92 protein-coding genes, 1 tRNA gene and 8 pseudogenes (2 of these 101 cut by a window edge) are annotated in these 114150 nt (G+C 70.8%); 56 read left to right on the forward strand and 45 right to left on the reverse strand.

What is annotated here, in order from left to right; all coding sequences use genetic code 11:
- Together ABZT06_RS12755 and ABZT06_RS12760 are read right to left on the reverse strand one after the other, a co-directional pair.
- Positions 1-23, reverse strand: partial view of a YfjP family GTPase gene (locus ABZT06_RS12755; RefSeq protein ID WP_355739020.1) — the start only. The gene continues 1960 nt to the left of window position 1, outside the view; 23 of the gene's 1983 nt are visible here — the first part of the coding sequence; it begins with the start codon at positions 21-23; its stop codon lies beyond the left edge, outside the window.
- 3 nt (positions 24-26) lie between these two features.
- On the reverse strand, positions 27-1634 hold the full coding sequence (locus tag ABZT06_RS12760) for a dynamin family protein (RefSeq protein ID WP_355739023.1): 1608 nt from the start codon (positions 1632-1634) through the stop codon (positions 27-29).
- Between the two features lie 322 nt (positions 1635-1956).
- On the opposite strand from ABZT06_RS12760, the gene ABZT06_RS12765 reads away from it, so the two are divergent.
- From ABZT06_RS12765 to ABZT06_RS12775, 3 genes and pseudogenes are all read left to right on the forward strand, one after another.
- Positions 1957-2029 (forward strand) — tRNA-Arg (locus ABZT06_RS12765).
- 186 nt (positions 2030-2215) lie between these two features.
- A pseudogene (locus ABZT06_RS12770) lies at positions 2216-2413 on the forward strand (prevent-host-death protein); the annotation flags it as partial.
- Positions 2414-2416: 3 nt separating this feature from the next.
- Positions 2417-2871 (forward strand): annotated as a pseudogene (locus ABZT06_RS12775) (type II toxin-antitoxin system VapC family toxin).
- Positions 2872-3118: 247 nt separating this feature from the next.
- Here the strand turns inward: ABZT06_RS12775 and ABZT06_RS12780 are convergent.
- From ABZT06_RS12780 to ABZT06_RS12790, 3 genes are all read right to left on the reverse strand, one after another.
- Entirely contained in the window at positions 3119-3985 is an 867-nt protein-coding gene (locus ABZT06_RS12780; protein WP_355739026.1) for a tyrosinase family protein, read from the reverse strand.
- Entirely contained in the window at positions 3969-4451 is a 483-nt protein-coding gene (locus tag ABZT06_RS12785; RefSeq protein ID WP_355739345.1) for a tyrosinase family oxidase copper chaperone, read from the reverse strand. The genes ABZT06_RS12780 and ABZT06_RS12785 overlap by 17 nt, the downstream gene beginning before the upstream one ends.
- A gap of 804 nt (positions 4452-5255) precedes the next feature.
- Positions 5256-5537 (reverse strand): hypothetical protein, encoded by a 282-nt coding sequence (locus tag ABZT06_RS12790; RefSeq protein ID WP_355739028.1) that lies wholly within the window; start codon positions 5535-5537, stop codon positions 5256-5258.
- Positions 5538-6065: 528 nt separating this feature from the next.
- On the opposite strand from ABZT06_RS12790, the pseudogene ABZT06_RS12795 reads away from it, so the two are divergent.
- The 10 genes and pseudogenes from ABZT06_RS12795 to ABZT06_RS12840 all read left to right on the forward strand — a co-directional run.
- A pseudogene (locus ABZT06_RS12795) lies at positions 6066-6194 on the forward strand (IS5/IS1182 family transposase); the annotation flags it as partial.
- Positions 6195-7078: 884 nt separating this feature from the next.
- Positions 7079-8215, forward strand: coding sequence for a DUF3344 domain-containing protein (locus tag ABZT06_RS12800; protein WP_355739031.1), 1137 nt, complete (start codon positions 7079-7081; stop codon positions 8213-8215).
- Positions 8216-8265: 50 nt separating this feature from the next.
- Positions 8266-9447, forward strand: a complete 1182-nt coding sequence (locus ABZT06_RS12805; RefSeq protein WP_355739033.1) for a glycosyltransferase family 4 protein — start codon at positions 8266-8268, stop codon at positions 9445-9447.
- The gene (locus ABZT06_RS12810) at positions 9444-10871 is read left to right on the forward strand and encodes an exopolysaccharide biosynthesis polyprenyl glycosylphosphotransferase (RefSeq protein ID WP_355739035.1); all 1428 of its coding nucleotides are present in this window, start codon (positions 9444-9446) and stop codon (positions 10869-10871) included. The genes ABZT06_RS12805 and ABZT06_RS12810 overlap by 4 nt, the downstream gene beginning before the upstream one ends.
- A gap of 3 nt (positions 10872-10874) precedes the next feature.
- A complete protein-coding gene (locus ABZT06_RS12815; RefSeq protein WP_355739038.1) occupies positions 10875-12230 on the forward strand; it encodes an O-antigen ligase family protein in 1356 nt (451 codons plus the stop codon).
- A complete protein-coding gene (locus ABZT06_RS12820; protein WP_355739040.1) occupies positions 12227-14020 on the forward strand; it encodes a lipid II flippase MurJ in 1794 nt (597 codons plus the stop codon). The genes ABZT06_RS12815 and ABZT06_RS12820 overlap by 4 nt, the downstream gene beginning before the upstream one ends.
- The gene (locus ABZT06_RS12825; RefSeq protein ID WP_355739043.1) at positions 14004-14768 is read left to right on the forward strand and encodes a polysaccharide deacetylase family protein; all 765 of its coding nucleotides are present in this window, start codon (positions 14004-14006) and stop codon (positions 14766-14768) included. The genes ABZT06_RS12820 and ABZT06_RS12825 overlap by 17 nt, the downstream gene beginning before the upstream one ends.
- Positions 14769-14770: 2 nt before the next feature.
- Positions 14771-15919 (forward strand): glycosyltransferase, encoded by a 1149-nt coding sequence (locus ABZT06_RS12830; protein WP_355739046.1) that lies wholly within the window; start codon positions 14771-14773, stop codon positions 15917-15919.
- Positions 15919-16578: a lipopolysaccharide biosynthesis protein gene (locus ABZT06_RS12835; RefSeq protein ID WP_355739048.1), complete on the forward strand. Its 660-nt coding sequence runs from the start codon at positions 15919-15921 to the stop codon at positions 16576-16578. Before ABZT06_RS12830 ends, ABZT06_RS12835 begins: the two co-directional genes overlap by 1 nt.
- A gap of 2 nt (positions 16579-16580) precedes the next feature.
- A pseudogene (locus ABZT06_RS12840) lies at positions 16581-17672 on the forward strand (GNAT family N-acetyltransferase); the annotation flags it as partial.
- 32 nt (positions 17673-17704) lie between these two features.
- On the opposite strand, the gene ABZT06_RS12845 reads toward ABZT06_RS12840, so the two are convergent.
- On the reverse strand, positions 17705-19078 hold the full coding sequence (locus ABZT06_RS12845; protein WP_355739051.1) for a glycosyl hydrolase: 1374 nt from the start codon (positions 19076-19078) through the stop codon (positions 17705-17707).
- Positions 19079-19252: 174 nt separating this feature from the next.
- Here ABZT06_RS12845 and ABZT06_RS12850 point away from each other — a divergent pair, with 174 nt between their 5' ends.
- Positions 19253-20512, forward strand: coding sequence for an ATP-grasp domain-containing protein (locus ABZT06_RS12850; protein ID WP_355739054.1), 1260 nt, complete (start codon positions 19253-19255; stop codon positions 20510-20512).
- Positions 20512-21777, forward strand: a complete 1266-nt coding sequence (locus ABZT06_RS12855; RefSeq protein WP_355739057.1) for an NAD(P)-binding domain-containing protein — start codon at positions 20512-20514, stop codon at positions 21775-21777. The genes ABZT06_RS12850 and ABZT06_RS12855 overlap by 1 nt, the downstream gene beginning before the upstream one ends.
- 51 nt (positions 21778-21828) lie before the next feature.
- On the opposite strand, the gene ABZT06_RS12860 is transcribed toward ABZT06_RS12855, so the two are convergent.
- The 9 genes from ABZT06_RS12860 to ABZT06_RS12900 all read right to left on the reverse strand — a co-directional run bounded on the left by ABZT06_RS12860 (position 21829) and on the right by ABZT06_RS12900 (position 31156).
- Positions 21829-22539, reverse strand: coding sequence for an LPXTG cell wall anchor domain-containing protein (locus ABZT06_RS12860; RefSeq protein ID WP_355739060.1), 711 nt, complete (start codon positions 22537-22539; stop codon positions 21829-21831).
- Positions 22540-23111: 572 nt separating this feature from the next.
- The gene (locus tag ABZT06_RS12865; RefSeq protein ID WP_355739063.1) at positions 23112-23360 is read right to left on the reverse strand and encodes a hypothetical protein; all 249 of its coding nucleotides are present in this window, start codon (positions 23358-23360) and stop codon (positions 23112-23114) included.
- Between the two features lie 226 nt (positions 23361-23586).
- Positions 23587-24081, reverse strand: coding sequence for a hypothetical protein (locus ABZT06_RS12870; RefSeq protein WP_355739066.1), 495 nt, complete (start codon positions 24079-24081; stop codon positions 23587-23589).
- Positions 24082-24204: 123 nt separating this feature from the next.
- Positions 24205-24465 carry a hypothetical protein gene (locus tag ABZT06_RS12875; RefSeq protein ID WP_355739069.1) on the reverse strand — a complete coding sequence of 87 codons (261 nt, stop codon included), beginning with the start codon at positions 24463-24465 and terminating at the stop codon, positions 24205-24207.
- A gap of 360 nt (positions 24466-24825) precedes the next feature.
- Positions 24826-25077 carry a hypothetical protein gene (locus tag ABZT06_RS12880; RefSeq protein WP_355739072.1) on the reverse strand — a complete coding sequence of 84 codons (252 nt, stop codon included), beginning with the start codon at positions 25075-25077 and terminating at the stop codon, positions 24826-24828.
- 360 nt (positions 25078-25437) lie between these two features.
- Positions 25438-25695 (reverse strand): hypothetical protein, encoded by a 258-nt coding sequence (locus ABZT06_RS12885; RefSeq protein WP_355739075.1) that lies wholly within the window; start codon positions 25693-25695, stop codon positions 25438-25440.
- Between the two features lie 269 nt (positions 25696-25964).
- A complete protein-coding gene (locus tag ABZT06_RS12890) occupies positions 25965-27500 on the reverse strand; it encodes a von Willebrand factor type A domain-containing protein (RefSeq protein ID WP_355739077.1) in 1536 nt (511 codons plus the stop codon).
- A 147-nt stretch (positions 27501-27647) separates the two neighbouring features.
- Positions 27648-28511 carry an ABC transporter permease gene (locus ABZT06_RS12895; RefSeq protein ID WP_355739080.1) on the reverse strand — a complete coding sequence of 288 codons (864 nt, stop codon included), beginning with the start codon at positions 28509-28511 and terminating at the stop codon, positions 27648-27650.
- Positions 28508-31156 carry an alpha/beta fold hydrolase gene (locus tag ABZT06_RS12900; protein WP_355739083.1) on the reverse strand — a complete coding sequence of 883 codons (2649 nt, stop codon included), beginning with the start codon at positions 31154-31156 and terminating at the stop codon, positions 28508-28510. The genes ABZT06_RS12895 and ABZT06_RS12900 overlap by 4 nt, the downstream gene beginning before the upstream one ends.
- A 392-nt stretch (positions 31157-31548) precedes the next feature.
- Between ABZT06_RS12900 and ABZT06_RS12905 the strand changes: the two genes are divergently transcribed.
- The 3 genes from ABZT06_RS12905 (at position 31549) to ABZT06_RS12915 (ending at position 33754) form a co-directional block, all read left to right on the forward strand.
- Positions 31549-31791, forward strand: coding sequence for a hypothetical protein (locus ABZT06_RS12905; protein ID WP_355739085.1), 243 nt, complete (start codon positions 31549-31551; stop codon positions 31789-31791).
- A gap of 61 nt (positions 31792-31852) precedes the next feature.
- The gene (locus ABZT06_RS12910; protein WP_355739088.1) at positions 31853-32563 is read left to right on the forward strand and encodes a DUF2637 domain-containing protein; all 711 of its coding nucleotides are present in this window, start codon (positions 31853-31855) and stop codon (positions 32561-32563) included.
- A gap of 654 nt (positions 32564-33217) precedes the next feature.
- Positions 33218-33754 (forward strand): hypothetical protein, encoded by a 537-nt coding sequence (locus tag ABZT06_RS12915; RefSeq protein WP_355739091.1) that lies wholly within the window; start codon positions 33218-33220, stop codon positions 33752-33754.
- Between the two features lie 34 nt (positions 33755-33788).
- Here the strand turns inward: ABZT06_RS12915 and mmsA are convergent, their stop codons facing one another.
- The 5 genes from mmsA to iolC are packed head-to-tail and all read right to left on the reverse strand — an operon-like array spanning position 33789 to position 39836.
- Positions 33789-35291 carry a CoA-acylating methylmalonate-semialdehyde dehydrogenase gene (gene mmsA / locus ABZT06_RS12920; protein ID WP_355739095.1) on the reverse strand — a complete coding sequence of 501 codons (1503 nt, stop codon included), beginning with the start codon at positions 35289-35291 and terminating at the stop codon, positions 33789-33791.
- 16 nt (positions 35292-35307) lie between these two features.
- On the reverse strand, positions 35308-37185 hold the full coding sequence (gene iolD / locus ABZT06_RS12925) for a 3D-(3,5/4)-trihydroxycyclohexane-1,2-dione acylhydrolase (decyclizing) (protein ID WP_355739098.1): 1878 nt from the start codon (positions 37183-37185) through the stop codon (positions 35308-35310).
- Positions 37182-37997, reverse strand: coding sequence for a 5-deoxy-glucuronate isomerase (iolB, locus tag ABZT06_RS12930; protein WP_355739100.1), 816 nt, complete (start codon positions 37995-37997; stop codon positions 37182-37184). The genes iolD and iolB overlap by 4 nt, the downstream gene beginning before the upstream one ends.
- Before the next feature lie 10 nt (positions 37998-38007).
- A complete protein-coding gene (locus ABZT06_RS12935; protein WP_355739103.1) occupies positions 38008-38889 on the reverse strand; it encodes a deoxyribose-phosphate aldolase in 882 nt (293 codons plus the stop codon).
- Positions 38886-39836 carry a 5-dehydro-2-deoxygluconokinase gene (gene iolC, locus ABZT06_RS12940; RefSeq protein WP_355739106.1) on the reverse strand — a complete coding sequence of 317 codons (951 nt, stop codon included), beginning with the start codon at positions 39834-39836 and terminating at the stop codon, positions 38886-38888. Before iolC ends, ABZT06_RS12935 begins: the two co-directional genes overlap by 4 nt.
- Positions 39837-39967: 131 nt before the next feature.
- On the opposite strand from iolC, the gene ABZT06_RS12945 reads away from it, so the two are divergent.
- The 3 genes from ABZT06_RS12945 to ABZT06_RS12955 all read left to right on the forward strand — a co-directional run bounded on the left by ABZT06_RS12945 (position 39968) and on the right by ABZT06_RS12955 (position 42010).
- Positions 39968-40882: a sugar phosphate isomerase/epimerase gene (locus tag ABZT06_RS12945; protein WP_355739109.1), complete on the forward strand. Its 915-nt coding sequence runs from the start codon at positions 39968-39970 to the stop codon at positions 40880-40882.
- A 287-nt stretch (positions 40883-41169) separates the two neighbouring features.
- Positions 41170-41370, forward strand: a complete 201-nt coding sequence (locus ABZT06_RS12950) for a MerR family transcriptional regulator (RefSeq protein WP_355739112.1) — start codon at positions 41170-41172, stop codon at positions 41368-41370.
- A gap of 64 nt (positions 41371-41434) precedes the next feature.
- A complete protein-coding gene (locus ABZT06_RS12955) occupies positions 41435-42010 on the forward strand; it encodes a GNAT family protein (RefSeq protein WP_355739115.1) in 576 nt (191 codons plus the stop codon).
- Here ABZT06_RS12955 and ABZT06_RS12960 read toward each other — a convergent pair.
- Positions 41982-43034 (reverse strand): zinc-dependent alcohol dehydrogenase family protein, encoded by a 1053-nt coding sequence (locus ABZT06_RS12960; RefSeq protein ID WP_355739118.1) that lies wholly within the window; start codon positions 43032-43034, stop codon positions 41982-41984. The genes ABZT06_RS12955 and ABZT06_RS12960 overlap by 29 nt on opposite strands.
- 150 nt (positions 43035-43184) lie before the next feature.
- Between ABZT06_RS12960 and ABZT06_RS12965 the strand changes: the two genes are divergently transcribed.
- Together ABZT06_RS12965 and ABZT06_RS12970 are read left to right on the forward strand one after the other, a co-directional pair.
- Complete coding sequence (locus tag ABZT06_RS12965; protein WP_031037814.1) at positions 43185-43424, forward strand: heavy-metal-associated domain-containing protein; 240 nt, start codon at positions 43185-43187, stop codon at positions 43422-43424.
- Between the two features lie 71 nt (positions 43425-43495).
- Positions 43496-45718, forward strand: a complete 2223-nt coding sequence (locus ABZT06_RS12970) for a heavy metal translocating P-type ATPase (protein WP_355739121.1) — start codon at positions 43496-43498, stop codon at positions 45716-45718.
- A gap of 658 nt (positions 45719-46376) precedes the next feature.
- Here ABZT06_RS12970 and ABZT06_RS12975 read toward each other — a convergent pair.
- The gene (locus ABZT06_RS12975) at positions 46377-47666 is read right to left on the reverse strand and encodes a citrate synthase (protein ID WP_355739124.1); all 1290 of its coding nucleotides are present in this window, start codon (positions 47664-47666) and stop codon (positions 46377-46379) included.
- A gap of 230 nt (positions 47667-47896) precedes the next feature.
- The gene (locus ABZT06_RS12980; protein WP_355739127.1) at positions 47897-50140 is read right to left on the reverse strand and encodes an ATP-dependent RecD-like DNA helicase; all 2244 of its coding nucleotides are present in this window, start codon (positions 50138-50140) and stop codon (positions 47897-47899) included.
- A gap of 282 nt (positions 50141-50422) precedes the next feature.
- Here ABZT06_RS12980 and ABZT06_RS12985 point away from each other — a divergent pair, with 282 nt between their 5' ends.
- The 6 genes from ABZT06_RS12985 to ABZT06_RS13010 all read left to right on the forward strand — a co-directional run bounded on the left by ABZT06_RS12985 (position 50423) and on the right by ABZT06_RS13010 (position 57401).
- On the forward strand, positions 50423-51442 hold the full coding sequence (locus tag ABZT06_RS12985) for a LacI family DNA-binding transcriptional regulator (RefSeq protein WP_355739130.1): 1020 nt from the start codon (positions 50423-50425) through the stop codon (positions 51440-51442).
- On the forward strand, positions 51439-52965 hold the full coding sequence (locus ABZT06_RS12990; RefSeq protein ID WP_355739133.1) for a sugar ABC transporter ATP-binding protein: 1527 nt from the start codon (positions 51439-51441) through the stop codon (positions 52963-52965). The genes ABZT06_RS12985 and ABZT06_RS12990 overlap by 4 nt, the downstream gene beginning before the upstream one ends.
- Positions 52955-54892, forward strand: a complete 1938-nt coding sequence (locus ABZT06_RS12995) for a substrate-binding domain-containing protein (RefSeq protein ID WP_355739136.1) — start codon at positions 52955-52957, stop codon at positions 54890-54892. The genes ABZT06_RS12990 and ABZT06_RS12995 overlap by 11 nt, the downstream gene beginning before the upstream one ends.
- Positions 54893-54958: 66 nt before the next feature.
- Positions 54959-55951, forward strand: coding sequence for a ribokinase (locus tag ABZT06_RS13000; RefSeq protein ID WP_355739139.1), 993 nt, complete (start codon positions 54959-54961; stop codon positions 55949-55951).
- Complete coding sequence (rbsD, locus tag ABZT06_RS13005) at positions 55948-56337, forward strand: D-ribose pyranase (protein ID WP_355739142.1); 390 nt, start codon at positions 55948-55950, stop codon at positions 56335-56337. The genes ABZT06_RS13000 and rbsD overlap by 4 nt, the downstream gene beginning before the upstream one ends.
- 197 nt (positions 56338-56534) lie before the next feature.
- On the forward strand, positions 56535-57401 hold the full coding sequence (locus tag ABZT06_RS13010) for a DUF1963 domain-containing protein (RefSeq protein WP_355739145.1): 867 nt from the start codon (positions 56535-56537) through the stop codon (positions 57399-57401).
- A gap of 52 nt (positions 57402-57453) precedes the next feature.
- On the opposite strand, the gene ABZT06_RS13015 is transcribed toward ABZT06_RS13010, so the two are convergent.
- The 3 genes from ABZT06_RS13015 to ABZT06_RS13025 are packed head-to-tail and all read right to left on the reverse strand — an operon-like array spanning position 57454 to position 60589.
- Positions 57454-58284 carry a sugar phosphate isomerase/epimerase family protein gene (locus ABZT06_RS13015; protein ID WP_355739147.1) on the reverse strand — a complete coding sequence of 277 codons (831 nt, stop codon included), beginning with the start codon at positions 58282-58284 and terminating at the stop codon, positions 57454-57456.
- On the reverse strand, positions 58281-59435 hold the full coding sequence (locus ABZT06_RS13020; protein WP_355739150.1) for a dihydrodipicolinate synthase family protein: 1155 nt from the start codon (positions 59433-59435) through the stop codon (positions 58281-58283). Before ABZT06_RS13020 ends, ABZT06_RS13015 begins: the two co-directional genes overlap by 4 nt.
- Complete coding sequence (locus ABZT06_RS13025; protein WP_355739152.1) at positions 59432-60589, reverse strand: Gfo/Idh/MocA family oxidoreductase; 1158 nt, start codon at positions 60587-60589, stop codon at positions 59432-59434. The genes ABZT06_RS13020 and ABZT06_RS13025 overlap by 4 nt, the downstream gene beginning before the upstream one ends.
- Before the next feature lie 296 nt (positions 60590-60885).
- Between ABZT06_RS13025 and ABZT06_RS13030 the strand changes: the two genes are divergently transcribed.
- Positions 60886-61932, forward strand: a complete 1047-nt coding sequence (locus ABZT06_RS13030; protein ID WP_355739154.1) for a LacI family DNA-binding transcriptional regulator — start codon at positions 60886-60888, stop codon at positions 61930-61932.
- Positions 61933-61988: 56 nt separating this feature from the next.
- Here ABZT06_RS13030 and ABZT06_RS13035 read toward each other — a convergent pair whose 3' ends face one another.
- Positions 61989-62588, reverse strand: coding sequence for a DinB family protein (locus tag ABZT06_RS13035; RefSeq protein ID WP_355739156.1), 600 nt, complete (start codon positions 62586-62588; stop codon positions 61989-61991).
- Between the two features lie 97 nt (positions 62589-62685).
- Between ABZT06_RS13035 and ABZT06_RS13040 the strand changes: the two genes are divergently transcribed.
- From ABZT06_RS13040 to ABZT06_RS13065, 6 genes and pseudogenes are all read left to right on the forward strand, one after another.
- A complete protein-coding gene (locus tag ABZT06_RS13040) occupies positions 62686-63480 on the forward strand; it encodes a DUF4253 domain-containing protein (RefSeq protein WP_355739159.1) in 795 nt (264 codons plus the stop codon).
- 94 nt (positions 63481-63574) lie between these two features.
- Entirely contained in the window at positions 63575-64174 is a 600-nt protein-coding gene (locus tag ABZT06_RS13045) for a dihydrofolate reductase family protein (protein ID WP_355739161.1), read from the forward strand.
- 277 nt (positions 64175-64451) lie between these two features.
- Positions 64452-66031, forward strand: a pseudogene (locus tag ABZT06_RS13050) (IS200/IS605 family accessory protein TnpB-related protein).
- A 6-nt stretch (positions 66032-66037) separates the two neighbouring features.
- Positions 66038-66334: pseudogene (locus ABZT06_RS13055) on the forward strand (GNAT family N-acetyltransferase); the annotation flags it as partial.
- Between the two features lie 88 nt (positions 66335-66422).
- On the forward strand, positions 66423-67223 hold the full coding sequence (locus tag ABZT06_RS13060; protein WP_355739164.1) for a sugar phosphate isomerase/epimerase family protein: 801 nt from the start codon (positions 66423-66425) through the stop codon (positions 67221-67223).
- Between the two features lie 83 nt (positions 67224-67306).
- Positions 67307-68542, forward strand: a complete 1236-nt coding sequence (locus ABZT06_RS13065) for an MFS transporter (RefSeq protein ID WP_355739167.1) — start codon at positions 67307-67309, stop codon at positions 68540-68542.
- 56 nt (positions 68543-68598) lie between these two features.
- Here ABZT06_RS13065 and ABZT06_RS13070 read toward each other — a convergent pair whose 3' ends face one another.
- The 4 genes from ABZT06_RS13070 to ABZT06_RS13085 form a co-directional block, all read right to left on the reverse strand.
- On the reverse strand, positions 68599-69096 hold the full coding sequence (locus tag ABZT06_RS13070; RefSeq protein ID WP_355739169.1) for a GNAT family N-acetyltransferase: 498 nt from the start codon (positions 69094-69096) through the stop codon (positions 68599-68601).
- 39 nt (positions 69097-69135) lie between these two features.
- On the reverse strand, positions 69136-69768 hold the full coding sequence (locus ABZT06_RS13075; protein WP_355739172.1) for a GNAT family protein: 633 nt from the start codon (positions 69766-69768) through the stop codon (positions 69136-69138).
- Between the two features lie 7 nt (positions 69769-69775).
- Positions 69776-71035, reverse strand: coding sequence for a 3-phosphoshikimate 1-carboxyvinyltransferase (gene aroA, locus ABZT06_RS13080; protein ID WP_355739175.1), 1260 nt, complete (start codon positions 71033-71035; stop codon positions 69776-69778).
- 85 nt (positions 71036-71120) lie between these two features.
- The gene (locus tag ABZT06_RS13085; protein WP_355739178.1) at positions 71121-71366 is read right to left on the reverse strand and encodes a hypothetical protein; all 246 of its coding nucleotides are present in this window, start codon (positions 71364-71366) and stop codon (positions 71121-71123) included.
- A gap of 370 nt (positions 71367-71736) precedes the next feature.
- Here ABZT06_RS13085 and ABZT06_RS13090 point away from each other — a divergent pair, with 370 nt between their 5' ends.
- Positions 71737-73533, forward strand: a complete 1797-nt coding sequence (locus tag ABZT06_RS13090; RefSeq protein WP_355739181.1) for a glycoside hydrolase family 3 protein — start codon at positions 71737-71739, stop codon at positions 73531-73533.
- A 132-nt stretch (positions 73534-73665) separates the two neighbouring features.
- On the forward strand, positions 73666-74307 hold the full coding sequence (locus ABZT06_RS13095; protein WP_355739184.1) for a hypothetical protein: 642 nt from the start codon (positions 73666-73668) through the stop codon (positions 74305-74307).
- A gap of 39 nt (positions 74308-74346) precedes the next feature.
- On the opposite strand, the gene ABZT06_RS13100 is transcribed toward ABZT06_RS13095, so the two are convergent.
- From ABZT06_RS13100 to ABZT06_RS13120, 5 genes are all read right to left on the reverse strand, one after another.
- A complete protein-coding gene (locus tag ABZT06_RS13100) occupies positions 74347-75786 on the reverse strand; it encodes a S28 family serine protease (protein WP_355739186.1) in 1440 nt (479 codons plus the stop codon).
- Between the two features lie 110 nt (positions 75787-75896).
- Positions 75897-76286 (reverse strand): hypothetical protein, encoded by a 390-nt coding sequence (locus ABZT06_RS13105; RefSeq protein ID WP_355739189.1) that lies wholly within the window; start codon positions 76284-76286, stop codon positions 75897-75899.
- Positions 76287-76361: 75 nt separating this feature from the next.
- Entirely contained in the window at positions 76362-80066 is a 3705-nt protein-coding gene (locus ABZT06_RS13110) for an ABC transporter ATP-binding protein (RefSeq protein ID WP_355739191.1), read from the reverse strand.
- 93 nt (positions 80067-80159) lie between these two features.
- A complete protein-coding gene (locus ABZT06_RS13115) occupies positions 80160-81185 on the reverse strand; it encodes an esterase-like activity of phytase family protein (protein ID WP_355739194.1) in 1026 nt (341 codons plus the stop codon).
- 48 nt (positions 81186-81233) lie between these two features.
- Complete coding sequence (locus ABZT06_RS13120; protein ID WP_355739196.1) at positions 81234-82076, reverse strand: serine hydrolase; 843 nt, start codon at positions 82074-82076, stop codon at positions 81234-81236.
- Positions 82077-82219: 143 nt separating this feature from the next.
- Between ABZT06_RS13120 and ABZT06_RS13125 the strand changes: the two genes are divergently transcribed.
- The 3 genes from ABZT06_RS13125 (at position 82220) to ABZT06_RS13135 (ending at position 87198) form a co-directional block, all read left to right on the forward strand.
- Positions 82220-84433: a glycosyltransferase family 39 protein gene (locus ABZT06_RS13125; RefSeq protein ID WP_355739199.1), complete on the forward strand. Its 2214-nt coding sequence runs from the start codon at positions 82220-82222 to the stop codon at positions 84431-84433.
- A 252-nt stretch (positions 84434-84685) separates the two neighbouring features.
- Entirely contained in the window at positions 84686-86185 is a 1500-nt protein-coding gene (locus tag ABZT06_RS13130; RefSeq protein WP_355739202.1) for an FG-GAP and VCBS repeat-containing protein, read from the forward strand.
- Between the two features lie 206 nt (positions 86186-86391).
- On the forward strand, positions 86392-87198 hold the full coding sequence (locus ABZT06_RS13135; protein ID WP_355739204.1) for an endonuclease: 807 nt from the start codon (positions 86392-86394) through the stop codon (positions 87196-87198).
- A gap of 18 nt (positions 87199-87216) precedes the next feature.
- Here the strand turns inward: ABZT06_RS13135 and ABZT06_RS13140 are convergent, their stop codons facing one another.
- Entirely contained in the window at positions 87217-88899 is a 1683-nt protein-coding gene (locus ABZT06_RS13140) for a thiamine pyrophosphate-binding protein (protein ID WP_355739207.1), read from the reverse strand.
- Positions 88896-89864: an agmatinase gene (speB, locus tag ABZT06_RS13145; RefSeq protein ID WP_351988212.1), complete on the reverse strand. Its 969-nt coding sequence runs from the start codon at positions 89862-89864 to the stop codon at positions 88896-88898. The genes ABZT06_RS13140 and speB overlap by 4 nt, the downstream gene beginning before the upstream one ends.
- A 124-nt stretch (positions 89865-89988) precedes the next feature.
- Between speB and ABZT06_RS13150 the strand changes: the two genes are divergently transcribed.
- Both ABZT06_RS13150 and ABZT06_RS13155 read left to right on the forward strand, forming a co-directional pair.
- A complete protein-coding gene (locus tag ABZT06_RS13150; RefSeq protein WP_355739211.1) occupies positions 89989-91623 on the forward strand; it encodes a PucR family transcriptional regulator ligand-binding domain-containing protein in 1635 nt (544 codons plus the stop codon).
- Between the two features lie 70 nt (positions 91624-91693).
- The gene (locus tag ABZT06_RS13155) at positions 91694-92482 is read left to right on the forward strand and encodes a phosphatase (RefSeq protein WP_355739214.1); all 789 of its coding nucleotides are present in this window, start codon (positions 91694-91696) and stop codon (positions 92480-92482) included.
- 6 nt (positions 92483-92488) lie between these two features.
- Here ABZT06_RS13155 and ABZT06_RS13160 read toward each other — a convergent pair whose 3' ends face one another.
- The 4 genes from ABZT06_RS13160 to ABZT06_RS13175 all read right to left on the reverse strand — a co-directional run bounded on the left by ABZT06_RS13160 (position 92489) and on the right by ABZT06_RS13175 (position 95947).
- Positions 92489-92956, reverse strand: coding sequence for a hypothetical protein (locus tag ABZT06_RS13160; RefSeq protein ID WP_355739217.1), 468 nt, complete (start codon positions 92954-92956; stop codon positions 92489-92491).
- A 228-nt stretch (positions 92957-93184) separates the two neighbouring features.
- A complete protein-coding gene (locus ABZT06_RS13165) occupies positions 93185-94051 on the reverse strand; it encodes an acyl-CoA thioesterase II (protein ID WP_355739220.1) in 867 nt (288 codons plus the stop codon).
- A gap of 34 nt (positions 94052-94085) precedes the next feature.
- Positions 94086-95243, reverse strand: coding sequence for an acyl-CoA dehydrogenase family protein (locus ABZT06_RS13170; RefSeq protein ID WP_355739222.1), 1158 nt, complete (start codon positions 95241-95243; stop codon positions 94086-94088).
- Positions 95244-95353: 110 nt separating this feature from the next.
- A complete protein-coding gene (locus ABZT06_RS13175; RefSeq protein WP_355739224.1) occupies positions 95354-95947 on the reverse strand; it encodes a TetR/AcrR family transcriptional regulator in 594 nt (197 codons plus the stop codon).
- 97 nt (positions 95948-96044) lie between these two features.
- Here ABZT06_RS13175 and ABZT06_RS13180 point away from each other — a divergent pair, with 97 nt between their 5' ends.
- The 11 genes and pseudogenes from ABZT06_RS13180 to ABZT06_RS13230 all read left to right on the forward strand — a co-directional run.
- Positions 96045-97661: a carboxyl transferase domain-containing protein gene (locus tag ABZT06_RS13180; RefSeq protein ID WP_355739227.1), complete on the forward strand. Its 1617-nt coding sequence runs from the start codon at positions 96045-96047 to the stop codon at positions 97659-97661.
- Between the two features lie 6 nt (positions 97662-97667).
- Positions 97668-99587 (forward strand): acetyl/propionyl/methylcrotonyl-CoA carboxylase subunit alpha, encoded by a 1920-nt coding sequence (locus tag ABZT06_RS13185; RefSeq protein ID WP_355739230.1) that lies wholly within the window; start codon positions 97668-97670, stop codon positions 99585-99587.
- Positions 99584-100504, forward strand: coding sequence for a hydroxymethylglutaryl-CoA lyase (locus ABZT06_RS13190; protein WP_355739233.1), 921 nt, complete (start codon positions 99584-99586; stop codon positions 100502-100504). Before ABZT06_RS13185 ends, ABZT06_RS13190 begins: the two co-directional genes overlap by 4 nt.
- A 6-nt stretch (positions 100505-100510) precedes the next feature.
- Complete coding sequence (locus ABZT06_RS13195; RefSeq protein WP_355739236.1) at positions 100511-101671, forward strand: acyl-CoA dehydrogenase family protein; 1161 nt, start codon at positions 100511-100513, stop codon at positions 101669-101671.
- Between the two features lie 129 nt (positions 101672-101800).
- Positions 101801-102847, forward strand: a complete 1047-nt coding sequence (locus ABZT06_RS13200) for an ABC transporter substrate-binding protein (RefSeq protein ID WP_355739239.1) — start codon at positions 101801-101803, stop codon at positions 102845-102847.
- A gap of 34 nt (positions 102848-102881) precedes the next feature.
- Positions 102882-103691 (forward strand): siderophore-interacting protein, encoded by an 810-nt coding sequence (locus tag ABZT06_RS13205; RefSeq protein WP_355739241.1) that lies wholly within the window; start codon positions 102882-102884, stop codon positions 103689-103691.
- Positions 103692-103835: 144 nt separating this feature from the next.
- Entirely contained in the window at positions 103836-105278 is a 1443-nt protein-coding gene (gene desA / locus ABZT06_RS13210) for a lysine decarboxylase DesA (protein ID WP_355739244.1), read from the forward strand.
- The gene (locus ABZT06_RS13215; RefSeq protein ID WP_355739246.1) at positions 105262-106539 is read left to right on the forward strand and encodes a lysine N(6)-hydroxylase/L-ornithine N(5)-oxygenase family protein; all 1278 of its coding nucleotides are present in this window, start codon (positions 105262-105264) and stop codon (positions 106537-106539) included. Before desA ends, ABZT06_RS13215 begins: the two co-directional genes overlap by 17 nt.
- Positions 106536-107087: a GNAT family N-acetyltransferase gene (locus ABZT06_RS13220; protein WP_355739249.1), complete on the forward strand. Its 552-nt coding sequence runs from the start codon at positions 106536-106538 to the stop codon at positions 107085-107087. The genes ABZT06_RS13215 and ABZT06_RS13220 overlap by 4 nt, the downstream gene beginning before the upstream one ends.
- A complete protein-coding gene (locus ABZT06_RS13225; protein WP_355739251.1) occupies positions 107084-108856 on the forward strand; it encodes an IucA/IucC family siderophore biosynthesis protein in 1773 nt (590 codons plus the stop codon). Before ABZT06_RS13220 ends, ABZT06_RS13225 begins: the two co-directional genes overlap by 4 nt.
- A 306-nt stretch (positions 108857-109162) precedes the next feature.
- Positions 109163-109285 (forward strand): annotated as a pseudogene (locus ABZT06_RS13230) (MFS transporter); the annotation flags it as partial.
- Positions 109286-109532: 247 nt separating this feature from the next.
- On the opposite strand, the gene ABZT06_RS13235 reads toward ABZT06_RS13230, so the two are convergent.
- A complete protein-coding gene (locus tag ABZT06_RS13235; protein WP_355739254.1) occupies positions 109533-111095 on the reverse strand; it encodes a metallophosphoesterase family protein in 1563 nt (520 codons plus the stop codon).
- A 165-nt stretch (positions 111096-111260) separates the two neighbouring features.
- Here ABZT06_RS13235 and ABZT06_RS13240 point away from each other — a divergent pair, with 165 nt between their 5' ends.
- Together ABZT06_RS13240 and glmS are read left to right on the forward strand one after the other, a co-directional pair.
- On the forward strand, positions 111261-111518 hold the full coding sequence (locus tag ABZT06_RS13240) for a hypothetical protein (protein ID WP_007382231.1): 258 nt from the start codon (positions 111261-111263) through the stop codon (positions 111516-111518).
- 13 nt (positions 111519-111531) lie between these two features.
- On the forward strand, positions 111532-113349 hold the full coding sequence (gene glmS, locus ABZT06_RS13245) for a glutamine--fructose-6-phosphate transaminase (isomerizing) (RefSeq protein ID WP_355739257.1): 1818 nt from the start codon (positions 111532-111534) through the stop codon (positions 113347-113349).
- A 96-nt stretch (positions 113350-113445) separates the two neighbouring features.
- Here the strand turns inward: glmS and ABZT06_RS13250 are convergent.
- Both ABZT06_RS13250 and ABZT06_RS13255 read right to left on the reverse strand, forming a co-directional pair.
- Positions 113446-113766 (reverse strand): annotated as a pseudogene (locus ABZT06_RS13250) (hypothetical protein); the annotation flags it as partial.
- Between the two features lie 117 nt (positions 113767-113883).
- A protein-coding gene (locus tag ABZT06_RS13255) for a universal stress protein (RefSeq protein ID WP_069764167.1) crosses the window boundary here: on the reverse strand, positions 113884-114150 show its 3' portion. The gene runs 261 nt beyond the window's last position; only the last 267 of its 528 coding nucleotides appear in the window; its start codon lies off the right edge, out of view — the gene reads right to left on this strand; the stop codon is at positions 113884-113886.

The following is a 114150-nucleotide window of genomic DNA, read 5'->3' on the forward strand; positions in this document are numbered from 1 at the left end:
TCCTGATCCGTGACGGCGGTCATCGGTCACCTCTCCTTCTGCAGTACGGACAGCGCGGCGATGAGTTCGGCCTGGGGCTCCGGGTGTACGTCGAGTGCGTCGAGCGGGGCGAGCCGGCGCTCGCGTTCGGTGTGCACGACCCGGTCGAGGTGCTCGGCGAGCAGCCGTCCGCCCCGGTCGCGCAGCCGCAGGGCCCCGTGGGCGCCGATCCGCTCGGCGAGCCCCTCGCCCGCGACCCGTGCCCGGCGTCCGCCGAGCAGCGCGGTGGCGACGAGCGCGGCGACCGTCTCCGGGTCGGGCGCGACACCCCGGTCGAGGTCGCGGACCTCCTCCTCGGCGTACTCCTCCAGCTCGCGCCGCCAGCGTCGTACGGCCATCCCGATCCGGTGCTCGACGCTCTCCTGGGTCGGGTCGCGGTCCGTCAGTTCCGGTGCGGCCGCGGCCGGTTCGCGCCGCCACGCCTCGTCGACACGCTCGTCTGCAGCGGTGACCGCGCAGAGAAGGAGGGCGCCAAGGCTCTCCACCAGGGCGTCCAGGAGCTCCGCGGCGGTGCAGTCGAGGGGGAAGGCCCGCCAGCGCTTGAGGGCGTCACCGGCGAGCACGGCACCGGCCTGGAGCCGCCCCCGCACACGCGCGTACTCGCTGTCGTACGCCCCCTCGACGGCGGTGGTGAGCCGCAGCGCGGCCGCGTACTGGGCGGCCGCGGCGCCGGCCAGCTCGGGCATCCGCGACTTCAGGGAGGCGAGGACACCGTGGGCCGTACGGGCGACGGTGTGCTGCCGGGCCGCGGCGTCCTGCACCTGGTGGACGAGCCAGGTCCGCAGTGATGCCACGGCGGTGGCGGGCAGCAGGCCGCCGCCCCAGGCCGACTCGGGCAGCTCCGGCACCGTGAACCGGGGCACCTCGCCGAGGCCCGCCTTGGTGAGCAGGGCCGCGTACTGCCGCGAGACCTCGGAGACGACCTGGTGCGGCACCCGGTCGAGGACGGTGACGAGCGTGGCGTCGTACTCCTTGGCGGTGCGCAGGAGATGCCAGGGGACGGCGTCGGCGTAGCGGGCGGCCGTGGTCACCATGATCCAGATGTCGGCGGCGCAGATCAGCTCGGCGGCGAGGACGCGGTTGTCGGCGACCAGGGAGTCGACGTCGGGTGCGTCGAGGAGCGCGATGCCCGGCGGGAGGGTGTCGGCGGTCTCGATGCGCAGCACGCGCGCGGGGTTCTCGCCGGGCAGCAGGAGGTCGTCCCCCGGTTCCTGGTGGGGCACCCACACGCGGGTGAGGTCGGGCAGTACGCGCATTCCGCTGAACCAGTGATGGTCCTCCGGATGGCAGACCAGCACCGGTGTCCGGGTAGTCGGCCGCAGCACGCCCGCCTCGCTCACCCGCCGTCCCACAAGGGAGTTGACGAGAGTCGACTTGCCGGCCCCGGTGGAACCGCCCACCACGGCCAGCAACGGCGCTTCGGGGTCCCTCAACCGGGGCACCAGATAGTCGTCGAGCTGGGCGAGCAGTTCGTCGCGGTTGGCACGCGCGCGTGGGGCCCCCGCCAGGGGCAGCGGGAAGCGTGCGGCGGCGACACGGTCGCGCAGGGCGGAGAGTGCGTCGAGCAGCTGAGGCCGTACGTCCAAGGTCACCACATGTGAAGAATGCCCAATTTTAGGGGAATTCTGAAGCATATGAGCACTTCTGCGCGCCGACCGGACACAAGGGATGGAAGGGATGACTGGGACGCAGGCACAGTCCAGGCATAACGAGTGCACAACACCCGGTGTGTGAGGCGCCAAAAGCGATGCACTATTCGTACCTGCCTGCGATTATCAGGACCGCTTCACTGAACCTCCACATCGAGCCACGGAGGCGAAGCAACAGGGACAAGGTCGCAGGAGCCCTATCCTTGTCCCCGGCAACGTCACGGAACGGCCCACACCCGGGCACCCAAGACAGAGGCCACCACACCCGGCCCCCGTAGCTCAGTGGATAGAGCAGGCGCCTTCTAAGCGCTTGGCCGCAGGTTCGAGTCCTGCCGGGGGCGCACACTGCCTCTCACCAGCGGAAACGCGTGAGGGGCTTTTCACGTCCGCGCGCACGCCGCTCTGACAGCAAGGGCTTTCACCCGTCCCGATCGTGGGCGCGGACGCACACCTTCGCCGTCGCGGACAGCAAGACGGCGCAGCCGGAGATCACTCAGCGCGATCAGGGCACCCGTTCCAAAGAGACCATGGCCTCCGTCCAGGGAGGGCGGGCGTTCACCGCCACCCGCGACGGGCACCGTGTCGGCGAGTTGATCCCGCTCCGCCGCCGTCGCCGCTTCGTTCCCCGTGCGGAGTTCGCAGCCATGTCAGGCACCGCCCCTGCCATCTCGCTGGACGCCTTCCGCGACGACCAGGACGCCGCCGTCGAGCAGGAGTTGGACGACCGTATGCCCGTTGAGCACAAGCAAGGCCTGCTCGACACCAACATCATGATCTTGCGCAAGTGGATCGACCCCGACGAGCTGCCTGCCGAGATGGCCATCAGCGCCATCACCCTCGCGGAGCTCTCCGCGAGCCCCACCAGGTACGTGGCGGCGAGCAGAGTGACTACGACGAACACGCCGAACGGGCCCGCCGCATGGACGTCCTGCAGCGCGCCGAAAACGCATTCGACCCCATCCCCTTCGACGTGGAGGCGGCCCGTCTCTTCGGCAGAATCTGCGCCGCCGTCGTCTCCGTGGGCCGCAAGCCCCGTCGTCGTGCGGCCGACCTGATGATCGCCGCCATAGGGACCGCCGAGGAACTGCCGCTCTTCACCACCACCCCCGACGACTTCAAGGGTCTCGACGAATTGACCACCATCGTGCCGGTGACGCGGCCCGAGATCCTGCCTGACCGGTAGCACCGCGCCTGAGCGACCGCCGCGGCGCTGCCGTATCGATCCGCACGACGTCGGCGAGCTGTGTGCTCCCGCGTACGGGGCTCCGCGGGGCCCTGGCTACGACTTGGCGCCGTGGTGATCCGGACCGCACCCTCACGGAACTCCGGCTCGAACTTCCGGTGCTGCTCTGCCATGTCCTGACTTCCCCGGCAGTCACAGCCTTCACGCTACGAGGGGACGGACACGCGCCGATACGTCGCCACTGTCGCTACTGGTACCGGTAGATGGTGCTGTGGCCCTCCAGTTCCTCCGGTGTCACATCCCACGGCGGCATCTTCTCTCTCCGCGCCACGATCCGGCCGCGCTGGGCGTCTCCTGGGCCGGGCGGCTTCGCGGGAAGATAGCGGGCGTTCCGATGCCGCGACTGCCAGCGGGACCACACGAGGTCGACGAAGGCATGGTGCATCCAGAAGACCGGGTCGTTGACGGAGGCGCCGGTCGTCATGTGGCCCCCGACCCATCGGTGGACCCGGTTGTGGTTGCGCCACGACACCGCGCCGTGTCCCTGTCCCCAGCCCTCCAACTTGTTGCGGAACCCTTTGGCGGATGTGGAGTTCCAAGGGGCCGTGTCGTAGACCGGATCCGCGAGGGCTGACTTCAGATCCGTGGCCGTGGGCAGGGCGATGGGGTTCAAGGGGCGGCCGAGGTCACGCATCAGGAACTCGGCGTCTGTGACCCCCTCCTTGATGGTCCACTGGCCGTGCTGGTGGGCGAAGGGGCCGGTCATGACCTGCCGGTCGGAACCCCGCCCGGTGCCGCCGAGCAGGTCCTCGGTCCACGGTACGGCCGTCGGGCTGCGGTGACGCGTCCAGTCCCAGTACGGCAGGGTCACCGAGTCGTCCACGCGGCGCAGCGCCCCCTCCAACTCCAGCAGCAACCTGCGGTGCCACGGCAGGAAGGAGGGTGCCATGTGGGCCACGCGCAGGCCGCTCTCGCCGTCGGGAACGTAGTACTGGATGTGCATGCGCACGAACTCGTCGTACTCGCCGCGGAGTTTGACCTGGATGAGCGCGTCGACGAACCGGCGCCGCTCTGAACGGGTGAGCGTGCTGACGTCCTTACGCGTGTACACCATGGTGATGATCCCCCTGGGCTCCCTGGCCGCCACTCGGCGTCCCGCTGTCGTGCATGCGGCTGCCGCATCCGTCCGCCGCGGCCAACCGTGCGGTGGAGCCGAGTTCGTCCACGGCCGCGCGCGCCGCGGCCAACGGTGTCGGATACGACTGGTAGTGGTCGATCATGGTCATCCAACTGCCGTCCACGCGACGCATCAGGTGCAGTGGCCGGCCGTCCACGGTGACGTGCCATGCGCCCGAGACGTCGTCTCCCTGCTGCCCGGCGTCGTGTCTGACGCCGACGATGCGCCGTCCGCGGTAAGTCTCGCCGAACCGCGCCTGCTCCGGGGAGCCCAACGCCGCCAGGACCGGCGCGAGCGCCACCCCGGCCGCCGACGCGACCAGCCCCCGCAGCACCAGCCTCCGCCTGGTCGACTGCGCGAACCTGACGACGGGCGACGGGCAGGGGGCCGCAGCCGGTGGCAAGGCGTCGACCGCGAGTGCCGGGGAGCCGGCGGCGGACCTCGTGGCGTGGGCCGCGGAACTCGCGGATCCGTCCGCGTTGTTCACCGATCCGGTCACGGCTTCCTCCGGACCGGCCCTCGACGGCTGCCCGCCGGCCCTGGCGCGCAGGGTGGTTGCGCGCCGTCGCCGAAGGCGTCGCCGACCTGCGGGACCTTGTCGCTCAACAGCTTCTCGCCAGCGCCCGACGTGGGCTTCGAATCTTCGCAGTCGTCCTTGCGGGAGGGGCCGAGGAGGTAGGCCACGTCACCGTCGAGAGCTTCACCGCCCGATGCCGGGAGGGCGGGCGCGCCCGGGTCGTGGGCTCGTAAAGGGTGCGTTTCTCTGATGATTGCGGTCACCGCGGCACCCTACAGACGTGCCGGAACGCACTCGGGCGTACTCTCACCCGAACGGACTACCTGCGTCGACATGACCACACGAACGAGGGGTTCACAGCAAGGCGGGTTGCGCTGCGGCGGACGAGACGGGCAGTGATGGCTGGAAAACCGAATCCGTGATCGCCTCGGTTCCCGGTGTACCACATTCCATGGCCCCCTGAGCGCCGCCGGAATTCCCCGCGCCGGTATTTTGACAGTGCGCGGCCCACACTGTTGCCGTCGGCGGCGATGCGCCCGAATGCGGCGGTGGTACGACGATCGACGGAGACCTCCGACAACGCAGAGAGCCGACACCGCATGGCGCGGAATCGGCCCTCTTCGAAGCACCCCGGGGGCGATGCCGGCAGCTGGAACCAGAACGTGGCGGGCATCTCGTCCGGGGTAATTGTCAGCCGTGCAACGGCAGTCCGCCCACCAGCGGGGTGCCCTTGTTCAGAGCGGTGGTCGAGCGATTCACCGCCTTGAGCAGCGACTCCTTCTTCTTCTTCACGTCGAGTGCGTCCGACGACTGGAGCGGCTCCACCTGGACCGGGCCGTGGTCGATGACGGTCACTGCGTCGTTGAGGCTCTCTTGCGCCACGTCGGCACCGCTGAGGGCGAACGCTGGCGCGGCGGCACCGGCGAGGACCAGAGACCCGGTAAGGACAGCGGCAGCCTTCAGAGACTTCATCGTGTTCCTTTCTTCGGCAACGTGTGTAGCCGGAGAGAATTTCTGACGCCGTGCACAACGAGCGCCGAACGGTTCGGAAACCCTACGCACGGAAGATTGCCGAGTCCTCATATGAGATCTTTGAAGGACATGACTCTGAAAGTCGGGGACGCGGGACGAGAAAGGATGGAAAGGGTTCTTTGCCCCGCGGCGGCGGGAGCCTCGGCGACGAGCTCCTTCCAACCTTTCGTGAAAGCTGGCTAGTTGGGCTGACAAACAGCTGAAGCCCCTGGTAGATGGGTTTTCGGCCACGGAACCCGATGGCGCCGCCTGAACGCACGCCGACAGAAACCCCGCTCGTCCTGGCCCACCTGCGCAACGGGCAGCCCTGCGCCCAACTCGCGGCCGGATTCGGGGTCGGCACCACCACCGCCTACCGGTCCAGCGCCAAGCCGTCAACCTCTTGGCCGCCCTCGCCCCCACCCTCACCGAAGCCGTACGAGCGGCGTCGGCGAAGGCGTACGCAAACACCAGAAGGACGGCATAAACGTGCAGGTCATAGCCGATTCTCAGGGGCCTCTGAAGTGGGCTTCACCAGCCTTGACCGGCGCCGTCCACGACGTCCGTGCCGCGCCTGAGCGCGGGGTCATCGATGCACTCGCCCAGGCCGGCATCACTTGCTGGGCAGACATGGGCCACCAGCACGCAGGCGGCACCGTCCGTCTCCCTTACCGCGGCCGATGGGAAAGCCTACTGGCATGCGCCGTCCTCGTGCAGGTACGCCTCACCTGGGCCGTTCTCCGTCTCGAACTGCCACATGGGGCTGCGCACTTCACTGCGGTGCATCGAGTCGATCGCAACCTCGGACCACCGGGCACCGATCGCTACTGTCAATCGCCCACATCACCCTCGGCCACCGCCAAGAACGTCATATCCAGGGACTGCCAGACGCTCGTGACACAGCGCCGATCGGCTGTCGCCTGAAGGTCGATCGCAACCTCGGACCACCGGGCACGGATCGCTACTGTCAATCGCCCACATCACCCTCGGCCACCGCCAAGAACGTCATATCCAGGGACTGCCGGACGCTCGTGACACAGCGCCGATCGGCTGTCGCCTGAAGTTGGAATGAGCTCAGCGCGGGCAGAGCGGCCGCGGACCGGACCGGCGCCGTCGGCCGCAACTGCCGTACGACAGGCGGCCGCGGGCAGCTGCGACGGGCCGGCCGCCGACAAGAGAGGTCGGCGGCCTCGAACTCGCTGCCGGTCGAGCGAGCGAGACCGGCGCGGCCCCCCGTGTCGGCGGCCGGGACGGATCTGACGGCGGGATACGCAGCATCAGGCCAACACTCGGCGACATTCCCGCCGCTGCCGCGCGCCACCTGCCTGTCGATTTCGGAAAAAATCGGACTTCCCCTATCCGACATGCTTGCCAGGTTTGAAATGATTAGCCCCGATAGCGGCTAGAGTGGCGCGCACCGCTCGACGCGCCCCTTCCGCGCGCACCTCGCCTTTGTGCCGCCCCCTCTGACACCGCAACCTCCCGAAAGGGCAACGCCGGTCATGCGCAATTCCCTAGCCCCTCTGGTGCGCCGCGCGACAGTGGGCGCCCTCGCCCTCGCCGGCATCTGGGCTCCCGCCGCTGCCCTGGCGGTCGCGTCTGCCGCGCCGCCACAGCCGGAGGCGGGCCGTCTCGCATTCGCCCAGCGGTACCACGCGCTCCAGCACGGCGGCATCGTCCGCGCGGCCAACGTCTCCATCACCTGCCGTGTGCCGAAGGCGGTCCGCAGATCCCTGCTGTCGGCGCCACGTTCCTGCCCGACCGCGCGGGCGGGGAGCACCGCACGGAACGGCGACGTCGACATGACCTACGTCGATGTCGACAAGGACCCGAACACCTACAACTCCTCCCGCGCCCAGGTGCGCCTGCCCAAGGGCTCAAGGGTCAGCTACGCCCGGCTGTACTGGGGCGGCAACCTGCGTGTCGGCGAGCAGAAGCCGCCCAAGGACAACGGGCGGGTGCTGATCGCCGAACCGGGCGGGGAGTACCGCGAGGTCCTCGCGGACACCGTCATCGGCCACCGGGTGGCGCACGGCGCGGACGCCTTCCAGGCCTCGGCGAACGTCACGAGGCTGGTTCGGGACAGCGGATCGGGGCTGTACACCGTGGCCCAGATCAACGTGGCGAAAGGCAGGTCGGTGGCCGGCGCGTGGGGTGGCTGGACGCTGGTGGTGGCGTACGAGAACCCGGCGCAGCCGCTGCGGCACCTCGCCGTGTGGGACGGCTTTGATGGGCTGAAGTCCGGCGCGGGGCAGGAGATCGGGCTGCGCGGGCTGCGCATCCCCGCGGGCGCGGGCGGCCGTGCGGGGCTGGTGACATACGACGGCGACCGCGGCGCAACCGGTGACGCCCTCACCCTCACGACCAGCCGCGCACGTGGCCATGCGATCCACCGCACCGCCCTCACCAGCCCTGGCAACCCCCGCGACGACGTCGCGAACTCCACCATCACGGAGCCCGGGAAGGCCCAGTCGCAGCGCGTGCCCGCGTACGCCGACACCCTGGGCTACGACTCCGATGTGTTCGACCTCAGGACAGGTCTGCGGCACGGCGGTGACCGGTTGGCCTTCCGGTTCATCTCACAGCGGGACACGGTTTGGTCCGGCGTTTTCTTCGTCGCCGTCGACGCACAGCAGTGAGGCCCGCTCCCTCCCGTCCCGAGTGCCAGGGTGAGTTGAGGGCATCGCACATGCATCCGTCACCGTCCGCCCTTCAACCGCGGGTCCTTCACCTCACCCAGCCCGTGGAGGGCGGGGCCGCCCGCGTCGTGACGGACCTGGCGCGCGCGCAACTCGCGGCCGGTCTGGCCGTCACGGTGGTCTGCCCCGACGGCGAGCTCGCCACCCGGCTCCGGCCGCTGGGCGCGGACGTACGGCACTGGAACGCGACGCGGTCACCGGGTCCCTCTCTCGTGCGGGAGGTACGGCACCTCGTGCGGGTGATCGATGAAGTGCGTCCCCATCTCCTGCACGCGCACAGCGCGAAGGCCGGGCTCGCCGGGCGGCTCGCCGTGCGGGGACGCATCCCCACCGTCTTTCAGCCTCACGCCTGGTCGTTCGAGGCCGTCGGCGGGGCCACCTCGGCGCTCGCGCTGGCGTGGGAGCGCTGGGGGGCGCGTTGGGCCTCCCGCATCGTGTGCGTGAGCGAGGCGGAGCGCACGACCGGCGTGCGCGCCGGGATCAGTGGGCGATGGAGTGTCATCCCCAACGGCGTCGACCCGCAGCGCTTCCACCCCGCCCCGGCGGGCGCCGTACGGGCCGGACTGAGCCCGTTGCGCAAGGTCGATCCCGGCGCGCCGCTGGTCGTCTGCGTAGGGCGGCTGTGCCGGCAGAAGGGGCAGGACGTCTTGCTGGCGGCGTGGAGTGCCGTCGCCCGCAGGGTGCCCGGCGCGCGTCTCGTCCTGGTCGGCGACGGGCCGGACCGCAACCCGCTGCGGGCGCACGCGCCAGGGTCCGTGCTGTTCGTCGGAGCCGTCGCCGACGCCGTCCCCTGGTACCAGGCCGCCGATCTCGTCGTTCTGCCGTCCCGTTGGGAGGGCATGGCGCTGGCCCCGCTGGAGGCAATGGCCTGCGGGCGGCCTGTCGTGGTCACCGACGTCGACGGTGCCCGCGAGAGTCTGCCCCCCGCCCTCGCCGCTCGCTGCCTGGTCCCGCCCGAGAACCCGGTGGTACTGGCCAGGGCCGTCACCGAACTGCTGCTCGACCCGCCGCTGCGCGAGTCGCTCGGCCACCAGGGGCGCCGGCACGTCCTGTCCTCGCACGACGTGCGGCACACCGCCGAGGCGGTCGCGGACGTCTATCGCGACCTGATCAGCCTGCGGCTCGCGCCACGCGTCGCGCCCCCAGAGCATAGGGAGTCGATCCACCCGTGACCGCGGAAAGCGCCCTTTCCTCCCCCGGCACACAGACCCGGGACCACGGATTCTCGCCCGTCTCGGTCGTGCCGCCCCGCGGCACCGCCCCGGGGCCGAGGTTCACCGCCCGCAGACCGCCCGCGCGGCCGTCCTCGCCGATGCCCCTGCTTGTCGCGGATGGCACGGCCGCCCTGCTGGGTGTCATGACACTGGCCGGGACTCAGTTCCGTCCGCTGTCGTCGGCCCTGCTGGTGGCCGTGTCACTGTTGCTGCGTCCGCGTCGCGGGCGCCCGTCGGTGCCGGGGGTCCTGGACGAACTGCCCGCCGTCTGTGGCCGGACCGCGGTGGCCTGGCTGACGCTCGCGGCGCTCGTGGCGGCGTACCGGCCGGATCACGCGCTGACCGCCGGCGCTCTGCTGGTGGGCTTCGCCGTGCACACGGCGGCGAGCTGCGCACTGCGCGGCACCGTGCACGCGAGACGGCGCGCGGCGCTGCTGCGCCACCCGCACACCGCACTCGTCATCGGGCCGGCGGCGTCCGCGCAGCGCGTGGCCGCCGCCGTGCTGCGGCATCCGCGGTGCGGGGTGCGGCCGGTGGGGATCGTGGCCGAACGGCAGGACGGCGCCGAGGGCCTGCCGGTGCTGACGACCGGTGAGGAGGTAGAGCGGGCGGTCGTGCAGAACGGCGTGCGCGCGGTACTCGCCGTGCACCCCTCGGTGCGGGCCCAGCAGGGACCGCTGCTGCGCGCGCTGGCCGAGTGGGGCTGCGTGGTGTGGGAGGTCGACGCGGACTCCCCGTCGTATGCAACGCAGGAGCGGCTGGCCGGGTTCGCCTGCCGGCGCCTGGAGATGTCCGCGGCGCTGCACCGCGGCGCGGGCAAGCGGACGCTCGACGTCCTGGTGTCGGGGACGCTGCTGCTGCTGGTCAGTCCTCTGCTGCTGGTCTGCGCGGTGGCGCTGCGGATCAGCGACGGGCCGGGCGTGGTGTTCCGGCAGGAGCGCATCGGCAAGGGCGGAAAACCCTTCACCCTGCTGAAGTTCCGCACTCACCGCCCGGTCGACGGGCACGAGGCGGCAACCCGGTGGAGCGTGGCGAACGAACGCGAGATGCGCGGGTTCTGCCGCATGCTGCGGCGCACCTCGCTCGACGAGCTGCTCCAGCTGTGGAACGTGCTCCGGGGCGACATGAGCCTGGTCGGACCGCGGCCCGAACGCCCGTACTTCGTCGCACAGTTCAGCCGCACCCACCCCGGCTACGCGGACCGTCACCGCCTGCGGACCGGCATCACCGGCCTCGCCCAGATCCACGGACTGCGCGGCGACACGTCCATCGAGGACCGCTGCCGCTTCGACAACGTGTACATCGACAACTGGTCGCTGTGGCAGGACGTGTGCATCCTGCTGCGCACCGCGGCCACGCTCGTTCGTCCGACGGGGAGCTGAAGCGTGAGCCTCGCACTGACACCGCTCGCGCGCCGGGGCACTCTCCTGACGCCGGTCCTGCCCGTGGTGGCCGTACTCGTCCTGCTGGCGCTGCCGCTGCCTCCGAGCGGTGACGCCGGGCCGGGTCCCGCCGACGCGGCGTCCGGACTCGTAGTGCTGTACTGCGTGATCCGTCTGGTACGGGACCGGCGGCGAGCCTTGTCGCGCACAGCCGCCGTGGTACTGGGTCTGCCGGTGATCGGGCTGGCCCTCGCGGCCACGGGGGCGTACGCGCCCGGGGCCGGGATCGCCGGAATGGGCCGGTATCTGCAGATCTTCGTGCTCGTGCCGGCGGCGGTCCTGCTGCTGATCCGCGACCAGGTCGACTTCCGGTTGCTGACCTGGGCGTTCGTGGGGCTCGCGGTCGTGCAGGGAGCCTTGGGGGTGCATCAGCACATCACCCGGAACGGCGCCTCGTATCAGGGCGAGCCGATCCGGGCGGTCGGCACGTTCGGGCCGCAGGACGTGATGGGCATGGCAACGGTGGTCGCCCTCGGCCTGGTGTGCGCGCTGGGTCTCGCGCTGGGGCGGACATCGGTACGGCAGCGGGCAGTCGCCGTCCTGTGCGCGCTGGCGCTGCTGGCGCCGCTCGCGCTGTCCTTCAGCCGGGGTGCGTGGATCGCGACGGCCGTGACCTGCACGCTGCAGCTGGCACTGGCCGGGCTGCGGCGCGCGCTGAAGGTGGCCGCGGCAGTGGTCGCGGCGGGCGTGGTCCTGGTGGGAGGCCTCGGTGTCGGCTCGGCGATGCTGCAGGACCGGATCGACAGCATCCGACAGGTCACCGACGCCCCCGACCAGTCCGTCGTCGACCGTTACACGATGTGGGCGGCCGCGACCGACATGTGGCTCGACCACCCGCTGACCGGCGTCGGGTTGAAGGGCTTCCCCGAACACCGGGACGGATACGCCTCGCTGGCGCTGTCGTCGGGCAGCGACACGGAGGGCGCGGGGTCCGCGTACCGCAGGCAGCCGCTGCTGTCGCCGCACAACATGTACTTGCTGGTGCTCAGCGAGCAGGGCCTGATCGGGTTGCTGGGCCTCGCCGGAAGCTGGCTGGCCCTGCTGGTGTGCGGGGTACGGGCCGTGATGCGGGCCCGCAGGCCGGGGGCGCACGGCCTCGACTGCGGGCTCGTCGCCTGCGGGCTGCTGGTCTGGCAGCTGACCGACTTCGTGTACGGCGACATCGGCGGCCCCTCCACCGTGCTGTCCGCCGTGTGCTTCGGGCTGGTGGCGTGGTGGGCGCTGGCCGGGAGCGCCGAGGCGGAGGCCGCGACGACGGTTCCGGTGATCAGGAGCTCGGAGAAAGCCATGGCGCGATGACCGTGACGCCGCCGCGGACCACGCGGTCTCCCGGTCGCGGGACCGACGGGACGGCCGTACCCGCGGCGCGGGCCGCCGCGCAGGCCGTGGACAGCACCGGAACGACCGCGGTCACCGGGAAGTTCCTCGCCAAGGCCACCCTGATCACGGCGTCGCTGTCGGTCGCCGGGGCGCTGCTCGGCCTGGTGCGGGACCAGACGCTGGCCCGGCTCTTCGGGGCGGGCAGCGAGACCGACGCCTTTCTGGTCGCGTGGACCGTACCGGAGTTCGCCTCCACGCTGCTCATCGAGGACGGGCTGGCCATCGCGCTGATCCCGGCGTTCAGCTTCGCCCTGGTCCAGCGTGCCCAGGGGGCCTCCGGCGACCCGGTCCGCTCCCTGGTCGCCAGCACCCTGCCCCGTCTGTCCCTCGGCTTCGTCGCCGTGTCCGTGCTCGTCATCGGCGCGGCCCCTTACCTGGTCGACGCTCTGGCTCCCGGCCTGGCGGACCCCCGCCTCGCCACGGACTGCACCCGGCTGACGGCGACGTGCGTGCTGAGCTTCGGGCTCGCCGGGTACTGCAGCGCGGCCCTGCGGGCGCACCGCCGCTACCTGGCGCCCGCCACGATCTACGTGGCCTACAACGTCGGCATCATCGCCGCGATGTTCCTGCTCGGCGAGCGCTGGGGCGTGCGATCGGCGGCAGCCGGAGTGGCGGTGGGCGGCTGCCTGATGGTGGCCGCCCAACTACCTTCCCTGCGGCGGCATCTGAGGAGTCACCCGTCCGCGGCCGACGGAGCCGGGGCCGAGGCACCCCCGAAGAACCTCGCCCTGATCAGTACGGTTCTCCTCTTCGCCCTGTGCCGCCAGTCCCAGGTCCTGATCGAACGCTTCCTCGCCTCCCCCCTTCCCTCCGGGGCCATCTCGCACCTCAACTACGCGCAGAAGGTGGCCCAGATCCCGATGACGCTCTCGCTGATGCTGTGCACCGTCACCTTCCCGGTGGTGGCGCAGGCGCTCGCCGACGGCGACACCGAACGGGCCCGCGCCCGCGTCGAGCGGGACCTGGTGCTGGCTTCCTGCCTGGTGCTCGTCGGCGTGGCCGCGGTGGTCGCCTGCGCCCCGCAGATCATCGCGATCCTCTTCCAGCGGGGCGCTTTCACCGCACAGGACACGGTGGTGACGGCGGGCGCCATGCGCGTGTACGCCCTCGGGCTGCTCGGCCAGACCCTGGTCGGGGTCCTGATCCGCTCGTACTTCTCGGCGGGGCGGCCCACCTGGTATCCGACCGGCGCGATGGCGGCCGGCGTGGGCGCGACCTTCTGGGTCGGGGAGGCGACGGTGAACTCCTGGGGCGTGTCGGGGATCGCCGCCGCCAACGCCGTCGGCATCACCGTCACCGCCGCATTGCTGCTCCTCGGCCCTCCGCGCAGGTCGAAGGGACCGGCAGGCGGCACAGGCCGGGGCGCGCGAACGCCCGAAGGGCCGGGCACGCTCGCCGTCCCGGCTTCGCCCATGGCACCGCATGGGCCGGCCGTGCTGTACGACAGCTCGCGCGGGGTCCCGATCCGTACCCGGCAGGTGCTGTCCGAGTTGAGCAGGCCGGTGCTGGCGGCGGGGGTCGCGACGGCGGCGGGGGCGTTCGCCGCGAGCGGGCCGCAGTCTCAGGTGGTCGGCCTCGCGGTGGGCTGCGTGACCGTTGCCGCCGTCTTCCTCGTGCTGGGACGGGCCCTGGGTGCCCAGGTCTGCATGTTCGCGTTTCGTTCCGTACGTACCGTCACACGAAGGCTGAGGCATGGTCGCTCCAGTTGAATCCGTCGGTGCCGACAGACGCCCCGCGGCGCGGCCGGGTCCGGTCCCGTGGGTGGCGATGTACCACTCCGTGGGCGACTGCTCCGACGACCCGTACCGCATCACGGTCACACCCGAACGGCTGGAGCGGCAGCTGGCCTGGCTGCACCGGCGCGGCCTTCGCGGCGTGTCCGTGCGCGAACTGTTCGCCGCCCGGGCCCGGGGCGAGGGGCGGCGCCTGGTCGGTCTCACCTTCGACGACGGATACGCCGATTTCCTCGAGCATGCTCTTCCGGCGCTGCGCCGCCGGCACTTCGGTGCCACCCTCTTCGTCCTGCCCGGACAGCTCGGCGGCGTCAACTCCTGGGACCCGCTGGGCCCGCGCAAAGCACTGCTGACCGTGGACGGCATCCGGCGCGCGGCCTCCGAGGGCGTGGAGATCGGCTCCCACGGGCTGACGCACGTCGATCTCACCCAGGCCGACGACGTCACGGTGAAAGCGGAGGTCGCCGACAGCAGGACGCTGCTGTCGGAGCTGATCGGCGCGCCGGTCGAGTGCTTCTGCTACCCGTACGGCACGGTCGACGAGCGCGCTGTCGCCGCCGTACGCGAAGCCGGCTACGCCTACGCCTGCGCCATCGACCCCGGTCCCCTGACCGGCCCGCACGCCCTCCCCCGACTGCACATCGGCCAGAACGACACGGCCTGGCGGCTGTACCTCAAGCACAAGCTGCACAGGCTGCGCCGGTCCCCCGTGGAGGGCCTGTGACCATGAAGGCCCTCCACATCATCACCGGTCTCGGTGCCGGCGGTGCCGAACAGCAGCTCCGTCTGCTGCTGCGGCACATCAGCGTCGACTGCGAGGTGGTGGCCCTCACCAACCCGGGCACCGTCGCCGACGGGCTGAGCGCCGACGGCGTCCGGGTGCACCACCTCGGGATGAACGGCAACCGCGATCTGACCGCGCTGCCCCGCCTGGTCCGTCTGATCCGCGCCGGCGGCTACGACCTGGTGCACACCCACCTGTACCGCGCCTGTGTCTACGGCCGGTTCGCCGCCCGCCTGGCCGGCGTCCGGGCCGTGGTCGCCACCGAACACTCTCTCGGCGACTCCCAGATGGAAGGCCGGAAGCTGACGGCGGGCGTCCGCGCGCTCTACCTCGCCAGCGAGCGACTCGGCTCCGCCACGGTCGCCGTCTCCCCCGCGGTCGCCGACCGCCTCAGACGCTGGGGCGTACCCTCCCCGCGCATCGAGGTCATCCCCAACGGCATCGACGTCAATCGATTCCGCTTCGACCCGGCCCGGCGCCACCGCACCCGCCGCCACCTCGGCCTGCCGGAGGACGCCTTCGTCGTCGGCGGGATCGGCCGGCTCTGCGCGGACAAGCGCTTCGACGTCCTCGTCAAGGCGATGACCCGGCTTCCGGACGACCACTGGCTGTTGCTGGTCGGAGGCGGCCCGCAGGAGAGTGCCCTGCGCCGCACGGCCCACGAGGCAGGCGTGGCCGACCGTGTCCTGTTCGCCGGCGAACGCCCCTACGTCCCCGACGGCTCCCCCGGCCCGGACCTGCCCTCCCTCACCTCCGCCATGGACCTGCTCGCCTCACCGTGCCCGGAGGAGTCCTTCGGGCTGGCGGTCGTGGAGGCCCTGGCGTCCGGCCTGCCCGTGCTCTACGCCTCCAGCCCGGCGATCGAGGACCTGCCCCCGCAGGCCACCGCCGGCGCCCTGCGGATGCGCGGCGGCCCGGAGGCGTACGCCGGCGCCGTAGCCGAGGTGCGCGCGGCCGGTCCGCGGCCTCGTACGGCGCCGGAGGCGGCCCACCGCTACCACATCACCCGCAGCGCCGCCCGTCTCATGGACGTGTATGCGACGGCGCTGTCCTGCTCATTGCCCCGTTCACCCCAGGGAGCCAGTACGTGATGACCGACAACCACGCCCGACACCACCGGCAGCCCGGCCGCCTGACCCGGGCCGGCCTCCTGCGGCCGTGGTCGCTGCTCGCGGCCGGCGTGCTCGCCGGCGGCCTGCTCGGCGGCACCTACGGCACGCTCAAAGCCCCGACGTACACAGCCACCAGCTACGTGGTCGCCGTACCGAGCGAGAAGTCCGACCCGGCCTCCGCACTCGGCTTCGCACAGGCGTACGGCCGTGCCGCCACGGACCTCGCGGTGCTCGGAGACGCGCAGGTGTGGGCGGGCGTGCCGGTCCCGACGCTGCGTCGAAGCGTGCGGACGGTTGCCTCGCCGGACGCGCCGATGGTCGCCGTCTCGGCCACCTCCCCGCGCCCCGGGCTCGCCGCCGACATGGCCAACGCGGTCACCCGCGCGCTGACCCGGCACGCGAACGAGACCAAGGCCAGCACCCACGTCGAACTCGTCCAGTTCTCGCGGGCGGTGCGGCCGACAGAGCCTACGTCCCCGTCACCGACGGTGACCGGTCTGGTCGGCGCGTGCGCGGGTGGCCTGCTCGGCGGACTGGTGCTGCTCGTACGGCCGAGGCGGACCGGGGACGAGCAGTCCCTTCGCCCCGCCTCGGTGCCCGGCCCGGCGCTCGCCGCCGACGTGCACGGACAGCTGTGACAGTGACGTACACGACGGAACTCGTCACCGAGGGACGCGCTTTCGCCGAAGTGGGTCCGGCCTGGGAGCGGCTGTACGAGCGGTGCGGCGCGGCGACCCCCTTCCAGAACCACGCCTGGCTGCACTCGTGGTGGCTGTCATACGGCAGGCCCGGCCGACTGCGGCTGGTACTCGTGCGCGAAGGCGCCGAACTCGTGGCTGCCGCGCCCCTGATGCTCCGGCGCGTACCGGTGCCCACGCTCGTACCACTCGGCGGGCCCATCTCCGACTACGGGGACGTCCTGATCGACGACGAGCGGGCGGACGGGGCGGCCGCCGTGCTGGCCGAGGCGCTGTCGGCCGCCGCCCGCACCGCGCTGATCGACTTCCGTGAGGTGCGGCCGGGCGGCGCGGTCGAGCACGTCTACGACCGCTGGAGCGGGCCCCGCCACCGGATGCAGGACTCGCTGTGCCTGGAGCTGCCTGCCGTGCCCATGGACGGGTTGTTGTCCCGGCTGTCGTCCGGCAAGGCCCAGCGGGCCCGCGCCAAGCTGCGCAGGCTGACGTCTCTCGGTGTGGAGCGGCACGTCGTGACGCCGGACCAGGTCGGCGCGGCGCTTCAGCGGCTGATCGAACTGCACCGGCTGCAGTGGCAGGGCCGGAAGGTGACGTCGGAGCATCTGCAAGCGCGCTTCTGCGAGCACCTGGTGCGGTCCATGGGAGCGATGGTGCGCTCCGGCGACGCGGTGGTCACCGAGTTCCGGCTCGACGACGACGTGGTGGCCGTCGACCTCACGCTGCAGTCGCGCCGCCTCACGGGTGGTTACCTGTACGGCGCCCATCCGTGCCTGCGGGAACGCAAGGCCGACGTGGCGGCGATGCTCCTCGACGCGTGCACCCAGCACGCGGTCAGCGGCGGGCAGAGCACTCTGAGTCTGCTGCGCGGCAACGAGCCCTACAAGCACCACTGGCGCCCCGATCCCGTGTCCAACCAGCGGCTGCTGCTTGCCCGTCGACGCACCGCCCCGCTGATGTCGGCGGTGGTCGGCTACGTGGCCGCGCGTCGGCGGGGCAAGGAGCTGCTGAGTAACTTCCGGGAACGGGCCGATGACGGCGGGTCCGTCTCGGGCCCCGTCGTCGCCGACCGCTACCGGGTCCGCGACCACCCGTCGAAACGCCGGCACACTTTCCTGCCGAACCAGGACTCGATCCAGTGGGCGAGACGCAGCGGCGAGCAGGCCGTCGAGCTCAACGGGACCGGAAGTGTGGTGGGTGCGGGCAGGGTCGCCGGCCAGCCGGTGCGACCGGAGAGCACGGACCAGTAGACCCGGGACGAACCGGGGTTGGCCGGGCACTGCCAGACACCGTGCGGACAGTAGTCGGTCAGCGTGTTGTACAGGGGCTTGTGCGCGTCGATCCAGGCGAGCATCCGCCGCATGTACGTGTCGTTGTCACCATTGCGGAACAGCCCCCATTCTGGATAGGAAATAGGCTTGTTGTGGGATTTCGCGAAGTCCACATGCGCTTGAAGTCCGTAGGGCTCATTCACCTGTTCGTCGAAGGAAAGTCCTCGCGGCTGGTCGTACGCGTCCATGCCGATGATGTCGACGGTGTCGTCACCCGGAAAACACTGAGTCCAGGGAATGGCGTCCCGGCCGCGGCTCGGTGTGAAGTCGAACCGGAATCTCTGGCCCGGCACCGACCGCATGACGGTGACGATCCTGTTCCAGTACTTCTTCCAGGCCTCCGGGTCGGGCCCGCAGCGATGGGTGTACGTCGTGCCGTTCATCTCCCAGCCGAGCACCAGGATCGTGTCCGGCACCTTCAACGCCACCAGCCGCTCGGCGAGTGCGCGGAAGTGGTGATCGAACTGTCCGGCGGCGCCCTGCCGCAGCAGCTTCCGGACCTCGGCGTCCGGGACGCCCTCCTCGTTGCGTTCCAGCATGGGCACGTTGAGGACGAACATGCGGTCGTCCTTGGCCGTGCGCCAGCGCGCCCACGTGTCGAGGAACTCCGGAGCGCCTTCGATGTTGCTCCAGCGGTCACCGGGCAGATAGCTGTGGCCGACGCGCAGTTCGGCGCCGCCCAGCCAGCTGCTGAGCCTCGTCATGGCCGTCACACCCGGGGCCCCGGAGTCGAGGAAGACGCCGAAGGCGGGACTCTCCTTGCCAGGCGCCGGGGTCGGCGGCCCGGTGACGGAAGGAGTCGGCGGCCCGGTGACGGAAGGGGTCGGCGGGGTGACGGAAGGGGTCGGCAGGGCGGACTGCGGCAGTTGGAAGGAGTGAGGTGGAGGCGTGGGGACCAGGGTGGCCGCGGGCGCCTGCGGAGTCGGGCGCGCGGCCGACGCGGTCACCGCGGGCGCTGCCGGCTCCGGGACGATCGGCGTCGGAGCGGGAGGATCGCCGACAAGTGGCGTCCCCGCCGCGGAACCGGCGCCGGACGCGAGCGCCGCCGAGAGGGCGACTGCCGCGGCGACGACCGCCAACCGTCCTGTCCGGGCCCGGCAATTCTTTAGAACCATGCCTGTTCCTCTCCCCGCTCACTCTGTTTCCTGCCGTTGCTCTTTGCCCGGTCGCACTACTGATGGCCAGTCACATGAAGTCAGTCACAGGAAATGAATCGTCGCCATCGCGCTTACGACGTTCGAGCGTCTCGCTCCCCTGTACGGGTGAGCCGATCTGAAGGAATGAAGTCCGTGCCGCTGCTCGACACCCGCGTACCCGCCGTTCTGCTGCGGATCGACCGGAATCCCTTTCACCACGGAACGCTGGGGGCCGTGCGCTCGCTCGGCAGAGCAGGAGTGGAGGTGCATCTGGTCGCCGATACCACGGGAAGTCCCGTCACCAGATCGCGCTTCGTCAGCGAGACGCATCCTCCGCCGCCGCCCGGAGCATCCCCCCGCGAGATCGCCGTTGCGCTGCGCCGGGTGGCCGCCCGGGTCGCGCGTCCCGCCGTCCTGATCCCGATGGACGACGCGAGCGCGGTCGCCGTGAGCCGCATGCGCGAGGAACTCACCCCCACCTACCTGCTGCCCGACACGCCCGGCGCGCTGCCCGAACACGTCGCCGACAAGGCCGAACTGGCCCTTGTGTGCGCGTCCGCCGGCATCCCGCACCCGGTCACGCTGGCCCCCGGCAGCCTGGCGGAGGCCGCCGACGCCACGCGGCGGCTGGGTCTGCCGATAGTGGCGAAGTGGAGCCGGCCCTGGCAGGTGCCGTCGGGCAGCGGCTTGCACAGTACGGTGCTGGTGAAGTCCATTCGGCAGGCAGGGGAGTTGTACCTGCGTACCGGGGAGGCCGGCAGCCCGCTGCTGCTCCAGGCGTATCTGCCGCCGGGGCGGGACCGCGACTGGTTCTTCCACGGATACGCCGACCGCTCCTGCGTGGTGCGCGCGGGCGGGCCCGGCCGCAAGCAACGGGCGTGGCCGCGCGGAGCGGGCCTGACCGTGGTCGGCCGCTGGACGGGCAACCCTCAGGTGCGGGCGCTCGCCGAGCGACTCACCGGCGAGCTGGGCTACCGCGGAATCTTCGACCTCGACTTCCGCCGCTGCGGCACGACGGGCCGCTACCACCTGCTCGACTTCAACCCCCGCCCCGGCGCCCAGTTCGGGCTCTTCACCGACACCGCCGGCCTGGACGTCGTACGCGCCCTGCACCTCGATCTGACGGACCGTCAACTACCGGTGGGCAAGCCACAGGAGGGACGGTCGTTCGTGGTGGAGAACTACGCACCGCTCGCTGCCCTGCGGCGGGCGCCCCACGGACGCGAACTGGCCTGGCACGCCCCGGACGACCCGGCTCCCGGCCGAGCGATGTGGGCCCTGTGGTGCCGTCATGTGACCCGTCGCCTGCGAGAGCGGCTCCCCGCGACCCCGGCGGCGCCCGTGCCGGCCCGCGTGGGCCACCAGGTGGTCGCACCATCCCTGATCGACGACGAGAAAGCGAGAAGTCACTGATGTACGACTTGCTGGTGGTGGGCGCCGGCCCGTACGGCCTGTCCATCGCGTCACACGCCGCGGCCGCCGGGCTGAACCTGCGCGTCCTCGGACGGCCCATGGCGTCCTGGCGGGACCACATGCCCGGTGGCATGTTCCTGAAGTCGGAACCCTGGGCCTCCAACCTCTCCGATCCCGAGCGGCGTTGGCGCCTGGACGCCTACTGCGCGACCCAGGGCCGGACGGCGCGGCACGGCGAACCGATTCCGGTGGCGACGTTCGCCGCGTACGGCCTCTGGTTCGCCGGGAACGCCGTGCCCCAGGTGGACGAGCGGATGGTGAGCCGGGTGACGGCCCGCCCTGTCGGCTTCGATGTGGTCACGGAGGACGGAGAGGTACTGCGCGCCCGGACGGTGGCACTGGCGGTGGGCGTCATGCCTTTCGTGGAGGTGCCGTCTGCGCTGCGTGGCCTGCACCCCGCGCTCGTCTCGCACAGCAGTCACCACAGTGATCTGGAACGATACCGCGGTAGGGACGTCACCGTGGTCGGAGGCGGCCAGGCGGCCCTGGAGACCGCCGCGCTGCTCGCCGAACAGGGCACGCGTGTACGTGTGGTGGCGCGGGCCGACCGGCTGTGGTGGAACGACGTACCACCGCCCTGGCGGCGTCCCTGGTGGAAGTCGGCCCGCGCCCCGCACAGCGGCCTCGGCTGCGGCTGGCGCAACTGGTTCTACGCCGAACACCCGGGCCTCTTCCACCGCCTCCCCGAGCCCACCCGAGCACGCATCGCGGCCAACGCGCTGGGCCCGGCGGGCGCCTGGTGGGTACGTGACCGGGTCGAGTCGGCGGTGGAGGTGCTGCTCGGCCACGAGGTCGCCACGGCCCGTCCGGTGCCGGGCGGCGTACGGCTGGAGGCGGTGAGCCGGAGCAGGGAGCCGCTCTCCCTGGAGACCGAACACGTGATCGCGGCCACGGGGTTCCGGGCGACCCGGGACCGGATGGCCCTGCTCTCCGACGAACTGCGCGGGAGCCTTGCGACGGCGGCCGACGGCTCCCCGGCCGTCGGGCGGGTCTTCGAGTCCTCGCACCCGGGACTCTTCCTCGCGGGTCTGGTGACAGCCTCCGCGTTCGGGCCGGCCATGCGCTTCGTCCACGGCGCGAGCTTCACGGCGGCGACCCTCGTACGAGGGGTTCGCCATCGGCTGCGCGCCACCCCGATCGCCGGAGCGATCCCGGTACCAGCCGTCCGGGAACCCTCGAAGGCACCGTCGCGGGCAAGGGGCTGACGAAAGACGCCGGGTGCCGGACGCGATGCGTCCGGCACCCGGCAGGGAGCACTACCGACGGGAGGTGGCCCGTCCTCGCCGGTACAGGACTACGCCGCCCGTGATCAGCAGCGCGGCAACACCCGAGCCCACGGTGATCTCGGGCCCGGCGCCGGTCTCGGGGAGGGTGGGAGGCTGCTCCGGGGGCGCGGCGGGCGGCTTCACCGCGGGCGGGGTGTGCGAGGGCGGGATGTGCGAGGGCGGCGTCCTGGTCGGCGGTGTGGTGACGGGGGGTGATGCCGGCGCGGTGGGAGGAGCCGTGGGCGGCGTGTCCGAGTCGTCGCCGTAGCCGGCGTCGTCGTCGCCGTTCCCGACGGCGTGGTTGCCGCTGCCGTCGCCGTCGCCCTTGCCGACGACATCCTTGCCGCTACCGCTAGCGCTGCCGTCGCCCTTGCCGACGACATCCTTGCCGCTACCGCTAGCGCTGCCGTCGCCCTTGCCGACGATCTCCCTGCCGCCGTCACCGTCGCCGTTCTCGCCGGTGTCGCCGTAGCCGTCGATGTCGGCGCGGGCGTTGGCCTGCCCCCCGACGGAGCTGTGATCGGCGTGCTCGCGAGAGGCGCTGTCGTCGTGGTGAGCGTCGGACACGCCCGACAGGGCACCGAGCGGTCCCCCCAGGGTCCCTTCGGAGTGTGCGTTCGCGAACGCCGGGATGCCGCAAAGGGACAGGATGCCGGTCGCGGCCGCGGCCACGACCATTCCCCTGCTCAGGTTCTGTCGCAATCTATTCGTCTTCCTGATCGAAGCAGTGGAATAGCCGGACCCGGTGCCGTCAGCTCCGCCCCCTCTTCCTGCCGTTACGCCGGGAATCGGCTTGCCGCCTGCCATAGTTTCGTTGCCACCTGATTTTCTGGCTGGTCCAGTGATGGGATCCGGTGAAGTGCCAATACCGGCAACCCGAGCATCGGTAGATTCGGTCCGGAATTTTCTCCAACAGCGGCTGCTTGATCAGCCAGGCCCTCGCCTCGGATTCAGTCCGGAAAGACGCTTTCCCTGTCTCCGGACAACGCGGAAAGACGATCATATCGCCCACAGTTCCCTCCGAGGCGCAAGCAGATTCACATTCCTCTTCAGCAGAAGGACGGAATCGATGGTGCACCAAGAGGGAAACAAGCTTCAAGTAGGCAACCCCCATAAGGATGAAGATCCCGCGAGGTTCATCCGTACAGCCCACAAAGAAAGACTCATGCGAATTTCATCGATCGGACGATATTCGTAGCCCAAAAGCCTCAGCGGCCACCCGTAGGGATGGCCGCTGAGATCCGGCTGTTCAGTTCTTGACGACGGCCGGCTGATCAGTTCTTCGGAGCGACCAGCGTGCAGAAGTTACCGATGTTCGTGACACTGTCGCCGAGGACACTGACCGACGGGGCGATCGTGACCGTGGAGGGGGAAAACTCCTGGTCGCATTCGAGGGACTGCGCGTTGGTGGCGGGGGCCGGGGCGGGCGGCTCACCATCGCAGGCCTGAGCAGCCCCGGCGGCCGTCAGTCCGACGCCACTGATAACGCTGGTCACCAGCATGATTTTCTTGAACCTACGCATGCGTATCTCCGGGTGTTGACTGGCGGCGACCACGAAGGTCGTGGCCGCTCCGGAACAGAAAGGGGCGTCGAGCTTCTCAGCGCCTCAAAACGTCCCCTGCTCCGCTGATATTGACTGTCTTCCTCGCAGCCCCGGGACGACGCACTGATCTGTACGCCCGGCACGGCGAGTACCGAGGAGCGAGCCTCGTACCAGGGCACGAGACCCGGCGTTCCCGTGCCCGGGATCAGCCTTCGACGGAGCCGATCACCGTGCAGAACTTGCCGCTGTTCTCCCCGCTGCCGCCACCGACACCTTCCGAGCCGGTAGCGGGGGCGAACGTCGCGCCGGTCTCGAGCTCCTGGTCACAGGACACAACCTGCAGGTTGTCGACGGCGGACGGGAAGTCGCCGTCGTGGCCGTGACCACTGTGGGCATTGGCAACCCCGCCACCCACGAGGCCGAGACCACCGACCATGACGGCTACGGCCGCGACGTTCTTGAGCTTCTGCATTGCATCTCCGGTTTCTTCACGCACACGACCCTCGTTACGGACCGCGCCCGATTGATTACAGACCATAACATGCGCCGCGCTTAGCGCCATATTTCCGACATCAATCGAGTGAAGCGAAAAACACCTTTTAATGACATTCGGAATCTCGACCACGCGACAGGCACGGCCGGGCACCGGAAGCCCTGGAAAGCAGAATGCCTCCGACAGGTAACTGGAGACGAGGGCCATCAGAGGCCCTCGTTCCTACCGGCCGGAGGCAGATTCCGTCCCACCGTCGGACATCGACACGGTGAGGGGCCGAGGAGCGGGCCTCGCGCCGAGGCACGGAACCCGCCGCTCCCGCGCCCGGGATCAGTCTTCGACGGACCCGATCACCGTGCAGAAGTTGCCGATGTTCTCGCTGTTGTCGCCGCCGACCGTGCCGACGACGGGGGCGAACGCCGCACCGGTCGCGAACTCCTGGTCGCAGTCCACGACCTGCAGGTTGTTGACCGCGGACGGGAAGTCGCCGTCGTAGCCGTGACCGCCCTGAGCGCTGGCAACCCCGCCACCCACCAGGCCGAGACCGCCGACCATGACCGCCACGGCCGCGACCTTCTTGAGCTTCTGCATTGCATCTCCGGTTTCTTCACGCACACGGCCCTCGTTACGGACCGTGCCCGACTGATTACAGACCATAACATGCGCCACCTTTGACGCGTTATTCTCGATACGGCCAATTGAGTGATATCGAAAAAGTCATCCACCATTTAATGGCATTATCGACGCTTGACCAAGGCCGACCCGACACTCCGTTCGGAACCTGGAAAGCAGAACGCCTCCGACCGGTAACTGGACACGAGGGCCATCAGATGTCCTCGTTCCTACCGGCCGGAGGCAGATTCCGTTCCCACCATCAAACGTCGGCACGATGAGGGGCCAAGGAGCGGGCCTCGCGCCGAGGCACGGAACCCGCCGCTCCGGCGCCCGGGATCAGTCTTCGACGGACCCGATCACCGTGCAGAAGTTGCCGAAGTTCTGGCTGCTGTCGCCGGCGATCGCGCCGGTGACAGTGGGAGTGAACGCGGTGGGGCTGAAGTCCTGGTCACAGTCCACGACCTGCAGGTTGTCGACGGCGGACGGGTAGTCGCCGTCGTGGCCGTGGGCGCTGGCGACCCCGCCACCCACCAGGCCGAGACCGCCGACCATGACCGCCACGGCCGCGACCTTCTTGAGCTTCTGCATTGCATCTCCGGTTTCTTCACGCACACGACCCTCGTTACGGACCGTGATCGATTGATTACAGACCATAACACCCGCCACCTTTGACGCGTTATTCTCGATACGGCCAATTGAGTGATATCGAAAAAGTCATCCACCATTTAATGGCATTATCGATGCTTCACCAGAGCCGGCCCGACACTCCGTTCGGGACCTGGAAAGCAGAACGCCTCCGACCGGTAACCGGACACGAGGGCCATCAGAGGTACTCGTTCCTACCGGCCGGAGGCAGATTCCGTTCCCACCGTCGGACATCGACACGGTGAGGGGCCGAGGAGCGGGCCTCGCGCCGAGGCACGGAACCCGCCGCTCCCGCGCCCGGGATCAGTCTTCGACGGACCCGATCACCGTGCAGAAGTTGCCGATGTGCTGGCTGCTGTCGCCGGTGACCGCGCCGACAGCGGGCGTGAACGCGGTGGGGCTGAAGTCCTGGTCGCAGTCCACGACCTGCAGGTTGTTCACCGCGGACGGGAAGTCGCCGTCGTAGCCGCGACCACCGTGAGCGCTGGCGACCCCGCCGCCCACCAGACCGAGACCGCCGACCATGACCGCGACGGCCGCGACCTTCTTGAGCTTCTGCATTGCATCTCCAGTTTCTTCCCGCACACGGCCCTCGTTACGGACCGTGCCCGACTGATTACAGAAGATACATGCGCCGCCCTCAGTACCCCATTCCAGACACACCCGATCGGGTGCCCCTCATGGAGATTTGCGACTCTTTGCGGTGGCGACCATGCCGTCAGAGGGTGCGCTGTGGTGGTCTGTGCGCTGGTCTGAACGTCGCGCAGGCCGTCCAGGCGGTCGGCGCTCGATCGCGGCGAGCGAATCACCGATACGCCGTCCGGCTGGACTCAGTCCAGGCCGTTGCCCGCCTCCCCGATGGCCTCGGCGAGTTGCTCTACGGCCGGGTCCTCGGTGGTGCGGGCCAGAGCGGTGGCGTGGCGGTGGAGCGTGTCGAGGCTCGGGGCACCTGGAAGCGGAGTGCGGTCGTGGGCCGTCGAGCGGAGGGCGTCGGCGAAGTAGGCGGCGACCGCGGTGACCTGGAAGCGGGGGCTCGCGGTCCAGACGGAGGGCTCCAGGGCGCTGGTCTCCAAGTCGCCTGCGGCCTCGTGCGGGGCGCGGGTGCCGGGGTCGAGCCAGCGGACGGTGGCGGTGGCGAGGTGGCCGTGGGCGCCGGGCTCGGTGCGCACGGCGTAGAGGGCGGTCACGGTGTGGCCGGGGCCGACCTCGCCGCCGTCGACGCGGTCGTCGCGGAAGTCGTTGTCGGCGACGCGGCGGTCGTCGTAGCCGACCAGGCGGAACTCGGCGACCGTCTCCGGATCGAAGGCGACCTGCGCTTTGGCATCGCGGGCCGTGAGGTCGATGTTCTTCGGGAGCTGCTCGCAGAAGACCTTGCGCGCTTCGTCGGGGTCGGAGACGTACACCGTGTGGCCGTCGCCCTTGTCGGCGAGGCGTTCCATCAGGGCGTCGCCGTAGTCGCTGCCCACGCCGACGCCGAACAGGGTGATGCCGTGTTCGCGGCGGGCGCCGTCGATGCGGTCGAGGATGGAGTCGGGGTCGGTGTCACCGTCGTTGGCGAGCGCGTCGGAGACGAGGACGACCCGGTTGGTGGCGCCCTCGCGCAGGCCCTTGACGGCCGTGGCGTAGCCGGCCTCGACGCCGGCGCCGAGGTTGGTGGAGAAGGCCGGCTCCAGGTTGTCGATCGCCTGGTGGACTTCACCGCGGTGGCCGTCGAGGCGGGTCATCGGCAGGACGGTCTCGGCCTGGTCGCTGAAGGTGACGATGGCGACCGAGTCGTCGTCGCGCAACCGGTCCGTCATCACGCCGAGGGACTCCTGGGCGAGGTCGAGGCGGCCCGGTTCGGCCATGGAGCCGGAGATGTCGATGACGAAGGTGAGGGCGGCGGGCGGGCGGGCGCCGCGCTGCTGCTGCGTGCCGCGGGTGGCCAGGCCCACGCGGACCAGGGACCAGTCCTCGTCGCTGGTGCGGGCGCCGTCGACAGTCACCGTGAAGCCGTTGCCGTCGGGGCGTTCGTAGTCCTGGCGGAAGCTGTTGACGAACTCCTCGGGACGGATCGTCGACGGGTCGGGGAGCCGGCCGTCGGCGAGGGTGCGGCGGGCGTAGCCGTAGGAGGCGGTGTCGACGTCGAGGGCGAAGGTGGAGACGTAGTCGGGCGAGGGGGCCGCCTCGCTGGACGCGCCGTCGGCGCCGTCGGTGCCCTGTTCGCCGGTGCCCCGGCGCTGGTCGGGGGCGGGGAAGCCGGTCGCGCTGCCCGCGCTGCTGTGGTCGCCCGTGTCGCTCCCGCCGCACCCGGTGAGCAGCAGGCAGCCGGCCGCGGTGAACGCGAGCAGTGTGGCGCGCAGCCGTCGTACGCGATATCGCTCCATCTTCCGTGCCCCCTTGGTCTGTTGACGCCGATGTCTGTGACTGTGACGGCGCCGAGGGACGGAACGTGCGCTATGGAGCGTTGCGGATGGATTTCGAAGAGGCCACGGAAGGCGGCCGTCGAGACCGGTAGGTGATCCTCCGTAGACCTACGACACCACGTCCTTGTGGGCGAAACCCCGGAAGGCCAGCGCGAACAGCACCACGGCGTACGTTATGGAAACGGCCGTGCCCTGGATCATGCCGGACCACTCGGGATGGGGCTGGATGGCGTCGACCCAGGCGAACTGCCAGTGCGCGGGCAGGAAGTGACGCCAGTCGCCGAGGGCGGTCACGGCGTCGAGGACATTGCCGACGATGGTGAGGCCGACCGCGCCGCCGACCGCGCCGAGCGCGGCGTCCGTCTTGGTCGACAGCCAGAACGCGAGCCCGGCGGTGACCAGTTGGGACACGAAGACGAACACCACGACCACCACGAGCCGCTGGGCGGCCGTGCCCGGCGCGAGCGAGCCGCCGGTGGGGATCTCCAGGGAGCCCCAACCGTAGGCGACCGTGCCGACGGCCAGTGCCGCCACCGGCAGCAGGATCATCGCGGCCAGGCTGAGGCCGAGCCCGACCACGAGCTTCGACCACAGCAGCCGGGTGCGCGGCACCGGAGCGGCCAGGAGATAGCGCAGGGAGGACCAGCCGGCCTCCGAGGCGACCGTGTCTCCGCAGAACAGGGCAACCGGTATCACCAGCAGGAAGCCGGCGGACACGAACAGGTTGACGGCGGCGAAGTTGGCGCCGGACGCCGTCGCCGTGTCCATCAGCGTGACCCCATTGCCGCCCCCGTCCGGCTCGCCGCCGACGGCGAAGGCGATGAGCAGGACGAACGGCAGGGCGGTGAGGATCCCACCCATGACCAGCGTGCGGCGCCGCTTCAGCTGGCGGACCAGTTCCACCCGGACGGGAAGCGTGCGGCCCGCGCGGTATCCGGAGGCCGCCTCCGTGCGTTCGACGAGCGTGCTCATGCGGAGCCTCCGATCAGGGTGAGGAAGGCGTCTTCCAGTCGGCGGTGCGGGCCCACCGACTCGACCGGCACTTCGAGCCGGACGAGTTCGGCGACCAGGCGCTGTGCGCTGCCGTCGGCCCCGAGGCGGACCAGCAGTCCGTCGTCGGTGCGTACGGCCGAGGTCACGCCCGGCAGCGAGGCGATCTTCTCGACGACCGGCTCCTCCACGGGAGTTCCGGTGCCGACGAGCAGGGTGTCGCCGGAGCCGATGATCTCCGCGACCGAGCCGGCCTGCACGAGCCTGCCCCGGTCCATCACCACGAGGTGCGTGCAGGACTGCTCGATCTCCGCCAGCAGGTGGCTGGAGACGATCACCGTGCGCCCGGCGGCCGCGTACCGGATCATCACCTCGCGCATCTCGCGGATCTGCGGCGGATCCAGGCCGTTCGTCGGCTCGTCCAGTATCAGCAGGTCGGGCATGCCGAGCATGGCCTGGGCGATGGCGAGGCGCTGGCGCATGCCCTGCGAGTACGTGCGAACCGCGCGGGACAGCGCGTCTCCGAGGCCCGCGATCTGAAGGGCCTCGTCCAGATGGGCGTCCTCGGCCGGGCGGCCGGTCGCAGCCCAGTAGAGCTCCAGGTTCTCCCGGCCGGACAGATGCGGCAGGAAGCCCGCGCCCTCGACGAAGGCGCCGACCCGGGACAGCACCGGGGCGCCCGGACGGATCGCACGGCCGAAGACGCGGATCTCCCCGCCGTCCGGCTTGATCAGGCCCATCAGCATACGCAGGGTGGTCGTCTTGCCCGCGCCGTTGGGGCCCAGCAGGCCGAGGACCTGGCCCTTCTCCACGCGGAAGGACAGCTCCTTGACCGCGTACCGGTCCGCCGACTTGGCATAGCGCTTGCTCAGGTCTGTTATCTGCAGGGGAACTTCGGCGAACTCGGGGTCGGGAGGTGCGGCAGAGGTACGGCGCCGGCCCGTCAACAGCAGCGCCAGGGCGACCACCGCGCCCGCCAGCGGCAGCCACCACACCCACGCGGGCAGCGGGACGGCCGCGGTCGTCACGCCGGGGGCCGTCGGCACCGACAGGTCGCCCTTCAGGGAGACGGTGTACGTCGCCGGGGCGGCCGGAGAGGCGTACCCGAGGTCGGTGGAGGCGAGGACCAGACGCAGCCGGTGGCCCCGCTCGACTTCGTGGTCGACGGCGGGCAGCGTGATCGTCACGTCCTTGCCGGCCTTGGCGCCCGCCACCCTGAGGGGCGTGACCAACTGGGAGGGCAGCACCTGTTGGGTGCCGCCCGGGCCGACGTCGTACACCTTCCCGAAGAGGACGGCGTCGTCGCGCGTCGACTCGACGTGGACGGTGACCTTCGGCGATCCGGTGATCCGGAGGTCGTCGGTGACCGGCGCCGACTCGAAGCGGGCGAACTGGCCGGGGAAGTCCAGCGAGACGCCGACGCCGAGCGAGGAGAGCTGGGCGAGGCCGCCACCGCCGAGGCCGGGAAGGGCCGAGACGGCGGGCGGATTGGCGCCCGCCGGGTTGGCGAAGCTCTGCTCGCGGCCGGTCAGGGCGATGGACTTGCGTCCGCTCTCCAGGCCGGGGTACGTGTCGCCGCTCGCGCCCCGCCGCTGTGCCTGGCCGTCGGTGGAGTCGACGCCGCCGGTGCGGGTGATGCGGAAGCCGGGGCCGGTGTCGGCGCCCTTGTCGTCCTTCAGGTACCGGTCGAACCAGGATTCGACGCGTGTCTGGACGCGGCTGGTCTCCATGTCACCGCCGTCGTGTCCGCCCGCGATCCAGTCGACGTCGACCGGGGCGCCGTTGGCGCGGATCGCCTTCGCGGCCGCATCGGCCTGGCCGAGCGGGAAGAGGGAGTCGGTCTGGCCCTGCATCAGCAGGGTGGGCACTTTGATGCGGTCGCCGACGGCGGACGGCGACCGCTCCCGAAGCAGCTTGACGGCCTGCGCGTCCGGGGCACCGGACTCGGCGACGCGCTGATACATCTGGCAGAGCTGCGGCTCGAACCTGGCGCAGCCGCCGCCGGAGTTGACGAAGATGCCCGCCCAGAGCTTCTTGAACACGCCGTTCGGGAAGAGGGCGTCGGCGAGGTTCCAGTAGGTGATCGCCGGGGCGATGGCGTCGACCCGGTCGTCGTACCCGGCGGTCTCCAGCGCGATCGCGCCGCCGTACGACGCGCCGGCCATACCCACGCGCGGGTCGCCGGTCTTGTCCAGCTGGACCTGTGGCTGCTTCGCAAGCCAGTCGATGAGCCGGCGTACGTCGGCGACCTCGCCCTTCGGGTCGTTGAGCCCGATCCTGCCGGTCGACCTACCGAAGCTGCGCGCCGACCAGGTCAGGACCGCGTACCCGTCGCGGGCCAGGTTCTGGGCCTGCTGCCGGACGTCGTCCTTGCTGCCGCCGAAGCCGTGGGTCAGGAGGACGGCGGGGCGACGTCCTTCAGCCGAGGACGTGAAGTACGAGGTGTCGATACGCACCCCGTTCCCCGTGTCCATGACCCGGTCCGCGCGGTGCACCGATGGCGCGTCGTCGGCGGCGGCGGCCGTCCAGGTCCCGGCGCCGGCGAGCGCTACGACGGCGGCCGCGGCGGCGGCGAGCCGTCGCGGCCCCCTCAGCAGGCCTCGCAGCCGGGGCAGTCGAAGATCCATGCGTCAACGGTACGGGCCGCCACGGACAGCCGATGCAGCCCCGGGGCTGAACCGCTCCTGCTCCCACGGGCGTACGGGCCCGTTGCCCCGTACCGCGTGCGTGGTACGACGACGCATGGCCCCTCCCCCTGCCGGCGCGGTCCGCAGCCGTCCGGGCGCCTGTAACCCTATTTTCCGTTGGAATCCCAATTCATCACCGCATGGTCACACCGCAACCGCCGACAATCCCACGATCGAAACAAAATCCAAGCGCCGAGGCCATGAATTCGCCCGAGCGCGTGCGACTTTTCACTCGAATGCCTCGCACCTGGGTCACAAATGTTTTCGTTGTGGCGTGTATGACGAAAGCGCAACTCCCCACGGCACCCGCGGGCGGATATTCACACAGTGCCATGACCCCCGCCTCACAGCTCGGGGAGTGGACATTCACGCCGGCCCCGCTGTCCTCCCCCCCGGAGGCGGGCGCGGTCCTCCAGCGCGGCAGGGAGCGTGTGGAGCTCAGGTACACCTCGGCACTGCTGGACGACTTCTTGCTGGTGATGAGCCGGATCCAGGGCGACTTCACCCGCCTGTCGGACACCACCGCGTTCCCCGCCGTACCCGGTACGCGGCCCCGGCGGAACAGCCATGCATGAGCGACAGCCTTCCTATGCCTTCCGTAACGGCCAGGCCACTGAGAACCTGCATGACGCGTGGATGAATGCGCCCCGCCGCCCCGCCACCCGTACGGTGCCCGCCAGAGAGTCATGGCCCCCGGGCAACCTGCACGTCACGGCGGGCTGGGACCCCGCCGAGGAGTTGGCTCACCTCCTGCAGGCCGAGACCGCCGAGCAGGAGTTGACCGAGGTTCCCCTGCACGACAACGGGTTCCTGCCGGAGCAGGAGCCGGTGTTCGCCCCCGAGGGGCCGGCCATGCGCTCGCGTCCCCCGGGGCACCGGCGGATCCGCGCGCCCAGGATGCTGCTGTCGAGGATGCAGACGCTCAGCTTCCTGGTCGCCTCGATGGCCAGCGTCATCGTCGCCATGGTCAGTGTGTTCAGCGGGATCGTCGCCTACGACCCGTTGCTCAAGGTGGCGACCGAGGCCCCCGCCCACTCCCTTGCGGACCGCTGGTGGCCGCTGATGGTCTACGGACCGTGGATGGTCTCCTCCCTCTCGGTTCTGCGGGCCGCTCTGCACCGGCGCCGCGCCGCGCACTCGTGGTGCGTCGTGATGTTCTTCTCGGCCGTGGCCATGGCGCTGTGCGTCATCCAGGCACCGAGGACCCTTCCCGGCGTCGCCACTGCGGCGCTCCCGGCGATCGCCGCACTGACCTGCTTCCACCAACTGGTGCGCCAGATCACGCTGACCCGCCCGCCTCGCAAGGCCACCCGGCGGCATCGCGACTCCTCCTCGTCGTCAAAGTGAGCCAGTGCGGCGCTGTGAAGACGCGCCGTCAGTTCGCGAATCCCGATCAACAGACTTTCAGTGAATTCGGTCGAGGTGTTTCGCGGACTCGTGGTGCTCGACACGCCTCACGAGCAGGAGGTTCGGGACCATGCCGACCTTGATCGGGTCGCGTGTGCCGGCAGAGATCGGGCGACGGGTGGGGAGTTCTGATCCGAGGCCCGGAGAATCGGCTTGATCATGATTTCGTCCGTTTGTGAGACGTCGTCTTTCAGCCTGGGCTGCCCGCAGGAAGCGTCGGCCGTGACGGCTTCCCGCCTGCCCGGCCAGCGCCTTCTTGTCACCGCCCGCCCATGTCGGAGGCAGCGGGCGGGACTCCGCAGAGAGGCAGCGCGTCAGCCGGACGGGCGGGGAGGTGAATCGCGTACCACGGAATTGACCCGGGCCCCTCCGGACCCCTCCGGGCTGCCCGAGTCGCGGGGCAGGTCACGAGGAGCGCCCCGACACCAGGGGAACATCCTTTCAGGAAGCGAACACACTGGACCCATTCGCCATGGTTCGCCACCCCTTCCGCGAGAACGAAACTCCCACGATCATGACCGTGCCGGGGTCACCACCCTGGCTGCGAGGGAGAAGTGCGTCGCCCAGCGGGCGACGGGATCCCGGAGGAGATCGATGCAGAGAGCCCCGCAACGGGCCATGGAATGGCTGGCCGCCGCGGCGACCAACCCGCGAGCCTGCAAGCGGCAGTGGCGGGGGGAATCCGGGGTCGCGGTGCTGGCTTGCGGACGGTTCTGGGATGTGCTGAGCGTGCCGGAGGAGATGGGCGCGCTGGCACTCGACACCCTGCTGTGCACTCCGCACGCACCCGGTCCCGTACTCGCCGACACCGCCGCCCGTCGGGTGGGTTTCTTCCTGCCACCGGATCCCAGGAGCTGCTGGATCGGCTCGGACATTCGCTATCTGGGCAAGGACGCCTGGATCGCGGTGCCCGCGCCACATCGGGCCACCGGGCGCCTGCGCTGGCTGGTCCCGCCCGACGACACCGGCACGCTGTTCGTCCCGGCTGCCGTGGAACTGGCACTCCAGCAGGCGCTGGGCACCCTGTCGATACGGGCCGGCGTGCGGCGGCCGTGCCCGACGTGCGGTACGGCCACCGCACGGGCCCGCGGCCGGGCCGGTGGCCGTACCGCCGACAGGTCCGCTCCGTAGGCGGGACGCCACTCGACGAGGGGCCGCGCAGCTCTCAGTGGTTGCGCGGGAAGCCCAGGTCCACGCCGGTGGGGGCGTCGGCCGGGTCGGGCCAGCGGGTGGTGACGACCTTGCCGCGGGTGTAGAAGTGCGTGCCGTCGTTGCCGTAGATGTGGTGGTCGCCGAAGAGCGAGTCCTTCCAGCCACCGAAGCTGTGGTAGCCGACGGGGACCGGGATCGGGACGTTCACGCCGACCATGCCGGCCTCGACCTCCAGCTGGAAGCGGCGGGCGGCGCCGCCGTCCCGGGTGAAGATCGCGGTGCCGTTGCCGAAGGGGGAGGCGTTGATGAGGGCGATGCCCTCGTCGTAGGTGGCCACGCGCAGCACGGTCAGGACCGGGCCGAAGATCTCGTCCTGGTAGGCCTTGGCGGTGGTCGGCACCTTGTCGAGGAGCGAGATGCCGATCCAGTGGCCGTCCTCGAAGCCCTCCACGGTGTGGCCGGTGCCGTCCAGGACGACCTCGCAGCCCTCGGCCGCCGCGCCGGAGACGTAGGACGCCACCTTGTCGCGGTGCACCTTCGTGATGAGCGGGCCCATCTCGGAGGTCGGGTCGTTGCCGGGGCCGATCTTGATCTTCTCGGCGCGCTCGCGGATCTTGTCCACCAGTTCGTCGCCGATCGCGCCGACCGCCACGACCGCGGAGATCGCCATGCAGCGCTCGCCCGCGGAACCGTAGGCCGCCGACACGGCAGCGTCCGCCGCCGCGTCCAGGTCGGCGTCCGGCAGGACCAGCATGTGGTTCTTGGCGCCGCCCAGCGCCTGTACGCGCTTGCCGTTGGCGGAGGCGGTGGTGTGGATGTAGCGGGCGATCGGGGTCGAGCCGACGAAGGAGACGGCCTTGACGTCCGGGTGCTCCAGGAGACGGTCGACCGCCACCTTGTCGCCGTGCACGACGTTGAAGACGCCGTCGGGCAGACCGGCCTCGGCCAGCAGCTCGGCGATCTTGAGGGAGGCCGACGGGTCCTTCTCGGACGGCTTCAGCACGAAGGTGTTGCCGGTCGCGATGGCGATCGGGAACATCCACATCGGGACCATCGCCGGGAAGTTGAACGGCGTGATGCCCGCGACGACACCGAGCGGCTGGCGGATCGAGGCGACGTCCACGCGGCTGGCGACCTCGGTGGACAGCTCGCCCTTCAGCTGCACGGTGATCCCGCACGCCAGGTCCACGATCTCCAGGCCGCGCGCGACCTCACCGAGCGCGTCGGAGTGCACCTTGCCGTGCTCGGCGGTGATCAGCTCGGCGATCGCGTCCCGGTTCGCCTCGAGCAGCGCCCGGAAGCGGAACAGGATCGTGGTGCGCTTGGCCAGCGAGGAGGTGCCCCAGGTCTGGAACGCGTCCTTCGCGGCGGCTACGGCGGCGTCGACCTCGTCGACCGAGGCGAACGCGACCTTCGTGGTGACCGCGCCGGTCGCCGGGTCGGTGACCGGCCCGTAGTTCCCCGACGCGCCTTCGACGGTCTTGCCGCCGATCCAGTGGTTGACGATCTTCGTCATGACCGAGTACTCCTTTTCACAGATGGCGGCGTCGGGTTGAGACGTGCCGTTCGTACAGCTCACGGGCCTTCACCGCGGACGGTCGGGTCGCGGTCTCGGCCACAGGTACATCCCACCAGGCCTGCGCCGGAGGCGGGCCCGACACTGTGTCGGCCGTTTCGGTCTCGACGTAGACACATGTGGGAGTGTCGGCGGCCCGCGCCTCTTCGAGGGCGGCGCGGAGGTCTCGCACGGTCTTCGCGCGCAGCACGCGCATACCGAGGCTGGCCACGTTGGCGGCCAGGTCCACGGGCAGCGGGGCGCCCGTGTAGGTGCCGTCCTCGGACTGGTAGCGGTACGCCGTGCCGAAGCGCTCGCCGCCGACCGACTCGGACAGGCCGCCGATGGAGGCGTAGCCGTGGTTCTGGATCAGGAGGAGCTTGATCGCGATGCCCTCCTGTACGGCCGTGACGATCTCCGTCGGCATCATCAGGTACGTTCCGTCGCCGACCAGCGCCCAGACGTTGCGGTCGGGAGCGGCCATCTTCACACCGATCGCGGCCGGGATCTCGTAGCCCATGCAGGAGTAGCCGTACTCCAGGTGGTACTGGTCCCTCGACCGGGCGCGCCACAGCTTGTGCAGGTCGCCGGGGAGGGAGCCGGCCGCGTTGATGATCACGTCGGACTCGTCGGCCAGGGCGTCCAGGGCGCCGAGGACCTGCGGCTGGGTCGGCCTGATGTCGGGCTCATCGGCCTCGTAGCAGGCGTCGACGCGCTGCTCCCAGCGCTCCTTGTCGAGCGTGTACTCGTCGATGTACGTGCCCGTGACGCGGTGGGCGTGCATCTGGAGTGCCTCGGTGAGCTCGGTCAGGCCGCTGCGAGCGTCCGCGACCAGCGGCATCCCGGCGAGCTTGTGGCCGTCGTAGGGCGCGATGTTGAGGTTGAGGAAGCGGACGCCGTCGCCTGTGAAGAGGGTGCCGGAGGCCGTCGTGAAGTCGGTGTACCGGGTGCCGACGCCGATCACCAGGTCGGCCTGGCGGGCGAGTTCGTCGGCGGTGGCGGTGCCGGTGTGGCCGATGCCGCCGACGTCCTGGGGGTGGTCGTGGCGCAGGGAGCCCTTGCCGGCCTGGGTGGAGGCGACCGGGATGCCGGTGGCGCTCGCGAACTCGGCGAGGGCCTCCTCGGCGCGGCTGTGGTGGACACCGCCGCCGGCGACGACCAGGGGGCGGTTCGCCGACCTGATCACGCTGATGGCCTCGGCGAGTTCGGTCGGGTCGGCGCCCGGACGCCGTACGGTCCAGGTGCGCTCGGCGAAGAACTCGTCCGGCCAGTCGTGGGCCTCGGCCTGGACGTCCTGGGGCAGCGCGAGGGTCACCGCGCCGGTCTCGACCGGGTCGGTCAGGACGCGCATGGCCTGCAGGGCGGCCGGTATCAGGGCTTCCGGCCGGGTGACGCGGTCGAAGTACTTCGACACGGGCCGCAGACAGTCGTTGACGCTGATGTCGCCCGCGTACGGCACCTCGAGCTGCTGGAGGACCGGGTCGGCGACGCGGGTGGCGAAGATGTCACCGGGGAGGAGCAGGACCGGGAGGTGGTTGATCGTGGCGAGGGCGGCGCCGGTGACCAGGTTGGTCGCGCCGGGGCCGATCGACGTCGTCACCGCGTGCGTGGACAGGCGGTTCGACTGACGCGCGTAGCCCACGGCCGCGTGCACCATGGACTGCTCGTTGCGGCCCTGGTGGAAGGGCATCTCGTCGCCGTACTCGACGAGCGCCTGGCCGAGTCCCGCGACATTGCCGTGGCCGAAGATGCCCCAGGTCGCGGAGATCAGCCGCTGCCGTACACCGTCGCGTTCGGTGTACTGGGCGGCGAGGAAGCGGACCAGCGCTTGCGCGACGGTCAGGCGGGTGGTCATCGGTACCCCTCCGTGTGGTCCGGGTGGAAGCAGATCCGCCACTCCCGCGTCTCACCCGGTCCCGCCATGACGTTCAGGTAGTACATGTCGTGGCCGGGCTGGGCGATGGACGGGCCGTGCCATCCGTCGGGGACGAGGACGGCGTCGCCGGAGCGGACCTCGGCGAGGACGTCGGAACCGCCCTCACGGGAGGGAGATACGCGCTGATAGCCGAAACCGTTCGGGCCGTCGATCTCGAAGTAGTAGATCTCCTCCAACTCGGCTTCCACGCCGGGCCGGTGCTCGTCGTGCTTGTGCGGGGGGTACGAGGACCAGTTGCCGCCGGGGGTGACGACCTCGACGGCGATGAGCTTGTCGCAGTCGAAGGCGTCGGCGGAGGCGAAGTTGCGCACATGCCGCAACTGGGTGCCGCTGCCGCGCTCTTCGACGGGGACCTCCGGCGCGGGGCCGTAGCGGGCGGGGAGTCGTCGCTCGCACTTCGCTCCTGCCAGGGCGAAGCGGCCTCCCGCGCCGGAGGCGATCGATGCCTGGGCCTCCCGGGGCACGTACGCGAAGTCCGAGACTCCGGCGAACACGCTTTCCCGGCCCAGGAGTTGGAACTCTTCGGTACCTACGTGGACGGTACAGCCGCCTTCCAGCGGAAGCACGATCCACTCGCTGTCACCGGAGGTGAAGGTGTGCGTGCCGCCCGGTGCCAGCTCGACGACGCGCAGGCTGCTGTGGGTCCAGCCGGCCCGCTTGGGGTCGATGTCCACCGTGTACTGGGCGTTGGCGGAGCGGCCCTTGGGGACGTACAGCTCGGTCTGTGTCATGCGGCGGCCCTCACAGCAGTCCTACGGCGGTGTCCACGGCGGCGGCCACGTCGCCGTCCGCCGGGTACAGCAGCGAACGGCCGACCACCAGGCCGCGCACGGTGGGGAGTTGGAGGGCGCCGCGCCACTTCTCGTACGCGCCGTCCTGGTCGTCTCCGACCTCGCCGCCGAGGAGTACGGCGGGCAGCGTGGAGGCGGCCATGACCTCGCCCATGTCGTCGGGGTTGTCGCAGACCGGGACCTTGAGCCAGGTGTAGGCCGAACTGCCGCCCAGGCCCGAGGCGATGGCGATCGACTTGGTGACGGCCTCGGCGGACAGGTCGTTCCTGACCTTGCCCTCGGTGGTGCGGCCGCTGATGAACGGCTCGACGAAGACCGGGAGCCGGCGCGCGGCCATGTCGTCGATGGCGCGGGCCGTGGACTCCATGGTGGTGAGGGAGCCCGGGTCGTCGTAGTCGATCCGCAGGAGGAGCTTGCCGGCGTCGAAGCCGAGCCGCTCGATGTCCTCGGGGCGGTGGCCGGTGAAGCGGTCGTCGAGTTCGAAGCTCGCGCCCTGGAGGCCGCCGCGGTTCATGGAGCCCATGACGACCTTGCCGTCCAGGGCGCCGAGCAGCAGCAGGTCGTCCAGGATGTCCGCGGTGGCGAGGACGCCGTCGACGCCGGGGCGGGACAGCGCCAGGCTGAGGCGTTCGAGCAGGCCGGCGCGGTTGGCCATGGCCATCCGGTTGCCGCCGACGCCGAGCGCGCCCCGGGCGGGGTGGTCGGCGGCGACGATCATCAGTCGGCCGCTGTCGTTCAGGAGTGGGCGCCGGGGACGGCGGGCGGCGGCTTCGGCGATCGCCTCGGGGCGTTCGGCGCGCAGGCGGACGAGTTCCGCGATGTCGACGCTCACTTGACCGCTCCCGCCGCGATCGCGCTCTCGATCTCGTCGGTCGTCGGCATCGCCGAGCTGCACTCGAGGCGGGAGGCGACGATGGCGCCGGCCGCGTTGGCGTGGCTCATGATCTTCTCCAGGTCCCAGCCTTCGAGGAGGCCGTGGACGAGGGAGCCGCCGAAGGCGTCACCTGCGCCGAGGCCGTTGAGGACGTTCACGGGCAGGGGCGGGACCTCGGCCTCGTTGCCCTTGCTGTCGACGGCGAGGACGCCCTTGGGGCCTTGCTTGACGACCGCGAGTTCGACACCTGCGTCCAGCAGCGCCTGGGCCGCCTCGCGGGGCTTGCGCACTCCGGTGGCGACCTCGACCTCGTCGAGGTTGCCGACGGCGACGGTGGTGTGGCGCAGGGCCTCTTCGTAGAAGGGGCGGGCGGTGGCCGGGTCGCTCCAGAACATCGGGCGCCAGTCCAGGTCGAAGACGGTGGTGCCGGCCTTGGCCCGGTGGGCGAGGGCCGCCAGCGTCGCCGTACGGCTGGGCTCCTCACTCAGGCCGGTGCCGGTGATCCAGAAGACGCTCGCCTCACGGATGGCGTCGAGGTCCAGCTCGTGGGCGTCGATCTCCAGGTCCGGAGCCTTGGGCTGCCGGTAGAAGTACAGCGGGAAGTCGTCCGGCGGGAAGATCTCGCAGAAGGTGACGGGGGTCGGCAGGCCCGGGACCGGGGTGACCCAGCGGTCGTCCACGCCGAAGCCCTGGAGGGCCTCGTGCAGATACGCGCCGAAGGGGTCGTCGCCGGTGCGGGTGATCACCGCGGTTCGCCGTCCCAGGCGTGCCGCGGCGACCGCGACGTTCGTCGCCGAGCCTCCGAGGAACTTGCCGAAGGACGTCACCTGCGGCAGCGGGACACCGGTCTGGAGTGGATACAGGTCCACACCGATCCGCCCCATGGTGATCAGGTCGTACGCCATCGGCTTCCCTTCGTACCTGCGTCGGCTCTCTGGGCGTTTGTAGCCCCGCACGGCGAGCCCTGTCAATGTTTTGTCCAGACATTCGGACGAGACCTTGACAGCGCTTGCTGTCCGAACCGAAGCTGACCGGCATGACAGCCGCACCTCAGCCCTCACTGTCCCGCATCCGGATCGGCTCGGCTCCCGACTCCTGGGGTGTGTGGTTCCCCGACGACCCCCAGCAGGTCCCCTGGCAGCGGTTCCTCGACGAGGTCGCCGACTCCGGCTACGCGTGGATCGAGCTGGGGCCGTACGGGTACCTGCCGACCGACCCCGCAGTCCTCACCGAGGAGGTCTCCCGGCGTGGCCTGAAGGTGTCCGCGGGCACCGTCTTCACCGGCCTGCACCACGGCGAGGCCGTGTGGGAGAAGACCTGGGCGCACGTCGCGGACAACGCCGTGCTCGCGCAGGCCATGGGCGCGAAGCATCTCGTCGTGATTCCGTCGTTCTGGCGGGACGACAAGACGGGTGAGGTGCTGGAGTCCGACACCCTCACACCCGAGCAGTGGCGCAATCTCAGCACGCTGACCGAGCGGCTGGGGCAGCGGGTGAAGGAGGAGTATGGCCTCCAGATCGTCGTCCACCCGCATGCCGACACCCACATCGACAGCGAGGAGAACGTGGTCCGGTTCCTGGACGCCACGGACTCCGACCTGGTGTCGCTGTGCCTGGACACCGGGCACTACGCGTACTGCGGCGGCGACAGCGTCAAGCTGATCGAGACGTACGGGTCGCGGATCGGGTATCTGCACCTCAAGCAGGTGGACCCGGAGATCCTGGCGGACGTACGGGCCAAGGGGACGCCGTTCGGGCCCGCCGTCGCGCAGGGCGTGATGTGCGAGCCGCCCTCGGGCGTGCCGGCGCTCGGTCCCGTGCTGGAGGCCGCCCAGAAGCTGGACGTGGATCTGTTCGCGATCGTCGAGCAGGACATGTATCCGTGCGAGCCGGACAAGCCGTTGCCCATCGCTCAGCGGACTCGGGCGTTCCTTCGGTCCTGCGGCGCGTAGTCGTTCGTCCGCGGGGCGGCCGCCCGGGGCCCCAGCGGCCCCGATGTCAACGCGCCGCGCCCGCACGCCCGCGTGCGCCTTTGCGTCACTTGTGTCACAAACTCCCCCTCCATGTCACACATGTCGCGCGTACGCGGGTTCCTCGTCACATCCGGCGCACAGGCCCTGACCGACGGTCATCGGGTGTCGTTCACCGAGCGCAGGCTTTGTGATCGCCAGCGCAGCGCCCGGTACCCCCGACGGCCGTTCCCGGCCGCCGCCGCGGTGCGCGCGAGGAGGTGCACCACATGACCGACCGAAGGCTCTGGTCGTACAAGGAGATCGCGGCGCACATCCGTGTGCAGCCGGACACCGTGCGGTCGTACCGCAAGCACGGGCTGCTGCCGCCGCCCGACCATGTCGAGGGCGGCAAGCCCTTCTGGTACGCGGACACCGTGCGCGCGTGGGTCGCGTCCCGGCCGGGCAACCGGGGGCGGAGACAGGACTGAGGCGGGCCGCCGGACCGGCGAAAAACACGGGCCGACTGGGGTCGGTGTCTGACACAGTCGGCCCATGAGCGACTTCTCCGTCAAACCCGTGCTCACCGGCGACAAGACCGTACTGCGGCCGTTCACGGAGGCGGACGCCGAGGTCATGGCGGAGATCATCGAGGACCCCGAGGTCATCCGCTTCACCGGGCCGCCCGCCGCCGAGCTCACCCTGGAGCGGCTGCGGTCCTGGTACGGCTCCCGGTCCGCGCAGACCGACCGTCTCGACCTCGCCGTCACCGACCGCGCCACCGGCGAAGTGGTCGGCGAGGTCGTCCTGTACGAGTGGGACGCCCGTGCCCGCAGCTGTACCTTCCGCACGCTCATCGGCCCCGGGGGCCGTGGCCGCGGGCTCGGCACCGAGGCCACCCGCCTCATCGTCGGCCACGGCTTCGGGCGACTCGGTCTGCACCGGATCGAGTTGGAGGTCTACGGCCACAACGCCCGCGCCCTGCGGGTCTACGAGAAGGCCGGCTTCACGGTCGAGGGCGTGCGACGGGAGGCCGATCTGCGGGACGGTCAGTGGGTGGACTGGGTGGTCATGGGGCTCCTCGACCGCGAGTGGGCCGCCCTCAACGCCCTCCACGCCACGGCTCGATGACCGTCACCCCCGCTCCGGGGGCCGTGCCCATCGCCGCGAGGGCGTCCGGGGCCGCGTCCAGGCCGATCGTGGACGTGACCAGGAGATCGGGCCGCAGCACGCCCGCCCGGACCAGCTCCAGCATCGGCGGGTAGGTGTGGGCGGCCATGCCGTGGCTGCCGAGGAGTTCGAGCTCCAGGGCGATCGCGCGGGCCATGGGGACCGGGGTCCTGCCGTCCGGGGAGGGCAGCAGGCCGACCTGGACGTGCCGGCCGCGGCGGCGCAGGGAGTCGACGGAGGCCGCGCAGGTGGCCGGGGAACCGAGGGCGTCCAGGGACACGTGGGCCCCGCCGCCGGTCAGGTCGCGGATCGCCGCCGCGGTGTCCGGCGTGGTCGTCGCGTCCACGGTGTGCGCCGCGCCGAACGTCCTCGCCAGGTCCAGGGCCCGCGGTGACACGTCCACGGCCACCACCCGGGCCCCGGAAGCCGCCGCGATCATCACCGCGGACAGGCCCACGCCGCCGCAGCCGTGCACCGCGACCCACTCCCCCGCGGTGACCCGCCCCTGCTGCACGACCGCCCTGAACGCCGTGGCGAAACGACAGCCCAGGGACGCGGCCGTGGCGAAGGACATGTCCCGCGGTACGGCCACGAGGTTCACGTCGGCGTGGTCCAGCGCCACGTACTGGGCGAACGAGCCCCAGTGGGTGAAGCCTGGCTGTGTCTGGCGCTCGCAGATCTGGTGGTCGCCGGCCGCGCAGGACGCGCAGGTGCCGCAGGCGCAGACGAAGGGGACGGTCACCCGGTCGCCGGGGTGCCAGCCGCTCACGCGGGGGCCGACCGCCTCCACCACGCCCGCGAGTTCATGGCCCGGCACGTGCGGGAGGGTGATGTCCGGGTCGTGACCCTGCCAGCCGTGCCAGTCGCTTCTGCAGAGACCGGTGGCTTCCACGCGGACCACCACTCCGTGGTCCGCCGGGTGGGGGTCGGGCACCTCCCGGACCTGCGCGGGTTCGCCGTGGTGTTCGAAGACAACCGCTCGCATCTGCGCCTCCATCGCCGTTCTCGTCTGCCGGTACATGGTGACTGGTCACTGATCCGCCACCTCGACCCGGCCGAGCACTCTTGGAGAAATACCCCCTAGGGGTATAGGCTGTGATGCAGTAACCCCACACGCCTCCACGAGGAGAACGACATGACCGCCCAGACCGATACCCCGGGTTCCGTCACCGCCGTCTACAAGGTGAGCGGCATGAGCTGCGGGCACTGCGAGGGTTCCGTTTCCGGTGAGATCTCCGAGATCGCGGGTGTCAGCTCCGTGAAGGCGGTCGCGTCCACCGGTGAGGTGACGGTCGTGTCGGCGGAGCCGCTGGACGAGGAAGCCGTGCGGGCCGCCGTGGACGAGGCCGGTTTCGAGCTCGTGGGCAAGGCCTGACCGCCCCGAGAAGCGCCGCGACAGGCCACCGACGGCCCGTCGCGGCTGAACCGTTTTCTGGAGTAGGGAACATGTCCACCACGGCCCCGATAGCACCCGTGTCCGAAGTCGAGCTCGTCATCGGCGGGATGACCTGCGCCTCCTGTGCCGCCCGGGTCGAGAAGAAGCTCAACCGGATGGACGGCGTCACCGCCACGGTCAACTACGCGACCGAGAAGGCGAAGGTCGCCTACCCCGCGGGGGTCGAGGTCGCCGACCTGATCGCCACCGTCGTGAAGACGGGCTACACGGCGGAGGAACCGGCTCCCGCGGCACAGCGGCCCGACGACCCCGGCCACACGGACCCCGAGCTCACCGCCCTGCGGCAGCGGCTCCTCGTCTCCGTCGCCCTCGCCGTCCCCGTCATCGCGCTCTCCATGGTCCCCGCCCTCCAGTTCGACAACTGGCAGTGGCTCGCGCTGGCCCTCGCCTCGCCCGTCGTCGTCTGGGGCGCGTGGCCCTTCCACAAGGCCACCTGGACGAACACCCGGCATGGCGCGGCCACCATGGACACCCTCGTCTCGGTCGGCACCCTCGCCGCGTTCGGCTGGTCGCTGTGGGCCCTGTTCTTCGGTGACGCGGGGATGCCGGGCATGCGGGAGCGGTTCGAGCTCACCGTCGGCGGCATGGACGGTGCCTCGACGATCTACCTCGAGGTGGCCGCGGGAGTCACCGCCTTCATCCTGCTCGGCCGCTATCTGGAAGCCCGCGCCAAACGCCACGCAGGCGCCGCTCTCAGGGCCCTGATGGAGCTCGGGGCCAAGGACGTCTCCGTACTGCGGGACGGGCGGGAGGTGCGGATCCCGGCGGAGCGGCTGGTCGTCGGGGACCGGTTCGTCGTACGGCCCGGCGAGAAGATCGCGACCGACGGCACCGTCGTCGAGGGCGCCTCCGCCGTGGACGCCGCCCTGCTGACCGGCGAGTCGGTGCCGGTGGACGTCGGCGTCGGGGACGCCGTCACCGGCGCGACCGTCAACGCCGGCGGACGGATCGTCGTCGCCGCGACCCGGGTCGGGGCCGACACGCAGCTCGCGCGGATGGCGCGGCTGGTGGAGGACGCGCAGAACGGCAAGGCGGAGGTGCAGCGGCTGGCCGACCGGGTCGCCGCGGTCTTCGTGCCGGCCGTCATCCTCGTCGCGGCGGCCACCTTCGGGGTCTGGCTGGGCGCCACCGGGGACACTGTCGCCGCGTTCACCGCGGCCGTCGCCGTGCTGATCATCGCCTGTCCGTGCGCGCTGGGCCTGGCCACGCCGACCGCGCTCCTGGTCGGCACCGGGCGCGGCGCCCAGCTCGGCATCCTCATCAAGGGGCCCGAGGTCCTGGAGTCCACGCGGCGCGTCGACACCGTCGTCCTGGACAAGACCGGCACGGTGACCACCGGCCGGATGACCCTCCAGGAGGTCCACGTCGCCCGGGACGCCGACGAGAAGCAGGTGCTGCGGCTCGCGGGCGCCCTGGAGCACGCCTCCGAGCATCCCGTGGCCCGGGCGGTCGCCGTGGGCGCCGAGGAGCGCGTCGGACCGCTGCCGCAGGCCGAGCGGTTCGAGAACGTCCCGGGGAAGGGCGTACGCGGGCGCGTGGAGGGCCGCGAGGTGGCCGTGGGGCGGCTGTTCGACGCGCTGCCCGCCGAGCTGGCCCGGGCGAAGGAAGAAGCCGAGCGGGGCGGTCGTACGGCTGTCGTGGTCGGGTGGGAGGGGGTCGCGTACGGCGTCCTGGCCGTCGCCGACGCGGTCAAGGAGACCAGTGCGCAGGCGGTGCGGTCGTTGCGGGCGCTGGGGCTCACGCCGGTGCTGCTGACCGGGGACAACCGGGTGGTGGCCGAGGCGGTGGCCCGGGCGGTCGGAATCGACGAGGTGATCGCCGAGGTGCTGCCCGAGGACAAGGTCGACGCCGTACGGCGGCTCCAGGGCGAGGGACGGGTCGTCGCGATGGTCGGCGACGGGGTCAACGACGCGGCCGCGCTCGCCGCCGCCGACCTGGGGCTCGCGATGGGGACCGGGACCGACGCGGCGATCGAGGCGGGCGATCTGACGCTGGTGCGCGGGGATCTGCGGGTGGCCGCGGACGCGATCCGGCTCTCGCGGCGCACGCTGTCCACGATCAAGGGCAATCTCGTGTGGGCCTTCGGCTACAACGTGGCCGCGCTGCCGCTGGCGGCGGCCGGGCTGCTGAACCCGATGATCGCCGGGGCGGCGATGGCCTTCTCCTCGGTGTTCGTGGTGACCAACAGCCTGCGGCTGCGTGCCTTCCGTTGAGGATTCCTTTGACGGACCCCCTCTGGAGTCCCGGGCCACGCTCACATAAGCTCTTCACAAGACTCGCGCATCGTCCTTACGCCGGAGTCCCGTTCGCTGTATCCGGGCTCTTGCGTATCTAACGGACATTTGCAAGAGACGCAGATCACAGTGATGCGAACGTAACCATCGAAGGGGTTCGAAGGTCTAAGTTGGCGATGTCAGGCAGCGTCTTGGGGGGCGTTGACCTGGCGTCTGAGGATGTCTTGGGGGACTTCCTCGGAGCTGCGTTGCCGGGGCACGCACTTAGGGAAGCTTTGAGCGGCCCTCCCGACCGTGCGCTGTCCCGGCAGACCGCACACTGGAGTAGTACGAGGAGTTTTGCTCGTTCTGCTCAACAGCACTGACAGCAGTACCGAAAAGACAGCGAATTCAGGCGCTGGTCTCTCAGACGCCCGGCCGGATCCCGTGGGGGGAATCCGCACCGGGACATGGGAAGGCGCCCTGGACGCCGGCCCGTGGGGGGACCGTCGCCAGGGCGCCTTCCGCTTTTCGCTTCGCGGATCGAGCCGGGGGTTCGTGGAGCTTCAGGTCATCGCCCGGCCACCCGCCGGTGGGGGCTGGTCGCGCAGTTCCCCGCGCCCCTGAAAAAACAGGTCAGCCCCGGCACCGGCGTCTGTCAGCGCTGCTCCACCGGCACGAAGTCCCGCTCCACCACGCCCGTGTAGATCTGGCGCGGGCGGCCGATGCGGGAGCCCGGCTCCTTGATCATCTCGTGCCACTGGGCGATCCAGCCCGGGAGACGGCCGAGGGCGAACAGGACCGTGAACATCTCGGTCGGGAAGCCCATGGCGCGGTAGATCAGGCCCGTGTAGAAGTCGACGTTCGGGTAGAGGCTGCGCGAGACGAAGTAGTCGTCGGAGAGCGCGTGCTCCTCCAGCTTGAGCGCGATGTCCAGCAGCTCGTCGGACTTGCCGAGAGCGGAGAGGACGTCGTGCGCCGCCGCCTTGATGATCTTGGCACGCGGGTCGAAGTTCTTGTAGACCCGGTGGCCGAAGCCCATCAGCCGGACGCCGTCCTCCTTGTTCTTCACCTTGCGGATGAAGGAGTCGACGTCACCGCCGGAGGTCTGGATACCCTCCAGCATCTCCAGCACGGACTGGTTGGCGCCGCCGTGCAGCGGGCCCCACAGGGCGTTGATGCCGGCGGAGATCGACGCGAACATGTTCGCCTGGGACGAGCCGACGAGGCGGACCGTCGAGGTCGAACAGTTCTGCTCGTGGTCCGCGTGCAGGATGAGCAGCTTGTCCAGGGCGGAGACGACGACCGGGTCGGGCTCGTACTCCTGCGCGGGGACCGAGAAGGTCATGCGCAGGAAGTTCTCGACGTAACCGAGGTCGTTGCGCGGGTAGACGAACGGGTGACCGATCGACTTCTTGTAGGCGTACGCCGCGATCGTCGGAAGCTTGGCGAGCAGGCGGATCGTCGAGAGGTTGCGCTGCTTCTCGTCGAAGGGGTTGTGGCTGTCCTGGTAGAACGTGGACAGCGCGGAGACGACCGACGACAGCATGGCCATCGGGTGCGCGTCCCGCGGGAAGCCGCGGTAGAAGTTCTTGACGTCCTCGTGCAGCAGGGTGTGCTGCGTGATGTCGTTCTTGAACAAGGAGAGCTCGTCGACGGTCGGGAGCTCGCCGTTGATCAGCAGGTAGGCGACCTCCAGGAACGTGGAGCGCTCGGCCAGCTGCTCGATCGGGTAGCCGCGGTACCGGAGGATGCCGGCTTCGCCGTCGAGATAGGTGATGGCGGATTTATACGCGGCGGTGTTGCCGTAGCCGCTGTCCAGGGTGACCAGACCGGTCTGGGCGCGGAGCTTCCCGATGTCGAAGCCCTTGTCGCCGACGGTGCTGTCGATCACCGGGTAGGTGTACTCGCCATCGCCGTACCGCACTACTACAGAGTTGTCGCTCACGTCATCCCTCACCGACGTTGTGCCTCTTCTTCGAGGTTGCCCTGACTGTCTCTACCATCCCCCATTTGGCGCAGGAGAGTGCACTCGGGGTCGGCCGTTGGGCGTATCAGCGGCACTGAGTGCCGCCAACTTCCTCATCCTGCCCCTCCCCACCCGCTTCCGGAAGGGCTCTGTGACCCACGTGACTCATTTGATCGATCATTTTTGTACTGCCTCACGATTGACGCTCGTCACCGGCCCGAGAGCCGGAAGTCCAGCGCCGTACAGCGCCGTCCCGCCGAGACCGTGCGCACCGCCTGACCGATCGCCTTGCGCGAACCGACGAGGACGACCAGTTTCTTCGCCCGGGTGACCGCCGTGTACAGCAGGTTCCGCTGCAGCATCATCCAGGCGCTGGTGGTGACCGGGATCACCACGGCCGGATACTCGCTGCCCTGGGAACGGTGAATGGTCACCGCGTACGCGTGGGCCAGTTCGTCCAGTTCATCGAACTCGTACGGCACCTCCTCGTCCTCGTCCGTCAGCACGGTGAGGCGCTGGTCGACCGGGTCGAGGGAGGTGACCACACCCACGGTGCCGTTGAAGACGCCGTTGGTGCCCTTCTCGTAATTGTTGCGAATCTGGGTGACCTTGTCGCCGACCCGGAAGACCCGGCCGCCGAACCGCTTCTCGGCGAGGTCGGGGCGGCCCGGGGTGATGGCCTGCTGGAGCAGGCCGTTGAGGGTGCCGGCGCCGGCGGGGCCGCGGTGCATGGGGGCGAGCACCTGGACGTCCCGGCGCGGGTCGAGGCCGAATTTGGCCGGAATCCGACGGGCCGCCACATCCACGGTGAGCCGGCCGACCTCCTCCGTGTCGTCCTCGACGAAGAGGAAGAAGTCCTTCATGCCGTCGGTGACGGGGTGCTGCCCGGCGTTGATCCGGTGCGCGTTGGTCACGACGCCGGACTGCTGGGCCTGCCGGAACACGCGCGTCAGGCGCACCGCGGGGACCGGGCCGCCGTCGGCGAGAAGGTCGCGCAGGACCTCTCCGGCGCCGACACTGGGCAGTTGGTCCACATCGCCGACGAACAGCAGATGCGCCCCGGGTGGCACGGCCTTCACCAGCTTGTTGGCGAGCAGCAGGTCCAGCATGGACGCCTCGTCGACCACCACCAGGTCGGCGTCGAGCGGGCGGTCCTTGTCGTAGGCCGCGTCTCCGCCGGGCTTCAGCTCCAGGAGCCGGTGCACGGTGGAGGCGTCGGCGCCGGTGAGTTCGGCGAGGCGCTTGGCGGCCCGCCCGGTGGGGGCGGCGAGGACGATCCTGGCCTTCTTGGCGCGGGCCAGCTCCACGATCGAGCGGACCGTGAAGGACTTGCCGCAGCCGGGGCCGCCGGTGAGGACGGCGACCTTCTCGGTCAGCGCGAGCCTGACGGCGGCCTCCTGCTCGGGCGCGAGCTCCACTCCGGTACGGGACTTCAGCCAGCCCAGCGCCTTGTCCCAGGCCACGTCACGGAAGGCCGGCATCCGGTCCTGGTCGGTGCGCAGGAGGCGCAACAGCTGGGCGGACAGGGAGAGTTCGGCACGGTGGAAGGGCACCAGGTAGACGGCGGTGACCTCCTGGCCGTCGGGGCCGGGCAGCTTCTCGCGTACGACCCCGGGCTCGCCGGACTCCTCATCCGGCAGGGCGAGTTCGGCGAGGCACTCGATGACCAGGCCGGTGTCGACCTGGAGGAGCTTGACCGCGTCGGCGATCAGCTGTTCCTCGGGGAGGAAGCAGTGCCCCTGGTCGGTGGACTGCGAAAGGGCGTACTGGAGACCGGCTTTCACCCGCTCCGGGCTGTCGTGCGGGATGCCGACGGACTGGGCGATCTTGTCGGCGGTGAGGAAGCCGATGCCCCAGACGTCGGAGGCAAGCCGGTAGGGCTGGTTCTTCACGACGGAGATCGAGGCGTCGCCGTACTTCTTGTAGATGCGCACGGCGATGGAGGTGGACACCTCGACGGTCTGGAGGAAGAGCATGACCTCCTTGATCGCCTTCTGCTCCTCCCAGGCGTCGGCGATCTTCTTGGTGCGCTTGGGGCCGAGGCCGGGGACCTCGACGAGCCGCTTCGGCTCCTCCTCGATGATCTTCAGGGTGTCGATGCCGAAGTGCTGGGTGATGCGGTCGGCGAAGACGGGCCCGATGCCCTTGACGAGCCCTGAGCCGAGATAGCGGCGGATGCCCTGGACTGTGGCCGGCAGGACGGTCGTGTAGTTCTCCACGGTGAACTGCTTGCCGTACTGCGGATGGGAGCCCCAACGCCCCTCCATCCGCAGGGACTCCCCCACCTGGGCGCCGAGCAGCGCGCCGACGACGGTGAGGAGGTCACCGCCGCCCCTGCCGGTGTCGACGCGGGCGACGGTGTAGCCGTTCTCCTCGTTGGCGTACGTGATCCGCTCCAGTACGCCTTCCAACGTCGCCAATCGGCGGTCCGCCTCTGCCTCTTGCCTGGCCATGATCCGACGGTACCGGCCAGGTCCGACAGCGGGAGCGGCTCCCGCCTTTCAGCCCGATCACCCACGTGTCAAACCACGTGCTCCGCTCCAGTACGCCTTCGAGAACGGCCGGTCGCCGTCCGCCCGTGGAGGCCCCCGCCTGATCGGTCTCGATCCGACGCGGTGCCCCCGAGGTCAGACATCACGATCCGGTCTCGGGGTCTTGCCAACCCGCCGTGTAATCGATTCCAATCCTCGGTACACGAAGTCGTGTAATCGATTCCACGAGGAGGTGGAGCGGCGATGGCGAGTATCAAGGATGTCGCTGCCGAGGCGGGGGTCTCCGTCGCCACGGTCTCGCGTGTCCTGAACGACCATCCGTCGGTCAGCGCGGACGCACGCACCCGCGTGCTGGCCGCCGTCGAGACCCTGGGCTACCGCCCGAACGCCGTCGCCCGCTCCCTGCGCACCGACCAGACCCACACCCTCGGCCTGGTCATCAGCGACGTCATGAACCCCTACTTCACCGAGCTGGCCCGCTCCGTCGAGGAGGAGGCCCGCGCGCTGGGGTACAGCGTGATCATCGGGAACGCCGACGAACGGCCGGAACTTCAGGACCACCACGTACGGAACCTGCTGGACCGGCGGATCGACGGGCTCCTCGTCTCCCCCACCGACGGCGGCTCCCCGCTGATGCTGGACGCCGTGCGCGCGGGCACGCCGATGGTGTTCGTGGACCGGTGGATCCCGGGCGTGGCCGTGCCGGTCGTCAGGGCCGACGGGCGGGCCGCCGTGCGCGACCTCGTCGCCCATCTGCACGGCCTCGGGCACCGCAGGCTCGCCATCATCGCGGGCCCGGCGGCGACCACCACCGGCCAGGAACGTGTCGCGTCCTTCCGGGAGGCCCTTGAGGCGTACGGCCTGGAGCTGCCCGACGCCTACATAGGGCAGGGCGACTTCCAGGCCGAGAGCGGACGGCGGGTCACCGAGGGCTTCCTCGACCTGTCCGAGCCGCCCGAGGTCGTCTTCGCGGCCGACAACCTGATGGCGCTCGGCGCCCTGGACGCCGTACGCGCGCGTGGGCTGCGCGTGCCGGAGGACCTCGCCCTGGCCGCGTTCGACGACATCCCGTGGTTCGTGCACACCGATCCGCCGATCACCGCGATCGCCCAGCCCACGGGCGAGCTGGGGCGGGCCGCCGTGCGCGCGCTCGTCGACCGCATCGAGGGCCGGCCGCCCGAGTCGGTCACCCTTCCCGCCCGTCTCGTCGTCCGCCGTTCCTGCGGCGAGGACCCCAACCCTGTGCAAAGGAGCACGTCGTGAGCAACGAGGACGAGTTGCTGCGCATCGAGGGCATCCGTAAGACCTTCCCCGGCGTGGTCGCGCTCGACGGCGTCGACTTCGACCTGCGCCGGGGCGAGGTGCACGTACTGCTCGGTGAGAACGGCGCCGGCAAGAGCACGCTCATCAAGATGCTGTCGGGCGCCTACCACCCCGACGAGGGCCGCGTTCTGGTGGACGGCGAGGAGGTGCACATCCGCGGGGCGCAGGACGCCGAGCGGCTGGGCATCGCCACCATCTACCAGGAGTTCAACCTGGTACCGGATCTGACCGTCGCCGAGAACATCTTCCTGGGCCGGCAGCCGCGCCGGCTCGGGATGATCGACCGGAAGCGGATGGAGGCCGACGCCGAGGTGCTGCTGAAGCGCGTCGGAGTCAACGTCTCGCCCCGCGCGCGGGTGCGTGAACTCGGTATCGCCCGGCTCCAGATGGTCGAGATCGCCAAGGCGCTCAGCCTGGACGCGCGCGTACTGATCATGGACGAGCCGACCGCCGTGCTCACCTCCGAGGAGGTCGACAAGCTCTTCGCGATCGTGCGCACGCTCCGCGAGGACGGGGTCGGGATCGTCTTCATCACCCACCACCTGGAGGAGATCGCCGCCCTGGGCGACCGGGTCACGGTCATCCGGGACGGCAGGTCCGTCGGACAGGTGCCCGCCTCCACGCCCGAGGACGAGCTCGTACGCCTGATGGTGGGGCGTTCGATCGAGCAGCAGTACCCGCGCGAGCGCGGCGACACCGGAGCGGCCCTGCTCAAGGTCGAGGGCCTCACCCGCGACGGCGTCTTCCACGACATCGGCTTCGAGGTGCACGCCGGTGAGGTGGTCGGCATCGCCGGGCTGGTCGGCGCGGGCCGTACCGAGGTCGTGCGGGCCGTGTTCGGCGCGGACCCCTACGACAGGGGGGCCGTGAAGGTCTCCGGGGCCGCCCTCAAGGGGCATGACGTGGGCGCCGCGATGGCGGCCGGGATCGGGCTGATCCCGGAGGACCGCAAGGGCCAGGGCCTGGTGCTCGACCAGTCGGTCGAGGAGAACCTGGGACTGGTGACCATGCGGGCCGCCACGCGCGCGGGGCTCGTCGACCTCAAGGGTCAGCGGGAGGCGGCCGCGCGGATCGCCGAGCAGCTCGGGGTCCGGATGGCGGGCCTGCACCAGCATGTGCGGACGCTTTCCGGCGGCAACCAGCAGAAGGTCGTCATCGGCAAGTGGCTGCTCGCCGACACCAAGGTGCTGATCCTCGACGAGCCCACGCGCGGGATCGATGTCGGCGCCAAGGTCGAGATCTACCAGCTCATCAATGAGCTGACGGCTCAAGGGGCCGCCGTCCTCATGATCTCCAGCGATCTGCCCGAGGTGCTCGGCATGAGCGACCGGGTGCTGGTGATGGCCCAGGGCCGGATCGCCGGCGAACTCGACGCCGACGAGGCCACGCAGGACTCCGTGATGGCACTCGCCGTCAGCACGAACACCGTCAAGACCGAGAAGGAGGCCCCCGGTGGCCACTGACACGCTCAAGAGCGGGGCGAGCGCGGGTGGCCTGCGCCGTCTCCTGCTCGACAACGGCGCGCTGACCGCGCTGATCGTCCTCGTCATCGCCATGTCGGCGCTGTCCGGCGACTTCCTGACCACCGACAACCTGCTCAACGTCGGCGTCCAGGCGGCCGTGACCGCCATCCTCGCCTTCGGTGTGACCTTCGTGATCGTCTCTGCGGGCATCGACCTGTCGGTGGGCTCGGTGGCGGCCCTGTCGGCCACCGTCCTCGCCTGGAGCGCGACGTCCCACGGGGTGCCGGTCTTCATAGCCGTCGTCCTCGCCGTCGTGACCGGCGTCGCCGCCGGTCTCGTCAACGGCTTCCTGATCGCGTACGGCAAACTCCCGCCGTTCATCGCGACTTTGGCGATGCTCTCGGTGGCGCGCGGTCTGTCGCTGGTGATCTCCGAGGGCTCCCCGATCGCCTTTCCCGACTCCGTCTCGCACCTCGGTGACACGCTCGGCGGCTGGCTGCCGGTGCCCGTCCTCGTCATGGTCGTCATGGGGCTCCTCGCGGCCTTCGTGCTGGGCCGGACCTACATCGGGCGCTCCATGTACGCGATCGGCGGCAACGAGGAGGCGGCCCGACTCTCCGGCCTGAGGGTGAAGAAGCAGAAGCTCGCCATCTACGCCTTCTCCGGTGTCTTCGCCGCCGTCGCCGGTGTCGTGCTCGCCGCGCGGCTGTCCTCGGCGCAGCCGCAGGCCGCCGACGGCTACGAGCTGGACGCGATCGCCGCGGTCGTCATCGGCGGTGCCTCGCTCGCGGGCGGCACCGGCAAGGCCTCGGGGACGCTGATCGGCGCGCTGATCCTCGCGGTGCTGCGCAACGGCCTCAACCTGCTGAACGTGTCCGCGTTCTGGCAGCAGGTCGTCATCGGTGTCGTCATCGCGCTGGCGGTGCTCCTCGACACCCTGCGCCGCAAGGCGGGGGCGACCCCGGTGGCCGGGGCCTCGCAGGGCGGCAAGGGGCGCCAGGCGGCGACGTACGGTCTCGCGGCCGTGGTCACCGTGGCGGTCGTCGGCGCGACCTCCTTCCTGCACAACGGCTCGTCCTCGACGGGCAACCCGAAGGTGGGCCTGTCGCTGTCGACCCTCAACAACCCGTTCTTCGTGCAGATCCGGTCGGGCGCCCAGGCCGAGGCGAAGAAGCTGGGCGTGGACCTGACCGTCACGGACGCCCAGAACGACGCCTCCCAGCAGGCCAACCAGCTCCAGAACTTCACCAGTTCGAGCCTCGGCGCGATCATCGTCAACCCGGTCGACTCGGACGCGGCCGGCAATTCGGTGAAGGCCGCCGACAAGGCGAAGATCCCGGTCATCGCGGTGGACCGGGGCGTCAACAAGGCTTCGGTGGACGCGCTGGTCGCCTCCGACAACGTCGCCGGCGGTGAGCTCGCCGCCAAGTCCATCGGCGAGAAGCTCGGCGGCAAGGGCAAGATCGTGATCCTCCAGGGTCAGGCCGGTACGTCGGCGGCCCGTGAGCGCGCCGAGGGTTTCGCCAACGGCCTCAAGGCGTACCCGGGCATCCAGGTCGTCGCGCAGCAGCCCGCCGACTTCGACCGCACCAAGGGCCTCGACGTGATGTCGAACCTGCTCCAGGCCCACCCGGACGTCCAGGGCGTCATCGCCGCCAACGACGAGATGGCGCTCGGCGCGATCAAGGCGCTGGGCTCCAAGGCCGGTAAGTCGGTCTCGGTGGTCGGCTTCGACGGCACCCCGGACGGGCTGACCGCGGTGAAGAACGGCACGTTGTTCGCATCCGTGGCACAGCAGCCCTCGCAGCTGGGCAAAATCGCGGTGGACAACGCGCTGAGGGCCCTTCAGGGCAAGAAGGTCGAGGAGACGATCAAGGTGCCGGTGAAGGTGGTCACGAAGGAGAACGTGGCCGGTTTCACGGGCTGACGACGGCGTAAGGGCGGGCGGTCGCTTCGACCGCCCGCCCCGCGTCACTGACTAGGGGAGTCACTCATGTACGACTACGACCTTCTGGTCGTAGGGTCGGCCAACGCCGACCTGGTGATCGGCGTGGAGCGACGGCCGGGGGCCGGCGAGACGGTGCTCGGCTCGGACCTGGCCGTGCACCCGGGGGGCAAGGGCGCCAACCAGGCGGTCGCGGCGGCCCGGTTGGGCGCGCGTACGGCGTTGCTGGCCCGCGTCGGCGACGACGGGCACGGCCGGCTGCTGCTGGACTCGCAGCGGGCGGCCGGGGTCGACACGGTGGGCGTGCTGGTGGGCGGTGCGCCGACGGGGGTCGCCCTGATCACCGTCGACCCTTCGGGGGACAACAGCATCGTCGTCTCACCGGGTGCCAACGGGCGCCTCACGCCGGGGGACGTACGGGCCGCGGTCAGCCTCTTCCACGCCTCCCGGGTGGTGTCGACCCAGCTGGAGATCCCGCTGGAGACGGTCGTGGAGGTCGTACGGAACCTGTCGCCGGACAGCCGGTTCGTGCTGAACCCGTCGCCGCCGCGGCCGTTGCCCACCGAGGTGCTGGCCGCCTGCGACCCGCTGATCGTCAACGAGCACGAGGCGAAGGTGATCCTCGGGGACGCGTGCGTGAGCGAGGCGCCGGAGGACTGGGCGCGGCTGCTGCTCGCGAAGGGGCCGCGGTCGGTGGTGGTGACGCTGGGTGCGGAGGGGTCGCTCGTGGCGTCCTCGCCCGGGGGCGTGACCCGGGTGGCGTCGGTGAAGGTGGACGCCGTGGACACCACGGGGGCCGGGGACGCCTTCACGGCGGCGCTGGCGTTCCGGCTCGGGGAGGGTGCCTCCCTGGCGGAGGCTGCCGCGTACGCGTCCCGGGTCGGGGCGGTCGCGGTGACCCGGAAGGGCGCGCAGGACTCCTTCCCCACGTCGGAGGAGGTCGAGGCCCTGTGCTGTGCCGACCCGGGGGACGACCCCCGGACCCCCGGCAGTAGGCCGGACGAGGCCCCTGGGGCGACGCGGCGAGGTGAGTCCCTGTGAAGAAGGCCGGAATACTGAACCGTCATCTCTCCGGCGCGCTCGCCGAGCTGGGGCACGGGGACGGGGTGCTGGTGTGCGACGCCGGCATGCCGATCCCCGACGGGCCGCACGTGGTCGACCTGGCCTTCCGGGCCGGGGTGCCGTCCTTCGCGGAGGTCCTCGACGGGCTGCTCGCCGAGCTGGTCGTGGAGGGGGGCACGGCGGCGGAGGAGGTGCGGGACGCCAACCCGGCGGCCGCGGAGCTGCTGGAGGCCCGCCTACCCGAACTGCACCTGGTCTCCCACGAGAAGCTCAAGGAGCTGTCGGCGGGGGCGCGGCTGGTCGTGCGCACGGGGGAGGCACGGCCGTACGCGAACGTGCTGCTGCGCTGCGGGGTCTTCTTCTGACGCCCCGCCCGCGGAGATGTTTCGAGGGGCCCGGTCCATGGACCGGGCCCCTCGGTTTTCCCTCCCCGTCAGAACCCCCGCGATCCCCCCGGATCCCCCTCCAAGAGTCCTGATGCCAAGTACGACCGGCGATGTGGGGGAAGGGTTGTACGGGTCCACGGGATTTTTTTGTCAGTGCCCGGCCCTAGGTTTCCCTCATGACTCCTGACGAGATGCGAGAGAGATTAGGGCCCTTCCGGGACAAGGCGCTCGCGCGCGGGATACCCGCCGAGGACGTGGAGCGGTGGATGGACACCGTCCGGCCCTGCGCGACGCTGGCCGAGGGCGGGGACGGGCCGGTGGTGGGGCGGTTCGGAGGGCCGTTGATGCTTCCCGTCGGGACACCGCACCCCTTCCACCCCTTCGTCGCGTCCATCGACCTCGCGGCGCTGCCCGCCGGTGCGACGGACCTTCCGCTGCCGCCCGACGGCCACCTGCTGCTGTTCGCCTATCCCGAGGACTTCGGAGACGGGGACACCATGGGCAGTGTGGTGTACGTCCCCGCGGGGACCGCTGTGGAGGAGCGGGACAAGGAGGGGTGGGCCTGGTTCGACAACGACGACGAGTACCAGGAGGTCTTCGCGCAGTTCCCGCAGGAGCAGCTCCGGGCGACGGTCGACGTCTCGCTGCCGTACCACCACTGGGTCGAGATACCCGAGGAGCCCCGCTGGGTGCCGCTGCCCGGGCATCCGCATTCCGAGGAACTGGCCGCGGTGTGGCGCGAGACCCACGGCGACATCGTCTCCTCGGGGCGGCTCCAGCTCGGTGGGTACGCCGATCAGGAGGCCATCGACACGGACCCCGTGGGGCAGGCCATGTCGTACGCGCTCGACGAGGCGCAGGCGGGGCGCTGGGGCGGCGGCGAGCCGGTGTCGGCCGACCTCGCGGACTGGGTACTGCTCGCCGACTGGACGCCCTGGATCGACGGGCTGGAGGGCGCCACCGTCCACTGGGCCGTGCAGCGCGCGGACCTGGCCGCCCGGCGCTTCGACCGCACCTTCACGACGGTGGACTGGAATCCGTAGGGCTCACGGTCCCCACCCAGGGTCCGACGGGGTGGGGACCGCGGACACTCCGTCACTCGGTGTGCGCCACGAACCGTTCCGCGGTCTCGGCGAGGACCTCGCGGCCGTCCCGGGCCCACAGGGCGTCGTTGAAGAGCTCCACCTCGATGGCGCCCGTGTACCCGGCCGCCTCGACGTACCGCTGCCACTCCCGCATGTCGATCGCGCCGTCACCGATCTGGCCGCGGCCGTTCAGCACGCCCTCCGGCAGCGGGGTCGTCCAGTCCGCGAGCTGGAAGGTGTGGATACGGCCGCCCGCGCCCGCCCGGGCGATCTGCGCGGGCGCGTTGTCGTCCCACCAGATGTGGTACGTGTCCACCGTGACGCCGACCTGGCGGGCGGGGAAGCGCTCCGCCAGGTCGAGGGCCTGGGTGAGCGTGGAGACCACACAGCGGTCCGAGGCGTACATGGGGTGCAGCGGCTCGATGGCCAGCCTCACCCCATGCTCCTCGGCGTACGGGCCGAGGACGGACAGGGCGTCCGCGATGCGCTCGCGGGCGCCGTGCAGGTCCTTCGAGCCGGCCGGGAGGCCGCCGGAGACCAGCACCAGGGTGTCGGTGCCCAGCGTCGCCGCCTCGTCGACCGCGCGCCGGTTGTCGTCCAGTGCGGCGGCCCGCTCGTCCGGGTCGATCGCCGTGAAGAAACCGCCGCGGCACAGGGTGGTCACGGTCAGACCCGCGTCGCGGACCAGCTTGGCCGTCTCCTCGACGCCGTACGACTGGACGGGCTCGCGCCACAGGCCGACGTTGCCGATGCCCAGGTCGCGGCAGGCGTCGACCAGGTCCGGGATCGACAGCTGCTTGACCGTCATCTGGTTGATCGAGAAGCGGGACAGGTCGGTCACTGGGTCACCCCGTACAGGGACAGCAGGTTCTTCATGCGCTCCTCGGCCAGCTTCGGGTCCGGGAACAGGCCCAGGCCGTCGGCGAGTTCGTAGGCGCGCGCGAAGTGCGGGAGGGAGCGGGCCGACTGGAGGCAGCCGACCATCGTGAAGTGCGACTGGTGCCCGGCCAGCCAGGCCAGGAAGACCACGCCCGTCTTGTAGAAGCGGGTCGGCGCCTGAAAGAGATGGCGGGACAACTCGACCGTGGGGTCGAGGAGTTCGCGGAAGCCCTTGGCGTCGCCGGTGTCCAGGACGCGGACCGCCTCGGCCGCGAGCGGGCCCAGCGGGTCGAAGATGCCGAGCAGGGCGTGGGAGAAGCCCTGGTCGTCGCCCGCGATCAGCTCGGGGTAGTTGAAGTCGTCGCCGGTGTAGCAGCGGACGCCCTGCGGGAGGCGGCGCCGGATGTCGATCTCGCGCTGGGCCTCCAGGAGCGAGACCTTGATGCCGTCGACCTTGTCGGGGTGGGCCGCGATGACCTGGAGGAACGTGTCCGTGGCCGCGTCGAGGTCGCTGGAGCCCCAGTAGCCCTCCAGGGCGGGGTCGAACATCGGGCCCAGCCAGTGCAGGATGACCGGCTCGGTGGCCTGGCGCAGGAGGTGGCCGTAGACCTCCAGGTAGTCCTCGGGGCCCGTGGCGGCCGCCGCGAGAGCCCGGGAGGCCATCAGGATGGCCTGCGCGCCGGACTCCTCGACGAGGGCGAGCTGCTCCTCGTAGGCCGCGCGGACCTCGTCCAGGGTCGCGGGGCCGGTGAGCTGGTCGGTGCCGACGCCGCAGGCGATGAGACCGCCGACCGACTTGGCCTCGGCGGCGCTGCGGCGGATGAGCTCGGCCGCGCCCGCCCAGTCCAGGCCCATCCCGCGTTGGGCGGTGTCCATGGCCTCGGCGACACCGAGCCCGTGCGACCACAGGTGGCGGCGGAAGGCGAGGGTGGCGTCCCAGTCGACGGCGGCCGGGGAGTCCGGCGTGGAGTCGGCGAACGGGTCGGCGACGACGTGCGCCGCCGAGAAGACCGTACGGGAGGTGAAGGGGGTTCCCGGGGTGGCGGCGAAGGGTTCCTTGCGGGGCTCGTAGGCCCTGAAGCCCCCCTTGAAGTCAGGGAGTTGGATCGTCACAGCGAGATCTCCGGTACGTCGAGACGGCGGCCCTGCGCCGAGGACTTCAGGCCCAGTTCGGCGAGCTGGACGCCGCGGGCGCCGGCGAGGAGGTCCCACTGGTAGGGGGCGTCGGCGTAGACGTGCTTGAGGAAGAGCTCCCACTGGGCCTTGAAGCCGTTGTCGAAGTCCGCGTTGTCGGGAACTTCCTGCCACTGGTCGCGGAAGGACTCGGTGACCGGGATGTCCGGGTTCCAGACCGGCTTCGGGGTGGCGGAGCGGTGCTGGACGCGGCAGTTGCGCAGACCGGCGACCGCGGAGCCCTCGGTGCCGTCGACCTGGAACTCGACGAGCTCGTCGCGGTTGACGCGGACGGTCCAGGAGGAGTTGAACTGGGCGATCGCACCGCCTTCGAGTTCGAAGATGCCGTACGCGGCGTCGTCGGCGGTGGCGTCGTAGGGCTTGTCGTTCTCGTCCCAGCGCTGCGGGATGTGGGTGGCGGTCAGGGCCTGGACCGACTTCACGCGGCCGAAGAGCTCGTGGAGCACGTACTCCCAGTGCGGGAACATGTCGACAACGATGCCACCGCCGTCCTCGGCCCGGTAGTTCCAGCTCGGACGCTGGGCCTGCTGCCAGTCGCCCTCGAAGACCCAGTAGCCGAACTCGCCGCGGATCGAGAGGATCCGGCCGAAGAAGCCGCCGTCGATGAGGCGCTTCAGCTTGAGCAGGCCCGGCAGGAAGAGCTTGTCCTGGACCACGCCGTGCTTGATGCCCTTCGCCTCGGCGAGGCGGGCCAGCTCCAGGGCGCCGTCGAGGCCGGTGGCGGTGGGCTTCTCGGTGTAGATGTGCTTGCCGGCGGCGATCGCCTTCTTGATGGACTCCTCGCGCGCGGAGGTCACCTGGGCGTCGAAGTAGATCTCGACGGTCGGGTCGGCGAGGACCGCGTCCACGTCGGTGGAGACGTTCGCCGGGTCCAGGCCGTGCTGCTCGGCGAGGGCCTTCAGCGCGTGCTCACGGCGGCCCACGAGGATCGGCTCGGGCCACAGCACGTTGCCGTCGCCGAGGTCGAGACCGCCCTGCTCGCGGATGGCGAGGATCGAGCGGACGAGGTGCTGGCGGTAGCCCATGCGCCCCGTCACACCGTTCATGGCGATACGCACCGTCTTGCGTGTCACGTCATTCCCTTCATAGGAGTCGTACGCGGTTGTGCGCGCCGCGCACGCTCCACTGATGAGCGTTACAGCAAGCGCTTTCTATCTACGAAGAAGCTAGCCTCTGACCACCGGTCTGGACAAGACCGCAAACGGCGTGAGTTGTTCGAGGGGGCGAACAACTGGGAGTGGGGGGCTTAAGGTCGGCTCGGAACCGGGCCGTGGGGGCCCGCGTGTACGACGGAGTACGACTTGGATGCGCTGAGGCGCCTGGGCACCACGCCAGGACACGCCGAGGCGCGCGACCGGAGGACGACGAGATGACGGTGACCCTGGCGGACGTGGCGGCCCGCGCCCAGGTCTCCCCCGCGACGGTGTCGCGCGTACTGAACGGGAACTACCCCGTGGCCGCGTCCACCCGTGAGCGGGTGCTGCGGGCCGTGGACGAGCTGGACTACGTGCTGAACGGGCCGGCGAGCTCGCTCGCCGCCGCCACCTCGGATCTCGTCGGGATCCTCGTGAACGACATCGCCGACCCCTTCTTCGGGATCATGGCCGGCGCGATCCAGTCGGAGATCGGCGGGCCGGGCGGGCGCGCGGGTGGTGAGCGGCTCGGGGTCGTCTGCAACACCGGGGGTTCCCCGGAGCGGGAGCTGACGTATCTCACCCTGCTCCAGCGGCAGCGGGCGGCGGCGGTCGTGCTGACGGGTGGGGCGACGGAGGCGGCGCCGCACCAGGCCGCGATGTCCGCCAAGCTGCGGAAACTGGCGGACGCGGGGACGCGGATCGTGCTGTGCGGGCGGCCGCCGGCGCCGGAGACCGGGGCGTTCGCGCTGACCTTCGACAACCGGGGCGGGGGTCGCGAGCTGACGGAACACCTCATCGGGCTCGGGCACCGGCGCCTCGGGTACATCGCGGGCCCCGAGGAGCGGACGACGACCCGGCACCGGCTGGAGGGACACCGGGCGGCGCTGGCGGCGCACGGCATCGAGGAGGACCCTCGGTGGACCGTGCACGGCCGCTACGACCGGCGGTCCGGGTACGAGGCCACGCTGGAGCTGCTGCGGCGGGATCCGTCGCTCACGGCTGTGGTGGCCGCGAACGACTCCGTCGCGCTGGGGGCGTGTGCGGCGCTGCGGGACTCGGGGCTGCGGATTCCGGACGACGTGTCCGTCGCCGGGTTCGACGACCTGCCGTTCAGCATCGACGCGGTGCCCGCGCTGACGACGGTGCGGTTGCCGTTGGCGGAGGCGGGGGCCCGGGCGGGGCGGATCGCGATGGGGCGGGAGGAGCCGCCGCCCGGGGGGATCGCGACGGTGCGGGGGGAGTTGATGGTGCGGGGGTCTTCGGGGGTGCCGCGGGCCTGAACAGGTGCGGGCCGGTGGGGGCTGGGCGCGCAGTTCCCCGCGCCCCTTAGGTGGGTTCAGTTGCCTGAATCCCCCGCGGAAGCCTTTCTCGCCGCCGCCTCCACCCGGTTCCGGTGTTGCTCCCACCAATCCCCGTCCCCCGGCGCCATGTTGTCCCCCTCCGCCCGCTGCCCCACCGACCCGTCGACGAGTTCGCGTACGACGTCGGCGTGGCCGACGTGGCGGTGGCTCTCGGCGATCATGTGGATCAGGATGCGGTGGAGGGTGAGTTCGGAGTGCGGGGGCCAGGGGACTCGGCCCACGGTGTCCAGCGGGAGGGTGTCAAGGGTTTCGTCCGCGTGGGCGCAGGCCCGGCGGTAGCCGTCGACTATGTGCTCGCGGGTCTCCTCGGCGGTCGCCCACAGGTCGGCGTTCGGCTCGGCGGCACCGGTGATCCACAGGGGCTGGGCCCCGGGGAGCGGCCGGCCGAAGGTCTCGCCGAAGTAGCTCGCCTCGGCACCGGTGAGGTGCTTGACCAGTCCCAGGAGGTTGGTGCCGGTCGGGGTGAGAGGGCGGCGGACGTCGTACTCGGAGAGGCCGTCGAGCTTCAGGAGCAGGGAGTCGCGGGCGTCCTGAAGGTAGAGGCGAAGGTCGGTGGCGGAGTCTGTGGTGGTCATCGGGCCAGTCTGTCGGCGGCGTGATCGCTGTCCACCGAATTCGGGGGCCGCCGGGTCCGGAAGGTCTGTTGTCAGTGGTCCCCTCTATCGTCCGGGCATGGTCTTTTCCCTGCCCGACGGGTTGCCCCCGGGGCGGTTCGAGCGACGGGGTCCGACGGAGGTCTGGATCTCCGACGAACTGCCGGACGACATGGAGGAGTTGTGGGCGGATCTGCTGAGGCAGGCCGTCGTCACCGGGCTGCACCCGCACCTGTGCTGGCCCGACGACCCCGCACGGCCCGCGGATCCGGCCGCCGCCGACGCCGTACGCCTGGAGGAGGTCCTCGCGGCCGACTTCGCGGAGTACCGGGAGCGGCGACTGCCGTCCTGGTCCGATCCCTCCACCGCGGAGCCCTCCGACGACACCCCGGAGGACGTCGAGCCCTGGCCGCACGATCCGGGACCGCCGTTCGAGAGCTGGCCGGGCCTCGCGCCCGCCGGTCCGGACACCGGTACCGGTCCGGGCCCCGAGGAGGTGGCGGGTCGTACCGTCGCGGATCTCCTGCGCACGGGGCCGTACGCGAGCTCGCTCAGCCTCGTCCTCGTCCCCGCCCGCAGCTCCGCCGACGTCCCGGCCGTGATCGGCTGGACCAACGACCCGCCGATGCCTCTCATGGGAGCCCTGCTGCGGAGCTGGGAGGAGCGGTTCGGGGCCCGGGTCGTGGCCGCGTACGGCGCTGAGCTGTATGTCTCCGTCGCCCGGCCGCCGCTCGACCCGGCGGATGCCGAGAGACTCGCCCTGGAGCATGTCCTGTCCACCGCGGACAACATCGTGGACGACCCGCCGACGCCGTTCCCGGAGTACGCGCGCGAACTGGTGGGGCGGACGGAGTGGCGTTTCTGGTGGGACTGAGCCGGAGGACGCCGTACGCTCCCCGCACCGATGAGTTCCGTGCCCCGCCCCGGTCTGCACTGCCGTAATCGACCAAGAACTGGAGTGAGTCCCCATGCGTATCGTGGTCAGTGAGTTCATCAGTCTGGACGGGGTCGTGCAGGCGCCCGGCGGGCCCGAGGAGGACACCGACGGCGGGTTCGCGCACGGTGGCTGGTCGCACCCCTACTTCGACCCGGAGGTGCTCGGACCGGCGTTCACGGAGGGGATGGAGCGGGCCGAGGCGCTGCTGTACGGGCGGCGGACGTATCTGACGATGGCGGGGGCCTGGCCGGAGCGCGCGGGGGACCCCTTCGCCGACCGGCTGAACGCCCTGAAGAAGTACGTCGTCACGGACACCCTCGACGACTCCGAGCTGACCTGGAACAACACCGAGCGCATCCCCGGCTCCGAGGCCGTCGCGCGCATCCGTGAGCTGCGGGAGCGGGAGGGCGGCGAGCTGGCGATGATGGGCAGCCCCACCCTCGTCCGGACCCTGATCGGCGAGGGGCTCGTCGACGAGCTCCAGCTCATCGTGATGCCGGTGCTGCTCGGCGGCGGCAAGTCGATCTTCCCGGAGGACGGGGCGAAGCGGCCGTTCGAGCTGGTGTCGACCGTCAGCGGGAAGACCGGCGTGCAGGTGTGCGTGTACCGGCCAGCCGCCGAGGGTTCTTAACTGCTGGCGACGTAGTGAGCAGAGTGAGTGTGGGTGAGTGCCGGGGGCGCATGTGCGGGGCTGGTTATCCGCGGTGCGCCGGGGATGTTCGCTGCTGCCGTGGGGGTGTCTGAGGTCGAGGCCCTGAGGGGAACGGGAGTTCTTGGGGCGAACGGGTGACCTTTGCAGACGGTGCTCGTTGACTGCGGTGACGGGGTCTCGAACTGCGGGCGGGGGTGAAGGGGTGGGCGGGCTGCGGGAGGTGGTGGCGTCGTTCGTGGTGCCCGCTCCGGCTGGGGTGGCTATTCGGGATCGGCTGCGGGTGTCTGAGGCGGATGCAGCGGTGCTGGCCGAGGTCGGGGGGTTCCTGGGGTCGCTGGCGGCTGGTGATCTCGCGGAGCGCTGCCGGCAGGGGCCGGCGCATGATGCGGCCTCCTGGGCGGTGCGCAAAAGGTCGCTGACGGGGAGGTCGTCGGCTCGGTGGGCGGGCAGTATCACCAAGGCCACGCATGATCAGTGGGCGCTGGCCCGGCGCGGGCAGGCCGCCCACATGGCCTGGCTGCGGGGGCAGATCGCGTCCATCGAGGCGCGGCTGGCCCGGCCCCTGGGTGCCAAGGCCGACAAGCGCGCGGGGCTGGTACGCGGGTACGGCTCGCGCGGTGAGTGGCATGCCAAATCCCGCCGCCTGCGGACCCTGAAGTCCCGCCTCGCGACGGCCGAGGCGGACTGGGCGGCGGGCCGGGTGCGGGTGGTGCGCGGCGGCAGACGCCTCGCGAACGCCCGCCACCACCTTCAGGCGGCCGGACTGGACGAGCAGGCATGGCGCCGACGCTGGCAGGCGGAGCGCATGTTCCTGGCCGCGGACGGGGAAACGGGCAAGCGCTTCGGCAACGAGACGATCCGCGTCACCGGCACCGGACAGGTCTCCCTCAAGCTCCCGGCCCCGCTGGCCTACCTGGCCAACGCACCCCACGGCCGGTACGTCCTCGACGCCACCGTGGCGTTCCAGCACCGGGGTCAGGAATGGCTCGACCGGATCACCGTCAACCGGGCGGTGGCCTACCGCATCCACCACGACACGGCACGCGGCCGCTGGTATGTCACCGCGTCCTGGCAGCGCGCCGCCACCCCCACCCTGCCGTTGGAGGCGGCACTGGCCCGGGGAGTGGTGGCCGTGGACATGAACGACGATCACCTCGCCGCCTGGCACCTCGATGTGCACGGCAACCCGGTCGGCGAGCCGCAGCGCTTTTTCTACGACCTCACCGGCAGCACCCAGCACCGGGACGCGCAGATCCGGCACGCACTGAGCAGGCTGCTGCACCACACCCGGCGCTGCGGGGCCGCAGCGATCGCTATCGAGGACCTCGACTTCAGCGACGGCACCAGCCGCGAGAAGCACGGCCGTAACAAGCGTTTCCGCCGCCTCATCTCGCGTTTCCCCACCGCGAAGCTCAGGTCCCGGCTGGTGTCGATGGCCGCCGAGCAGGACATCGCCGTCGTCGCGGTCGACCCCGCCTACACCAGCCGCTGGGGCGCGCAGCACTGGCAGAAACCGCTGACCACCACGACTCGCAGGATTTCCCGGCACGATGCGGCAAGCATCGCGGTCGGGCGACGCGCCCTCGGGCATCCGATCCGGCGACGGACGACACCGCCCCGTCCCACCAGAGTGATGGTGCGGGGCATCGGACCGTCCAGGCCCGACCGGACACCCGTCGGCGTGAGGAAACCCGCCCCCATATTCCCGGACCACGCACCGGATGCGCGCCGCCGGGCCGTGGAGCGAAAGCGGGCGACCAGGGTGCCCAACACCGTTCGGGGCACACGGCTGAGCATGGGTTCTGGCAACAGGACTCACTCCCGCTCAGTCTTTAGGAACGGTGCGTGATGTGCGTACGGGACGACGCGCCCGCCACCGCCCGGCTGCGACTGCTCCTCGTCGAGCCCGAGGCGCGCGGACTCGGCATCGGGGACCGGCTGGTGTCGGCCGTCGTCGACTTCGCGCGCGGTGTCGGCTATCGCGACCTGGTGCTGTGGACCAACGACGTCCTCACCGCCGCCCGCCGCGTCTACCAGCGCCACGGTTTCGTCCTCGCCGCCGAAAAACCCCACCGCTCCTTCGGCAAGGACCTGAACGGGCAGGACTGGCGACTGGACCTGACGGGGACCGGTGAGTGACGGCGGTCGGCCGCCGTCGGCGGAGTCTCCAGGCCGGCCGCCGCCCCCGGCTGGACCTCACCGACTCCACCGGGTGAGAGTAGGGCGCATGAAACTGGCGTTCTCCACCCTCGGTGTCCCCGGCCTCCCCCTCGCCGACGTGCTGCGGCTCGCGACCACGCACGGCTATCACGGAGTAGAACTGCGCGCGCATCCGGAGGAGCCGGTGCACCCCGGTATCGGGCTCGCCGAACGGGCCGACGCGGTCGCCGAGTTCAAGGCGGCCGGCGTGGAGGTGCTGGGGCTCGCCGGGTACGCGCGCGTGGCCGCCCCCGGTGACGACGAACCCGTGGTCGAGGAGATCCACCGCCTCCTGGACCTCGCCCGCGACCTCGGCGCCGGTTTCGTGCGCGTCTTCCCCGGCGCCGCCTCCGACCAGTCCCGCGAGGACGCCGACGCCACGGCCGCCCGGCGACTCGGTACGGCCGCGGAGTACGCCGGCGACCTCGACGTACGCATCCTGCTCGAGACCCATGACTCGCACCGCACCGGCGCCGACGCGATCCGCATCCTCGGCCCCGTCGGCCACCGCCAGGTCGGCTCGCTCTGGGACGTCATGCACACCTGGCTCGGCGGCGAACAGCCCTCCGAGACCTACGCGGCCCTCGCCCCGCACCTCGGATACGTCCAGGTCAAAGACATCGCCTCGGCCGAGGACACCACCCCGGTCGCGCTCGGTGCCGGGGTCCTGCCGATCGCGGAGTGCGTGGAGGTGCTCTCCCGGCACGGCTGGGACGGCTGGCTGTGCTGGGAGTACGAGAAGCGCTGGTACGAGGCGGCGGCGCCGCTGGAGGAGCTGCTGGAGGCGGGGCGCGACCACCTGGCCCGGCTCCTGAACGACTCCGCCTGACGCGATTATTCGGTGGCCGCGGCGGGGACGGCCCGATACCGTCCCCGGGTGCATCAGCCCACCCCCGCCCCGCTCCCCGCGTCATGAGCCTCAGCCGCACGTTCCTCGATGTACGGCCCCTGCGCACCTCACCGGTCTTCCGGCGGCTGCTGTTCGGGCGCACGGTGTCCACACTCGGCTCCTTCATGACCATGGTCACCGTCATGTACCAGGTCTGGGACATGACCCACAGCACGGTCTGGAGCGGCGCGGTCGGCGTCGCCCAGGCGGTGCCGATGGTCGGGGTCAGCCTGTTCGCGGGTTCCTGGGTCGACCGGGCCGACCGGCGCCGGGTGTACCTCACCGGCACCGTCGGCTCGGCGGTCTGCTCCCTGCTGCTGGCCGCGCAGGGTTTCGCCGGGCACGCGCCGGTGATGGTGGTCCTGCTGCTGGTCGCTGTGCAGACCTCCTTCGCCGCGCTCGGCGCGCCCGCCGCCGGGGTGTTCGTGCCACGGCTGCTGCCCCGCGAGCAGGTGGCCGCCGGTCTCGCGCTCCAGCAGGTCACCGGTCAGGCGATGATGTTGGTCGGCCCGGCCGTCGCCGGGGTCGTGCTCGGCTGGTGGGGCATCGGCGTCTGCTACCTCGTGGACACCCTGAGCTTCACGATGTCCTTCTACGGCGCCTACGGTCTGCCCGCGCTGCCGCCCGAGGGGGAGAAGTCCCGGCCCGGGGTGCACGGTGTCCTGGACGGGCTGCGCTTCCTGACCGGTCACCGGGTGGTGCGCGGCGCGCTGCTGACCGACCTGGCCGCCACCGTCCTGTCCATGCCGGTGAGCCTGTTCCCGCTGGTCAACGAGGAGCGCTTCGGCGGTGACCCGCGCACGCTCGGACTGTTCCTGTCCGCGCTCGCGGTGGGCGGTGTCGCCGCGACGGTGTTCTCCGGCCCGGTGACCCGGCTGGCCCGTCCCGGGCCGGTGATGCTGTGCGCGTCGGCGACCTGGGGCGCGGCCCTCGCGCTGTTCGGCCTGACCACCAGCGCGTGGGCGGGCCTCGGCATCCTGGCCGTGGCCGGCGCGGCGGACTCCATGTCCGTCCTCTCCCGCACCACCATCGTCCAGACCCACACCCCCGACGCCCTGCTCGGCCGGGTCACGGCCGCCGAGACGATCGTCGGCCAGGCGGGCCCGCACCTCGGCAACCTGCGCGGCGGCCTGGTCGCGGGCTGGAGCTCGGGCGTGACGGCACTGATCACGGGCGGCCTGATGTGCGTGGCGGCGGTGGGGTACGTCGGGGCGAGCACACCGCAGCTGCGGGCGATTCCGGCCACGGACGAGGCGTGATCCTCGCGTGCTGACTCAACTCCGCTGGTTGGGAACGGAGTCGCCCCGCTCAGGTCTCACCGCGGCGTGATCGTCCAGTGGTTGCTGCGCAGGACCCGGTCCGCGAACGGCATGTCGACTTCGCCGAGCAGGCGGAAGCCGAGTGAGCGGCAGATGCCGTTCGAGGGGCCGTTGCTCGTCGCCGGAAAGGCGTGGATGTCGCCCCACCGGTGTGCGGCCCACGCCTGATCGAGCAGGGCGCGGACCGCGCGCTTGCCCAGCCCCCGCCCCTGGAACTCGGGAAGCACCATCCAGCCGATCTCCGAGAGGGGGCCGTCCCCGGGGTCGTGGGACCAGATGGTCAGCGCTCCCGCCACTACCTCGGGCCGGTCCGGGTCGGGGACGATCATCTTGATCCAGGACTGATCAGCCGCTGCCTCCGCCGCGTCCCGGCGCACCTTGTCCGCCATGCCCTCGCGCGGCAACGGCCCGCCGAGGTCGGCCATCATGACGGGGTCGCACCGCATCCGGACGTAGGCGTCCACGTCGTCCACCGCGACATCACGCAACAGCACCGGGTCCTCCAGAGCCCCCGTCCCTCTCTCGACCTGCCCTCACCCCCGCCGCGCCACGAACCTCGCCACCCGCTCCTCCAGCCGCTTCCGGCACTGCGGCCACTCCTGGGCCGTGATGGAGAAGATCGCGGAGTCGCGCAGGCGTCCGTCCTCGCCCGGTGCCCAGGAGCGGGACCAGTTGCGCAGGACGCCCTCGAAACGGGCGCCCACGCTCTGGATCGCGGCGCGGGAGCGGTCGTTGCGGGCGTCCGTCTTCAGGTCGACGCGGGAGACGTCCCACTCCTCGAAGGCGTGCCGGAAGAGCAGCAGCTTGGCCTCGGCGTTGATGCCGGTGCCCTGCGCCGAGGCCCCCAGCCAGGTGAAACCGACCTCGACGGCGTCGAGTCGATCGTCGGAGCGCCAGCACCGCGGCTCCCAGAACGACGTCGCCCCCACCGCCCGCCCCGTCGCCACCGAGACCTGGGCGTAGGGCGCCAGCCGTCCCGTCGCCGCCCGCGCGAGTTGCGCGTCGATGTAGTCGGCGACCTCGTCGGCCCTGGGCACCCACGTGAACTCGTAGGTGCCGCGGTCCTCCTCCGCCGCCACGGCCAGGTCTGCCGTGTGTGCGTGGTCCAGCGGCTCCAGACGTACCGACTCGCCTGCCAGGACCGGCCCTTCCAGCTGGAAACTCAACGCTCGTTCACTCCCGGATGCCCCTTCGCAGTGCGGCGAACGCCTCATGGAAACCGGGGAAAGTCTTCCGTACGCATCCGGGATCGTCGAACGAGATTCCGGGGACCCGAAGGCCGGTGACCGCGAAGGACATGACGATGCGGTGGTCGCCGTACGACGTCACCTGAGCGCCGGTGGCCGCTCCCGGCCGGATCTCGATCCAGTCCGGGCCCGTCGCCACCCGCACGCCCAGCCGCCGCAGGTTCTCCGCGCAGGCCTCCAACCGGTCGCACTCCTTCACGCGGGTGTTCGCCACGTCCTCGATGCGGACCGGGCCGGAGGCGAAGGGCGCGATCGCCGCGAGCGTCGGCATGGTGTCCGAGATGTCCCGCATGGTGACCGTCAGGCCGCGCAGTTCGCCGGTACCCCGGACCGTGGTGGCGTCGGCGCCCACGGACACCTCCGCGCCCATCCGCCGCAGGACGTCCACGAAGCCGAGGTCGCCCTGGAGGGCGCCCGTGCCCAGGCCGGGGACCGTCACCTCGGCGCCCGGGGTCACCGCCGCCGCCGCGAAGAAGTAGCTCGCCGTGGACGCGTCCGGCTCGATCGCGTAGGTCGTGGCGCGGTAGCCGCCCGGCGGGACCACGAAGACGTCGCCTTCCCTCGCCACCTCCACCCCGAACGCCCGCATCATCGCGAGGGTGATCTCGACGTACGGCGCCGACACCAGGTCGGTGACGCGGATGCGCAGGCCCCGGCGGGTCAGGGGGCCGAGCAGCAGCAGCGCGGTGAGGTACTGGGAGGACTGGCCCGCGTCCAGGACCACGTCCCCACCCTCGACGCCCGCCGCCCGTACCGTCAGCGGATGGTGGCCCTCCGCCTCCGCGTGGCGCAGGTCCACGCCCAGGTCCCGCAGCGCACGCGACAGGGGCAGCAGCGGGCGTCGGCGCATCTGGGGCGAGGCGTCGAAGCGGTAGGTGCCGTGGCCGGCCGCGGCCAGGGTGGGAAGGAAACGGGCGGTCGTCGCGCCGTCACGGCAGTACACGTCCGCCTCGGCGAGAGCCGGTCCCTGCGGGCGGCCGTCCACCTGCCAGGTGTCCGGCGTACGGCCCACCCGGTAGCCGAGCCGTACCAGGCCCTCGGCGAAGCCCTCCGTGTCGTCCGAGCGGAGGGGGCGTACGAGGGTGGTGACCCCGTCGGCCGCGGCGGCCAGGAAGAGGGCGCGGGCGGTGATGGACTTGGAGCCGGGGAGGGAGACGGTCTGCGGGGCGGGCGTGTCGGCGGGCATGGCCCTCATGATCGCCCAGGACCGCCTCCGACGCCGGGACGTCCACGGGATGGACCTCGGAGTCACCCGGCCCGCCGGCCGCCGCTCAGCGGCCCGGGCGCCGCTTCCACCGGTCGTCCGGCAGCGGCGACTTACGGTCCGTCTGCACCTGGAGCTCGACGTACGAGTCCGCGGCCGTCCCGTGCCACACCTCGTCGTGTGCCGCGAGCGCGCCGCGCAGGGCTCCGCCCGCCGTCCCACGGCGCCGGACGTGCCGGGCCGGCAGGGCGAAGAGGGCCAGGGGCACGGCGAGACCGGCGAGGACGGTCAGGAGCGGCAGCGACTGGCTCATGCGCCGACCCTACGCCGGGGGCGTGACCGGCTCCAGGTGCCGACTCATTCGTCCCGTTGGCCCCGGCCTCACCAACTTGGGGAAATCGGGCGGGAGCCGGGAACCCCGCCCCGCCCCCGCTCGTCAAACCCGCAAGCTGCCGGAGAGTCACCGTGGTACGGCGTCGGCCTCGCTGCTGGCTGCGAACGCTGACCAACCCTCTCCTCCGTACCGCGGCCGGCAGCACGCCGTCATCGGCGCGCCCCCCTCCAACAGCGCCGATGGCGGCACCCTCCGGTTACTGTGCACTCCCTTGACTGGCAGAAACTTCCCGGTTATTGGTGACTTCTCGGAAGTTTCCTTCAGCGGATCACCTCCGGAAGGAGCGCACGTGCCCTCCAGACGTACCGTCCTCGCCGCGACAGCAGGCGTCGCCGCCACTCTCGCCGTGAGCGGGACCGCATACGCCGACGACAAGAAGGACGACAAGAAGCTCCGCTCCCTCATCTCCCGTATGACGCTCGAGGAGAAGGTCGGCCAGCTCTTCGTGATGCGGGTCTACGGCCACTCCGCCACCGCCCCGGACCAGGCCGACATCGACGCCAACCTCAAGGAGATCGGCGTCCGTACGGCCGCCGAGATGATCGCCAGGTACCGGGTGGGCGGGATCATCTACTTCACGTGGGCGCACAACACCCGTGATCCGCACCAGATCGCCGATCTGTCCGACGGCATCCAGAAGGCGTCACTGCACCAGCCGCGCGGCCTGCCCGTCCTGATCTCCACCGACCAGGAGCACGGGATCGTCTGCCGGGTCGGCGAGCCCGCCACCCTGTTCCCGGGCGCCATGGCGATCGGCGCCGGCGGGTCGCGGAAGGACGCCCGCACCCTCGGCCGTATCGCCGGGCAGGAGCTCAGGGCCCTCGGCATCCGGCAGAACTACTCCCCCGTCGCCGACGTCAACGTCAACCCGGCCAACCCCGTCATCGGCGTCCGCTCCTTCGGGGCCGACCCCCGGGCCGTCGCCGGGCTCGTGGCCGCCGAGGTCGGCGGGTACCAGGGCGCCTGGGTCGCGGCGACCGCCAAGCACTTCCCGGGGCACGGGGACACCGCCGTCGACAGCCACTACGGCTTCCCCGTCATCACCCACAGCCGGGAGTTGTGGGAGACGCTGGACGCCGTCCCCTTCCGGGCCGCGGTCCGCGCCGGCATCGACTCGGTCATGACCGCGCACATCCAGTTCCCGGCCCTCGACCCCTCCGGCGACCCGGCCACCCTCTCCCACCCGATCCTCACCGGCATCCTGCGCGGCGAACTCGGCTACGACGGGGTCGTCGTCACGGACTCCCTGGGGATGGAGGGCGTCCGGCAGAAGTACGGCGACGACCGCGTCCCCGTCCTCGCCCTCAAGGCCGGCGTCGACCAGCTCCTCAACCCGCCCTCCCTGGACGTCGCGTGGAACGCCGTCCTGAAGGCAGTGCAGGTCGGCGAGCTCACCGAGGCGCGGCTGGACGAGTCGATCCTGCGCATCCTGCGCCTCAAGTCCCGGCTGCGGCTGTTCGAGGAGCCCTACGTCGGCCAGGGCGGCGTCACCCGGACCGTCGGCACCCCGGCCCACCTCGCCGCGGCCGACCGCATCGCCGAGCGGACGACGACCCTGCTGGTCAACGAGAAACGGCTGCTGCCCCTGTCGCGGCTCACCCACCGCAAGCTGCTCGTCGTGGGCGCCGACCCCGCCTCCCCGTCCGGTACGACGGGCCCGCCGACCGGAGTCCTCGCCGCCGCCCTCACCGAACTCGGCTTCACGGCAACCGCCCTGTCGACCGGTACGGCCCCCTCGGCGGCCACCGTCGCGCAGGCTGTGGCGTCGGCACGGGACGCGGACGCGGTGATCGTCGGGACGTACAACATCACGGCCGCCCAGAAGGCGCTCGTCGAGCAGCTCGTGGCGACGGGGCGGCCGGTGGTGGCGGTCGCGATCCGCAACCCCTACGACGTGGCCCAACTGCCCACCGTTCCGGCCTGCCTGGCGACCTACTCCTGGACCGACGTCGAACTGCGGGCGGCCGCGCGGGTGATCGCCGGGAAGGCGGCACCGCGCGGGAGGCTGCCGGTGCCGGTGCAGCGGGCGGACGACCCGGCGACGGCGCTGTACCCGGTCGGGTACGGGCTGTCGTACGGCCGATAGCACGCGGGGCGTAGTTCCCGTACGACGCACAACTCGCACATCACCCCCGAAAGGCGCAAAGGACCCCACATGTCTGGCGTGGCCCCGCCGGGACGGTCACGCTGGACCTGGGGGTAGTCCGGGGGGATGGCGATGCGCGACAGGTTTTCCACGGGGGTGGTGTGCCTACTGGCGGCGCTGCTCGCCGCCCTGCTGACGGGGTGCACACAGCCGGCGGCCGGCGGGGAGAACGACAAGGGGCCCGCCGCGACGGCCTCCGTCTCGCCGTCCGCGACCCGGGCCTCCGGTTTCGGCGCGGTGTTCCTCGCGGTCGACGAGTGCAGCTCCTTCGGCAAGGCCAGCTTCACCGAGGTGCCCTGCACCGGTGAGCGGGCGGCGGCGCGGGTCGTGGCCCGGCACGACGGCACCCCGGCCGACGGGCCACCCTGCCCGGCGACCACCGACTTCGTGCTGCACATCAGTGAGCAGAGCCAGGTCTCCGACGAGGACGGCGACGGGGCGGTGCCGCAGGGGTACGCCTGCATGCGCAATCTGCAGCCGCCGCACCCCGGCGATCCCGGTGGCGGGGGCGGCCCGCGGACCATCGTCGGTGACTGCGTGTACGGCTCGGGCAGCGGGCAGGTCAGGGAGACCGCGTGCGACGGCAAGGGCGAGCGGAAACCGCAGTACAAGGTGGTGAAGGCGGTCGCCCGGCGCAGCCTGTGCCCGCTGTCGACGGCCCTGTACGTCCAGCTCGGCGGCCCCCAGCCGGTGGGCTGCGCCCGGCCGTTGTGATCCCGGCCGGGCGCAGCGCGCGGACTGCGGTTCTACAAACTACGGGCGCAGGGCGGGCTCGCGCTCCACGTCCCGTACGTCCAGCTTCCGGTCGAACGCCGCGAGCGGCTTCGCCTCGGTCACGGCGGGGGCCGGGACACCCGCCCAGGCGAGGATCCTGGCCGTGGCGAACGCCTTCTGGTCGGCGACCAGACCGGCGACGTTCGCCCCGTGGTTCATGCCGGGCGCGGTGAACACGTACGCGTCCTTCGCCCCCTTGTCGACGCGGAACCGCTCCGCGCCCCACGGGTCGTTCTGGCCGTAGACGTACAGCATGTGGCGGGCGTTGCCGCGCACCCAGCTGTCCACGTCCCGCATCGCGTACGGCTGGAACTTCGTCGGGATGCTGCGCGGGACGAAGTTGCGCGGCGGCTGGTAGCCGTAGCGGATGTACTTCTTCTCGATGTACGGGAACTTGATCGTCGGCGCGCCGAGCTGGGTGGCCGCCTGGTAGTAGTACGGCGTGTACGTCTCCAGACCCTGGTCGGCGTAGGCGGAGAAGCCGGAGATGGTGTCGACGGAGTTCCAGATCTGGTCGTCGGTCGCGGTCTTCGCGTTCGGCGGGATCAGCTCGTCGTCACCGCAGTTGGCCAGCAGGTTGTACTGCCAGAAGCCCCAGACGTAGTCGAGTACGACGGCCTCGTACGCCTTGTCCAGGCTGCCGACGGTGGTGAAGGTGAAGCCCTCGGTGGCGGCGTACTCGGCGTACTTCTTCTCCAGCGGCTCGCGCCGCACCAGGGCTTCGCGCTGCACCGCGTTCAGCCGGTCGCGGCACTCCTTGGTGCCGACCTTCTCGAAGAAGCGGTCGTAGGCCGAGTCCTCGTTGTTCACCACGTCGTTGGGGGCGACGTAGGCGACGACACCGTCCATGTCACGCGGGTAGAAGCGCTCGTAGTAGGTGGCGGTCATGCCGCCCTTGGAGCCGCCGGTGGCGATCCAGTTCCTGGTGTAGATCTTCTTCAGCGCCTTGAAGATGCGGTGCTGGTCGCTGGCGGCCTGCCAGATGTCCAGCTTGCTCCAGTCGGCCGGGGCGGGCCGGGAGGGCGTGAAGAAGCGGTACTCCATGGAGATCTGGTTGCCGTCCACGATCTGGGTCGGCTCGCGGCGGCTGGGTGTCGTCGAGACGTTGTAGCCACCGGTGTAGAACACCGTCGGCCGGCTGACGTCCTTGTGCAGCACGGTGATCCGCTGCTGGAACGTGCCCTTGGACGGGTGCCGGTGGTCGACCGGCTGGGTGTAGTTCAGGACGAAGAAGCGGTAACCGGTGTACGGCTTCTCCTCGATCAGGCTCATCCCCGGGACGGCGAGGAGCTGATCCTTGATGTCGGTGGTGGCACCGGTGCCTCTGGCCTCCGGCTCGGCGGCGGTGGCCGCTCCCGCCGTGCCGACCGTGCCTATGAGCACGACCAGCGTGAGAAGCCATCTGAGCGCCTTGCGCATGCACCCTCCCCTGTGAGTACAGATGTGCGCCGGACGCTAGCGGCGCAAGTCCGTTCCGCACCAGGGGATATGGCACCTCGATGGGGAAAACCCTGTGAGGAGGCTGTGCGTCAGACCCGGATCCAGCCGTCCGAGTCGTACCTGCCCCGTCCCACCCCGCCCTTGATCCACACCTTGCGCTGCCCGGCGTGCACGGTGACCGGACCGGCCCGGTACTTGTACTGGCCCGTGTCCTCGACCGGCCGCAGCCCGTAGGCCCGCAGACTCACCATCATGTACTGGCGGGCCCCCGGACGCGCGGGAAGCGTGATCGCGCACACGTAACCGCGCCGCTTGTAGACCTCCACCCTGCCGGTGGAGAACGGGAACGACCTGACCTTGCGTCCCTCGCACGACGAGGCCGCGGCGTGCGCCTGTCCCGGCACGGCGACCCCGAGCATCCCGGCCGCCGCCGTCACGGCCAGCCCCACCGCAAGCCGCCGTATCGCTCCACTCTTCACTGCCGTCCCTCCCGCAGCTCTTCCGGGCGTACAGGTGTACGGACGCAGAACGTATGTCGGACGGTTGCACGACCGTCAGCGGGACACCTCGACCGGCTCCCCTACGAACGTCCGCCACAACTCGGCGTACCGCCCCTCCCGCGCGAGCAGTTCGTCGTGGGTGCCGTCCTCCACCACGCGGCCGTGATCCATCACGACGACCCGGTCGGCGCGGGCCGCGGTGGTCAGACGGTGGGCGACGACAAGCGTGGTACGGCGGCCCGCGATGCGGTCGGTGGCCTGGTTGACCTGGGCCTCGGTGGCCAGGTCCAGGGCTGCCGTGGCCTCGTCCAGAAGCAGGATGTCCGGGTCGACCAGCTCGGCGCGGGCCAGGGCGATCAGCTGGCGCTGGCCCGCCGAGAGGTTGCGGCCGCGCTCGGCGACCTCGTGGAGGTAGCCGCCCTCCAGCGTGGCGATCATCTCGTGGGCGCCGACCGCGCGGGCCGCCGCCTCGACCTCGGCGTCGGTGGCGTCCGGGCGGCCGTAGGCGATGGCGTCGCGGACCGTGCCCTGGAAGAGGTAGGCCTCCTGGGGGACCACGCCGAGGCGGTGGCGGTAGGAGGTCAGGTCCAGGGCGCGCAGGTCCGTGCCGTCGACCGTGACCCGGCCGCCCGTCGGGTCGTAGAACCGGGCCACCAGCTTGACCAGGGTGGACTTGCCCGCACCCGTCTCGCCGACGAAGGCGACCGTCTGACCGGCCGGGATCTTCAACTCGACGCCGCCGAGGGCCTCCTCGCCGTCGCCGTACGCGAAGTGCACGTTCTCGAAGGCGACTTCGCCCCTCAGGGAGAGGACTTCCAGGGGTTCTTCGGTGGCCTTCGTGGACGTCGGCTCCTGGAGCAGTTCCTGGATGCGGCCCAGGGAGACGGTCGCCTGCTGGTAGCCGTCGAAGACCTGGGAGAGCTGCTGGACCGGGGCGAAGAACAGGTCGATGTAGAGCAGGTAGGCGACCAGGGCGCCGGTCGTCAGAGTCGCCGCGTCCACCCGGCCCGCGCCCGAGATCAGCACGGCCGCGGCGGCGACGGAGGACAGCAGCTGCACGAAGGGGAAGTAGATCGAGATCAGCCACTGGCCCCGGATACGGGCCTGGCGGTAGCTGTCGCTGCGCTCCGCGAAGCGCGCCCCGCCGTCGCCCTCCCGCCGGAACGCCTGCACGATCCGCAGCCCCGACACCGACTCCTGGAGGTCGGCGTTGACCAACGAGACGCGTTCACGGGCGAGTTCGTACGCCTTCACGCTCGCCTTGCGGAAGAAGTAGGTGGCGACGATCAGCGGCGGCAGGGTCGCGAAGACGACCAGGGCCAGCTGTACGTCGATCACCAGAAGGGCGACCATGATGCCGAAGAAGGTGACGACCGAGACGAAGGCGGTGACCAGCCCGGTCTGGAGGAACGTGGAGAGGGCGTCGACGTCCGTCGTCATCCTCGTCATGATCCGGCCCGTCAGCTCCCGCTCGTAGTAGTCGAGTCCGAGCCGCTGCAGCTGGGCGAAGATCTTCAGACGCAGGGAGTAGAGGACCCGTTCGCCGGTGCGGCCGGTCATCCGGGTCTCGCCGATCTGGGCCGCCCACTGGACGAGGACCGAGAGCAGGGCGAGCAGGGTCGCCGTCCAGACGGCGGCCGTGGCCATCCGCGAGACACCGTCGTCGATGCCGTGCCGGATCATCACGGGGAGGAGAAGACCCATGCCGGCGTCCACCGCCACCAGCCCCAGGCTGATCAGCAGCGGCGCTCCGAAGCCCCGCAGCAGCCGTCGCAGTCCGTACGACTCCTCGGGCGTGACCGCGCGGGCCTCGTCGATGTCGGGGATGTCCGTCGCCGGGGGCAACGCGTCGACCTCGGCGAGGAGTTCGGGGGTGGCCGGGGTGCCGGCGAGAGCCGTGTCCTTTGGCTCGCGGTCACCGGTCCACAGGCGGGGCGTCACCCCGCGCTCGGCGTCGAACTCGGCGTCCAGTTCGTCGCGTACGGAGGTGTCCTCCTGGACGGCGACCGGCCGGGCGTGGCCCGGGGAGACGCCGCCGAGGCCGTCGGGGTCGGTGAGCAGGCGGCGGTAGAGGGGCGACCGGAGCTGGAGTTCCTCGTGGGTGCCGATCTCGGCGAGGCGGCCGTTCTCCAGGACGGCGATGCGGTCGGCGAGGTTCAGGGTGGAGCGGCGGTGGGCGATGAGGAGGGTGGTGCGGCCCTCCATGACGTGTTTCAGGGCCTCGTGGATCTCGTGCTCGACCTGGGCGTCCACGGCGGAGGTGGCGTCGTCGAGGACAAGCAGGCGCGGGTCGGTGAGGATCGCCCGGGCGAGCGCGACGCGCTGGCGCTGGCCGCCGGAGAGGGTGAGGCCGTGCTCGCCGACCTTGGTGTCGTAGCCCTCGGGGAGCTCGGTGATGAAACGGTCCGCCTGGGCGGCGCGGGCGGCCTTCTCCACCTCCTCGCGGGTCGCGTCGGGACGGCCGTACGCGATGTTGTTGCGGATCGTGTCGGAGAACAGGAAGGAGTCCTCGGGGACCAGGCCGATCGCGGCCCGCAGGGAGTCCAGGGTGAGCTCGCGGACGTCGTGACCGCCGATGAGGACGGCGCCGTGGGTGACGTCGTAGAAGCGCGGCAGGAGCAGGGAGACCGTGGACTTGCCCGAGCCGGAGGAGCCGACGACCGCGAGGGTCTCGCCGGGGCGGATCTCGAAGGAGAGACCGTCGAGGACGGGGCGCTCATGGTCGTAGCCGAAGGACACGTCGTCGAACTCGACGGTGGCGGGCGCGTCGGCGGGGAGTTCCTTGGTGCCGCCCTTCAGGTACGGCTCGGTGTCGATCAGCTCCAGGACGCGCTCGGTGCCGGCGCGGGCCTGCTGGCCGACGGTGAGGACCATGGCGAGCATGCGGACCGGGCCGACGAGCTGGGCGAGGTAGGTGGAGAAGGCGACGAAGGTGCCGAGGGTGATGTGGCCGCGGACCGCGAGCCAGCCGCCGAGCGCCAGCATCGCGACCTGGCCGAGGGCGGGGACGGCCTGGAGGGCCGGGGTGTACTTCGAGTTGAAACGGATCGTGCGCAGGCGGCCCGCGTAGAGGCGGCGGCCGACCTCCCGGAGCTTCCCCGTCTCCTGGTCCTCCTGCCCGAAGCCCTTTACCACGCGTACGCCGCTGACCGCGCCGTCGACCACGCCCGCGACGGCGGCGGCCTGGGCCTGGGCGTACCAGGTGGCGGGGTGCAGCTTGGAGCGGGAGCGCCGGGCGATCCACCACAGGGCCGGGGCGACCGCCAGGGCGACGAGGGTGAGCGGGATCGACAGCCAGGCCATGACGACGAGGGAGATCACGAAGAGGGCGAAGTTGCCGATCGTCATCGGCAGCATGAAGAGCAGGCCCTGGATCAGCTGGAGGTCGCTGGTGGCCCGGCCGACGACCTGGCCCGTGGACAGCTCGTCCTGGCGGCGGCCGTCGAGGCGGGTGATCGTGCCGAACATCTCCGTGCGCAGGTCGTACTGGACGTCGAGGGCGAGGCGGCCGCCGTAGTAGCGGCGGACGTAGGTGAAGACGTAGATGAGGACCGCCGCGACGATCAGGGCGCCCGCCCAGGGGGCCATGTCCCGGGTGTGGTCGCCGATGACGTCGTCGATGATCACCTTGGTGATCAGGGGGACGACCGCCATGACGGCCATGCCGCCGAGGGAGGAGCCCAGGGCGAGGACGACGTCCTTGGGGTAGCGCCAGGCGTACCCGGCCAGTCGTCGTGCCCATCCCCGTTGCGGTTCCACGCGGTGCCCTCCGGTTTGCCCGTCGTCCTGATCTACCGGAAGGCACCAACGCGGGCGGAGGCGGATTTCATCCCTCCGCAACATTTTCGGGCGTCAGACCCGCACCCTCAGGGAGTAGAAACGGGTCGTCTGCACCGCGTTCTGGTTGTCGTCGCTGACCAGGAGGACCTTCAGGCGGCCCTTGTCCCGGCCCGTGACCGCCATGCCCTCGATGTTGTCCAGAAGCGGGTTCGGCTGGGGCTGCTTCGCCGTCGCGCCCAGGGTGGGGCAGCTCGCGATGTCCGTGAGCAGGGTCTTCCTGATCAGTCGTACACCGGACTGGCCCGTGAGGTTCTCGACGCCGCTCGTGTCCGTCGCGTGGCGGGGGTCGGCCAGGTAGAGGCGGACCGTGTTGCCGACGCCGGAGGTGAAGCCGCGTTCCAGGACGAGGAGGCGGCCGTCGGGGAGGGCCTGTACTTCGGGGACGCCGAGGAAGGCGGCGTCGGTGCGGTAGGCGTACTGGGCGCCGAGCCGCCAGCTCCTTCCGTGCCGCTCCCAGGTCTGGAAGCGGACGGTGCCTGTCGTGTCACCGGAGAGCGCGTACTCCATGGAGGCGAGCAGGGTGCGGCCGCCGCTCATGAGGGTCAGGCCCTCGAAGGTCTGGTTCGCGGTGGCGCGGCCCGCCGGGGCGACCTGGAGGGAGGCCGGGACGGGGAGCCGGTCGAGGATCGTGCCGTCCTTCGCGTACCGGCGGATCGACGGCTCGGTCTCCGAGGTGATCAGCCGGGTGCCGTCCTTGTCGATCACCAGCCCCTCGGAGTCCAGCGCGGCGCCGTTCTCGTCGGCGAGCGGGAGGACCGACCTCGGCGCGAGGGTTCCCGCGTCCAGGCCGAAGAGGGCGGAACGGTCTGAGAGAGCGACGAGCGAGCCGTCCCGGTCCACCGCGAGCGCGGAGAGGTTGCCGACGAAGGTGCCGTCGTACGTCGTCTTGTCGAGCGCGTCGGAGAAGCGGTCGAGGGAGACGGACGGGGAGCAGGCGTGGCTCACCGGGGCCGAGGCGACGGCGGGTCCTGCCACCGTCAGGCAGGTCGCCGCCGCCAGGGCCGCGGTGGTGGTCGCGAGTACGGTTCTGAGCTGCATGGGCGTCACCGTAGGGCGGGCCGGTGACGTACGGGCGTCCGGCAGGCGTCAGCTCGCCGCGAGATCCCGGTGGATGACCTTGGCGACGCCCTGGATGGTGTTGACGCCGTAGTTCATGGTGCTGTTGCCGTGGGTGAGCACGGTGATCATGTAGTCGTGGCCGCCGCCCGTGAAGGTGCCGACGCTGTGCACCCGCCAGCCGTGCGTGGAGCGCTGGAGCCAGCCGTTCTTGACGTGCCAGGCGATGTTCGAGCCGCGGCCGTACGGTGTGCCCCAGCGCTGCGACGAGATGACCTGGCCCATCAACTTCAGGATGTAGGCACGCGCGTTGTCGCTCAGGACGGTGTTCTTCGCGGTGACCAGCTTGAGCAGCTTCTGCTCGTCGGTGACGGTGATCTGGGTCAGGCCCCAGTAGCCGTTGGCGCCCGGCTTGGTCTGGGTCATGCCGGCCGCGCCGAGGAAGCCCTTGATCTTGGTCAGGCCGAGCTGCCGCCACAGCTTGCTGGTGGCGTCGTTGTCCGACTTGGTGATCATGGCCTTGGCGAGAGTGCTCTCGGTGTCGGTCAGATACCTGTTGTGCTTCTTCGCGTCCCACAGCAGCGTGGCGAGGACGGTCACCTTGACCACGCTCGCCGAGTCGTAGGCGGTCGAGGAACGCAGGGTGCAGGTGGTTTTGGTCGTACGGTCGTAGAGGCCCACGGCGATCGTGCCGGAGCGGTTGGAGAGGGCGGACGTGATGTCCCGCTTGAGTTTGTCGGCGAGGCCCGCCTTGGCGGACGCGCAGCTGACGGCCGGTGCGGTCGCGGCGGCGGCCGGCGTGGCGGCGGCGACGCACGCGGCCAGCGCGCCCGTCGCGATCCATTTCGCGTATCTCGATATCCCCCGTGTCATGCCCAGTTGACCCGCGGGTTCGGGTGAATGGTTGTACGCATGGGGAATGGTTGTGCGAGTCGTTACCTAGCGCGTGGCGTTTTCACAGGTTGACACCAGGTACGTCACAGCCCTCACCCAAGCCCCCTCTGCACGATGCCCGGGTGACATCTGCCACCGATCCCCACCCCCACGCCGAGACCGTGTCCGCCGACTGGCCACCGCCGGCCCCGACCGCGGCACCCCCGGACAGGGCCCCGCGCTGGTCGCTGCCCGTGCTGCTCGCGATCCTCGCCCTCGCCGGGGTCCTCTACGGCTGGAACCTGAGCGGGAACAGCCTCAACAGCTTCTACAGTTCCGCCGTCTACAGCGGTACGCAGAGCTGGAAGGCATGGTTCTTCGGCTCGCTCGACGCGGGGAACTTCCTCACCGTCGACAAGCCGCCCTTCGCACTGATGATCATGGGGCTGTCGTGCCGGGTCTTCGGCTTCGGCACCTGGCAGATGATGCTGCCCGAGATCGCGGCCGCCCTCGGCACGATCTGGATCCTGCACACCTCCGTGAAGCGGGTGTTCGGGCACGTGGCGGCCGCGATCGCCGCGCTCGTGCTCGCGCTGACCCCGATCACCGTCGCGATCAACCGGGACAACAACCCCGATACCATCCTCGTCCTGCTGATGGTCGGCGGCGCGGCCCTCGCCCTGCGCACGGTGCGCACCGACCGGCTGCTGCCGCTGATCGGCTCGGCGGTCCTGTTCGGGCTCGCCTTCAACACCAAGATGCTCCAGGGCTACATCGCCCTGCCGGCCGTCTTCGCGGTGTACGTGTACGCCTCGAAGCTCGGCTGGAAGAAGAAGGCCGTCAACCTGGGCCTCGCCGCGGTGGCGTTGGCGGTCTCCAGCTTCTGGTGGGCGACCGCGGTCTCCCTCGTCCCGGCCGACGACCGTCCCTACATCGGCGGTTCGACCGACGGCTCCGCCTGGAACCTGATCATGGGCTACAACGGCCTGGGCCGGGTCCTCGGCGGCGAGGGCAACGGCTCAGGCGGTGGAGGCGGGGCCACCTTCGCGGGCAGCGCGGGCATCGGCCGGATGTTCAACGACGTCCTCGGCGGCCAGATCTCCTGGCTGATCCCCTTCGCCTTCCTCGCGCTCGTCGCCGGTCTGGTGCTGTGCGGCCGCGCCCCGCGCACCGACGCCACCCGCGCCGCGCTCGTGATGTGGGGCGGCTGGCTGGTGCTGCACTACCTGACCTTCGCGATGGCCGAGGGCACCATGCACCCGTACTACACGACCGCGCTCGCCCCCGGCATCGCGGCACTGACCGGCGCGGGCGGCGCCATGCTGTGGCGCGCCTTCCGCGGCGCCGACGCCCGCTGGTCCTGGGTGCTGCCGGCCGGGCTCGCGGTCACCGGCGTCTGGGCGATCGTGCTGCTGCGCCGGGCCACCGGCTGGAACACCTGGCTGTGGCCGGTCGTCGGTGTGGTCATGGTCCTGGCGATCGTGGGCCTGTTCTTCTTCCGTACGGCTGCCTCTGGGACGAGGCTCCGGCTGCTCGGGGTGTCGGTCGCCGCGGCGATCGTGGCGGCCCTCGCGGGCCCGACGGCGTACGCCGCCTCACCGGCCTTCTCCACCACCACCGGCGGGATGGGCGGCACCAACCCGACAGCCGGTCCGTCGACCGGCGGCGGCATGGGCGGTCCCGGCGGCGGTGGCGGCCGGGGCGGCTTCGGCGGCGACGGCGGTGGGCCCGGCGGCCGGCAGGGCGGTACGCAGCAGGGCGGCCAGGCCGGCGGGGAGTTCCCCGGCGGCAGCGGTGGCGGCCAGACGCCGCCCGGTGGCGGCACCGGTGAACTCCCGCAGGGCGGCGCGCCCGGGGACACGAACGGGGAACTTCCGGGCGCGGGCACGGCTCCCGGCGGCACCGGCGGTACGGCCGGTGGCCCCGGCGGTGGCGGCGGCATGGGCGGCAGCGTCGACAGCGCGCTGATCTCGTACCTGGAGAAGCACCAGGACGGCGCCGAGTGGCTGCTCGCGGTGTCCAACTCGCAGAGTGCCGGCCAGCTGATCCTCAGCACGCACAAGCCCGTCATCTCCATGTGGGGCTTCACCGGCACCGACCAGGCGATGACCCTCACCAAGCTCAAGGAGCTGGTGAAGAAGGGCGAGCTGCACTACATCCAGCTCGGCGGCGGTGGCATGGGCGGCAACAGCAGCCTCAGCCAGGAGATCACCAGCTGGGTGCAGAAGAACGGCACCGCGGTGAAGGAGAGCGACTACAGCGGCGCGAGCAAGAGCGGCGGCTCGGCCTCCGGCACCGGCTCGCAGACCGGTACCACCTCGACCGTCTACCGCCTGGACGCCTCGGACGTCGGCTGACCAGCACTCCGGCTGCCCCCCGTACGACGATGTCCCGCGCCCTTCCGGAAAGGGCGCGGGACATCGTCGTACATCCGACGGCCTCCGCCGAAGAACCCCCGGCATCACTACAACCCTCGGACCCTGCCGGAGGTCTCTTGATCGCCAACCGCCCGTGTCCCGTGGGACAACACCTGGCAAACACGGACGGTCCGCACCCCATCGACGCGGATGCCCGCCAGGCATCCCCCGCATGCCGCAGGAGAACCCCGCATGCACCAGAAGCACCACTCGCACCTGAGACTCGCTCTCGCGACGGCCGCCGCGGCCGCGCTGACGGGCGGTCTGCTCGCGGTCTCGGCGACGACGGCCACCGCCGCCGACTCGTTCAAGGTCGCCAAGGCCGACTTCAACGGCGACGGCATCGGCGACGTCCTGGCCTCGGCCCCCGGCGCCAGTGTCGCCGGTCACGCCAACGCCGGTCAGGTCGTCGCCCTGTACGGCAGCGCCTCCACCGGTGTGACCTCGGCCAAGCGCTCGGTCCTCAGCCAGAACTCCGGCAGCGTGCCCGGCAGCGCCGAGACCGGCGACTGGTTCGGCGCCGCGACGGCGTATGCCGACTTCAACGGCGACGGGTACGACGACCTCGCCGTGGCCTCCCCGTACGAGAAGGTCGGCACCGACACCGACGGCGGCGCCCTCGCGATCCTGTGGGGCTCGGCGAGCGGCCTCACCGGCAAGGCAAGCGACGTACCGGACCCGGCCGTCTCCTCGCACGACAACTGGGGCCTGTCCCTGGCCGCCGGCGACTTCGACGGCGACGGCAAGGCCGACCTGGCCGTCGGCAGCTCGGCCGCCACCCTCTACGTCTACAAGGGCGGCTTCAGCAGCTCCACCGGGCAGCCCGGCGGCCGCTACACCGTCAAGCCGCCGATCATGCCCGGCTCTTCCAGCTTCCCGTACGGCCCCGAGCAGCTCACCGCCGGCGACGTGAACGGCGACGGCCGCACCGACCTGGTGGTCGACGGCTACGAGACGCAGACCGAGAACGGCTGGAACACCAACTACTACCTGCCCGGCACGGCGAGCGGTCTGAGCGTCACGGGCATCAAGGCCCTCAAGCCGGGCATCGTCACCGGCATCGGCGACATCAACGGCGACGGCTACGGCGACATCGTCACCGGTGCCGGCTGGGACAGCACGACCGGCGACGGCCAGACCATCCCGGACTCCGCCAACGGCGGCAAGGTCAACATCACCTACGGCTCCGCGTCGGGCCCCGCCTCGACGACCGGCATCACCCAGAACACCGGGAACGTGCCCGGCAGTTCGGAGAAGGGTGACGCCTTCGGCTGGGACCTGGACCTGGGCGACGTCAACGGCGACGGCTACCAGGACCTGGTCGTCTCCACCCCGAACGAGGACCTCGGCAGCGTCACCAACGCCGGCATGGTCACCGTCCTGTACGGAGCGGCGAGCGGCATCAACACCTCCACCGGCCTCCAGTCCTTCGAGCAGAACACGACCGGCGTCCCCGGCACCTCCGAGAAGAGCGACCTGTTCGGCGCCGACGTCAAGCTCGACGACGTCAACGGCGACGGCAAGGCCGACCTGGTCGTCGGGTCGTACGAGGACGGCGGCGACGGAGCGGTGACCTACCTGCCCTCCACCGGCACGAAGATCGGCACGACCGGCTCCCGCGCCCTGTCCGTGACCGCGGTGGGCGTCTCCACCTCGGGCACCCCCCAGTTCGGCTCACTCTTCGCCGACTAGCCCGTCCCTTCTCTCCCTCGAGTCCATCGCGAACGGCCTCCGATCACGTGTCGGGGGCCGTTCGGCGTGTCAACTCGCGTAGACAAGGCCTGGTTTGCCGTTTCAGGTCACCCAATGGACACGCGCCATCCATTTACACCGCCGCATGTCCATGTCACGCTCCCATCTGCCGCCTCCATTCAACCCGCGTAGATGGGACCCCCTTTATGCTGGCGACACGCATCCGCAGCTGGAAGTCGGTGGCGCTCACCACCGCCGCCGTGCTGGTCGGGCTCGCCGCCCCGGTCGTGACCACGACCCCGGCCGCCGCCACGACGACCGCGTACGACGCGACGTACTACAAGAACGCGGTCGGCAAGACGGGCACGAGCCTGAAGTCCTCCCTGCACACGATCATCAGCGCCAACGTCTCGAAGATCTCGTACTCCGCGGTCTGGGACGCGCTCAAGGTGACCGACCAGGACCCGAACAACAGCAGCAACGTGATCCTGCTGTACAGCGGTGTCTCCCGCAGCAAGTCCCTCAACGGCGGTGACGTCGGCGACTGGAACCGCGAGCACGTGTGGGCCAAGTCCCACGGCGACTTCGGCGAGGTCACCGGCCCCGGCACCGACCTGCACCACCTGCGCCCGGCGGACGTGCAGGTCAACAGCATCCGCGGCAACCTGGACTTCGACAACGGCGGCAGCGCGGTGACCAACGGCGGCGGCAGCACCGTCGACTCCGACTCCTTCGCGCCTCGTGCCGCGGACCGGGGCGACGTGGCCCGCATGATCCTCTACATGGCCGTGCGCTACGACGGCGGCGACGGCTTCGCCGACCTGGAGCCCAACGAGAAGGTCAACAACGGCTCCAACCCCTACATCGGCAGGCTCTCCGTCCTCAAGGCATGGAACGAGGCGGACCCGCCGAGCGCCTTCGAGGAGAAGCGCAACCAGGTCATCTACGACACCTACCAGCACAACCGCAACCCGTTCATCGACCACCCGGAGTGGGTCGAGGCGATCTGGTAGGCGCCCGGCCGGCCCCGGCTACAGGTGTGTGGGTGCGAACATCCGCAGCACCGCCGGGAGTACGACCACCGAGGGCCCCGGGGACCCGAGCGCCTTCGACAGGTCGTCCGTGAGGGTCTCCGGGGTCGTACGGACCCCGGGGACGCCGAAGGACTCGGCCAGCGCCACGTAGTCGGGGCGGGTCAGCTCCGTCGCCGTGGCCTGGCCGAAGGCGTCCGTCATGTACTCGCGCAGGATGCCGTAGCCGCCGTCGTCGACGATCAGCCAGGTGACGTCGAGGGCGTACTGCTTGGCCGTCGCGAGCTCGGCGATCGAGTAGAGCGCGCCGCCGTCGCCGGATACCGCCAGGACCGGGCGGGTCGGGTCGGCCACCGCCGCGCCGAGTGCCGCGGGGAAGCCGTAGCCGAGGCCGCCGGCCCCCTGGGCCGAGTGCATGTGGTTGGGGCCCTTGGCGTCGAACGCCGACCAGGCCCAGTAGGCCAGGATCGTCATGTCCCAGAAGGACGGCGAGTTTGCGGGCAGCGCCTTGCGGACCGATGCCAACACGTCCTGTTCCAGGGTGAGTTCCTGGGCGGCGATGCGGCCGGAGACCTTCGCGAGGACGGTACGGACCCGCTCGGCGGCCTCCGTGTCCTCCCTCGGCGTCACCGTCTCCAGCAGCGCCTGCAACGCCAGTCGCGCGTCCGCGTGGATGCCGAGCGCGGGGTGGTTGGACTCCAGCTTGCCGAGGTCCGCCTCGATCTGGATCAGCCGGCCCCGCGGCTTGAACGTGTGGTAGTTCGAGGAGAGTTCGCCCAGTCCCGAGCCCACCACCAGGAGGACGTCCGCGTCCTCCAGGAAGTCCGTGGTGTGCCGGTCCTCGATCCAGGACTGGAGGGACAGCGGGTGCGTCCAGGGGAAGGCGCCCTTGCCGCCGGGCGTGGTGACCACCGGGGCCTGGAGCGCCTCCGCCAACTGCCGCAGCTTGCGGGACGCGTCCGCCCGTACGACTCCGCCGCCCGCGATGATCGCCGGGCGGGCGGCGCGGGACAGCAGGTCCGCTGCCACCGCCGTGAGTTCGGGACGCGGAGGGAGTTCCTCCGGGAACGCGTCGCCGCCCGTCACCACCGGGATCGACGTCTCGGCCAGCAGCACGTCCTGCGGGATCTCCACCCACACCGGGCCGTGCGGGGCGGTGAGCGCCGACTTCCAGGCCGCCTCGATCGCGGAGGGGATCTGGGACGGGGTGCGGACGGTGTGGACCGACTTGACCACGCCCCGGAACGAGGCGGACTGGTCCGGGAGTTCGTGCAGATAGCCGTGCCGGCCGCCGCCGAGTCCGGCCGTGGGGATCTGGCTGCTGATCGCCAGGACGGGCGCCGAAGCGGCGGCCGCCTCCTGGAGGGCGGGCAGGGATGTCAGCGCCCCCGGGCCCGTCGACAGCAGCAGCGGGGCCGCCTCCCCCGTGATCCTGCCGTACGCGTCGGCCGCGAAGCCCGCGTTGTTCTCCACCCGCAGGCCGATGTAGCGCAGGTCGGAGCGCCGTAGCGCGTCGAACACGCCGAGCGCGTGCTGGCCGGGCAGGCCGAAGACGGTCGTCGTGCCGAGCGCGGCCAGCGTCTCCACGACCAGGTCTCCGCCGTTGCGGCCGGGAGGAGGGTTGAGAGCAGCGGAAATCTGCGCCTCCGTCGGACGGAGCACCAGGTCGTGGTCGTGAGTCACTGCGCGCGGGCCTCTGCAATCTGGCGGGACATGATCGTGGTCAGTTCGTAGGCGGTGTGGGAGGCCGCCACCGATGTGATCTCCGCGTGGTCGTACGCGGGGGCCACCTCGACGACGTCCGCCGACACCAGGTTGCACGATGCCAGACCGCGCAGGATCTCCAGCAGCTCGCGGGAGGTCATGCCGCCCGCCTCGGGGGTGCCGGTGCCGGGCGCGTGGGCCGGGTCCAGGCAGTCGATGTCGATGGAGATGTAGAGCGGACGGTCGCCGATGCGCTGCCGGAGCTGGTCGGCGACCTCGTCCACGCCGCGCCTCATGACGTCCGCCGAGGTGACGATGCCGAAGCCCAGCTTCTCGTCGTCGTCCAGGTCCTGCTTGCCGTACAGCGGCCCGCGGGTGCCCACGTGGGAGAGGGCGGAGGTGTCCAGGACGCCCTCCTCGACCGCTCGCCGGAACGGCGTGCCATGCGTGTACTCGGCGCCGAAGTAGGTGTCCCAGGTGTCGAGGTGGGCGTCGAAGTGCAGCAGGGCGACCGGGCCGTGCTTCTTCGCGACGGACCTGAGCAGCGGGAGGGCGATGGTGTGGTCTCCGCCGAGCGTCATGAGCCGGGCGCCCGTCCCCAGCAGGTCGTCCGCGGCCGCCTCGATCGTCTCGACGGCCTCGTTGATGTTGAAGGGGTTCACCGCGATGTCCCCGCCGTCCGCGACCTGCGCCAGCGCGAAGGGGGACGCGTCCTGCGCGGGGTTGTAGGGCCTGAGCAGCCGGGACGCCTCTCGGATCGCGTTGCCGCCGAAGCGGGCGCCCGGCCGGTACGAGACACCGGAGTCGAACGGCACCCCGACCACGGCGACATCGGCCCGGCCGACCTCGTCCAGGCGCGGGAGCCGGGCGAAGGTCGCGGGTCCGGCGTAGCGCGGGATGCGGGAGGAGTCGACGGGGCCGCGGGGGGTCTCGGGGGAGCTCATGGTCGTGTGCCTTCCTTCTGCCGGTCCGGGTCCTGCCGGTCTGCGTCGACCCTAGGTGGCCGGAAAGCGGCTGCGAAGTGTACGTTTCATCCATTCGAGCGGTACTGGATGGAGGGAACGTCCAATGCCGGACCCGACCGTCCCACCCACCTCACCGGTACCGCTGGCCGCGCTGCTGGCCCGCGAGGACCTGGGGCTGCGGCAGATCGCGGGGCCGCCGGACGCCGCCACCGTCATCCACTGGGCGCACGCCTCGGAGATGGCGGACCCGTACCCGTATCTGCTGGGCGGTGAGCTGCTGCTGACGGCCGGGGTGCACATTCCGGAGGGGGCGGATTCGGCCACGTACTTCGACGACTACGTGTCGAGGATCGTCGCGGCGGGCGGGGCGGCGCTCGGCTTCGGCGTGGCGCCGGTGCACGACACGGTCCCGCGCGCGCTGGTCGCGGCCTGCGACGCCCACGAGCTGCCGCTGCTGGAGGTACCGCCCCGCACCACCTTCGCCGCCGTGGCCCGGGCCGTCTGGCAACTGATGGCCCAGGCCCGCCACGCGGAACTCCACCGCGTCAGCGAGGCCCAGCAGAGCCTGGCCGCGGCCGCGTCCCGCCCCGACCCGGTGCCGTCGGTACTGCGGCAGCTGGCGCAGCGGGTCGGGGGGTGGGCGGTGCTGTACGGGCCGGAGGGGGCGGAGCTCGCGGCGGCGGGTCGGCGGCCCCAGGCCCGGCGTGCGCGAGAGGCGTTGGCGGGCCTGGCGCGGATCATCCGGCCGACGGCCACGGCCCCGCCCGCCGGACCGGCCCCGACCGAGCCGGGCGCCCCCGCCGGACCCCGCAGCACGGCCCCGTCCGCCGGGGCCCCGACCAGGCCACGCGCCCCCGCCGGGGCCGCCAGCGGGGAGGCTTCCGCCTCTCACCCCGCGCCGGGCAGCCGCACACCCACGGCCGCCGCACCCGCTCCCGCCTCGGCCACCGACACCACCGCCGGCCTCCACCTCGCCGCCTACGCCCTCGGTGCCCGGCACGGCTTCGTCCTCGGGGTCGCCGCGGCCCATCGCGAGCCCGGCGATCACACCATCGCCTCCGTGGCCGCCGTGCTGCTGTCGTTGCTCACCGGTGAGCATCAGAGCGGGTCGGGGGCGGCGCGGTCGTCCGCGCTCGTACGGCTGCTGCTGGGCACTCCTGCCGAGGACGTGGCCCCGCTCCTCGGTGGCGAGCGGTGGGTCGTCGTGCACGCCCGGCCCGACACCCTCGCCGCCCCCGGCCCCGTCGCCGCCTCCGCACTGGGTGCGGCGCTGGGGTCGCCGCTCATCGACGCGGCGCGGGAGGTCGTACGGGTGCTGTTGCCCGCCGACCGGGAGCCGGCTCCGCAGCCGGGGTGGACGCTCGGGGTGAGCGCGGTGGTCGAGCCGCGGGAGTGGGCCACCGCCGACGTCCAGGCGGCCCGTGCGCTGGCCCGTGCCCGCGCGACCCGTGCCGGCCTGGTCCGGTACGGGGCCCGTGCCGCCCTCGCCGACCTGGTGCCGGAGGCGGACGCCGACGCGCACGCGCGTGCCCTCCTGGCGCCGCTGGCCCCCACCCTCACCGAGACCCTCCGCACCTGGCTCTCCCTGCACGGCAGCTGGGACCGTACGGCGGTCGCGCTGGACGTGCACCGCAACACGGTGCGGCAGCGGATCGCGAAGTGCGCGGCGCTGCTGGAGCTGGACCTGGACGACCCGGACGTACGGATGGAGCTGTGGTTCGCGCTGCGCCGGGCATGATCGCGTGACCCGCGTCCCAGCGTGCGGGATGCGCGGCGATGCCGCGAAGGCGTGCATCAGAATGGGAGACATGCCGATACCCGGGACACCCAGCCGCGCCGAGCTCGTCGACCACCTTGTGAAGACCCGTATCGCGGGCGAGGTGGCCACCCCGCGGGAGAACAACCTCTCCCACTACCGCCAGCTGGCGAACGGCAACCGCCACTACTGGCTCGGCCTGGAGCTGGGCGACCGCTGGACCGACGAGCAGGACGTGCTCGCGGTGATGGCGGAGCGGGTGGGCGTCAACGACGACCCGGAGTACCGGTACGGCCAGGACACCATCGACCCCGAGCTGACCGTGGGCGCGCTGGAGCGGATGGCGGCCCGGCTGCGCAAGGCGGCGGACGGGCAGCAGCGGGTGCTGTTCGCGACCGGCCACCCCGGCGGCATGCTCGACGTCCACCACGCCACCGCCGCCGCGCTGCGCACGGCCGGCTGCGAGATCGTGGTCATCCCGGACGGGCTGCAGACGGACGAGGGATACGTCATGCAGTTCGCGGACGTGGCGGTCCTGGAGCACGGCGCCACGCTCTGGCACACCCACTCCAGCGACCCGATGAAGGCCATCCTCACGGCCCTGGAGCGCGAGGGCCGCCCGCTGCCGGATCTGGTCGTCGCGGACCACGGCTGGGCGGGCTACGCCGGTCAGCACGGCGTGGACTCGGTCGGGTACGCCGACTCCAACGACCCGGCGCTCTTCGTGGGCGAGTCGGAGGGCACGGTCCAGGTGACGGTCCCCCTCGACGACCACGTGGTGAGCCCGCGCTACTACGACCCGATGACGGCGTATCTGCTGGAGGCGGCAGGTCTGGTGTAGAGGCGCTCAGGTCAGAGTCGTCTTCGGCGCGTCCGTCGCGTCCCCTGGCAGCGTGACGACACCGGCGATCTCCTGAGCGACCCGGACCTGCCCCTTCAGGAACGCGAGCCGGTTCAGCAGGGAGTACCCGTCGCACAGCACTGTCTCGTGGCCCGCGTAGCTCTCCAGGTTGAGTACGGCCGCCTCGACGTGCGCGATCTCACCGATCAGCATCGGGATGCCGGAGCGGCCCAGCGCGTCCGCGGCGCCCGCGCGTTCGTACAGCACGGGTACGAGCGCGGAGCCGCTGCCGTTGGTGATCGTCGACTCGGAACTGTCACTCAGTTCGCGCAGCCGCGCCCGGGCGTGGCGGGTGACGCGCTCGATCGTCCGCAGTTCGTCCATGGTGATCTCGAACGCCAGCGGCGGCAGTGGCGCGGAGGCGGAAGAGTCGTGCGCGGCGGCGCGTTTGGCACGCCTACTGAAGATCGACACTGAGCAGGGCCTCCTCACGGACGGACCAACACGAGCAAACGCCCCGACGGTGGGGGTCGGGGCGAGGAACTCTGTGCCAGTGCGGGCCAGATGGTGCGGGGAGGCCGAAAGTGACCCTTCTGACAGCTCTAAAGCGCTTTCCATAGTAGAGCCGAAATGGATCAGTGAAGGAGGGCCGGGACTAACGAATGGATGACGGCCGGCGGGGAGGGCCGCGTGGCTGCGCCGTCAGCGCGGCGCCCGGACCACGCCCTCCTGGATCACCGAGATCGCCAGCCGGCCGTCCTGCGTGTAGATGCGGGCCTGGCCCAGGCCCCGGCTGCCCGAGGCCGACGGGGACTCCTGGTCGTACAGGAGCCATTCGTCGGCGCGGAAGGGGCGGTGGAACCACATCGCGTGGTCGAGCGAGGCCCCGACGACGTCACCGACCGCCCAGCCGCCGCGGCCGTGCGCGAGCAGGATCGAGTCGAGGAGCGTCATGTCGGAGACGTACGTGGCGAGGACGACGTGCAGCAGCGGGTCGTCCGCGAGCTTGCCGTTGGTGCGGAACCAGACCTGGGAGTGCGGTTCGCGCGGCTCGCCGAACTTTCCGTACGGCGGCTCGTCGACGTAGCGCAGGTCGATCGCCTCGCGGGTCTCCAGGAACTTCTCCACGACCGCCGCGTCCAGGTGGTCGTAGCCGCGCAGCCGGTCCGCGGAGGTGGGCAGCGTCGCCGGGTCGGGGGCGGCCGGCATGGCGGCCTGGTGGTCGAAGCCGTCCTCGTACCGCTGGAAGGAGGCGGAGAGGGCGAAGATCGGCTGGCCGTGCTGGATCGCGAGCACGCGGCGGGCGGTGAAGGACCGGCCGTCGTTCATGCGGTCGACGGTGTAGACGATCGGCGCGCCGGGATCGCCGGGGCGCAGGAAGTACGCGTGCAGGGAGTGGGCGAGCCGGTCCTCGGGGACCGTGCGCCCGGCGGCGACCAGCGCCTGCGCCGCGACCTGCCCGCCGAAGACGCGGGGGACGACGGCGGCGCGGGAGTGGCCGCGGAAGATGTCCTCCTCGATCTGCTCGAGGTCGAGCAGATCGAGGAGGTCCTGGAGTGCCTGGCTCATGGAGCTGTTGTACCGGCCGGTGATATCGCGCGGCTTACAGGCCCATGTCCTTCGCGATGATCGACTTCATGATCTCGTTGGTGCCGCCGTAGATGCGGTTGACGCGGTTGTCCGCGTACAGGCGGGCGATCGGGTACTCGTTCATGAAGCCGTAGCCGCCGTGCAGCTGGAGGCAGCGGTCGATGACGCGGTGGGCGACCTCGGTGGCGAACAGCTTGGCGCTGGCGGCCTCGGCGGGGGTGAGCTCACCGGCGTCGAGGGCCTCGAGCGCGCGGTCCACGACCGCCTCGGCCGCGTCGACCTCGGCCTGGCAGGCGGCCAGCTCGAACTTGGTGTTCTGGAAGGAGGCGACCGGCTTGCCGAAGACGGTGCGCTCCTGGACGTACTGCTTGGCGAACCGGACGGCGGCCTTGGCCTGCGCGTAGGCGCCGTAGGCGATGCCCCAGCGCTCGGAGGCGAGGTTGTGGCCGAGGTAGTAGAAGCCCTTGTTCTCCTCGCCGAGGAGGTCCTCGACGGGGACCTTGACGTCGACGAAGGCGAGCTCGGCGGTGTCGGAGGTCTTCAGGCCGAGCTTGTCGAGCTTGCGGCCGACCGAGTAGCCCTCGGACTTGGTGTCCACGGCGAACAGGGAGATGCCGAAGCGGCGGTCCTCGGCGGAGGACGGGGAGGTGCGGGCGGCCACGATCACGCGGTCGGCGTGGACGCCACCGGTGATGAAGGTCTTGGCGCCGTTGAGGACGTAGTGCGTGCCGTCCTCGCTCAGCTTGGCGGTGGTCTTCATGCCCGCGAGGTCGGAGCCGGTGCCCGGCTCGGTCATCGCGAGGGCCCACATCTCCTCGGCGGAGACGAACTTCGGCAGGAAGCGCTTCTTCTGCTCGTCGGTGGCGAGCATCTTGATGTACGGCAGTCCGAGCAGGACGTGCACACCGGAGCCGCCGAACTGCACACCCGCGCGCGAGGTCTCCTCGTACATGATGGCCTCGAACTTGTACGAGTCGATGCCGGCGCCGCCGAACTCCTCGTCCACGCGGATGCCGAAGATGCCGAGCTCGGCGAGCTTGTAGTAGAAGTCGCGCGGCGCCTGGCCGGCCGCGAACCACTCGTCGTAGACGGGGACGACCTCGGCCTCGATGAAGGCGCGCAGGGTCTCCCGGAACGCCTCGTGGTCCTCGTTGAACACCGTACGGCGCACCGCCGCCACCTCCACCTGACTGAAAAGGGTCCATGTCTAAGCGCTTGCTCAGAACATCAAAGGTACCGGCCGGTAGCGAGAGGCGTCCAGAGCTGATCCCGTAACGCTCGTCACGCCGCCGCGGCCGCGAACGCCCCCCTGGCCATGCGGTGCAGCAGCTCCGCGGTGGCACCGCGGCCCGGGAGCGAGCCGGGGCGGCCCAGGTGCGGGGTGGAGTTGAGGAGCCCGAAGACGGAGTGCACGGCCGAGCGGGCGGCCGGTTCCGCGAGGCCGGGATAGACCTCGCGCAGGATCCCCACCCACAGCTCGACGTACTGCCGCTGGAGTTGCCGCACCAGCTTGCGGTCGCTGTCCCGGAGGCGGTCCAGCTCGCGGTCGTGCAGGGTGATCAGGGGGCGGTCGTCGAGCGCGAAGTCGATGTGGCCCTCGATGAGCGAGTCGAGGACGGACTCGGCGGGCGTGCCGTCCGACTCGGCCAGCCGCCGCTTCGCCCCCGTCAGCAACTGCTCGCTGATCCCCACCAGCAGCTCCGCGAGCATCGCGTCCTTGCCGGGGAAGTGCCGGTAGAGGCCGGGGCCGCTGATGCCGACCGCGGCGCCTATCTCGTCCACGCCCACGCCGTGGAACCCGCGGTCGGCGAACAGTCGCGCGGCCTCCTTGAGGATCTGCTCGCGGCGGGTGGGGGCGTCGGTTCTGGTGGCCATGGAAGCAATTCTAGACAGGGAGGTTAGCGGTCGTTAACCTGAAGGAAATGGTTAACGCTCATTAACAGGCGAGCACTGGGTGAGGGGACCGCGGGACATGGATCAGGCACCCGAGCTGACGAGCGCGGCGGACCCCGCGTCGGAGGCCTGGAAGGCCAACGAGGAGGCCCACCGGGCCCTCGTGGGCGAGCTGCGGGACAAGCTCGCCGCTGCCAGGCTGGGCGGCGGGGAGAGGGCGCGCGAGCGGCACACCGCGCGCGGGAAGCTGCTGCCCCGGGACCGGGTGGACACGCTCCTCGACCCCGGCTCGCCCTTCCTGGAGCTGGCCCCGCTGGCCGCCGACGGGCTGTACGACGGGCAGGCCCCGGCCGCCGGGGTCATCGCCGGGATCGGACGCGTCAGCGGACGGGAGTGCGTCGTCGTCGCCAATGACGCCACCGTCAAGGGCGGCACGTACTACCCGATGACGGTGAAGAAGCACCTGCGCGCGCAGGAGGTCGCCCTCGACAACCGCCTGCCCTGCATCTACCTGGTGGACTCCGGCGGCGCCTTCCTGCCCATGCAGGACGAGGTCTTCCCGGACCGCGAGCACTTCGGGCGCATCTTCTACAACCAGGCCCGGATGTCCGGCGCGGGCATCCCGCAGATCGCCGCCGTGCTCGGCTCCTGCACGGCCGGCGGCGCCTACGTCCCCGCCATGAGCGACGAGGCCGTCATCGTCCGCAACCAGGGCACGATCTTCCTCGGCGGCCCCCCGCTCGTGAAGGCCGCCACCGGCGAGGTCGTCACCGCGGAGGAGCTCGGCGGCGGCGAGGTGCACTCCCGGGTCTCCGGCGTCACCGACCACCTCGCCGAGGACGACGCCCACGCGCTGAGGATCGTGCGGAACATCGCCGCCACGCTCCCCGCGCGCGGGCCGCTGCCGTGGTCGGTCGAGGCCGCGGTGGAGCCCAAGGTGGACCCCTACGGCCTCTACGGTGCGGTGCCGGTGGACTCCCGCACCCCCTACGACGTCCGCGAGATCATCGCGCGGATCACCGACGGCTCCCGTTTCGCCGAGTTCAAGGCCGAGTTCGGGCAGACCCTGATCACCGGCTTCGCCCGGATCCAGGGCCACCCGGTCGGGATCGTCGCCAACAACGGCATCCTGTTCTCCGAGTCGGCCCAGAAGGGCGCCCACTTCATCGAGCTGTGCGACCAGCGCGGCATCCCGCTGCTGTTCCTCCAGAACATCTCCGGCTTCATGGTCGGCAAGGACTACGAGGCGGGCGGCATCGCCAAGCACGGCGCCAAGATGGTGACCGCGGTCGCCTGCACGCGCGTGCCCAAGCTGACCGTGGTGGTGGGCGGTTCGTACGGCGCCGGGAACTACTCCATGTGCGGCCGGGCCTACTCCCCCCGCTTCCTGTGGATGTGGCCCAACGCCAAGATCTCCGTCATGGGCGGCGAACAGGCCGCGTCGGTCCTCGCCACCGTCAAGCGGGACCAGTTGGAGTCCCGCGGGGAGACCTGGCCCGCCGAGGAGGAGGAGACCTTCAAGGACCCGATCCGCGCCCAGTACGAACACCAGGGCAACGCCTACTACGCCACCGCCCGCCTCTGGGACGACGGGGTCATCGACCCGCTCGACACCCGTCAGGTGCTCGGCCTGGCCCTGACCGCATGCGCCAACGCGCCGCTGGGCGACCCCCAGTTCGGCGTCTTCCGGATGTGAGGACCCATGTTTGACACAGTGCTTGTCGCCAACCGGGGCGAGATCGCGGTCCGCGTCATCCGCACCCTGCGCGCCCTGGGCGTGCGCTCGGTCGCCGTCTTCTCCGACGCGGACGCCGACGCGCGCCACGTCCGGGAGGCCGACACCGCCGTACGGCTGGGCCCGGCGCCGGCCGCAGAGAGCTATCTGTCGGTGGAGCGCCTCCTGGAGGCCGCCGCCCGCACCGGCGCCCAGGCCGTCCACCCGGGATACGGCTTCCTCGCCGAGAACGCGGCCTTCGCGCGCGCGTGCACCGACGCCGGGCTGGTCTTCATCGGGCCCCCGGCCGAGGCGATCGCCCTCATGGGCGACAAGATCCGCGCCAAGGAGACCGTGGAGGCTGCCGGAGTGCCGGTCGTGCCCGGCGGCCGTGACCCGGAACTCGCCGAGGCCGCGCGCGCGTTGGGCGCGCCCGTGCTGCTGAAGCCCAGTGCGGGCGGCGGCGGCAAGGGCATGCGGCTGGTCCGGGACCTCAGCGCCCTGGAGGAGGAGATCGCCGCCGCCCGCCGCGAGGCCCGCACCTCCTTCGGCGACGACACCCTGCTGGTGGAGCGGTGGGTGGACCGGCCCCGGCACATCGAGATCCAGGTGCTGGCCGACGGCCACGGAAACGTGATCCACCTCGGCGAGCGCGAGTGCTCGCTCCAGCGGCGGCACCAGAAGATCATCGAGGAGGCGCCCAGCGTCCTCCTCGACGAGGACACACGCGCGTCCATGGGCGAGGCAGCGGTCGAGGCGGCCCGCTCCTGCGGCTACCGGGGCGCGGGCACCGTCGAGTTCATCGTCCCGGGCGACGATCCGTCGTCGTACTACTTCATGGAGATGAACACCCGCCTCCAGGTGGAGCACCCGGTCACCGAGCTCGTCACCGGCCTGGACCTGGTGGAGTGGCAGCTGCGGGTGGCGGCGGGCGAGCGGCTGCCGTACGGGCAGGAGGACGTCCGGCTGACCGGGCACGCCATCGAGGCCCGCGTCTGCGCGGAGGACCCCGCGAAGGGCTTCCTCCCGTCCGGCGGCACGGTGCTCCGGCTCCACGAGCCCCAGGGCGACGGCGTCCGCACCGACTCCGGGCTCAGCGAGGGCACGGAGGTCGGCAGCCTGTACGACCCGATGCTGTCCAAGGTCATCGCGTACGGCCCCGACCGCGCGACCGCGCTCAGGAAGCTCCGGGCCGCGCTCGCGGAGACGGTGACGCTGGGCGTGCAGACCAACGCGGGGTTCCTGCGCCGGCTGCTGGCCCATCCGGCGGTGGTCGCGGGCGAGTTGGACACCGGGCTGGTCGAGCGCGTGGTGGACGACCTGGTCTCCACGGACGTACCGGACGAGGTGTACGAGGCGGCGGCGGCCGTACGGCTCGAAGCGCTGCGGCCACGGGAGGACGGCTGGACCGACCCGTTCTCGGTGCCGAGCGGCTGGCGGCTGGGGGGCTCCGGGTTCACGAAGCCCGTCGGCTTCCCGCTGCGGGTGCAGGAGCCCCTGGAGTACGTCCCGCGCGGCACCCACACCGTCACCGACGGCCGGGTCACCGTCACCCTCGACGGCGTCCGCCACACCTTCCACCGGGCCGGGGACTGGGTGGGCCGCGACGGCGACGCCTGGCAGGTCCGCGATCACGACCCGGTGGCCGCGTCCCTCACCCGGAGCGGGCACGCAGGGGCCGACTCCCTCACCGCCCCCATGCCCGGCACGGTGACCGTCGTGAAGGTGGCGGTCGGCGACGAGGTGGCCGCCGGACAGAGTCTGCTCGTCGTCGAGGCGATGAAGATGGAGCACGTCATCTCCGCCCCGCACGCGGGCACGGTCGCCGAACTGGACGTCACGCCGGGCGCGACCGTCGCCATGGACCAGGTGCTGGCAGTCATCACCCCCGTGGAGGAAGAGCGATGACACTCCCCATGGCCGTACCGCAGACCGGGCTCCCGGCCCGCGTCCGCATCCACGAGGTCGGCGCCCGCGACGGCCTGCAGAACGAGAAGTCGACCGTGCCCACCGAGGTCAAGGCGGAGTTCGTGCGCCGCCTCGCCGAGGCCGGACTGACGACCATCGAGGCGACGAGCTTCGTCCATCCGAAGTGGGTGCCCCAACTCGCGGACGCGGAGCAGCTGTTCCCGCAGCTCTCCGACCTGTCCGTGGACCTCCCTGTGCTCGTCCCGAACGACCGCGGCCTGGACCGCGCGCTGGCTCTCGGAGCCCGCCGGGTCGCCGTCTTCGCCAGCGCCACCGAGTCCTTCGCCAAGGCCAATCTGAACCGCACGGTGGACGAGGCACTGGCGATGTTCGACCCGGTCGTCGCGCGGGCGAAGGCCGAGGGCGTGCACGTCCGCGGCTATCTCTCCATGTGCTTCGGCGACCCCTGGGAGGGCGCGGTCCCGATCCCCCAGGTCACCAGGGTCTGCCGCGCCCTGCTCGACATGGGCTGCGACGAGTTGAGCCTCGGCGACACCATCGGGGTGGCGACACCGGGCCACGTAGGCGCGCTGCTGACCGAACTCGACGTCCCCGTCGAGAAGGTGGGCGTGCACTTCCACGACACGTACGGCCAGGCCCTCGCCAACACCTACGCGGCCCTCCAGCACGGCGTCACCACGGTGGACGCCTCCGCGGGCGGCCTCGGCGGCTGCCCGTACGCGAAGTCCGCCACCGGCAACCTCGCCACCGAAGACCTCGTGTGGATGCTTCAGGGCCTCGGCATCGACACCGGTGTCGACCTCGGCCGTCTCGTCGCCACCAGCGCCTGGATGGCCGAACACCTGGGCCGACCCAGCCCGTCCCGTACCGTCCGCGCCCTCTCCCACCAGGAGTGAACCCCGATGGACCACCGCCTCTCCCCCGAGCTGGAAGAACTCCGCCGCACCGTCGAGGAGTTCGCGCATGACGTAGTGGCCCCGAAGATCGGCGAGTACTACGAGCACCACGAGTTCCCCTACGAGATCGTCCGCGAGATGGGCCGCATGGGCCTGTTCGGGCTGCCGTTCCCCGAGGAGTACGGCGGGATGGGCGGCGACTACCTGGCGCTCGGCCTCGTCCTGGAGGAACTCGCGCGCGTGGACTCGTCGGTGGCGATCACCCTGGAGGCCGGCGTCTCCCTGGGCGCCATGCCCCTGCACCTGTTCGGCACCGAGGAGCAGAAGCGCGCGTGGCTGCCCCGGCTGTGCTCGGGCGAGATCCTGGGCGCCTTCGGACTGACCGAGCCGGACGGCGGCAGCGACGCCGGGGCGACCCGTACGACGGCCCGCCTGGACCCTGACACCGACGAGTGGGTCATCAACGGCACCAAGTGCTTCATCACCAACTCCGGCACCGACATCACGGGGCTGGTGACGGTCACCGCGGTCACCGGGCGCAAGCCCGACGGCAGGCCGCTGATCTCCGCGATCATCGTCCCCTCGGGCACGCCGGGCTTCACGGTCGCGGCGCCGTACTCGAAGGTCGGCTGGAACGCCTCCGACACCCGTGAGCTGTCCTTCTCCGACGTCCGGGTCCCGGCGGCGAACCTGCTGGGCGAACAGGGCCGTGGCTACGCCCAGTTCCTGCGGATCCTCGACGAGGGCCGGATCGCCATCGCCGCCCTCGCGACCGGGCTCGCGCAGGGCTGTGTGGACGAGTCGGTGAAGTACGCGAAGGAGCGGGAGGCCTTCGGGCGGCCCATCGGCGCCAACCAGGCCATCCAGTTCAAGATCGCCGACATGGAGATGAAGGCCCACACGGCCCGCCTCGCCTGGCGGGACGCGGCCTCGCGCCTGGTCTCGGGCGAACCCTTCAAGAAGGAGGCGGCCGTCGCCAAGCTGTACTCCTCCACGATCGCCGTGGACAACGCCCGCGACGCCACCCAGATCCACGGCGGCTACGGCTTCATGAACGAGTACCCGGTCGCCCGGATGTGGCGTGACTCCAAGATCCTGGAGATCGGCGAGGGCACGAGCGAGGTCCAGCGGATGCTGATCGCGCGGGAGTTGGGGCTGGCGGGATAGAACGCAGCTCACAGGGCACCCACGGCTGCGGTGGGGCGGCGCCCGCCCTCTGGACATTCAGTGAGGTTAGGCTAACCTACCTTCGAACTTGTCCGGCGGGCGCTCCGCCCCGTTCGAAAGCAGCCACACATGTCCCACGCACGAGCCGTCCATCTCACCCGCCGTGGCATCCTCGCCGCGGGCGGCGCACTCGGCCTCGGCGCCGTGCTCGCGGCCTGCGGTGACGACGACGCCGGCAGCGAGGGCTCTGGCGAGGGGACCACCGCCGCGAAGTCCGGGGCGTGGGCCTTCAAGGACGACCGCGGCACGACCGTGAAGCTCGACGAGGTCCCCACCAAGATCGTGGCCTTCGTCGGCGTCGCCGCCGCGCTCCACGACTACGGCATCGAGGTCAAGGGCGTCTTCGGCCCCACCAAGACCAAGGACGGCAAGGCCGACGTCCAGGCCGGCGACATGGACGTCAGCAAGCTGACCGTCTTCGGCAACGTCTGGGACCAGTTCAACGTCGAGCAGTACGCGGCCTTCGCGCCCGAGGTCCTCATCACCACGACCTTCGACAGCGCCGGCACGCTCTGGTACGTCCCCGCGGCCTCCGCGTCCAAGATCGCCAAGCTGGCGCCGAGCGTGGCGGTCTCCGTCTACGACCGCCAGATCACCACGCCGCTCCAGAAGGTGTGGGAGCTGGCCGAGTCCCTCGGCGCCGACATGACGGCGGCGAAGGTCACCGACGCGAAGAAGCGGTTCGAGTCGGCGTCGGAGCGGCTGCGCGCCGCCGCCAAGGCCCACCCCGACATCAAGGTGCTGGCCGGGTCCGCGGCCCAGGACGTCTTCTACGTCTCCGGCACCAACCTCTCCATCGACCTCGAGTACTTCAAGGCGCTCGGCGTGAACTTCGTGGAGCCCTCGGCCTCCGTACTGAAGGCGTCCGGTGGCTGGTACGAGTCGCTGAGCTGGGAGAACGTCGACAAGTACCAGGCGGACATCATCATGATGGACGACCGTACGGCGACCATCCAGCCGGCCGACATCACCGAGGCGACCTGGAAGAAGCTGCCCGCGGTGAAGGCGGGGCAGGTCATCGCGCGTTCTCCCGAGCCGATCCTGTCGTACGACAAGTGCGTGGCGATGGTGGAGAACCTCGCGAAGGCCATCGAGACCGCGAAGAAGGTCAGTTAGTCCCTCACGTCTTCCTGAGCCCCAGGAGCTTTGCATGACTACGGCCGTAGCCGCCCCGTTCCGTTTCTTCTCCCTCCAGGTCGTGCGGACGAGGCGGCTCGGGCCGTCTCTCGTCCGGGTCAGCTTCACCGGGGAGGATCTCCAGCACTTCTTCTCCGACGGACGCGACCAGTCGCTGTCCCTCTTCCTCCCCGCCGAAGGGCGGACCGAGCCCGGCGTTCCCGTCGAGCTCGGGGACGGGTGGTGGCAGGCGTGGCGGGAACTGCCCGATGACGTACGGGCGGTGATGCGGTCGTACACCCTGCGAGGTCTGCGCCGCGATCCCGACGAGATCGACATCGACTTCGTGCTGCACGAGCCCGCCGGGCCCGCCTCCCGGTGGGCCGCGCGCGCCTGCGCCGGTGACAGGGTCCAGTTGCTCGGGCCCGCCGTCGCCGACAACCGGGCGATCCGGTTCCGGCCGCCCGCGGACACCGACCTCGTGCTGCTGTGGGGTGACGAGACCGCGCTGCCCGCCGTCTCCGCGATCCTGGAAGCCCTCCCCGCCGGGCAGCGCGCCCGCGTCTGGCTGGAGGTGTCCGACGCCGGGGACATCCAGGACCTCGTGACCGACGCGGACGCCGAGATCACCTGGCTCGTCGGGGAGAAGGCACCGGACGTCATCCGCGATGCCCAACTCCCGCCCGCCGAGCGGCCGTACGTCTGGATCGCGGGCGAGTCCGGGTGCGTGAAGGAGCTGCGGCGCCATTTCGTGCGGGAGCGCGGGATCGACCGGCGCCGGGTGACCTTCGTCGGGTACTGGCGACAGGGGATGACCGAGGAGCAGCTGCGGGCGGCCGAGTAACTCCCGTCGACGTGACGCCGGTCACGGGCGGGGCAGGTTTTCGCTCAAGTTAATTAGGTTAGGCTTACCTAAGTTGAAGCGGCTTCCGCCCCGCTCCTGCCCCGTCCGCCCCCGCACGGATCGTCCCCACCGGAGGACCCCCTCATGCGCTCGCACCTGCTCAACGACACGACCGCGGAGAGCTACCGCCGCTCCGTGACCGAAGGAATAGAGCGGGTGGCGGCCAAACTCGCCACCACCACAAGGCCGTTCACCGGCGTCACCGTCGACGCCCTCTCCCCCCGCATCGACGGGATCGACCTCGACAAGCCCCTGCTGGACACCGCGGCGGTGCTCGACGAGCTGGAGGACGTCTACCTCCGGGACGCGGTCTACTTCCACCACCCCCGCTACCTCGCCCACCTCAACTGCCCGGTCGTCATCCCGGCCGTGCTCGGCGAGGCCATCCTGTCCGCCGTCAACTCCTCCCTGGACACCTGGGACCAGTCGGCCGGCGGCACCCTCATCGAGCGCAAGCTGATCGACTGGACGACCGCGCGCATCGGTCTGGGCCCGGTCGCCGACGGCGTGTTCACCTCGGGCGGGACGCAGTCCAACCTCCAGGCGCTTCTGCTGGCCCGCGAGGAGGCCAAGGCGGACACGACGGCCGACCTGCGCGTCTTCACCTCCGAGGTCAGCCACTTCAGCGTCAGGAAGTCGGCCAGACTGCTCGGTCTGAGCCAGGACGCCGTGGTCTCGATCCCCGTCGACCACGACAAGCGGATGCAGACCGTGGCCCTCGCCCGTGAGCTGGAGCGCTGCAAGCGGGACGGCCTGGTCCCGATGGCCGTCGTCGCCACCGCCGGCACCACGGACTTCGGCTCCATCGACCCGCTGCCCGAGATCGCCGAGCTGTGCGAGCAGTACGGCACCTGGATGCACGTCGACGCGGCCTACGGCTGCGGGCTGCTCGCCTCCCGCAAGTACCGGCACCGCATCGACGGCATCGAGCGCGCCGACTCGGTCACCGTGGACTACCACAAGTCCTTCTTCCAGCCGGTGAGTTCGTCCGCCGTGCTGGTCCGCGACGCGGCCACACTGCGGCACGCCACCTACCACGCGGAGTACCTCAACCCGCGCCGCATGGTGCAGGAACGCATCCCCAACCAGGTCGACAAGTCCCTGCAGACCACCCGCCGCTTCGACGCGCTCAAGCTGTGGATGACCCTGCGCGTGATGGGCGCCGACGGCATCGGCCAGCTCTTCGACGAGGTCTGCGACCTGGCCGTCGAGGGCTGGAAACTGCTCGCCGCCGACCCCCGCTTCGACGTGGTCGTCGAACCGAGTCTCTCCACTCTCGTCTTCCGCTGCATCCCTGCCTCGGTCACCGACCCCGCCGAGATCGACCGCGCCAACCTGTACGCCCGCAAGGCCCTGTTCGCCTCCGGCGACGCGGTGGTCGCGGGCACCAAGGTCGGCGGCCGCCACTACCTGAAGTTCACCCTGCTCAACCCCGAGACGACGGTCGAGGACATCTCCGCCGTCCTCGACCTGATCGCCGGCCACGCCGAGCAGTACCTGGGAGAGTCCCTTGACCGCGCGTCCTGAAGTCCCGAACACGACCTACGATTTCGTGGGGATCGGGCTCGGCCCGTTCAACCTCGGCCTCGCGTGCCTCACCGAACCCATCGACGAACTCGACGGGATCTTCCTGGAGTCGAAGCCCGACTTCGAGTGGCACGCCGGCATGTTCCTGGACGGCGCCCACCTCCAGACCCCGTTCATGTCGGACCTGGTCACCCTCGCCGACCCGACCTCGCCGTACTCCTTCCTCAACTACCTGAAGGAGAAGGGGCGGCTGTACTCGTTCTACATCCGCGAGAACTTCTACCCGCTGCGGGTCGAGTACGACGACTACTGCCGCTGGGCCGCGAACAAGCTGAGCAGCGTCCGCTTCGACACGACGGTGACGGAGGTCCGGTACGAGGACGACCTCTACGTCGTGCGGACGGCCGACGGTGACGTCCTGCGCGCCCGCCACCTGGTCCTCGGCACCGGTACCCCGCCGTACATCCCGGAGGCCTGCCAGGGGCTGGGCGGCGACTTCATCCACAACTCCCGCTATCTGCAGCACAGAAGCGAGCTGGTGAAGAAGGAGTCGATCACGCTGGTCGGCTCGGGCCAGTCCGCCGCCGAGATCTACCACGACCTCCTCGGCGAGATCGACGTCCACGGCTACCGGCTGAACTGGGTGACCCGCTCCCCGCGCTTCTTCCCCCTCGAATACACCAAGCTCACGCTGGAGATGACCTCCCCGGAGTACATCGACTACTACCGCGAGCTGCCCGAGGCCACCCGCTACCGGCTCACCGCCGAGCAGAAGGGCCTGTTCAAGGGCATCGACGGCGACCTGATCAACGAGATCTTCGACCTGCTCTACCAGAAGAACCTCGGCGGCCCGGTCCCCACCCGGCTGCTCACCAACTCCTCGCTGAACAGCGCGACCTACGAGAACGGCACGTACACGCTCGCCTTCCGCCAGGAGGAGCAGGAGAAGGACTTCGAGATCGAGTCGCAGGGCCTGGTGCTCGCGACCGGCTACAAGTACGCCGAGCCGGAGTTCCTGGCCCCGGTCAAGGACCGCCTGGTGTACGACTCCCAGGGCAACTTCGACGTGTCCCGCACCTACGCGATCGACGTGACGGGCAGAGGCGTCTTCCTGCAGAACGCCGGGGTCCACACCCACAGCGTCACCAGCCCCGACCTGGGCATGGGCGCCTACCGCAACAGCTGCATCATCCGGGAACTGCTCGGCACCGAGTACTACCCGGTCGAGAAGACGATCGCGTTCCAGGAGTTCTCCGCATGAGCACCACTGCCGTGGGCACGTTCACCTTCCGCCCCCTCGACCCCCTGAAGGACGCCGAGCTGGTGCACAAGTGGGTCACCCACCCCAAGGCCGCGTTCTGGATGATGCAGGACGCGAAACTGGAGGACGTCGAGCGCGCGTACATGGACATCGCGGCCGACGAGCACCACCACGCGCTGCTGGGCCTCGGCGAGGACGGCCGGCCCGCCTTCCTGATGGAGCGGTACGACCCCGCCCACCGCGAGCTGGTCGGGCTGTACGAGCCCCGGCCCGGCGACCTCGGCATGCACTTCCTCACCCCGGCGACCGACCGGCCCGTCCACGGGTTCACCCGGTCCGTCATCACCGCCGTGATGGCCCACCTCTTCGAGGACCCGGCCGCCCGGCGGGTGGTCGTCGAGCCGGACGTCTCCAACAAGGCCGTCCACGCCCTGAACGAGGCGGTTGGGTTCGTGCCCGAGCGCGAGATCCAGAAGCCGGAGAAGAAGGCCCTGTTGAGCTTCTGCACGCGGGAACAGTTCTCGGCCGCCACGGGGGTGACCGTATGAGCCTCGCCGACGCCGTGTCCCACCTCTCCCCCGAGCGCTGGGAGACGGCCAACCGCATGCTGATCCGCAAGGGCCTCGCCGAGTTCGCGCACGAGCGGCTGCTCGAGCCCGAGGAGACGGACAAGGATCAGTACGTCGTCCGCAGCGACGACGGAAAGACCCACTACGACTTCACAGCCGTGCGCCGCGCCCTCGACCACTGGCAGGTCGACGCGGACTCCATCACCCGGCACCGCGACGGCACCGAACTCCCGCTGGCCGCCCTGGACTTCTTCATCGAGCTCAAGCAGACCCTCGGCCTGAGCGACGAGATCCTGCCGGTCTACCTGGAGGAGATCTCCTCCACCCTCTCCGGCACCTGCTACAAACTCACCAAGCCGCGGATCCCGGTCGCCGAGCTCGCTCGTGCAGGCTTCCAGGACATCGAGACCGGCATGACCGAGGGCCACCCCTGCTTCGTCGCCAACAACGGACGGCTCGGCTTCGGCATCCACGAGTACCTCTCGTACGCCCCGGAGACCGCGAGCCCGGTCCGCCTGGTCTGGCTCGCCGCGCACCGCTCCCGCGCCGCCTTCACGGCCGGGGTCGGCATCGAGTACGAGTCCTTCGTACGCCAGGAGCTGGGCGAGGAGACCGTCGAGCGCTTCCACGGCGTCCTGCGCGACAAGGGCCTCGACCCGGCCGACTACCTCCTCATCCCCGTCCACCCCTGGCAGTGGTGGAACAAGCTCACCGTCACCTTCGCCGCCGAGGTCGCCCGCGATCTGCTCGTCTGCCTCGGCGAGGGCGACGACGAGTATCTGGCCCAGCAGTCCATCCGGACCTTCTTCAACAGGTCGAACCCGGAGAAGCACTATGTGAAGACGGCCCTGTCCGTCCTCAACATGGGCTTCATGCGCGGACTCTCGGCCGCGTACATGGAGGCGACCCCGGCCATCAACGACTGGCTCGCCGGACTCATCGACGGCGACCCGGTGCTGAAGTCCACCGGCCTTTCGATCATCCGCGAACGGGCCGCCGTCGGCTACCGGCACCTGGAGTACGAGGCCGCCACGGACCGCTACTCGGCGTACCGCAAGATGCTGGCCGCGCTGTGGCGTGAGAGCCCGGTCCCGTCCCTCCAGGACGGCGAGTCGCTCGCCACCATGGCCTCCCTGGTCCACGTCGACCACGAGGGCCGGTCCTTCGCGGGCGCTCTCATCGAGCAGTCGGGCCTCACCCCGACCGACTGGCTGCGCCGCTACCTGCGGGCCTACTACACCCCGCTCCTGCACAGCTTCTACGCCTACGACCTGGTGTTCATGCCGCACGGCGAGAACGTCATCCTGGTCCTCAAGGACGGCATGGTCGAGCGCGCGATCTACAAGGACATCGCCGAGGAGATCGCCGTCATGGACCCCGAGGCGGTGCTGCCGCCGGCGGTCGAGCGGCTGCGCGTCGAGGTCCCCGACGACAAGAAACTCCTGTCGATCTTCACGGACGTCTTCGACTGCTTCTTCCGCTTCCTCGCCGCGAACCTCGCCGCCGAGGGAATCCTGGAGGAGGAGGACTTCTGGCGCACGGTCGCCGAGGTCACCCGCGACTACCAGCACTCGGTGCCCGAACTGGCCGACAAATTCGAGCGGTTCGACATGTTCGCGCCCGAGTTCGCCCTCTCCTGCCTCAACCGCCTCCAGCTGCGCAACAACAAGCAGATGGTGGACCTGACGGACCCGTCGGGCGCGCTCCAGCTGGTCGGCACGCTGCACAACCCGATCGCGGGCCTGTAGTACGGCCCAACTGCCAGGCGGGGCACGGCAGTACGGTCCTCCCGCGCCCCGCCTCTTTCCGTGCCCCCCGGAGGACGAGACGGTGATCTCCGAGCACCCGCCACGGCGGCGGACCCCGCCCGGGCAGTGCTCGCCGAGGAGGCCGGGCGGGGCCCGCACCTCGGCGACCTGCGCGGCGGCCAGGTCGCGCGCGGGAGTACGGTCCTCCCGCGCCCCGCCTCTTTCCGTGCCCCCCGGAGGACGAGACGGTGATCTCCGAGCACCCGCCACGGCGGCGAGCCCCGCCCGGGCACCGCTCGCCGAGGAGGCCGGGCGGGCCGGCACCTCGGCGGCCTGGTCGCGGGCTGGAGCTCGGGCGTGACCGCACTGATCACGGGCGGCCGCCTGTGCGTGGTGGCGGTGGAGCACGTCGGCGCGAGCACACCGGAGCCGGCAGTCCGCGCCGCGCACGGCCTTCGGGTGGCTGCGGGGCGACCGTTCCGGACTCCTGCGCCCGGCTTCCCGGACGGAGCCCAGCGGCCCCCAGAAGGACTGCACACGGACTTCGACCGCGGCGGCGGTCCGGCCGGGTTTTCCCACCCGGTCCGGGCCGCCGCCGTCCACCTGCGCAGACTGCCGGGTGTACGGCCGGAAACGCCTTCTCCTCCGGTCGCGGCCGACAGCCTCGCGGGGGGCGTTACTTCGCCCTGCGCGCCACCGTGAAGTGGTCGATGCGGTCGCCGGTCTCGGCGATGCCCGACACCTTCAGCTTGGCGTAGTGGCCCTTCGACGCGGGCTCCACGTCCACGCGCAGGAAGGAGTAGTTGAGGTAGCGGACCCGGGACCAGGCCACCGTCTCGTTGACCTTGCCGTCCTTGGTGTTGATGAAGGAGGCGACGGACTCCTGCTCGTTCAGGTGCCCCTCGTAGGAGTCCGGCGCGGTGAACGCGTACAGGCTGCGGCCCGCGGCGCCCGCCGTGACGTAGACGACGCCCTCGGTCTCGGAGTACGCGGTCTCACCGATCGGGAGCTTCTTGGAGACCTTGTCGCCCTTGATGACGTCGGTGCGCTCGTACTGGTGGTTGTGGCCGTTGATGACCAGGTCCACCGTGTACTTCTCGAACAGCGGCACCCACTCCTGGCGCACGCCCCCCTCCGAGGCGTGCGCGGTGGAGGTGCAGTAGGCGCAGTGGTGGAAGAACACGATGATGAAGTCGATGTCCTTCGCGGCCCGGTACTTCTTCAGCTGCCCCTCGAACCACGTGGTCTGGGTGCCGCCGGAGATGCCGAGGTTGGCCGGGATCTCGAAGGAGACGTCGTTCGGGTCCAGCGAGATGATCGCCGTGTTGCCGTAGACGAAGGAGTAGACGCCCGGCAGGTGTGCCTTGTCCGGCCCGTTGTCGGGGAGCGTGAAGCGGGCCTCCTCGCCGCCGTAGCCGTTGGGCGAGTACCAGGCCTCCATGTCGTGGTTGCCGTAACTCACCATCCACGGCACGGACTTGGCGACGGACTCGGTCTGGGCGAGGAACTGGTCCCACACCCGCGAGTCGAAGCCGGTGTCGGCCGACTTGCCCTGGCCTGCCGGGTCGGCGTAGGCGATGTCGCCGGCGTGCAGGTGGAAGGCCGGGTTCTGGCCGAGGAGCAGGCTGTCGTTGGCCAGGCCGTGGTAGCTGACACCCTGGTCGCCGAAGGCCGTGAAGGTGAACGGCTTCTTGTGGGCGGGCGCGGTGGTGAAGGTGCCCAGGGTGCCGGTCAGGTGCGGCTCGGCGGGGTCGAAGCCCTGGTGGCCGACGCCGTAGTAGTAGGTCTGGCCGGGGCGCAGCCGGCTCAGCTTGGCGTGCACGTAGTACTGGGTGTGATCGGCGCTCGCGCCTACACCGGCCGGGGTGTACAGGGTGCGCACCTCGGCCTCGATCTTGCGGGAGAGGTCCCAGGGGCGGGCGCCGATCCGGATGAACGGCTTCTTGACCGCGACCGGCACCTGCCAGGAGACGGTCATCTCGGTGCGCGGGTCGTTGCCGTAGGCGAGGTGGCGGCCGAAGGGAGCGACGAGGGCGCCGTCGACGCTCTCGGCACTGGCGAAGGTCCGGGTCGGCGTCGCGGCCTGGGCGACGGCGCCCGGCACGAACGCGCCACCCGCGACGGCGCCCAGCGTGACGGCGCCGCCCCTGATCATGTTGCGGCGGGAGAATCTGGTGCGCAGGTACTCGTGCTGCTCGGCCATGCTCATGCGCTCGGCGAGCTGCTCGGGTACTCCCATGCGAGGAATGTCCATGGCGTCTGAAACTCGTCTCCATGAGCGACGAGGTGTGAGACGCAGGATGGACAACTCGCGAACAGACGTTCATAAGAACATCAACAGCCTCTTGCCCGATATCGGGCAGGATTCTTGCGAAAGAGCTTCCGGTACCCCAGGATCTACCGGGTGCACGACGAACTCGTTGATCATCTGACGCGGTCCACGCCCCTCAGCCGGGGCGAGGCACTGCGCGTGATCCAGGACGTGCTCGCCTTCTTCGACGAGACGACCGAGGAATTCGTCCGTCGCCGCCACCGCGAACTCCAGGCCCAGGGCCTGGTGAACGCGGAGATCTTCGGACGGATCGAGGCGGACCTGAAATATCGAGCGGTGGCGCCGCCTGAGCTGACGCTGAGGCAGCTGCGCCGCATGGTCTACGGCTAGGGGACACACCTACATGTGCGGAATTGTCGGATACATCGGGAAGCGTGATGTCGCCCCGCTGCTGCTGGAGGGCTTGCAGCGCCTGGAGTACCGCGGTTACGACTCGGCGGGCATCGTCGTCACCTCCCCGAAGACGGCCGGCCTGAAGATGGTCAAGGCCAAGGGCCGGGTGCGCGACCTGGAGGCCAAGGTCCCGGCCCGCTTCAAGGGCACGACCGGCATCGCCCACACCCGCTGGGCCACCCACGGCGCCCCCTCCGACGTGAACGCCCACCCGCACATGTCGGCCGACAACAAGGTCGCCGTCGTCCACAACGGCATCATCGACAACGCCTCCGACCTGCGCCGCAAGCTGGAGGCGGACGGCGTCGAGTTCCTCTCCGAGACCGACACCGAGGTCCTCGTCCACCTCATCGCGCGCTCCCAGGCGGAGAAGCTGGAGGACAAGGTCCGCGACACCCTGCGGGTGATCGAGGGCACCTACGGCATCGCCGTGATGCACGCCGATTTCAGCGACCGCATCGTGGTGGCCCGCAACGGCTCCCCGGTCGTCCTCGGCATCGGCGAGAAGGAGATGTTCGTCGCCTCGGACATCGCCGCGCTGGTCGCCCACACCCGCCAGATCGTCACGCTGGACGACGGCGAGATGGCCACGCTCAAGGCCGACGACTTCCGCACCTACACGACGGAGGGAACCCGTACGACGGCCGAGCCCACCACCGTCGAGTGGGAGGCCGCCTCCTACGACATGGGCGGCCACGACACCTACATGCACAAGGAGATCCACGAGCAGGCCGACGCCGTGGACCGCGTCCTGCGCGGCCGCATCGACGACCGCTTCTCCACCGTGCACCTGGGCGGCCTCAACCTGGACGCCCGCGAGGCCCGCCAGATCCGCCGCGTGAAGATCCTCGGCTGCGGCACCTCGTACCACGCGGGCATGATCGGCGCCCAGATGATCGAGGAGCTGGCCCGCATCCCCGCGGACGCCGAGCCGGCCTCCGAGTTCCGCTACCGCAACGCGGTCGTCGACCCCGACACCCTCTACATCGCGGTCTCCCAGTCCGGTGAGACCTACGACGTCCTCGCGGCCGTCCAGGAGCTGAAGCGCAAGGGCGCGCGCGTCCTGGGCGTGGTGAACGTGGTCGGTTCCGCGATCGCCCGTGAGGCGGACGGCGGCATCTACGTGCACGCCGGCCCCGAGGTCTGCGTGGTCTCCACGAAGTGCTTCACCAACACCACGGTCGCCTTCGCGCTTCTCGCGCTGCATCTGGGCCGCACCCGCGACCTCTCGGTCCGCGACGGCAAGCGGATCATCGAGGGCCTGCGCAAGCTGCCTGCGCAGATCACCGAGATGCTGGAGCAGGAGGAGCACATCAGGAAGCTGGCCGAGCAGTACGCCGAGGCCCGCTCGATGCTCTTCATCGGCCGCGTCCGGGGCTACCCGGTGGCCCGCGAGGCCTCCCTGAAGCTCAAGGAGGTCTCCTACATCCACGCGGAGGCCTACCCCGCCTCCGAGCTCAAGCACGGCCCCCTGGCCCTGATCGAGCCCGCCCTGCCCACGGTGGCGATCGTCCCCGACGACGACCTCCTGGAGAAGAACCGCGCCGCCCTGGAGGAGATCAAGGCCCGCAGCGGCCGGATCCTGGCGGTCGCCCACCAGTACCAGGAAAAGGCCGACGAGACGATCGTGGTCCCCAAGAACGAGGACGAACTGGACCCCATCCTGATGGGCATCCCCCTCCAACTCCTCGCCTACCACACGGCGTTGTCCCTGGGTCGCGACATCGACAAGCCGCGGAACCTCGCGAAGTCGGTGACGGTCGAGTAAGCGCCGCCCGACGGAACGGACCCCCACGTGATGCCACCTGGCACGGGGGGTCCGTCTCAGTCGCCGGGGAGCCGCCCAACTCCCCGGCCCGCGCGGCTAACCGGTGGCCGTCACGCCCCGGCCGGCAGCACGTCGGGGAAGCACCGTGGGCCAGTGCGCGAGCGCCGCGGCCCCCGCGACCACGGCGAACCAGCCCCCGACCTTGGCGGGACCGTCGTTGTCGGCGAACACACCGATCGCGAGCAGCACCAGGCAGACGAAGAACAACGCGTAGGCGCCCTGGGCGAGTTGATCGGGGCCTGCGAGGGTGAGCAAGTCACCGTCGCGGAAGGCGAGCAGTCCGGCCACAAAAAGGGCAACGCCCCCCACGTACCGGGCGATTGACATGGCGTCAGCGGCCGCCGTCACGTTGTCCACGGCGGGCTCCCTTCGTGCGGGTGCAGGGGTGCGTTGACCGGTATATGCCCTTCACAAAGGCACAAACACCTCTGCGCACGAGTGAAATTCGTCTGTTTCACCTGAGAGAACGGCGAGTCAGGGAATGACGATGACGGGCCGCTTCGCCCGCTTGGCGAGCCGCCCCGCGACGGAGCCGAAGATGCGCCCCACGATGCCGTGGGTGGAGCCGACGACGATCGCGTCCGCCTCGTACTCCCGCCCGACCTCTTCGAGTTCGTGGCAGATGTCCCCGCCGCGCTCGACGAGGATCCAGGGCACCTCCGCCAGGTACTCCGCGCAGGCGAGCTCCAGACCGAGCACCTCGGTGCGGTGGTCCGGCACGTCGACGAAGACCGGTGGCTC

The sequence above is a fragment of the Streptomyces sp. NPDC005483 genome (assembly GCF_040606035.1).
Lineage (GTDB): Bacteria > Actinomycetota > Actinomycetes > Streptomycetales > Streptomycetaceae > Streptomyces.

Bases quoted from the DNA above. Each gene is read 5' to 3' on its own strand.
- ABZT06_RS12780 (WP_355739026.1), bottom strand. From the start codon at position 3,985: ATGGTGTACACGCGTAAGGACGTCAGCACGCTCACCCGTTCAGAGCGG.
- ABZT06_RS12790 (WP_355739028.1), bottom strand. From the start codon at position 5,537: ATGAAGTCTCTGAAGGCTGCCGCTGTCCTTACCGGGTCTCTGGTCCTC.
- ABZT06_RS12800 (WP_355739031.1), top strand. From the start codon at position 7,079: ATGCGCAATTCCCTAGCCCCTCTGGTGCGCCGCGCGACAGTGGGCGCC.
- ABZT06_RS12805 (WP_355739033.1), top strand. From the start codon at position 8,266: ATGCATCCGTCACCGTCCGCCCTTCAACCGCGGGTCCTTCACCTCACC.
- ABZT06_RS12820 (WP_355739040.1), top strand. From the start codon at position 12,227: ATGACCGTGACGCCGCCGCGGACCACGCGGTCTCCCGGTCGCGGGACC.
- ABZT06_RS12825 (WP_355739043.1), top strand. From the start codon at position 14,004: ATGGTCGCTCCAGTTGAATCCGTCGGTGCCGACAGACGCCCCGCGGCG.
- ABZT06_RS12830 (WP_355739046.1), top strand. From the start codon at position 14,771: ATGAAGGCCCTCCACATCATCACCGGTCTCGGTGCCGGCGGTGCCGAA.
- ABZT06_RS12835 (WP_355739048.1), top strand. From the start codon at position 15,919: ATGACCGACAACCACGCCCGACACCACCGGCAGCCCGGCCGCCTGACC.
- ABZT06_RS12845 (WP_355739051.1), bottom strand. From the start codon at position 19,078: ATGGTTCTAAAGAATTGCCGGGCCCGGACAGGACGGTTGGCGGTCGTC.
- ABZT06_RS12855 (WP_355739057.1), top strand. From the start codon at position 20,512: ATGTACGACTTGCTGGTGGTGGGCGCCGGCCCGTACGGCCTGTCCATC.
- ABZT06_RS12865 (WP_355739063.1), bottom strand. From the start codon at position 23,360: ATGCGTAGGTTCAAGAAAATCATGCTGGTGACCAGCGTTATCAGTGGC.
- ABZT06_RS12870 (WP_355739066.1), bottom strand. From the start codon at position 24,081: ATGGCCCTCGTCTCCAGTTACCTGTCGGAGGCATTCTGCTTTCCAGGG.
- ABZT06_RS12875 (WP_355739069.1), bottom strand. From the start codon at position 24,465: ATGCAGAAGCTCAAGAAGGTCGCGGCCGTGGCGGTCATGGTCGGCGGT.
- ABZT06_RS12880 (WP_355739072.1), bottom strand. From the start codon at position 25,077: ATGCAGAAGCTCAAGAAGGTCGCGGCCGTGGCGGTCATGGTCGGCGGT.
- ABZT06_RS12885 (WP_355739075.1), bottom strand. From the start codon at position 25,695: ATGCAGAAGCTCAAGAAGGTCGCGGCCGTCGCGGTCATGGTCGGCGGT.
- ABZT06_RS12890 (WP_355739077.1), bottom strand. From the start codon at position 27,500: ATGGAGCGATATCGCGTACGACGGCTGCGCGCCACACTGCTCGCGTTC.
- ABZT06_RS12895 (WP_355739080.1), bottom strand. From the start codon at position 28,511: ATGAGCACGCTCGTCGAACGCACGGAGGCGGCCTCCGGATACCGCGCG.
- ABZT06_RS12900 (WP_355739083.1), bottom strand. From the start codon at position 31,156: ATGGATCTTCGACTGCCCCGGCTGCGAGGCCTGCTGAGGGGGCCGCGA.
- ABZT06_RS12905 (WP_355739085.1), top strand. From the start codon at position 31,549: ATGACCCCCGCCTCACAGCTCGGGGAGTGGACATTCACGCCGGCCCCG.
- ABZT06_RS12910 (WP_355739088.1), top strand. From the start codon at position 31,853: ATGAATGCGCCCCGCCGCCCCGCCACCCGTACGGTGCCCGCCAGAGAG.
- ABZT06_RS12915 (WP_355739091.1), top strand. From the start codon at position 33,218: ATGCAGAGAGCCCCGCAACGGGCCATGGAATGGCTGGCCGCCGCGGCG.
- mmsA (WP_355739095.1), bottom strand. From the start codon at position 35,291: ATGACGAAGATCGTCAACCACTGGATCGGCGGCAAGACCGTCGAAGGC.
- iolD (WP_355739098.1), bottom strand. From the start codon at position 37,185: ATGACCACCCGCCTGACCGTCGCGCAAGCGCTGGTCCGCTTCCTCGCC.
- iolB (WP_355739100.1), bottom strand. From the start codon at position 37,997: ATGACACAGACCGAGCTGTACGTCCCCAAGGGCCGCTCCGCCAACGCC.
- iolC (WP_355739106.1), bottom strand. From the start codon at position 39,836: ATGGCGTACGACCTGATCACCATGGGGCGGATCGGTGTGGACCTGTAT.
- ABZT06_RS12945 (WP_355739109.1), top strand. From the start codon at position 39,968: ATGACAGCCGCACCTCAGCCCTCACTGTCCCGCATCCGGATCGGCTCG.
- ABZT06_RS12950 (WP_355739112.1), top strand. From the start codon at position 41,170: ATGACCGACCGAAGGCTCTGGTCGTACAAGGAGATCGCGGCGCACATC.
- ABZT06_RS12955 (WP_355739115.1), top strand. From the start codon at position 41,435: ATGAGCGACTTCTCCGTCAAACCCGTGCTCACCGGCGACAAGACCGTA.
- ABZT06_RS12960 (WP_355739118.1), bottom strand. From the start codon at position 43,034: ATGCGAGCGGTTGTCTTCGAACACCACGGCGAACCCGCGCAGGTCCGG.
- ABZT06_RS12965 (WP_031037814.1), top strand. From the start codon at position 43,185: ATGACCGCCCAGACCGATACCCCGGGTTCCGTCACCGCCGTCTACAAG.
- ABZT06_RS12970 (WP_355739121.1), top strand. From the start codon at position 43,496: ATGTCCACCACGGCCCCGATAGCACCCGTGTCCGAAGTCGAGCTCGTC.
- ABZT06_RS12980 (WP_355739127.1), bottom strand. From the start codon at position 50,140: ATGGCCAGGCAAGAGGCAGAGGCGGACCGCCGATTGGCGACGTTGGAA.
- ABZT06_RS12985 (WP_355739130.1), top strand. From the start codon at position 50,423: ATGGCGAGTATCAAGGATGTCGCTGCCGAGGCGGGGGTCTCCGTCGCC.
- ABZT06_RS13000 (WP_355739139.1), top strand. From the start codon at position 54,959: ATGTACGACTACGACCTTCTGGTCGTAGGGTCGGCCAACGCCGACCTG.
- ABZT06_RS13010 (WP_355739145.1), top strand. From the start codon at position 56,535: ATGACTCCTGACGAGATGCGAGAGAGATTAGGGCCCTTCCGGGACAAG.
- ABZT06_RS13030 (WP_355739154.1), top strand. From the start codon at position 60,886: ATGACGGTGACCCTGGCGGACGTGGCGGCCCGCGCCCAGGTCTCCCCC.
- ABZT06_RS13035 (WP_355739156.1), bottom strand. From the start codon at position 62,588: ATGACCACCACAGACTCCGCCACCGACCTTCGCCTCTACCTTCAGGAC.
- ABZT06_RS13040 (WP_355739159.1), top strand. From the start codon at position 62,686: ATGGTCTTTTCCCTGCCCGACGGGTTGCCCCCGGGGCGGTTCGAGCGA.
- ABZT06_RS13045 (WP_355739161.1), top strand. From the start codon at position 63,575: ATGCGTATCGTGGTCAGTGAGTTCATCAGTCTGGACGGGGTCGTGCAG.
- ABZT06_RS13060 (WP_355739164.1), top strand. From the start codon at position 66,423: ATGAAACTGGCGTTCTCCACCCTCGGTGTCCCCGGCCTCCCCCTCGCC.
- ABZT06_RS13065 (WP_355739167.1), top strand. From the start codon at position 67,307: ATGAGCCTCAGCCGCACGTTCCTCGATGTACGGCCCCTGCGCACCTCA.
- aroA (WP_355739175.1), bottom strand. From the start codon at position 71,035: ATGCCCGCCGACACGCCCGCCCCGCAGACCGTCTCCCTCCCCGGCTCC.
- ABZT06_RS13085 (WP_355739178.1), bottom strand. From the start codon at position 71,366: ATGAGCCAGTCGCTGCCGCTCCTGACCGTCCTCGCCGGTCTCGCCGTG.
- ABZT06_RS13095 (WP_355739184.1), top strand. From the start codon at position 73,666: ATGCGCGACAGGTTTTCCACGGGGGTGGTGTGCCTACTGGCGGCGCTG.
- ABZT06_RS13100 (WP_355739186.1), bottom strand. From the start codon at position 75,786: ATGCGCAAGGCGCTCAGATGGCTTCTCACGCTGGTCGTGCTCATAGGC.
- ABZT06_RS13115 (WP_355739194.1), bottom strand. From the start codon at position 81,185: ATGCAGCTCAGAACCGTACTCGCGACCACCACCGCGGCCCTGGCGGCG.
- ABZT06_RS13120 (WP_355739196.1), bottom strand. From the start codon at position 82,076: ATGACACGGGGGATATCGAGATACGCGAAATGGATCGCGACGGGCGCG.
- ABZT06_RS13130 (WP_355739202.1), top strand. From the start codon at position 84,686: ATGCACCAGAAGCACCACTCGCACCTGAGACTCGCTCTCGCGACGGCC.
- ABZT06_RS13135 (WP_355739204.1), top strand. From the start codon at position 86,392: ATGCTGGCGACACGCATCCGCAGCTGGAAGTCGGTGGCGCTCACCACC.
- speB (WP_351988212.1), bottom strand. From the start codon at position 89,864: ATGAGCTCCCCCGAGACCCCCCGCGGCCCCGTCGACTCCTCCCGCATC.
- ABZT06_RS13150 (WP_355739211.1), top strand. From the start codon at position 89,989: ATGCCGGACCCGACCGTCCCACCCACCTCACCGGTACCGCTGGCCGCG.
- ABZT06_RS13155 (WP_355739214.1), top strand. From the start codon at position 91,694: ATGCCGATACCCGGGACACCCAGCCGCGCCGAGCTCGTCGACCACCTT.
- ABZT06_RS13165 (WP_355739220.1), bottom strand. From the start codon at position 94,051: ATGAGCCAGGCACTCCAGGACCTCCTCGATCTGCTCGACCTCGAGCAG.
- ABZT06_RS13175 (WP_355739224.1), bottom strand. From the start codon at position 95,947: ATGGCCACCAGAACCGACGCCCCCACCCGCCGCGAGCAGATCCTCAAG.
- ABZT06_RS13180 (WP_355739227.1), top strand. From the start codon at position 96,045: ATGGATCAGGCACCCGAGCTGACGAGCGCGGCGGACCCCGCGTCGGAG.
- ABZT06_RS13185 (WP_355739230.1), top strand. From the start codon at position 97,668: ATGTTTGACACAGTGCTTGTCGCCAACCGGGGCGAGATCGCGGTCCGC.
- ABZT06_RS13190 (WP_355739233.1), top strand. From the start codon at position 99,584: ATGACACTCCCCATGGCCGTACCGCAGACCGGGCTCCCGGCCCGCGTC.
- ABZT06_RS13195 (WP_355739236.1), top strand. From the start codon at position 100,511: ATGGACCACCGCCTCTCCCCCGAGCTGGAAGAACTCCGCCGCACCGTC.
- ABZT06_RS13200 (WP_355739239.1), top strand. From the start codon at position 101,801: ATGTCCCACGCACGAGCCGTCCATCTCACCCGCCGTGGCATCCTCGCC.
- ABZT06_RS13205 (WP_355739241.1), top strand. From the start codon at position 102,882: ATGACTACGGCCGTAGCCGCCCCGTTCCGTTTCTTCTCCCTCCAGGTC.
- desA (WP_355739244.1), top strand. From the start codon at position 103,836: ATGCGCTCGCACCTGCTCAACGACACGACCGCGGAGAGCTACCGCCGC.
- ABZT06_RS13220 (WP_355739249.1), top strand. From the start codon at position 106,536: ATGAGCACCACTGCCGTGGGCACGTTCACCTTCCGCCCCCTCGACCCC.
- ABZT06_RS13225 (WP_355739251.1), top strand. From the start codon at position 107,084: ATGAGCCTCGCCGACGCCGTGTCCCACCTCTCCCCCGAGCGCTGGGAG.
- ABZT06_RS13235 (WP_355739254.1), bottom strand. From the start codon at position 111,095: ATGGGAGTACCCGAGCAGCTCGCCGAGCGCATGAGCATGGCCGAGCAG.
- glmS (WP_355739257.1), top strand. From the start codon at position 111,532: ATGTGCGGAATTGTCGGATACATCGGGAAGCGTGATGTCGCCCCGCTG.